This window comes from Phyllobacterium sp. MT110 (assembly GCF_058792715.1).
Genome location: NZ_JBXAFE010000005.1, coordinates 278,989 through 390,078 on the forward strand (window position 1 = coordinate 278,989; position 111,090 = coordinate 390,078).

General features: G+C 58.7%; 113 protein-coding genes, 1 other RNA gene and 1 riboswitch (1 of these 115 only partly in view). Of the genes, 57 read left to right on the forward strand and 57 right to left on the reverse strand.

Features of this window, described 5'->3' with window-relative positions:
* The 4 genes from trmB to AC1Q5O_RS21125 form a co-directional block, all read left to right on the forward strand.
* Positions 1–142 carry the end of a tRNA (guanine(46)-N(7))-methyltransferase TrmB gene (gene trmB, locus AC1Q5O_RS21110; protein ID WP_492565677.1) on the forward strand. It extends 566 nt beyond the left edge of the window, so 142 of the gene's 708 nt are visible here — the last part of the coding sequence; its start codon lies off the left edge, out of view; its stop codon occupies positions 140–142.
* Positions 143–378: 236 nt separating this feature from the next.
* A complete protein-coding gene (locus AC1Q5O_RS21115; RefSeq protein ID WP_492565679.1) occupies positions 379–1,329 on the forward strand; it encodes a Bug family tripartite tricarboxylate transporter substrate binding protein in 951 nt (316 codons plus the stop codon).
* Positions 1,326–1,808, forward strand: coding sequence for a tripartite tricarboxylate transporter TctB family protein (locus AC1Q5O_RS21120; protein ID WP_288191781.1), 483 nt, complete (start codon positions 1,326–1,328; stop codon positions 1,806–1,808). The genes AC1Q5O_RS21115 and AC1Q5O_RS21120 overlap by 4 nt, the downstream gene beginning before the upstream one ends.
* A gap of 14 nt (positions 1,809–1,822) precedes the next feature.
* On the forward strand, positions 1,823–3,340 hold the full coding sequence (locus AC1Q5O_RS21125) for a tripartite tricarboxylate transporter permease (protein WP_463011878.1): 1,518 nt from the start codon (positions 1,823–1,825) through the stop codon (positions 3,338–3,340).
* 28 nt (positions 3,341–3,368) lie between these two features.
* Here the strand turns inward: AC1Q5O_RS21125 and AC1Q5O_RS21130 are convergent, their stop codons facing one another.
* Complete coding sequence (locus tag AC1Q5O_RS21130; RefSeq protein ID WP_165403430.1) at positions 3,369–3,533, reverse strand: hypothetical protein; 165 nt, start codon at positions 3,531–3,533, stop codon at positions 3,369–3,371.
* A 412-nt stretch (positions 3,534–3,945) separates the two neighbouring features.
* Here AC1Q5O_RS21130 and rimP point away from each other — a divergent pair, with 412 nt between their 5' ends.
* From rimP to truB, 6 genes are all read left to right on the forward strand, one after another.
* The gene (gene rimP / locus AC1Q5O_RS21135) at positions 3,946–4,608 is read left to right on the forward strand and encodes a ribosome maturation factor RimP (RefSeq protein ID WP_492565682.1); all 663 of its coding nucleotides are present in this window, start codon (positions 3,946–3,948) and stop codon (positions 4,606–4,608) included.
* A 63-nt stretch (positions 4,609–4,671) separates the two neighbouring features.
* Positions 4,672–6,273, forward strand: coding sequence for a transcription termination factor NusA (nusA, locus tag AC1Q5O_RS21140; protein ID WP_492565684.1), 1,602 nt, complete (start codon positions 4,672–4,674; stop codon positions 6,271–6,273).
* A 31-nt stretch (positions 6,274–6,304) separates the two neighbouring features.
* Complete coding sequence (locus AC1Q5O_RS21145; protein WP_374042649.1) at positions 6,305–6,946, forward strand: RNA-binding protein; 642 nt, start codon at positions 6,305–6,307, stop codon at positions 6,944–6,946.
* On the forward strand, positions 6,943–9,714 hold the full coding sequence (gene infB / locus AC1Q5O_RS21150; RefSeq protein WP_464662510.1) for a translation initiation factor IF-2: 2,772 nt from the start codon (positions 6,943–6,945) through the stop codon (positions 9,712–9,714). Before AC1Q5O_RS21145 ends, infB begins: the two co-directional genes overlap by 4 nt.
* Positions 9,715–9,808: 94 nt before the next feature.
* Positions 9,809–10,282 (forward strand): 30S ribosome-binding factor RbfA, encoded by a 474-nt coding sequence (gene rbfA / locus AC1Q5O_RS21155; protein WP_492565687.1) that lies wholly within the window; start codon positions 9,809–9,811, stop codon positions 10,280–10,282.
* Entirely contained in the window at positions 10,283–11,257 is a 975-nt protein-coding gene (gene truB / locus AC1Q5O_RS21160) for a tRNA pseudouridine(55) synthase TruB (RefSeq protein WP_492565689.1), read from the forward strand.
* On the opposite strand, the gene AC1Q5O_RS21165 is transcribed toward truB, so the two are convergent.
* Both AC1Q5O_RS21165 and AC1Q5O_RS21170 read right to left on the reverse strand, forming a co-directional pair.
* Positions 11,254–11,601: a gamma-glutamylcyclotransferase family protein gene (locus tag AC1Q5O_RS21165; protein WP_492565691.1), complete on the reverse strand. Its 348-nt coding sequence runs from the start codon at positions 11,599–11,601 to the stop codon at positions 11,254–11,256. The genes truB and AC1Q5O_RS21165 overlap by 4 nt on opposite strands.
* A gap of 38 nt (positions 11,602–11,639) precedes the next feature.
* Positions 11,640–12,407 (reverse strand): class I SAM-dependent methyltransferase, encoded by a 768-nt coding sequence (locus tag AC1Q5O_RS21170; RefSeq protein ID WP_492565693.1) that lies wholly within the window; start codon positions 12,405–12,407, stop codon positions 11,640–11,642.
* 307 nt (positions 12,408–12,714) lie between these two features.
* Between AC1Q5O_RS21170 and rpsO the strand changes: the two genes are divergently transcribed.
* The 3 genes from rpsO (at position 12,715) to AC1Q5O_RS21185 (ending at position 16,495) form a co-directional block, all read left to right on the forward strand.
* Positions 12,715–12,984, forward strand: coding sequence for a 30S ribosomal protein S15 (gene rpsO, locus AC1Q5O_RS21175; RefSeq protein ID WP_105736700.1), 270 nt, complete (start codon positions 12,715–12,717; stop codon positions 12,982–12,984).
* 214 nt (positions 12,985–13,198) lie between these two features.
* On the forward strand, positions 13,199–15,343 hold the full coding sequence (gene pnp / locus AC1Q5O_RS21180) for a polyribonucleotide nucleotidyltransferase (RefSeq protein WP_464662519.1): 2,145 nt from the start codon (positions 13,199–13,201) through the stop codon (positions 15,341–15,343).
* 132 nt (positions 15,344–15,475) lie between these two features.
* Complete coding sequence (locus AC1Q5O_RS21185; RefSeq protein WP_492565696.1) at positions 15,476–16,495, forward strand: class I SAM-dependent methyltransferase; 1,020 nt, start codon at positions 15,476–15,478, stop codon at positions 16,493–16,495.
* Here AC1Q5O_RS21185 and AC1Q5O_RS21190 read toward each other — a convergent pair whose 3' ends face one another.
* From AC1Q5O_RS21190 to fabA, 4 genes are all read right to left on the reverse strand, one after another.
* Positions 16,496–16,849 carry a hypothetical protein gene (locus AC1Q5O_RS21190; RefSeq protein ID WP_223612048.1) on the reverse strand — a complete coding sequence of 118 codons (354 nt, stop codon included), beginning with the start codon at positions 16,847–16,849 and terminating at the stop codon, positions 16,496–16,498.
* 109 nt (positions 16,850–16,958) lie between these two features.
* Positions 16,959–17,774: an enoyl-ACP reductase FabI gene (gene fabI, locus AC1Q5O_RS21195; RefSeq protein ID WP_492565699.1), complete on the reverse strand. Its 816-nt coding sequence runs from the start codon at positions 17,772–17,774 to the stop codon at positions 16,959–16,961.
* Positions 17,775–17,785: 11 nt separating this feature from the next.
* Positions 17,786–19,015 (reverse strand): beta-ketoacyl-ACP synthase I, encoded by a 1,230-nt coding sequence (gene fabB / locus AC1Q5O_RS21200; RefSeq protein ID WP_105736691.1) that lies wholly within the window; start codon positions 19,013–19,015, stop codon positions 17,786–17,788.
* Positions 19,016–19,052: 37 nt separating this feature from the next.
* Entirely contained in the window at positions 19,053–19,568 is a 516-nt protein-coding gene (fabA, locus tag AC1Q5O_RS21205) for a 3-hydroxyacyl-[acyl-carrier-protein] dehydratase FabA (RefSeq protein ID WP_105736690.1), read from the reverse strand.
* A gap of 223 nt (positions 19,569–19,791) precedes the next feature.
* Here fabA and irrA point away from each other — a divergent pair, with 223 nt between their 5' ends.
* Positions 19,792–20,223, forward strand: coding sequence for an iron response transcriptional regulator IrrA (gene irrA / locus AC1Q5O_RS21210; protein ID WP_105736688.1), 432 nt, complete (start codon positions 19,792–19,794; stop codon positions 20,221–20,223).
* Positions 20,224–20,298: 75 nt separating this feature from the next.
* Here the strand turns inward: irrA and AC1Q5O_RS21215 are convergent, their stop codons facing one another.
* Positions 20,299–20,856, reverse strand: coding sequence for an SH3 domain-containing protein (locus tag AC1Q5O_RS21215; protein WP_374042648.1), 558 nt, complete (start codon positions 20,854–20,856; stop codon positions 20,299–20,301).
* Between the two features lie 185 nt (positions 20,857–21,041).
* On the opposite strand from AC1Q5O_RS21215, the gene AC1Q5O_RS21220 reads away from it, so the two are divergent.
* Entirely contained in the window at positions 21,042–22,043 is a 1,002-nt protein-coding gene (locus tag AC1Q5O_RS21220) for a 2-hydroxyacid dehydrogenase (RefSeq protein WP_223612408.1), read from the forward strand.
* A gap of 26 nt (positions 22,044–22,069) precedes the next feature.
* Here AC1Q5O_RS21220 and AC1Q5O_RS21225 read toward each other — a convergent pair whose 3' ends face one another.
* The 15 genes from AC1Q5O_RS21225 to AC1Q5O_RS21295 all read right to left on the reverse strand — a co-directional run bounded on the left by AC1Q5O_RS21225 (position 22,070) and on the right by AC1Q5O_RS21295 (position 36,174).
* On the reverse strand, positions 22,070–22,483 hold the full coding sequence (locus tag AC1Q5O_RS21225) for an aconitase X swivel domain-containing protein (RefSeq protein WP_492565701.1): 414 nt from the start codon (positions 22,481–22,483) through the stop codon (positions 22,070–22,072).
* Complete coding sequence (locus AC1Q5O_RS21230; RefSeq protein WP_492565703.1) at positions 22,480–23,736, reverse strand: aconitase X; 1,257 nt, start codon at positions 23,734–23,736, stop codon at positions 22,480–22,482. Before AC1Q5O_RS21230 ends, AC1Q5O_RS21225 begins: the two co-directional genes overlap by 4 nt.
* 21 nt (positions 23,737–23,757) lie before the next feature.
* Positions 23,758–24,540 carry a molybdopterin-synthase adenylyltransferase MoeB gene (locus tag AC1Q5O_RS21235; RefSeq protein WP_472461879.1) on the reverse strand — a complete coding sequence of 261 codons (783 nt, stop codon included), beginning with the start codon at positions 24,538–24,540 and terminating at the stop codon, positions 23,758–23,760.
* A 49-nt stretch (positions 24,541–24,589) separates the two neighbouring features.
* Positions 24,590–24,904 carry a quaternary ammonium compound efflux SMR transporter SugE gene (gene sugE, locus AC1Q5O_RS21240; RefSeq protein WP_105736796.1) on the reverse strand — a complete coding sequence of 105 codons (315 nt, stop codon included), beginning with the start codon at positions 24,902–24,904 and terminating at the stop codon, positions 24,590–24,592.
* A gap of 281 nt (positions 24,905–25,185) precedes the next feature.
* On the reverse strand, positions 25,186–25,890 hold the full coding sequence (locus AC1Q5O_RS21245) for a glutathione S-transferase N-terminal domain-containing protein (RefSeq protein ID WP_492565706.1): 705 nt from the start codon (positions 25,888–25,890) through the stop codon (positions 25,186–25,188).
* Between the two features lie 140 nt (positions 25,891–26,030).
* Positions 26,031–27,194, reverse strand: coding sequence for a DNA replication/repair protein RecF (gene recF, locus AC1Q5O_RS21250; protein ID WP_492565708.1), 1,164 nt, complete (start codon positions 27,192–27,194; stop codon positions 26,031–26,033).
* A 20-nt stretch (positions 27,195–27,214) separates the two neighbouring features.
* Positions 27,215–28,333, reverse strand: a complete 1,119-nt coding sequence (gene dnaN, locus AC1Q5O_RS21255; RefSeq protein ID WP_223612033.1) for a DNA polymerase III subunit beta — start codon at positions 28,331–28,333, stop codon at positions 27,215–27,217.
* Between the two features lie 186 nt (positions 28,334–28,519).
* Positions 28,520–30,070 carry a chromosomal replication initiator protein DnaA gene (gene dnaA, locus AC1Q5O_RS21260; RefSeq protein ID WP_374042655.1) on the reverse strand — a complete coding sequence of 517 codons (1,551 nt, stop codon included), beginning with the start codon at positions 30,068–30,070 and terminating at the stop codon, positions 28,520–28,522.
* A gap of 865 nt (positions 30,071–30,935) precedes the next feature.
* Positions 30,936–31,202, reverse strand: coding sequence for a 30S ribosomal protein S20 (rpsT, locus tag AC1Q5O_RS21265; RefSeq protein ID WP_105736677.1), 267 nt, complete (start codon positions 31,200–31,202; stop codon positions 30,936–30,938).
* 156 nt (positions 31,203–31,358) lie between these two features.
* Positions 31,359–32,132, reverse strand: a complete 774-nt coding sequence (locus AC1Q5O_RS21270; protein ID WP_492565711.1) for an enoyl-CoA hydratase — start codon at positions 32,130–32,132, stop codon at positions 31,359–31,361.
* A gap of 13 nt (positions 32,133–32,145) precedes the next feature.
* The gene (mutM, locus tag AC1Q5O_RS21275) at positions 32,146–33,039 is read right to left on the reverse strand and encodes a bifunctional DNA-formamidopyrimidine glycosylase/DNA-(apurinic or apyrimidinic site) lyase (protein WP_492565712.1); all 894 of its coding nucleotides are present in this window, start codon (positions 33,037–33,039) and stop codon (positions 32,146–32,148) included.
* Positions 33,032–34,267, reverse strand: coding sequence for a phosphopentomutase (locus AC1Q5O_RS21280; protein WP_492565714.1), 1,236 nt, complete (start codon positions 34,265–34,267; stop codon positions 33,032–33,034). The genes mutM and AC1Q5O_RS21280 overlap by 8 nt, the downstream gene beginning before the upstream one ends.
* A gap of 98 nt (positions 34,268–34,365) precedes the next feature.
* Positions 34,366–34,986, reverse strand: a complete 621-nt coding sequence (locus AC1Q5O_RS21285) for a TadE/TadG family type IV pilus assembly protein (RefSeq protein ID WP_492565715.1) — start codon at positions 34,984–34,986, stop codon at positions 34,366–34,368.
* A 50-nt stretch (positions 34,987–35,036) separates the two neighbouring features.
* Positions 35,037–35,636: a TadE/TadG family type IV pilus assembly protein gene (locus tag AC1Q5O_RS21290; RefSeq protein ID WP_492565717.1), complete on the reverse strand. Its 600-nt coding sequence runs from the start codon at positions 35,634–35,636 to the stop codon at positions 35,037–35,039.
* Between the two features lie 139 nt (positions 35,637–35,775).
* Positions 35,776–36,174 (reverse strand): pilus assembly protein N-terminal domain-containing protein, encoded by a 399-nt coding sequence (locus AC1Q5O_RS21295; RefSeq protein WP_492565719.1) that lies wholly within the window; start codon positions 36,172–36,174, stop codon positions 35,776–35,778.
* A gap of 320 nt (positions 36,175–36,494) precedes the next feature.
* Here AC1Q5O_RS21295 and AC1Q5O_RS21300 point away from each other — a divergent pair, with 320 nt between their 5' ends.
* From AC1Q5O_RS21300 to AC1Q5O_RS21340, 9 genes are all read left to right on the forward strand, one after another.
* On the forward strand, positions 36,495–36,704 hold the full coding sequence (locus tag AC1Q5O_RS21300; protein ID WP_223612022.1) for a Flp family type IVb pilin: 210 nt from the start codon (positions 36,495–36,497) through the stop codon (positions 36,702–36,704).
* Positions 36,705–36,770: 66 nt separating this feature from the next.
* Entirely contained in the window at positions 36,771–37,295 is a 525-nt protein-coding gene (locus tag AC1Q5O_RS21305; RefSeq protein WP_223612020.1) for an A24 family peptidase, read from the forward strand.
* 186 nt (positions 37,296–37,481) lie between these two features.
* A complete protein-coding gene (cpaB, locus tag AC1Q5O_RS21310) occupies positions 37,482–38,282 on the forward strand; it encodes a Flp pilus assembly protein CpaB (RefSeq protein ID WP_223612019.1) in 801 nt (266 codons plus the stop codon).
* Positions 38,283–38,307: 25 nt separating this feature from the next.
* On the forward strand, positions 38,308–39,843 hold the full coding sequence (locus tag AC1Q5O_RS21315) for a type II and III secretion system protein family protein (RefSeq protein WP_492565721.1): 1,536 nt from the start codon (positions 38,308–38,310) through the stop codon (positions 39,841–39,843).
* 41 nt (positions 39,844–39,884) lie between these two features.
* Entirely contained in the window at positions 39,885–40,538 is a 654-nt protein-coding gene (locus AC1Q5O_RS21320; protein WP_492565723.1) for a CpaD family pilus assembly protein, read from the forward strand.
* A gap of 40 nt (positions 40,539–40,578) precedes the next feature.
* Positions 40,579–41,862 (forward strand): CpaE/TadZ family protein, encoded by a 1,284-nt coding sequence (locus tag AC1Q5O_RS21325; RefSeq protein WP_492565725.1) that lies wholly within the window; start codon positions 40,579–40,581, stop codon positions 41,860–41,862.
* 18 nt (positions 41,863–41,880) lie between these two features.
* Positions 41,881–43,359 carry a TadA family conjugal transfer-associated ATPase gene (locus AC1Q5O_RS21330; protein WP_403169660.1) on the forward strand — a complete coding sequence of 493 codons (1,479 nt, stop codon included), beginning with the start codon at positions 41,881–41,883 and terminating at the stop codon, positions 43,357–43,359.
* Positions 43,360–43,386: 27 nt separating this feature from the next.
* Positions 43,387–44,400: a type II secretion system F family protein gene (locus AC1Q5O_RS21335; RefSeq protein ID WP_223612011.1), complete on the forward strand. Its 1,014-nt coding sequence runs from the start codon at positions 43,387–43,389 to the stop codon at positions 44,398–44,400.
* A gap of 14 nt (positions 44,401–44,414) precedes the next feature.
* On the forward strand, positions 44,415–45,443 hold the full coding sequence (locus AC1Q5O_RS21340; RefSeq protein ID WP_346306259.1) for a type II secretion system F family protein: 1,029 nt from the start codon (positions 44,415–44,417) through the stop codon (positions 45,441–45,443).
* A 76-nt stretch (positions 45,444–45,519) separates the two neighbouring features.
* Here the strand turns inward: AC1Q5O_RS21340 and AC1Q5O_RS21345 are convergent, their stop codons facing one another.
* Entirely contained in the window at positions 45,520–46,278 is a 759-nt protein-coding gene (locus tag AC1Q5O_RS21345) for a tetratricopeptide repeat protein (RefSeq protein ID WP_472461867.1), read from the reverse strand.
* Positions 46,279–46,494: 216 nt separating this feature from the next.
* Here AC1Q5O_RS21345 and AC1Q5O_RS21350 point away from each other — a divergent pair, with 216 nt between their 5' ends.
* From AC1Q5O_RS21350 to AC1Q5O_RS21360, 3 genes are all read left to right on the forward strand, one after another.
* On the forward strand, positions 46,495–47,871 hold the full coding sequence (locus tag AC1Q5O_RS21350) for a leucyl aminopeptidase family protein (RefSeq protein WP_492565729.1): 1,377 nt from the start codon (positions 46,495–46,497) through the stop codon (positions 47,869–47,871).
* Between the two features lie 156 nt (positions 47,872–48,027).
* Positions 48,028–48,378, forward strand: coding sequence for a MarR family transcriptional regulator (locus AC1Q5O_RS21355; RefSeq protein ID WP_105736645.1), 351 nt, complete (start codon positions 48,028–48,030; stop codon positions 48,376–48,378).
* Positions 48,366–49,232: a C40 family peptidase gene (locus AC1Q5O_RS21360; RefSeq protein WP_492565837.1), complete on the forward strand. Its 867-nt coding sequence runs from the start codon at positions 48,366–48,368 to the stop codon at positions 49,230–49,232. Before AC1Q5O_RS21355 ends, AC1Q5O_RS21360 begins: the two co-directional genes overlap by 13 nt.
* Before the next feature lie 60 nt (positions 49,233–49,292).
* Here AC1Q5O_RS21360 and AC1Q5O_RS21365 read toward each other — a convergent pair whose 3' ends face one another.
* The 8 genes from AC1Q5O_RS21365 to AC1Q5O_RS21400 all read right to left on the reverse strand — a co-directional run bounded on the left by AC1Q5O_RS21365 (position 49,293) and on the right by AC1Q5O_RS21400 (position 59,488).
* On the reverse strand, positions 49,293–49,784 hold the full coding sequence (locus tag AC1Q5O_RS21365; protein ID WP_492565731.1) for a 6,7-dimethyl-8-ribityllumazine synthase: 492 nt from the start codon (positions 49,782–49,784) through the stop codon (positions 49,293–49,295).
* An 81-nt stretch (positions 49,785–49,865) separates the two neighbouring features.
* Positions 49,866–50,028: riboswitch (FMN riboswitch) on the reverse strand.
* A gap of 48 nt (positions 50,029–50,076) precedes the next feature.
* Positions 50,077–51,033, reverse strand: a complete 957-nt coding sequence (locus AC1Q5O_RS21370; RefSeq protein ID WP_492565732.1) for a 2-hydroxyacid dehydrogenase — start codon at positions 51,031–51,033, stop codon at positions 50,077–50,079.
* A complete protein-coding gene (locus AC1Q5O_RS21375; RefSeq protein WP_492565734.1) occupies positions 51,030–52,661 on the reverse strand; it encodes an ABC transporter ATP-binding protein in 1,632 nt (543 codons plus the stop codon). Before AC1Q5O_RS21375 ends, AC1Q5O_RS21370 begins: the two co-directional genes overlap by 4 nt.
* A complete protein-coding gene (locus AC1Q5O_RS21380; RefSeq protein ID WP_403169669.1) occupies positions 52,658–53,803 on the reverse strand; it encodes an ABC transporter permease in 1,146 nt (381 codons plus the stop codon). The genes AC1Q5O_RS21375 and AC1Q5O_RS21380 overlap by 4 nt, the downstream gene beginning before the upstream one ends.
* The gene (locus tag AC1Q5O_RS21385) at positions 53,803–54,906 is read right to left on the reverse strand and encodes a microcin C ABC transporter permease YejB (protein WP_223612000.1); all 1,104 of its coding nucleotides are present in this window, start codon (positions 54,904–54,906) and stop codon (positions 53,803–53,805) included. The genes AC1Q5O_RS21380 and AC1Q5O_RS21385 overlap by 1 nt, the downstream gene beginning before the upstream one ends.
* A 27-nt stretch (positions 54,907–54,933) precedes the next feature.
* Positions 54,934–56,808 (reverse strand): extracellular solute-binding protein, encoded by a 1,875-nt coding sequence (locus tag AC1Q5O_RS21390; protein ID WP_492565839.1) that lies wholly within the window; start codon positions 56,806–56,808, stop codon positions 54,934–54,936.
* Positions 56,808–58,649 (reverse strand): extracellular solute-binding protein, encoded by a 1,842-nt coding sequence (locus AC1Q5O_RS21395; RefSeq protein WP_492565841.1) that lies wholly within the window; start codon positions 58,647–58,649, stop codon positions 56,808–56,810. Before AC1Q5O_RS21395 ends, AC1Q5O_RS21390 begins: the two co-directional genes overlap by 1 nt.
* Before the next feature lie 200 nt (positions 58,650–58,849).
* A complete protein-coding gene (locus tag AC1Q5O_RS21400) occupies positions 58,850–59,488 on the reverse strand; it encodes a c-type cytochrome (RefSeq protein ID WP_492565735.1) in 639 nt (212 codons plus the stop codon).
* A gap of 165 nt (positions 59,489–59,653) precedes the next feature.
* Here AC1Q5O_RS21400 and AC1Q5O_RS21405 point away from each other — a divergent pair, with 165 nt between their 5' ends.
* Positions 59,654–60,406 (forward strand): 3-deoxy-manno-octulosonate cytidylyltransferase, encoded by a 753-nt coding sequence (locus AC1Q5O_RS21405; protein ID WP_288191753.1) that lies wholly within the window; start codon positions 59,654–59,656, stop codon positions 60,404–60,406.
* A 2-nt stretch (positions 60,407–60,408) separates the two neighbouring features.
* Positions 60,409–61,272, forward strand: coding sequence for a prephenate dehydratase (locus tag AC1Q5O_RS21410; protein ID WP_288191752.1), 864 nt, complete (start codon positions 60,409–60,411; stop codon positions 61,270–61,272).
* A gap of 9 nt (positions 61,273–61,281) precedes the next feature.
* On the opposite strand, the gene AC1Q5O_RS21415 is transcribed toward AC1Q5O_RS21410, so the two are convergent.
* The 4 genes from AC1Q5O_RS21415 to AC1Q5O_RS21430 form a co-directional block, all read right to left on the reverse strand.
* Positions 61,282–61,674, reverse strand: a complete 393-nt coding sequence (locus AC1Q5O_RS21415; RefSeq protein ID WP_492565738.1) for a type II toxin-antitoxin system VapC family toxin — start codon at positions 61,672–61,674, stop codon at positions 61,282–61,284.
* Positions 61,671–61,913, reverse strand: a complete 243-nt coding sequence (locus AC1Q5O_RS21420) for an antitoxin (RefSeq protein ID WP_492565740.1) — start codon at positions 61,911–61,913, stop codon at positions 61,671–61,673. The genes AC1Q5O_RS21415 and AC1Q5O_RS21420 overlap by 4 nt, the downstream gene beginning before the upstream one ends.
* Before the next feature lie 73 nt (positions 61,914–61,986).
* Positions 61,987–62,931, reverse strand: a complete 945-nt coding sequence (gene nudC / locus AC1Q5O_RS21425) for an NAD(+) diphosphatase (RefSeq protein ID WP_492565742.1) — start codon at positions 62,929–62,931, stop codon at positions 61,987–61,989.
* A 51-nt stretch (positions 62,932–62,982) separates the two neighbouring features.
* Positions 62,983–63,387, reverse strand: a complete 405-nt coding sequence (locus AC1Q5O_RS21430; protein WP_105736783.1) for an HIT domain-containing protein — start codon at positions 63,385–63,387, stop codon at positions 62,983–62,985.
* A gap of 69 nt (positions 63,388–63,456) precedes the next feature.
* Here AC1Q5O_RS21430 and ffs point away from each other — a divergent pair.
* The 5 genes from ffs to AC1Q5O_RS21455 all read left to right on the forward strand — a co-directional run bounded on the left by ffs (position 63,457) and on the right by AC1Q5O_RS21455 (position 68,189).
* An RNA gene (gene ffs / locus AC1Q5O_RS21435) (signal recognition particle sRNA small type) lies at positions 63,457–63,553 on the forward strand.
* Positions 63,554–63,678: 125 nt separating this feature from the next.
* Positions 63,679–65,541, forward strand: coding sequence for a DNA polymerase III subunit gamma/tau (locus AC1Q5O_RS21440; protein ID WP_492565744.1), 1,863 nt, complete (start codon positions 63,679–63,681; stop codon positions 65,539–65,541).
* An 18-nt stretch (positions 65,542–65,559) separates the two neighbouring features.
* Positions 65,560–65,883 (forward strand): YbaB/EbfC family nucleoid-associated protein, encoded by a 324-nt coding sequence (locus AC1Q5O_RS21445; RefSeq protein WP_091878585.1) that lies wholly within the window; start codon positions 65,560–65,562, stop codon positions 65,881–65,883.
* A gap of 438 nt (positions 65,884–66,321) precedes the next feature.
* Positions 66,322–66,927 carry a recombination mediator RecR gene (gene recR, locus AC1Q5O_RS21450; RefSeq protein WP_223611985.1) on the forward strand — a complete coding sequence of 202 codons (606 nt, stop codon included), beginning with the start codon at positions 66,322–66,324 and terminating at the stop codon, positions 66,925–66,927.
* Positions 66,928–66,953: 26 nt separating this feature from the next.
* On the forward strand, positions 66,954–68,189 hold the full coding sequence (locus tag AC1Q5O_RS21455) for a lytic murein transglycosylase (RefSeq protein ID WP_492565843.1): 1,236 nt from the start codon (positions 66,954–66,956) through the stop codon (positions 68,187–68,189).
* On the opposite strand, the gene AC1Q5O_RS21460 is transcribed toward AC1Q5O_RS21455, so the two are convergent.
* Complete coding sequence (locus tag AC1Q5O_RS21460; RefSeq protein WP_492565748.1) at positions 68,173–69,084, reverse strand: LysR family transcriptional regulator; 912 nt, start codon at positions 69,082–69,084, stop codon at positions 68,173–68,175. The two genes, AC1Q5O_RS21455 and AC1Q5O_RS21460, sit on opposite strands and share 17 nt — an antisense overlap.
* A 125-nt stretch (positions 69,085–69,209) precedes the next feature.
* Here AC1Q5O_RS21460 and ilvD point away from each other — a divergent pair, with 125 nt between their 5' ends.
* The 5 genes from ilvD (at position 69,210) to AC1Q5O_RS21485 (ending at position 75,088) form a co-directional block, all read left to right on the forward strand.
* A complete protein-coding gene (ilvD, locus tag AC1Q5O_RS21465) occupies positions 69,210–70,883 on the forward strand; it encodes a dihydroxy-acid dehydratase (protein WP_492565750.1) in 1,674 nt (557 codons plus the stop codon).
* 118 nt (positions 70,884–71,001) lie between these two features.
* Positions 71,002–72,000: a glutathione S-transferase family protein gene (locus tag AC1Q5O_RS21470; protein ID WP_492565752.1), complete on the forward strand. Its 999-nt coding sequence runs from the start codon at positions 71,002–71,004 to the stop codon at positions 71,998–72,000.
* A gap of 240 nt (positions 72,001–72,240) precedes the next feature.
* Positions 72,241–72,792, forward strand: coding sequence for a MaoC family dehydratase (locus AC1Q5O_RS21475; RefSeq protein WP_492565753.1), 552 nt, complete (start codon positions 72,241–72,243; stop codon positions 72,790–72,792).
* Positions 72,792–73,955 (forward strand): CaiB/BaiF CoA transferase family protein, encoded by a 1,164-nt coding sequence (locus tag AC1Q5O_RS21480; RefSeq protein WP_492565755.1) that lies wholly within the window; start codon positions 72,792–72,794, stop codon positions 73,953–73,955. Before AC1Q5O_RS21475 ends, AC1Q5O_RS21480 begins: the two co-directional genes overlap by 1 nt.
* Positions 73,956–73,975: 20 nt before the next feature.
* On the forward strand, positions 73,976–75,088 hold the full coding sequence (locus tag AC1Q5O_RS21485) for an extracellular solute-binding protein (protein WP_492565845.1): 1,113 nt from the start codon (positions 73,976–73,978) through the stop codon (positions 75,086–75,088).
* Positions 75,089–75,090: 2 nt separating this feature from the next.
* Here AC1Q5O_RS21485 and AC1Q5O_RS21490 read toward each other — a convergent pair whose 3' ends face one another.
* The 3 genes from AC1Q5O_RS21490 to AC1Q5O_RS21500 form a co-directional block, all read right to left on the reverse strand.
* Positions 75,091–75,282, reverse strand: a complete 192-nt coding sequence (locus AC1Q5O_RS21490) for a hypothetical protein (RefSeq protein ID WP_346306109.1) — start codon at positions 75,280–75,282, stop codon at positions 75,091–75,093.
* A 91-nt stretch (positions 75,283–75,373) separates the two neighbouring features.
* The gene (locus AC1Q5O_RS21495; protein WP_223611975.1) at positions 75,374–75,640 is read right to left on the reverse strand and encodes a hypothetical protein; all 267 of its coding nucleotides are present in this window, start codon (positions 75,638–75,640) and stop codon (positions 75,374–75,376) included.
* 209 nt (positions 75,641–75,849) lie between these two features.
* Positions 75,850–76,776 (reverse strand): transglutaminase-like domain-containing protein, encoded by a 927-nt coding sequence (locus tag AC1Q5O_RS21500; protein WP_492565757.1) that lies wholly within the window; start codon positions 76,774–76,776, stop codon positions 75,850–75,852.
* 278 nt (positions 76,777–77,054) lie between these two features.
* Here AC1Q5O_RS21500 and AC1Q5O_RS21505 point away from each other — a divergent pair, with 278 nt between their 5' ends.
* Positions 77,055–77,237 (forward strand): hypothetical protein, encoded by a 183-nt coding sequence (locus AC1Q5O_RS21505; RefSeq protein WP_492565759.1) that lies wholly within the window; start codon positions 77,055–77,057, stop codon positions 77,235–77,237.
* Positions 77,238–77,258: 21 nt separating this feature from the next.
* Here AC1Q5O_RS21505 and AC1Q5O_RS21510 read toward each other — a convergent pair whose 3' ends face one another.
* From AC1Q5O_RS21510 to AC1Q5O_RS21525, 4 genes are all read right to left on the reverse strand, one after another.
* Complete coding sequence (locus AC1Q5O_RS21510; protein WP_492565760.1) at positions 77,259–77,408, reverse strand: hypothetical protein; 150 nt, start codon at positions 77,406–77,408, stop codon at positions 77,259–77,261.
* Positions 77,409–77,505: 97 nt separating this feature from the next.
* Positions 77,506–80,649 (reverse strand): efflux RND transporter permease subunit, encoded by a 3,144-nt coding sequence (locus AC1Q5O_RS21515; RefSeq protein ID WP_492565762.1) that lies wholly within the window; start codon positions 80,647–80,649, stop codon positions 77,506–77,508.
* Entirely contained in the window at positions 80,646–83,756 is a 3,111-nt protein-coding gene (locus tag AC1Q5O_RS21520) for an efflux RND transporter permease subunit (protein ID WP_492565764.1), read from the reverse strand. Before AC1Q5O_RS21520 ends, AC1Q5O_RS21515 begins: the two co-directional genes overlap by 4 nt.
* Positions 83,753–85,108 carry an efflux RND transporter periplasmic adaptor subunit gene (locus AC1Q5O_RS21525; RefSeq protein ID WP_492565765.1) on the reverse strand — a complete coding sequence of 452 codons (1,356 nt, stop codon included), beginning with the start codon at positions 85,106–85,108 and terminating at the stop codon, positions 83,753–83,755. The genes AC1Q5O_RS21520 and AC1Q5O_RS21525 overlap by 4 nt, the downstream gene beginning before the upstream one ends.
* A gap of 187 nt (positions 85,109–85,295) precedes the next feature.
* On the opposite strand from AC1Q5O_RS21525, the gene AC1Q5O_RS21530 reads away from it, so the two are divergent.
* Positions 85,296–86,303 carry an AI-2E family transporter gene (locus AC1Q5O_RS21530; RefSeq protein ID WP_492565767.1) on the forward strand — a complete coding sequence of 336 codons (1,008 nt, stop codon included), beginning with the start codon at positions 85,296–85,298 and terminating at the stop codon, positions 86,301–86,303.
* Here the strand turns inward: AC1Q5O_RS21530 and AC1Q5O_RS21535 are convergent.
* Positions 86,300–86,827, reverse strand: a complete 528-nt coding sequence (locus AC1Q5O_RS21535) for a MarR family winged helix-turn-helix transcriptional regulator (RefSeq protein WP_492565769.1) — start codon at positions 86,825–86,827, stop codon at positions 86,300–86,302. The two genes, AC1Q5O_RS21530 and AC1Q5O_RS21535, sit on opposite strands and share 4 nt — an antisense overlap.
* A gap of 119 nt (positions 86,828–86,946) precedes the next feature.
* Here AC1Q5O_RS21535 and AC1Q5O_RS21540 point away from each other — a divergent pair, with 119 nt between their 5' ends.
* The 3 genes from AC1Q5O_RS21540 to AC1Q5O_RS21550 all read left to right on the forward strand — a co-directional run bounded on the left by AC1Q5O_RS21540 (position 86,947) and on the right by AC1Q5O_RS21550 (position 90,164).
* Positions 86,947–88,485 carry an MDR family MFS transporter gene (locus AC1Q5O_RS21540; RefSeq protein ID WP_492565771.1) on the forward strand — a complete coding sequence of 513 codons (1,539 nt, stop codon included), beginning with the start codon at positions 86,947–86,949 and terminating at the stop codon, positions 88,483–88,485.
* A gap of 229 nt (positions 88,486–88,714) precedes the next feature.
* Entirely contained in the window at positions 88,715–88,930 is a 216-nt protein-coding gene (locus AC1Q5O_RS21545) for a hypothetical protein (RefSeq protein WP_492565773.1), read from the forward strand.
* A gap of 193 nt (positions 88,931–89,123) precedes the next feature.
* A complete protein-coding gene (locus AC1Q5O_RS21550) occupies positions 89,124–90,164 on the forward strand; it encodes an NAD(P)-dependent alcohol dehydrogenase (protein ID WP_223611958.1) in 1,041 nt (346 codons plus the stop codon).
* Between the two features lie 62 nt (positions 90,165–90,226).
* Here the strand turns inward: AC1Q5O_RS21550 and AC1Q5O_RS21555 are convergent, their stop codons facing one another.
* The gene (locus tag AC1Q5O_RS21555; RefSeq protein ID WP_492565847.1) at positions 90,227–91,288 is read right to left on the reverse strand and encodes an adenylate/guanylate cyclase domain-containing protein; all 1,062 of its coding nucleotides are present in this window, start codon (positions 91,286–91,288) and stop codon (positions 90,227–90,229) included.
* A 123-nt stretch (positions 91,289–91,411) separates the two neighbouring features.
* On the opposite strand from AC1Q5O_RS21555, the gene AC1Q5O_RS21560 reads away from it, so the two are divergent.
* The 3 genes from AC1Q5O_RS21560 to AC1Q5O_RS21570 all read left to right on the forward strand — a co-directional run bounded on the left by AC1Q5O_RS21560 (position 91,412) and on the right by AC1Q5O_RS21570 (position 93,098).
* Positions 91,412–91,849, forward strand: a complete 438-nt coding sequence (locus tag AC1Q5O_RS21560) for an SRPBCC family protein (RefSeq protein WP_403169728.1) — start codon at positions 91,412–91,414, stop codon at positions 91,847–91,849.
* Positions 91,850–92,036: 187 nt separating this feature from the next.
* Positions 92,037–92,834, forward strand: coding sequence for a DUF899 domain-containing protein (locus tag AC1Q5O_RS21565; protein WP_492565776.1), 798 nt, complete (start codon positions 92,037–92,039; stop codon positions 92,832–92,834).
* A 6-nt stretch (positions 92,835–92,840) separates the two neighbouring features.
* A complete protein-coding gene (locus tag AC1Q5O_RS21570; protein WP_492565778.1) occupies positions 92,841–93,098 on the forward strand; it encodes a hypothetical protein in 258 nt (85 codons plus the stop codon).
* A 70-nt stretch (positions 93,099–93,168) separates the two neighbouring features.
* Here the strand turns inward: AC1Q5O_RS21570 and AC1Q5O_RS21575 are convergent, their stop codons facing one another.
* Positions 93,169–93,657: an Lrp/AsnC family transcriptional regulator gene (locus tag AC1Q5O_RS21575; protein ID WP_472461843.1), complete on the reverse strand. Its 489-nt coding sequence runs from the start codon at positions 93,655–93,657 to the stop codon at positions 93,169–93,171.
* Positions 93,658–93,763: 106 nt separating this feature from the next.
* Here AC1Q5O_RS21575 and AC1Q5O_RS21580 point away from each other — a divergent pair, with 106 nt between their 5' ends.
* Positions 93,764–94,960, forward strand: coding sequence for a diaminopropionate ammonia-lyase (locus AC1Q5O_RS21580; RefSeq protein WP_492565781.1), 1,197 nt, complete (start codon positions 93,764–93,766; stop codon positions 94,958–94,960).
* A 170-nt stretch (positions 94,961–95,130) separates the two neighbouring features.
* Here AC1Q5O_RS21580 and AC1Q5O_RS21585 read toward each other — a convergent pair whose 3' ends face one another.
* Positions 95,131–95,382, reverse strand: a complete 252-nt coding sequence (locus AC1Q5O_RS21585) for a helix-turn-helix domain-containing protein (protein ID WP_492565783.1) — start codon at positions 95,380–95,382, stop codon at positions 95,131–95,133.
* Positions 95,383–95,485: 103 nt separating this feature from the next.
* Here AC1Q5O_RS21585 and AC1Q5O_RS21590 point away from each other — a divergent pair, with 103 nt between their 5' ends.
* Positions 95,486–95,815, forward strand: coding sequence for a hypothetical protein (locus AC1Q5O_RS21590; RefSeq protein WP_492565785.1), 330 nt, complete (start codon positions 95,486–95,488; stop codon positions 95,813–95,815).
* 75 nt (positions 95,816–95,890) lie between these two features.
* Positions 95,891–96,079 carry a hypothetical protein gene (locus AC1Q5O_RS21595; RefSeq protein WP_130268630.1) on the forward strand — a complete coding sequence of 63 codons (189 nt, stop codon included), beginning with the start codon at positions 95,891–95,893 and terminating at the stop codon, positions 96,077–96,079.
* Between the two features lie 11 nt (positions 96,080–96,090).
* Here AC1Q5O_RS21595 and AC1Q5O_RS21600 read toward each other — a convergent pair whose 3' ends face one another.
* Positions 96,091–96,993, reverse strand: a complete 903-nt coding sequence (locus tag AC1Q5O_RS21600; RefSeq protein ID WP_492565787.1) for a LysR family transcriptional regulator — start codon at positions 96,991–96,993, stop codon at positions 96,091–96,093.
* Positions 96,994–97,108: 115 nt separating this feature from the next.
* On the opposite strand from AC1Q5O_RS21600, the gene AC1Q5O_RS21605 reads away from it, so the two are divergent.
* Positions 97,109–98,110: an aldo/keto reductase gene (locus AC1Q5O_RS21605; protein ID WP_492565789.1), complete on the forward strand. Its 1,002-nt coding sequence runs from the start codon at positions 97,109–97,111 to the stop codon at positions 98,108–98,110.
* A gap of 30 nt (positions 98,111–98,140) precedes the next feature.
* On the opposite strand, the gene AC1Q5O_RS21610 is transcribed toward AC1Q5O_RS21605, so the two are convergent.
* A complete protein-coding gene (locus AC1Q5O_RS21610; protein WP_472461837.1) occupies positions 98,141–99,928 on the reverse strand; it encodes a M23 family metallopeptidase in 1,788 nt (595 codons plus the stop codon).
* A 259-nt stretch (positions 99,929–100,187) separates the two neighbouring features.
* Between AC1Q5O_RS21610 and AC1Q5O_RS21615 the strand changes: the two genes are divergently transcribed.
* The 4 genes from AC1Q5O_RS21615 to AC1Q5O_RS21630 all read left to right on the forward strand — a co-directional run bounded on the left by AC1Q5O_RS21615 (position 100,188) and on the right by AC1Q5O_RS21630 (position 102,306).
* Positions 100,188–101,024 (forward strand): helix-turn-helix transcriptional regulator, encoded by an 837-nt coding sequence (locus AC1Q5O_RS21615; protein WP_492565792.1) that lies wholly within the window; start codon positions 100,188–100,190, stop codon positions 101,022–101,024.
* 75 nt (positions 101,025–101,099) lie between these two features.
* The gene (locus tag AC1Q5O_RS21620) at positions 101,100–101,243 is read left to right on the forward strand and encodes a hypothetical protein (protein WP_464662613.1); all 144 of its coding nucleotides are present in this window, start codon (positions 101,100–101,102) and stop codon (positions 101,241–101,243) included.
* 130 nt (positions 101,244–101,373) lie between these two features.
* A complete protein-coding gene (locus AC1Q5O_RS21625) occupies positions 101,374–101,613 on the forward strand; it encodes a DUF1127 domain-containing protein (RefSeq protein ID WP_492565794.1) in 240 nt (79 codons plus the stop codon).
* 39 nt (positions 101,614–101,652) lie between these two features.
* Positions 101,653–102,306, forward strand: a complete 654-nt coding sequence (locus AC1Q5O_RS21630) for a glutathione S-transferase family protein (RefSeq protein WP_492565795.1) — start codon at positions 101,653–101,655, stop codon at positions 102,304–102,306.
* 13 nt (positions 102,307–102,319) lie between these two features.
* Here the strand turns inward: AC1Q5O_RS21630 and AC1Q5O_RS21635 are convergent, their stop codons facing one another.
* Positions 102,320–102,877 carry a DUF308 domain-containing protein gene (locus AC1Q5O_RS21635; RefSeq protein WP_492565797.1) on the reverse strand — a complete coding sequence of 186 codons (558 nt, stop codon included), beginning with the start codon at positions 102,875–102,877 and terminating at the stop codon, positions 102,320–102,322.
* A 139-nt stretch (positions 102,878–103,016) separates the two neighbouring features.
* On the opposite strand from AC1Q5O_RS21635, the gene AC1Q5O_RS21640 reads away from it, so the two are divergent.
* Positions 103,017–103,595, forward strand: a complete 579-nt coding sequence (locus AC1Q5O_RS21640; protein WP_492565799.1) for a TetR/AcrR family transcriptional regulator — start codon at positions 103,017–103,019, stop codon at positions 103,593–103,595.
* Positions 103,596–103,702: 107 nt separating this feature from the next.
* Here AC1Q5O_RS21640 and AC1Q5O_RS21645 read toward each other — a convergent pair whose 3' ends face one another.
* A complete protein-coding gene (locus AC1Q5O_RS21645; protein ID WP_492565801.1) occupies positions 103,703–103,933 on the reverse strand; it encodes a helix-turn-helix domain-containing protein in 231 nt (76 codons plus the stop codon).
* Positions 103,934–104,049: 116 nt separating this feature from the next.
* On the opposite strand from AC1Q5O_RS21645, the gene AC1Q5O_RS21650 reads away from it, so the two are divergent.
* The gene (locus AC1Q5O_RS21650; protein WP_492565803.1) at positions 104,050–104,340 is read left to right on the forward strand and encodes a hypothetical protein; all 291 of its coding nucleotides are present in this window, start codon (positions 104,050–104,052) and stop codon (positions 104,338–104,340) included.
* A 216-nt stretch (positions 104,341–104,556) separates the two neighbouring features.
* Here the strand turns inward: AC1Q5O_RS21650 and AC1Q5O_RS21655 are convergent, their stop codons facing one another.
* From AC1Q5O_RS21655 to AC1Q5O_RS21675, 5 genes are all read right to left on the reverse strand, one after another.
* The gene (locus tag AC1Q5O_RS21655) at positions 104,557–105,726 is read right to left on the reverse strand and encodes an epoxide hydrolase family protein (RefSeq protein WP_492565805.1); all 1,170 of its coding nucleotides are present in this window, start codon (positions 105,724–105,726) and stop codon (positions 104,557–104,559) included.
* A 216-nt stretch (positions 105,727–105,942) separates the two neighbouring features.
* Positions 105,943–106,578 carry a glutathione S-transferase family protein gene (locus AC1Q5O_RS21660; protein ID WP_492565807.1) on the reverse strand — a complete coding sequence of 212 codons (636 nt, stop codon included), beginning with the start codon at positions 106,576–106,578 and terminating at the stop codon, positions 105,943–105,945.
* Positions 106,579–106,626: 48 nt separating this feature from the next.
* Positions 106,627–107,409, reverse strand: coding sequence for an alpha/beta fold hydrolase (locus AC1Q5O_RS21665; RefSeq protein WP_492565809.1), 783 nt, complete (start codon positions 107,407–107,409; stop codon positions 106,627–106,629).
* A 183-nt stretch (positions 107,410–107,592) separates the two neighbouring features.
* Positions 107,593–108,501, reverse strand: a complete 909-nt coding sequence (locus AC1Q5O_RS21670; protein ID WP_492565811.1) for a LysR family transcriptional regulator — start codon at positions 108,499–108,501, stop codon at positions 107,593–107,595.
* A gap of 474 nt (positions 108,502–108,975) precedes the next feature.
* A complete protein-coding gene (locus AC1Q5O_RS21675) occupies positions 108,976–110,430 on the reverse strand; it encodes an FtsB/FtsL family cell division protein (RefSeq protein ID WP_492565813.1) in 1,455 nt (484 codons plus the stop codon).
* Between the last annotated feature and the right edge of the window lie 660 nt (positions 110,431–111,090).

The following is a 111,090-nucleotide window of genomic DNA, read 5'->3' on the forward strand; positions in this document are numbered from 1 at the left end:
CGCTCATGGCGCGTTCGCGTGGCAGGCCGAGACATCCGCCGACTGGCACACGCCCTATGAGGCCTGGCCCGGCACCCGCTATGAGCAGAAAGCGCATCGCGAAGGGCGTGTCGGTGCCTACCTGACTTTTTCACGCCGCTGATTTGCCGATCCGGCCGATATTGGCCGGTCTTCCCCAATACGTGACAGCTTCCAGACAGTTTTCTCCTGTCAATCTGAGCATGAGGAGACCGCTGGGAGGCTGTCCTATAGTGTATTGGTGTACGTTGAATTGCGCGCTTGGCGTCAGTTCACGACTTTGACTGTTGCCGCCTCCCGGCTTCTTCAAAGAACCAGCAAAAACAGACGGCGGAATGCTGTCACGGGAGGATTTCTACAATGCGTAAAATGTTGCTTGCTTTCGCTGCTGCCGGCGCGATGATTGTGTCGGGTTCGGCCTTTGCTGCCGATTACAAGATCATGGCACCGGCTGCCCCCGGTGGTGGCTGGGATCAGACCGCCCGCACCATCCAGTCCGTGCTGCAGGATGAGAAGATTTCCGGAAGCGTTCAGGTGGTCAATGTTCCCGGCGCCGGCGGCACCATTGGTCTTGCCCAGTTTGCCAATTCGGCAAAAGGCGATCCGGCGCAGCTGATCGTCGGCGGTTACGTCATGGTCGGCGCCATCCTGACCAATGCGTCGCCGGTCAATCTCAGCCAGGTTACTCCCATCGCCCGGCTGACCGGCGAATTCGAAGCGCTGGTTGTCCCCGCATCGTCGCCCATCAAGAACATGGCCGATCTCGTGGAAAAGCTGAAGTCCGATCCAGGTTCGGTGTCGTGGGGCGGCGGCTCGGCTGGCGGTACGGACCACATCACGGCGGGCCTGATCGCCAAGGCAGCGGGTGTTGACCCGACCAAGGTCAATTATATCGCTTTCTCCGGCGGCGGCGAAGCGCTGGCTGCCATTCTCGGCAATCAGGTGACGGTGGGCATTTCCGGTTATGGTGAATTCGAATCGCAGATCAAGGCTGGTACGCTGCGTATTATCGGCATTTCCAGCGATGCGAAGGTAGCGGGCGTCGATGCACCGACGTTCAAGGAGGGCGGCATTGATGTGGCCATCCAGAACTGGCGCATGGTTGCCGCGGCCCCCGGCATTTCCAAAGAACAGGAAGCTGTGATCAGCGCCGATGTCGAGAAGATGGTGAAGTCGAAGGCGTGGCAGGATCAGCTTGCCACCAAGGGTTGGGCAGACACCTATCTTGCCGGTGATGCGTTCAAGACGCAGCTGGCGAAGGATACCGAAGCAACATCGGCAATCCTGAAAGATATCGGCCTTGTAAAATGACAAACAACGTGTCTGCATCCGCAACGCGCCGCCCTGACCGGGCGGCGCTTGTTATAGCCGTCGTTCTCGCCCTGGTTGCGGCTGTCATTGTCTACAGCACCGCGACCGCCCACGGCGGAAGCACCACGCGTATTGGCCCCGGCGCATTTCCCTACACCATATCCGGCTGCCTTTTCGTGCTGTCCGTCTGGACCGGCATTGAAGCCTGGCGCGGGGATTTTCCCGAGCGCGAGGCGCAGGAGTTTGGCCCTGTCATCTGGATTGTCGGCGGGCTTGCCGCGCAGATGCTGCTCCTGAACACGGTCGGCTTTTCCATTGCAACCGGCATATTGTTTGCAGCGACAGCCCGCGGTTTTGGCAAAAGGCCGCTGTGGATGACCATTCCGATCGGGATCGCCCTTTCTTTCGTCGTCTGGATCATTTTCGCCAAGGGGCTGCAATTGTCGCTTCCTGCCGGGCCGCTTGAGCACCTCATTTAAAAGGCATCACAGCCATGGATACATTTACACTCCTCGCCCACGGCTTTCTGGTCGCGCTGGAGCCGATGAACCTGTTTTACGCGCTCGTCGGTGTCACGCTCGGTACCGCTGTCGGCGTTCTGCCCGGCATCGGGCCGGCGCTGACGGTGGCGCTGCTTTTGCCGGTCACCTACAAGCTTGACCCGGCGGGTTCGCTCATCATGTTTGCCGGCATTTACTATGGCGGCATGTATGGGGGCTCGACCACGTCGATCCTTTTGAACACGCCGGGGGAAAGCGCTTCCATCGTCACGGCGCTGGAGGGCAACAAGATGGCCCGCGCCGGCCGCGGAGGGCCTGCGCTGGCAACGGCCGCCATCGGTTCCTTCGTTGCCGGCCTGATCGCAACGCTTGGGCTTGCGCTGATTGCGCCGACAATCGTCAAATTTGCCCTGTCGTTCGGTCCGGCCGAGTATTTTGCCCTGATGATCCTGGCGTTCATGACCGTATCCGCCGCCTTTGGCGATTCAACCCTGCGCGGGCTCACGGCGCTCTTTCTCGGCCTTGCCCTCGGATTGGTTGGTATTGACCTCCAGACCGGGCAGGCGCGGCTGGCTTTCGGTATTCCCGACCTTCTGGATGGTGTGGAAGTCACCACTCTTGCTGTTGCCCTGTTTGCAATCGGCGAAACCCTCAGTGTCGCGGCTGCCCGCTACGGCGGGGATGAAAAGATCGAGCCGGTCAAGGGATCGGTGTGGATGAACAGGGAAGACTGGTCGCGGTCATGGAAACCATGGCTGCGTGGCACGGTCATCGGTTTTCCGATCGGCGCCATGCCGGCAGGCGGCGCCGAGATCGGTACATTCCTGTCCTATTCGGTGGAGAAGCAGCTGGCGAAGAAGCCGGAGGAATTTGGCCATGGCGCCATTGAAGGTGTCGCAGGTCCGGAAGCCGCCAACAATGCATCGGCTGCCGGAACACTGGTCCCGCTCTTGACGCTTGGGCTGCCGACGACGGCAACCGCAGCGATCATGCTGGCCGGTTTCCAGCAGTTCGGTCTGCAGCCCGGACCGTTGCTGTTCGCCACCAATCCGCAGATTGTCTGGGGATTGATCGCCAGCCTTCTCGTGGCCAATTTCATGCTGCTGGTGCTGAACCTGCCGATGATCGGGCTTTGGGTGCGCTTGCTGTCCATCCCGAGGCACTGGCTTTATGCCGGCATTCTCGTGTTTGCCACGCTTGGCACCATCGGTGCCAATCCGTCGACATTCGAGCTTGGCATGCTGCTGGCATTCGGTGTCATGGGGTATATTCTGCGCCGGTTCGGTTATCCGATCGCGCCGGTTGTGGTCGGCCTGATCCTCGGGCCGATGGCCGAGCAGCAATTGCGCCGTGCGCTGGCGATCAGCCAGGGCGACGTTACCGTGCTGGTCGGGTCGCCCATTGCGATTATTCTGCTGGTGTTGGCGGTCTGTGCCGTGGTCGTGCCACTGATCTTGCGGGCGCGGGGCAAAGGCAAGGTACTGTCGCAGCTTGCTGCGAACGAGGACTGATCAGCGATCAGCCCAGTCCACCGGGATATTAATTCCGGTGGATCGTGCTGAACTGAACAGGGTCAATGCCAAGATTGCGCAGATCCGACGGGATCGGCTGATGACCGAGGCGTGTTGCAGAAGCAACAGCAACGGCACTGCCGAATACGTTGAGAAAACGGCTGATCTTGTAAGGCATATGTCTCTTGGTCATGGCTCATTCCTTTCGCAGTTATATTGCGATGCAGCATAGATAGGGGAGTTGGTTCGAAAGGGTTAGGCCCCGCAGCGCACGGCAGCCATGCGAAAATGCATTGCGGTGGCATGAATTCGGCATTTTCGGCCCTTACAAAAGCCTGAATCCATTTGTTTGAATGATTTTTGACCAATCCGGCATATCGCTGTTTGAACGGCCGACCCTTGCGGCGCGGGAAGCGGTATGTGCGGCTGCATGCGGCGTTGAAATCGCCGAACTGTGGCGGACGCGCAGAAATTCGTCACAGAGCTTGAAACTCTCCCCTCATTTCGATATATAGAAGTCATATTCTTGGTCGATAGAACAGGGGTGGGTCCACACAGGTCCCGCTCTTTTTTGTTTCTTGGGGCCGAAACAGGGAAAATTCTGCGTGACAGACGGCACCAAAACAGAACACCAAGCGGTTGAAACAACCGCGCATGAAGAGCGCATTATCACCGAGACGGGCGTCGATGCCCGTATTGCCGGTATTATCGAGCCAGTGCTGGAATCCATTGGTTTCCGCCTTGTGCGTGTTCGGCTTTCCGGGCTGAACGGCCTGACCTTGCAGATCATGACCGAACGCTTCGATGGCACCATGACAGTCGAGGATTGCGAGCTGGTCAGCCGGACGATGTCGCCGGTTCTCGATGTGGAAGACCCAATCGACCGTCATTACCACTTGGAAGTATCGTCGCCGGGTATCGATCGCCCGCTGGTGCGCAAGTCGGATTTCAACACGTGGTCCGGTCATGTCGTCAAGGTTGATACTTCTGCGGTTCTGAGCGGGCGCAAGAAATTTCGCGGCCGCATCGCTGCCGTTACCGATGACAGTGTCACGATAGAAAGCGATCAGGCGAGTTATGGTGATGAGCCGGTGATCGAGGTGCCATTCGAGTTGATCTCGGACGCACGGCTCATTTTGACGGACGATCTCATTCGCGATGCCTTGCGTCGCGACAAGGACTTGCGCGAAGGCCGGATTCCCGAGGAGGGCGCCGTAGCGCCTGACGACGCCGAATCCGCTGAGCGGGAACAGACAAAACAGGATTGATCTTCATACGCCGCGGGAGAAGCGGTGCGATGAACCCCCAAGGGGAACTTCAAGGAGAAAGACATGGCAGTCAGTGCAAACAGGCTAGAACTTCTGCAGATCGCCGATGCGGTGGCCCGCGAGAAGTCGATTGACCGCGAGATCGTCATTGCGGCAATGGCCGATGCCATTCAGAAAGCCGCGCGTTCGCGTTACGGTCAGGAAACCAATATCCGCGCCGATATCAATGCCAAGACCGGCGAGATCAAGCTGCAGCGCCTGCTGGAAGTTGTCGAGGATGTTGAAGATCCGGTGACGCAGATCAGCATGGATGCCGCGCGCGACCGCAATCCCGATGCGCAGCCCGGCGATTTCCTTGCCGATCAGCTGCCACCGATGGATTTCGGCCGTATTGCCGCCCAGTCCGCCAAGCAGGTTATCGTGCAGAAGGTGCGTGAAGCCGAGCGTGACCGCCAGTATGACGAATACAAGGATCGTGTCGGCGAAATCATCAACGGCAGCGTCAAGCGCGTCGAATACGGCAATGTGATCGTCGATCTCGGCCGTGGTGAAGCGATTGTCCGCCGCGACGAACTGATCCCGCGCGAGACATTCCGCTACGGTGACCGTGTTCGCGCCTATGTGTATGACGTGCGCCGCGAACAGCGCGGCCCGCAGATTTTCCTGAGCCGCACTCATCCGCAGTTCATGGCGAAGCTGTTCACCATGGAAGTGCCTGAGATTTATGACGGCATCATCGAAATCAAGTCGGTTGCCCGTGATCCCGGCTCGCGCGCCAAGATCGCCGTGATTTCGCGTGATTCCTCGATCGATCCTGTTGGCGCCTGCGTTGGTATGCGCGGCTCGCGCGTTCAGGCGGTTGTCGGTGAACTCCAGGGCGAAAAGATCGACATTATTCCGTGGTCGCCTGAACCGGCGTCCTTCATCGTCAACGCGCTGCAGCCGGCGGAAGTCGCCAAGGTTGTGCTTGATGAAGATGCGGAACGTATTGAAGTTGTGGTTCCGGATGACCAGCTATCCCTGGCAATCGGTCGTCGCGGCCAGAATGTGCGCCTTGCATCGCAGCTGACCGGCTGGGATATCGATATCCTCACCGAGCAGGAAGAGTCGGAACGCCGTCAGAAGGAATTCGTCGAACGCTCCAACCTGTTCATGGAAGCGCTTGATGTCGACGAAATGGTCGGTCAGGTTCTTGCATCGGAAGGTTTTGCCAGTGTCGAGGAAATCGCCTATGTGGATGGCGATGAAATTTCCTCCATCGATGGTTTCGATGAGGAGACGGCAAGCGAAATCCAGCAGCGCGCCCAGGAGTATCTTGGCCGCATCGAAGCTGAACGCGATGCCCGCCGCAAGGAGCTGGGTGTTTCGGACGAACTGCGCGATCTGCCTGGCATGACGAATGCCATTCTGGTTGCCGTCGGCGAAGACGGCGTCAAGACGATTGAAGATTTCGCCGGTTATGCGGTGGATGAACTGACCGGCTGGCGTGAGCGCAAGGATGGTGAGACAATCAACCATTCCGGCATTCTCTCGGCTTTCGAAGTCAGCCGTACCGATGCGGAGCAGATGGTTCTGACAGCGCGCCTCAAGGCCGGCTGGATCACAGAAGACGATCTGGTTGCTGTTGAGACGGATGAAGTGCCGGACGAAGAGGTCGCTGGCTGAGAGCGAGAGGCCTTTGTACGTGGAACCGGAAATGAATGACAGGACATGCATTGTCACGCGCGAAGGCGGTTCTGTCGATGACATGATCCGGTTCGTCGCAAGCCCGGATGGGGCGGTTGTCGCTGATTTGAAGCGCAATCTTCCCGGGCGGGGGTGTTGGGTGAAGGCCCAGCGGCGTTATATTGATGAAGCGGTCAAGCGAAAGCTCTTCCCGCGCGCATTGAAAACCAATGTGACTGTCCCGGACGATTTCGGGTTGGTTGTTGAGCAGATGCTGGTAAAATTCGCGCTTGGCAGTTTTGGGTTGGCGCGCAAGGCCGGTGTTGTGGTAACAGGGGCCGCAAAAGTGGACTCAGCTATCCGCAACGGCACCGCAGCGATGGTTCTTCATGCCCGTGAAGCAGCGGAAGATGGCATCCGCAAGCTTGACCAGGCCCGCCGTTCGGTAGTTTATGCCGGCGGACCGGAAATTCCCGCCCTTTCATTGTTTGAAAGCAGTGAAATGGATTTGGCACTAGGCGGGGTAAATGTGATACATGCTGCCGTACTCAAGGGGAAGGCAGCTGCCGGGTTCGTCGAGCGAGCTTGGCTGCTACAGCATTTTCGCGATGGCCGTACGGATCTGGCCGACGCTAAAGCGGCATCTGCCGCGAAGGAAACGGAAACGGAATGAGCGATACAAAATCGACAGACGACAAGACGCTTGGCGTCAATAAAAAGACCCTGACCCTGAAGCGGCCTGGCGTTGAACAGAGTACTGTGCGTCAGAATTTCAGTCATGGCCGCACGAAGTCTGTTGTCGTTGAAACCAAGAAGCGCAAGTTTAGCCTTCCGGATCAGAAGCCGGAGGTAACGCCGCCTGCTGCGCCTGCACCGGCAACACCGGCGCCCGCATCTGCGGCACCTGCTCCTTCTGCACCGGTTGTGCGCCCGGCGGCTCCCCAGCCGGCCCCTGCACCCGTGCAGGCGACGACATCAAGTGCTGCTCCTGCGCCAGCGCCGCGTCCGGCGGCTCCTGCGCCAAGCACGTCAGCCGCTTCTGCATCCGCGAGCGCGCGTCCCGCTGCTCCGGCGCATTCGCAGCGGCCTGCCCAGCAGCCCTACCGTTCATCGCGTCCGAACGACCGTTCGGGCATGGTGCTGAACACATTGTCGTCCGCCGAGCTTGAAGCCCGCCGCAAGGCACTCGAGGGTTCAAAAGTTCGTGATGCGGAAGATCGTGCGCGTGCGGCTGTCGAAGCTGCCCGCCGTGCGGAGGAAGATGCTTTGCGCGCCAAGGAGCGCGAAGAGTCCGCCCGCCGCCAGGCCGAAGAAGAAGAGCGCCTGCGCAAGGAAGCCGAAGCCAAGCAGCGTTCGGAAGAGGAAGCCCGCAAGCGCCAGCCTGAAACCGCGAAAGCGGCTGAAGATACCGCTGCGCCGAAGGGTGCCGTGCGCAAGCCCGTCGCTGACGAGGAAGAAGAACGTCGTGGTCCTGCGGGTGCCCGCCGTGGCAGCAGTGCCGCTCCGGCCAAGCCGGAAGTGCGCACACCCAAGGTCGTCAAGGGCGAAGACGAGCGTCGTCGCGGCAAGCTCACTCTGGGCACGGCGCTGAACGATGAAGGCCGCAGCCGTTCGCTGTCCGCGATGCGCCGCCGTCAGGAAAAGTTCAAGCGTGGCATGCAGCAGGACACCCGCGAGAAAATTGCGCGCGAAGTCATTCTGCCGGAGACCATCACCATTCAGGAACTTGCACAGCGTATGGCCGAGCGTTCGGTTGACGTCATCAAGTTCCTGATGAAGGAAGGCCAGATGATGAAGCCGGGCGATCTGATCGACGCCGATACGGCTCAGCTGATTGCCGAAGAATTCGGTCATACGGTTCGCCGCGTTGCGGAATCCGACGTTGAAGAAGGTATCTTCAACGTGCAGGACGACGAAGGTGCGTTCGAATCCCGTCCGCCTGTTGTCACGATCATGGGTCACGTCGACCACGGCAAGACATCGCTGCTCGACGCCATCCGCAAGGCCAACGTGGTGTCCGGTGAAGCCGGTGGCATCACCCAGCACATCGGCGCCTATCAGGTCGAGCAGAACGGTCACAAGATCACGTTCATCGATACGCCCGGCCACGCCGCCTTTACAGCGATGCGCGCACGCGGTGCACAGGCCACGGATATTGCTATCCTTGTGGTTGCCGCCGACGACAGCGTGATGCCGCAGACGATTGAATCGATCAACCATGCCAAGGCAGCGGGTGTTCCGATCATCGTGGCGATCAACAAGATCGACAAGCCGTCCGCCGATCCGCAGAAGGTCCGCAATGGCCTGTTGCAGCACGAAGTCTTCGTGGAATCGATGGGCGGTGAAACGCTCGACGTGGAAGTGTCGGCGAAAACCGGTGCCGGTCTCGACAAGCTGCTTGAAACGATCCTGCTCCAGGCTGAAATTCTCGACCTGAAAGCCGATCCTTCACGGACGGCCGAAGGTGTGGTCATTGAAGCGAAGCTCGACCGCGGTCGTGGTTCGGTTGCGACCGTTCTCGTCCAGAAGGGCACATTGCGTCCGGGTGACATCATCGTTGCCGGCAGCGAATGGGGCCGTGTCCGCGCCCTCGTCAATGATCGCGGTGAAACGGTCAAGGAAGTCGGTCCGGCAACGCCGGTCGAGGTTCTGGGTCTTCAGGGTCCGCCACAGGCTGGCGATCGCTTTGCCGTGGTGGAAAACGAAGCCAAGGCCCGCGAGATTTCCGAATACCGCACGCGTCTTGCCCGTGAAAAGGCAGTGGCACGTCAGGCTGGCTCGCGCGGTTCGCTCGAACAGATGATGAGCCAGTTGCAGGTCACCGGCCTGAAGGAATTCCCGCTGCTCATCAAGGGCGACGTGCAGGGTTCCATCGAAGCCATTGCCGGTGCGTTGGACAAGCTCGGAACCGACGAAGTCCGGGCACGCATCATCCATTCGGGTGCTGGCGGCATCACCGAGAGCGATATTGCTCTTGCCGAAGCCTCCAATGCTGCGATCATCGGCTTCAACGTACGTGCCAACAAGCAGGCACGTGACCTGGCCGAGCGCGAAGGCATCGAGATCCGCTACTACAACATCATCTACGATCTGGTGGATGACGTGAAGGCAGCCATGTCGGGCCTGCTGTCGCCGGAACGCCGCGAAACCTTCCTCGGCAATGCGGAGATCCTCGAGGTCTTCAACATTACCAAGGTCGGCAAGGTTGCGGGTTGCCGTGTCACGGAAGGCAAGGTCGAACGTGGTGCAGGCGTACGCCTTATCCGCGACAACGTTGTCATTCACGAAGGCAAGCTCAAGACGCTCAAGCGCTTCAAGGACGAAGTGTCCGAAGTGCCTGCGGGTCAGGAATGCGGTATGGCGTTCGAGAACTATGACGATATTCGCGCAGGCGATACGATCGAAGCGTTCCGCGTCGAACACATTACCCGCACACTTTGACGCCAAGCCCCTGCAAGGGCAGCGTTTAAATCATCGATAACAGGATCGCCGGACCAAAAACCGGCGATCTCCTGTATCTTGGGATACGATAAATATGTCTCGTTTTGCCTCATCGTCCGGCCCCTCGCAACGCCAGCTGCGCGTCAGTGAGCAGGTGCGTCACGCCGTTTCTCAGGTGCTTCAGCGCGGTGACGTGCGTGATGACACGCTGGAAAATGCCGTTGTCGCCATTTCTGAAGTGCGCATGTCGCCGGATCTCAAGATCGCCACCTGCTTTGTCTCGCCCATTGGCGCGAAAGACAGCGATGCGGTGATTGCCGCCCTGAACCAGCACGCAAAATTCATCCGCGGCCGGGCAGCGGCCTATCTGAAGCAGATGAAATACATGCCGGAATTCCGGTTCCGCATCGACTCGAGCTTTGACAACTACGCCAAGATCGATGCGCTGCTGCGCAAGCCCGAGGTGACCCGCGATCTCGATGATCATCACGACCACGATGATGATCATGACGATCCCAATCCCGGCGATGTGCCGGGACATGGCCTTGACGGCAACGGAAACAATTGAATGTCGAGACAGCGCAAGAAAAAAGGCCGGCCCGTATCCGGCTGGCTGATCTTTGACAAGCCGAAGGGCATGGGCTCGACCGAAGCCGTCTCCAAGATCAAGTGGCTGTTCAAGGCTGAAAAAGCCGGACATGCCGGCACGCTCGACCCCCTCGCATCCGGCATGCTGCCGATCGCGCTGGGCGAAGCCACGAAGACCGTGCCCTATGTCATGGACGGAACCAAGATTTACCGCTTCACGGTCACGTGGGGTGCTGAACGCACCACCGACGACATGGAAGGCGAGATCACCGTCACATCGGAGCATCGTCCGGACGAGGCATCGATCAAGGCCATTCTTGCCAGATATACCGGTGTGATTCAGCAGATTCCGCCAAAATTCTCCGCCATCAAGATTGCCGGCGAGCGCGCCTATGATTTGGCACGCGGCGGTGAAGACGTGGAAATCCCTTCACGCGAAGTCGAAATCGACCGGCTCGAACTGATTGAACAGCCCGACGCGTCCACCGCGATTTTCGAAGTCGAATGCGGCAAGGGCACCTATGTCCGCTCACTCGCCCGGGACATGGGGCGGGATCTCGGTTGTTATGGTCATATCTCCGATCTGCGCCGCATTGAAGTTGCTCCCTTTGACGAACAGGATTTCGTCACGCTCGAGGAACTGGAAGCGGCCCATCCGCCGGCGCCTGCCGAGGGTGAGGAAGGCGAGGACCGTTCCTACGAAGCCATCGAGGCGCGTTTCTCGGTGATGGATGCATTCCTGATCGATACCGTTGCGGCGCTGGAGAGCCTGCCGCAGGTCGCCCTCTCCGACGATCAGGCGCACCGTATCCGCATGGGCAACCCGGTCATCCTGCGTGGCCGCGACGCGCCGGTTGAGGCTGACGAAGCCTGCGTAACGAGCAAGGGTAAGCTTCTTGCCATCGGCTTCATCGAACAGGGTCAGTTCAAGCCCAAGCGCGTTTTCACCGCTTAAGCTTTCACGTAAACCCACGCATCGGTTCCTGATTTCAACCGCACTTCGATGCGCTTGTAATCGGACACTTCGTAGGCGTCCGCCGCGGCGAGTTCGCTCGCCGTGATCTTGAAAACTGTCCCCGCGACCTCGTCGCCGGAATCGCCGCTTGGCACGACGATGGGATGGAAATTGCTGCCGCTGGCACGGATGACATCGGGATCGGTGATTTCGATCATCGATTTCCTGAAGCCTGGCATCGCATCCGGCGCGCCTTGCAGAAGGCGGCCGAAGGAAGACAGCTGGACACCCTCCTGCTGCAGGGTTCCATAGGAAAACAGATGGATCGCCGGTGTGTCATTCATGCTGTGCTCCTCTGGCGCTTCGTCCTTATTGGCGAATATCATTCCTTGATGCAACTGTAGGCTGCGGTGTCGTAGGGTAGGGTGACTTCCGCTTTTCCGGCGAGCGTCGGTTCGTTTGCGATAAGGGTGCGAACGTCGGCGGCAACCCGTTCCTGTTTCTCCGGCGGCAGGGCGGCGATGAAGCTGGTCGACAGCACCCGGTTGACGATGACGTCTTCTGGCGCACCGGTATGGTTGTTGGAAAAGTGATGTTCCCTCAACGCGCTGAAGCCATTGAACGGAAAAGGATTTTTCCACTCACCGGTATGGTGCCGCGGCGTGTCGCCTTCGTACGGCGCAAAGATATCGGCAAGTTTTGCCACCCAGGGAATGCGCGCGTCCCGCGTGTTCCATACCAGCCCCAGGCTGCCGCCGGGTTTGAGCACCCTGTGAATTTCCGTGAGTGCGGCTTCGGTGGCAAACCAGTGGAATGCCTGCGCACAGACGACCGCGTCCACGGATGCATCGGCAAGAGGGATCGATTCGGCAGTGCCTGACTTGGCCGAAATCTCGGGATGTTCATCGGTGAGTTTTTGCAGCATTTCGGCAACGGGTTCAACGGCGATGACCGCAGCGCCCGTCGTCATGAGCCGGCGCGTAAACTTGCCGGTTCCGGCGCCGAGATCGACAACGGTCTTACCGGGTTCCAGATCCAGTTCATCGCGCAGCCACGCATCGAGCGCCGGCGGATAGTCCGGACGGCCCAGGACATAGCTATCGGCCTTAGCGGCAAAACCCGTGGCGGCGGCGTGATGAATGGTGTTCATGATTTTACTCCGGATCATTGGCCCGCCAACCAGTATGGAAAGGCGGATGGGCGGAATCGGGGCGGGCAGGGACACGCCATGCTCATGCCGCAGTTCCCGTCTAGTATAAGATGGCAAAATGTATATGACCGTTTTGCCCCCGGTTCGACAGCTGAAAAGCGGTCGAATCATTTGCGGCTGGTAATTTGTCACATTTTCGACTATACGGCCCGCAGCGACAGGCTTTGCCTGCCGCTTTAACCGGCCCCCGCTGGACGACATCCCGGCCGTGGGCATCCCGTTTTCCCTTCAAAAGAAAGGACATACGATGTCGATTACCGCTGAACGCAAGCAGGCACTGATCTCTGAATACGCAACGAAGCCAGGCGACACCGGTTCCCCGGAAGTCCAGGTTGCAGTTCTGACAGAGCGCATTGTCAACCTGACCGAGCACTTCAAGGACCACAAGAAGGATAACCATTCCCGCCGTGGTCTTCTCAAGCTCGTCTCGACGCGCCGCAGTCTCCTTGACTACCTCAAGGGTGTAGACGAAGGCCGCTACCAGACGCTGATCGAAAAGCTCGGCCTGCGCCGCTAACGGATTGGACCGGCGGGTGCGTTCAGTCGCTCCGCCGGTCTCTGTTTATCCCCGACAGGGATGAACGCTACCATGAGGCAGGTCATGGGGCAGGATTGCAGGCAACTCGGCCATACGAGTTGCACGTTGTCTTGCCCGTGATTGGTCTGAAACGAAACGGGCGAAACATGCTGCATCAAAGGGATGCGCGTATTTCCCCACTGAAGGACAAGATATGTTTAATCAACACAAAGTTGAAATCGAATGGGGCGGTCGTCCGCTCATTCTGGAAACGGGCAAGATTGCCCGCCAGGCTGACGGCGCAGTTCTCGCCACCTACGGCGAAACCGTCGTTCTCGCCACCGTTGTTTCCGCCAAGGAACCAAAGCCAGGTCAGGATTTCTTTCCGCTGACCGTAAACTATCAGGAAAAGACCTACGCGGCCGGCAAGATTCCAGGCGGCTACTTCAAGCGTGAAGGCCGTCCGAGCGAAAACGAAACACTGGTTTCGCGCCTGATCGACCGTCCGATCCGCCCGCTCTTTGCCGATGGCTACAAGAACGACACACAGGTTGTTCTGACGGTTATCCAGCACGATCTCGAAAACAATCCTGACATCATTTCGCTCATCGGTGCTTCCGCAGCGCTGACGCTGTCCGGTGTTCCGTTCATGGGTCCGATCGGCGGCGCACGCGTCGGCTACATCGGCGGCGAATACAAGCTGAACCCGACCATCGACGAAATGGTTGAATCGAGCCTCGATCTCGTTGTTGCCGGTACAGGCGAAGCCGTTCTGATGGTTGAATCGGAAGCCAAGGAATTGGCTGAAGACGTCATGCTCGGCGCCGTGATGTTCGGTCACAAGAGCTTCCAGCCGGTTATCGACGCGATCATCAAGCTTGCTGAAGTTGCTGCAAAAGAGCCACGCGATTTCCAGGCAGAAGATCTTTCTGCTGTTGAAGCTGCGGTTCTCAAGGTTTGCGAAGCCGATCTGCGCGCTGCCTACAAGATCACCGACAAGCAGCAGCGTTATGCCGCTGTTGATGCGGCCAAGGCAAAGGTCAAGGCACACTTCTTCCCTGAAGGTGTTGAAGAGCCGGAATTCTCCGCCGAACAGATCGCAACCGTGTTCAAGTCGGTTCAGGCGAAGATCGTTCGCTGGAACATCCTTGATACAGGCGGCCGTATCGATGGCCGCGACCTGTCGACCGTTCGTCCGATCGTATCGGAAGTCGGCCTTCTGCCGCGCACCCACGGTTCGGCCCTGTTCACCCGCGGTGAAACACAGGCCATCGTTGTTGCAACGCTGGGCACCGGCGAAGACGAACAGTATGTCGACTCGCTGACCGGCATGTACAAAGAAACCTTCATGCTTCACTACAATTTCCCGCCCTATTCGGTCGGTGAAACAGGTCGCATGGGTTCGCCCGGCCGTCGTGAAATCGGTCATGGCAAGCTCGCCTGGCGCGCTATCCATCCGGTTCTGCCTGCCAAGGAACAGTTCCCCTACACGCTGCGCACGGTTTCGGAAATCACCGAATCCAACGGCTCGTCCTCAATGGCGACTGTCTGCGGCACATCGCTTGCCCTGATGGATGCCGGCGTTCCGCTGCTCCGTCCGGTTGCTGGTATCGCCATGGGCCTGATTCTCGAAGGCGAGAAGTTCGCTGTTCTGTCCGACATCCTCGGCGACGAAGATCACCTCGGCGACATGGATTTCAAGGTTGCCGGTACTGAAAGCGGTATCACTGCCCTGCAGATGGACATCAAGATCGACGGTATCACCGAAGAGATCATGAAGGTTGCTCTGGGTCAGGCCAAGGACGGCCGTCTGCACATCCTCGGCGAAATGGCCAAGGCCATCACCGAAGGCCGTTCGGAACTCGGCGAATTTGCACCGCGCATCGAAGTCATGAACATCCCGACCGACAAGATCCGTGACGTTATCGGTTCTGGCGGCAAGGTCATTCGTGAAATCGTCGAAAAGACTGGTGCGAAGATCAACATCGAAGACGATGGCACGGTCAAGATCGCGTCCTCCTCTGCCAAGGAAATCGAAGCCGCCCGCAAGTGGATTCATTCGATTGTTGCTGAGCCTGAAGTCGGCGAAATCTACGAAGGTACGGTCGTCAAGACCGCAGACTTCGGCGCATTCGTCAATTTCTTCGGTCCGCGCGATGGTCTGGTCCATATTTCCCAGCTCGCTTCCGAGCGCGTTGCCAAGACCTCCGATGTGGTCAAGGAAGGCCAGAAGGTCTGGGTCAAGCTCATGGGCTTTGACGAACGTGGCAAGGTTCGCCTGTCGATGAAGGTTGTAGACCAGGAAACCGGCAAGGAAATCGTTCAGGAAAAGAAGCAGGCTGAAGAAGACGCTGAATAAGCCTCTTGCTTTGACGTGATGAAAGCGCGCCCCCGTGGCGCGCTTTTTTCTTGGCGGGGTTCGATTGGCATGGAAAGTTGCCATTCCAGTCAATTCCGCTTCAGACAGACCTATTGATGGATGGACATTGCCATGGCCAACGGCGCACTCAAGACGCTCTTTCTGCCCTTTGAAGACGGGATATTGCCGGTTCCCGGCGCGGGCAGCGCCTGGCTGTTTCTTGGCGCCGAGGTGGAGCGCGATATCGATCCTGCGTGGAAAGATGTGCTGACAGCGCTCCAGCCATTCAGGCCGGATTACAACGCCTTGCAAAAAGCGGGCTTCCAGGCGGTTTCCCGTCTTGAGGGCAGGGAAAGCTTCAAGGGTGCGCTGATCCTTCTTGGCAAGCATCGTGGGCGCAATGAGGCATGGCTGGTGCAGGCTTTGCGCCACGTCGAAGCAGGCGGCCTGATCGTGGTGGGCGGCGACAAGAAACTTGGTATCGACAGTTTCCGCAAGACAGTCGAGAAATTTGCGCCGGTCACCGACCGCTTGTCCAAGCACCATGCGGTGGCTTTCTGGTTTACCCGGCCCGAGGCTCTCGATGAGGTGCAGGTGGAGGCGCTTGTGGCTGAACCGACGCTGGTCGACGCGCGTTTTACCACCGCACCCGGCATGTTTTCCCACACGGCCATCGACAAGGGATCCGCGCTGCTGGTGAAGCATTTTGCCGGACGCATCAGCGGCCATGTCGCCGATTTCGGCGCCGGTTGGGGCTACCTTGCCAGCGAAGTCCTGAAGCATCCGGAAAAGCTGAAATCGCTGGCAGTCTATGAGGCGGATTTTGAAGCACTCGAAGCGGCAAAGCTGAACCTTGCCGGAACAACCGAGCTGCCTTTGTCATTCCACTGGCACGACGTCAATGGCGAAGCCATCGCCGAGATTTACGACACCATCGTCATGAACCCGCCATTCCATGCGGGACGCAGTGCCGACCCGACCATGGGACAGGGTTTCATTGCGGCTGCCGCCAAGCGGCTGAAGCCGGGCGGCAGACTGCTGCTCGTCGCCAACCGCCAGATGCCCTACGAGGCGGGCCTGAAGGCACTGTTCCGCTCTGTCCTGCCGATCGAGGACACTGCCGGCTACAAGATCATCGAAGCGAAAAAATAGTCAGTTCAATCGCCGCCGCCGGATACCGCACAGCCTCGTTTCTTCGATGGCCGCCTCGCTCATCCACGCCATGGATTTGAGGCTGACGACGATCCGTTGCAGAATGGCGGGACGTGGTCCCCTGCGCCAGGTGTCGCTGGAATAGAGCGCTTCCTGCGAAGCGTTGAGGTGGTCGAGATTGTCATAGGCGCGCACGAGGAAATAGGCATCGGGGTGATGTTCCGATTGGCCGAAATCGACCACGTCCATATCGATGGACTGGTGTATGGGCAGGCTTTCCTCGCACACCAGTTTGTGGAATTCGGCTCCTGTTCCCGGGCGCAGGCTGTAGATAAGCGTTTCAACGAGGCGCATGGCGGAGTCTCCTGACATTCCTGACGAAAAAGGGAGACCCACTTTCAACAAAAATCCCGCAAAACCAAGTCTGGCTTCGCGGGACTGCTGTCAATTCTGGCAGGAGGGTTTATTCCTTGTCGTCGTCGGATTTCTTCAGTTCTTCGAGCGTTGGCATCGATACGATGTTGTAGCCTGAATCCACATAGTGGATTTCGCCGGTCACGCCGCTCGACATATCCGAGAGAAGATAGAGTGCCGAGCGGCCGACATCGTCGATATCGACGGTGCGGCGCAGCGGCGCGTTGCGCTTCTGGTAGGAGAACATGGCGCGTGCATCGCCGATGCCGGCGCCAGCCAGCGTGCGGACCGGACCAGCGGAGATCGCGTTGACGCGGATGCTTTCCGGGCCGTAATCGGCGGCGAGATACCGCACCATGGCTTCGAGGGCAGCCTTGGCCACGCCCATGACGTTGTAGTTCGGCATGACGCGGGTCGAGCCGCCATAGGTCAGCGTCAGGATGGAGCCGCCATTCGTCATCAGTTTCGAAGCACGCTGCGCCACTTCCGTGAAGGAATAGGCTGATATCACCATGGTGCGGCTGAAATTGTCGCGCGTGGTGACATCGGCATAGCGGCCCTTGAGCTGCGACTTGTCGGAAAAGCCGATGGCATGCACGACGAAATCAAGCGTGCCCCACTCCTTTTCCAGGGTCTCGAACACGGCGTCGACGGTTGCGATATCCTCGACATCACAGGGAAGCAGCAGCTTGGAGCCGAGTTGTTCCGCCAGCGGCGCAACGCGCTTGCCGAAGGCATCGCCCTGATAGGTGAAGGCGAGTTCAGCGCCGTTGTCGGCCAGTTCCTTGGCAATGCCCCAGGCAATGGAATGGCTATTCGCGACCCCCATAATGAGACCGCGTTTGCCTTTCATCAGTTCACCCATATTCTTCCCTCTCAACCCTGGAAACGCTGGAACACCAGCGTTGCATTGGTGCCACCAAATCCGAAGGAATTGGTCAGCACCGTATCCAGTTTGGCATTGTCGATCCGCTTGCGCACAATAGGCATGTCCTCGAATGCCGGATCGAGTTCTTCAATATTGGCGCTCTCGGCGATGAAATTGTGGTTCATCATCAAAAGCGAATAGATTGATTCGTGCACGCCGGTGGCACCCTGCGAGTGCCCGGTCAGTGATTTTGTCGCCGAGATCGGCGGGCAACCGGCCTCAGCCGTGCCGAACACCTCGCGAATGGCTTCGATCTCCTTGAGATCGCCAACCGGTGTCGATGTGGCGTGCGGATTGATGTAGTCCACCTTGCCCTTCACATTCTCGATGGCCATCCGCATGCAACGGGCGGCGCCTTCACCGCTTGGCGCAACCATGTCGGCACCGTCGGATGTCACGCCGTAACCGACGATTTCGCCGTAAATCTTGGCGCCGCGCGCCTTGGCGTGTTCCAGCTCTTCCAGAACCAGCACACCTGCGCCGCCGGAGATGACGAAACCGTCGCGGTTCTTGTCATAGGCGCGCGATGCAACCGAAGGCCGGTCGTTGAACTTGGAGGACATGGCGCCCATGCCGTCGAAAAGCACGGAAAGCGTCCAGTCAAGATCTTCGCAGCCGCCGGCAAACATCATGTCCTGCTTGCCATACTGGATCATCTCGAAGGCATTGCCGACGCAGTGATTGGACGTCGCGCAGGCCGATGAAATGGAATAGTTGACACCCTTGATCTTGAACCAGGTGGCAAGCGTTGCCGATGCGGTCGAAGACATGGCTTTCGGCACGGCAAACGGGCCGACCTTCTTGGATGAACCCGATTCGCGGGTTTTGTCGGCAGCTTCGACGATGGTGCGGGTGGATGAACCGCCGGAACCCATGATGATGCCAGTGCGCTCGTTGGAAATCTGGCTCTCGTCGAGACCGGCATCGGCGATGGCCTGGTCCATGGCCACGTGATTCCATGCGGTTCCCCCGCCATGGAAGCGCATGGCGCGCCGGTCGACCAGCGTTGCCGGATCAAGCGTGGGAGCGCCGTGCACCTGACTGCGGAAACCGTATTTTGCATAGTCTTCCGCGAAGACAATACCCGATTTCGCTGCACGCAGGGATTCCAGCACCTCCTGCACGTTATTTCCGATAGAGGACACGATACCCATCCCCGTCACAACCACTCGCCGCATTGCGATCTCCTTGAAGGTGCTGCGCTGACCGATAGGGTCAGGCAGCGCTTTCCTTGAATAGGCCAACCCGCAGGTCGGTTGCCTTATAGATAGTTTCGCCGTCGGCTTTTAGCCAGCCGTCCGCAATGCCCAGCACCAGACGACCGCGCATGACGCGCTTGAAGTCGATGCCATACTCGACAATCTTGGTCTTCGGGGTGACCATGCCGGTGAACTTGACCTCGCCGGTCGACAGCGCGCGGCCCTTGCCGGGCTCGCCGAGCCAGCCCAGATAGAAGCCGGTCAGCTGCCACATGGCGTCGAGACCAAGGCAGCCCGGCATGACGGGATCGCCAATGAAGTGACACGGAAAGAACCACAGGTCCGGCTTGATGTCGAATTCAGCACGGATATAGCCCTTGCCGTTTTCGCCGCCGGTCTCGGAAATCTCGGTAATGCGATCAAACATCAGCATGGGTGGCGCTGGCAACTGGGCATTGCCCTGACCGAACATCTCTCCGCGGGCGCAAGCAAGGAGCTCTTCATACCCGTAGCTTGATTTCTGTTCTGGCATTCTGTCTCCCATCAATTGCTTCAATGCTGGCGCTTTTGCGCGGGCGGACCCTATCACAGAGTGTTTCTCGCTGAAAACGGTCTGTTGGCTTATCCCTAACGGAATGGCTGAATTGCGGCCTATTGATCGATTTCGCAAGACGGCATATATCAATGATGTAACACGATAGACAACAGTCTATGGTGAGACTTTTGATATCATTTAACGGAGTGGCAGACGGGCCATGCATATTTCTTATGAGATTGATGCCGACGTACCCTTGCAAGAGCGCCTGCGCTTTGCGGGTTTGCGTCCCACCCGTCAGCGTGTAGCGCTTGCCAGTCTGATCTTTGCCAAGGGCGATCGTCATCTTTCGGCGGAAGAACTGCATGAAGAGGCGCTCGGCGCCAATGTGCCTGTTTCCCTTGCGACGGTCTACAATACCCTGCACCAGTTTACCCAGGCAGGCATGCTGCGCATCCTCGCCGTCGAAGGCGCAAAAACCTATTTCGATACCAACGTTTCCGATCACCATCACTTTTTCGTCGAAGGCGAGAACCAGGTGATCGATATTCCGGACGGCTCGGCCATGGTCGGCCATCTTCCGCCGGTGCCGGAAGGCATGGAAATCGTCAACGTGGACATCATCATCCGCCTGCGCAAAAAACGCGGCTGATCCAATCGCATATCAATGATGACGGATTGTGCAGTCTGACGGGCATGTGAGGCTAGCCCGCCCGGATTCTATGGATCAATCAAACTTCTCTCCGGGATAGGCACCCCAGATATCCGATTGGCGCATCCAGCCGCTGGCGCCGCTGAATATCAGCCGGCACCAATCCCCATTGCACATCTTGAGGGTTGCCAGAACGCCGGGCTGCACCTGCGCCACGATGCCCGCCTTGTCATCGGCACTGCGATAGACATTAAGCATGACATTGTCCTTGTCACGCTGCCACGGGGCTGTCATCGCGGTGCGCTTGCCGGAGAGGAGGGATTGATAGACCCAGCCTTCGGTTCCCTCGGAATCGCGAATGCGCCGCCAATTGTCATATTCCTGGACGATTTCCACCGGCAGGCCCGATTTCAGAAACAGCCACGTCACGGCGTAATCGCGCCCCGGTCCGACGCGCAAATTGACGCGGCCGGGTTTCAGGCTGACAAAACGCGGCAATGGCAGGCCGCTGGGGCCAACCTGTTGGGCAGCATAAGCCGTGGCAATGCCGGGAATCGCCGCGGGAACGGCGAGGGAAAGGGCCGACGCAATACCGGCGGTCAGTGTGAAAGAACGAATAAATGAGATGCCCAACAAAATCAGTCCTTCATCGTTCTGAGCTCTTTTCCGGCAATTATGCGGTTGAACAAGGAACGATCCCTATTTTTCTTTGTCTTTGACGCGCCGCCTTGATAGACAAGTATCGGAGCTCAAGAGCAATTGCAGTTTGCAATGACTTGGTTAAAGAGGTCTCAATATCATCGGAAAAAGGGAGGGGAATATTGGTTAACAAAAAGCCTCTGGTCGTCATCACCCGAAAACTGCCCGATTCCGTTGAGACGCGCATGCGTGAACTCTTCGAAGCGCGGTTGAATGTCGATGACCGGCGGTTGTCAAAGGCGGAACTGATCGAGGCCGTCCAGCAAGCCAATGTTCTCGTGCCCACGGTTACCGATCGTATCGATGAAGAGATCATCAATGCGGCCGGTCCGAATCTCAAGCTTATCGCCAATTTCGGCAATGGCGTTGACAATATCGACGTTCCTGCCGCCGCCAAGCGCGGCATCACTGTCACCAATACCCCCAATGTCCTGAGTGAAGACACCGCCGACATGACCATGGCCCTGATGCTGGCTGTGCCGCGGCGATTGGTGGAAGGCGCATCCATTCTGCTCGATGACGGCAAATGGGAGGGCTGGGGCCCGACCTGGATGCTTGGGCGGCGTATCTGGGGCAAGCGCCTCGGCATTGTCGGCATGGGCCGTATCGGCACTGCCGTTGCCCGCCGCGCCAAGGCTTTTGGCCTGTCGATCCATTATCACAACCGCAAGCCGGTCAGTCCGAGGACTGAAGTCGAGCTGGAAGCAACCTATTGGGACAGTCTCGATCAGATGCTGGCCCGCATGGACATCATCTCGGTTAACTGTCCGTCCACTCCAGCGACGTTCCATTTGCTCTCGGCGCGGCGGCTGGCGCTGATGCAGCCTTCCGCTTTCATCGTCAACACCGCGCGCGGCCAGATCATCGATGAGCAGGCGCTGATCGCCCAGCTGGAAACAGGGAAACTCTCTGGTGCGGCGCTTGATGTCTTCGAACACGAGCCGGCAGTCAATTCAAAGCTCCGCAAGCTGGCCAAGGCGGGCAAGGTCGTCATCCTGCCGCATATGGGTTCGGCAACGCTGGAAGGCCGTATCGACATGGGCGAGAAGGTGATCATCAATATCCGCACCTTCATTGACGGGCATCGCCCGCCCGACCGGGTTTTGCCCAACCTCGTTTAAGCCGGTGTCGCTGGCAACAACGCGAATTATTGAACGCTGACCATCCCGGCAACATCAATCGCGAGCGTTTGATCGATCAGCTGGGTAAACTCCTTGCGGTCGAGTTTGACAGCCATGGGCGTTGCGTGGCCCATCTCCTGCGCGACAATCAGGCCCAGGAGGAGAATGGCGTCGGGTTCATGCAGGATGATGGCAGCGGGTGCGAGGCCAGCAGAAACGAGTTCCAGAAGCACGGCTGCCGCTGATGACGACCCGATGGTTCCCGGCAGGCACAGAACCTTGCCGGTGATGGCGATGCCGTGCTGCGGATGGCGTACGTCGGCAATCCGTCCGGTCTTGGGATTGACGCCGCCCCAGAAACTGATGGGGGCTGTCAAAACCAGCGCCTCTGCCAGAGCTGGCTGGCCTTGCACGAGAATTTCTGTTTGAAACCGGCTCATTCGGCTGCTCCAAACACCGGACGCCCGGTAACGGCACTTTCCACACATTCGGCCATGGAACCGTAAATAACGCCATAACCCGTATTCCCCGGCGCATAATGGGCAAACTTTCCCGAATTGGTCATCAGAACGGCATTGTCGATATCGGGCAGGATGGGCGTGACGACGACGCAGGTATCGGCGACGATAATGACGCCGCTCTGTTCCAGTATCAGGCGCTTGCCGCTGCTTTCGAGCGCGGCGAGGGCATGGCGGCCGGTGCAGGCATAGAGCGGTACAGCCAGCTGACGTCCGGCGATCAGCCGCTCCAGGCGATCAAATTCGGTGCCGGAAAGGTGCGGGCTGCCGATAGCCACGGCATGGATGGATTCGGCACCGGCCGCTGTGGACAGCCTGCGCCGGGAATCCCCGATCATGTCGGAGGTGACCTTGATCACCGTTTCCGGCGCCTGGTGCTGCAGGGCGGTCGCAAGGTCCGGCGCTTCGGGCGTAACGCCGGCCACGTGGAAAAGCCCGACGGCACCGGCAGAGGCCGCCGCTGCGCCAAAGGCTTTCAGTGCATCTTCTCCGGGATGATGCTCGATACCGGCGACAACACCCACGGCATCGCCCATTTCCCGCCCGTAAAGACTGCCAAGGATCGGCCACGCGGCCTCGGATGCCAGGAACTCCGCGTCCAGCCCCGATACGTCGAAGACGATTCTGGCCCGGCGGTTTTCCGGGAGATGAAATCCGTAGTACGGGGCGTAGCCTGCAATCGCGCAGGCGATATCGAGAAAGTCGCCATAGCGGTTGGTCCGCGCGCCGAAGACGGAATTGCAGAAGACCACTGCATTGGATTCGCCCCAGGCGACGTCGCTGCCGTAGGCGGGGCGGTGCCCGGCCTGATAGGGCGCGCATGTCCATGTCGGTTCGCAGCCGAGCGTCCGGTAGGCATCCATCATCCGCCGGGCCATGCCGCGCTCATGCGGCTCCAGCCGGTTCTTCGAACAGCCGGTCAGGTCAAGTGAGCCGACATTGAGCGTGGCTCTCACGGCAACCCTTGCCCCGCCTTCCACGAGCTTCTCCGCAAACAGCGTGCCGGAATCCCCGTGATAGAGTGCGCCGTCGATATGGGCTGAGGCAATGGGAATGAGCGATGGGGCACCCATCAAGCGGGCTGTCGCCGCGACAATGCGCAGAGCCATCGCCGCACCCTCGCCGCGTGCACCATTGGCGATTGCCCTTTGCTCCGCGGTCAGCTCAAGCGGCATGGCGAAGGGCCTTCTGTCCGCTCACGCCGCAGCTCCGGCGGTGTTTGCCTTGTATCTGATCGTCTCGAAGCGCGAGCTCAATGCATCGTAAAGCAGCAGCCTGCCGATCAGCGGCTCGCCGATACCGGTGATCAGCTTGATGACTTCGGTGGCCTGCAGGCTGCCGATAACACCGGGGAGCACGCCGAGAACACCGGCTTCCGCGCAGGCAGGCACGAGACCTGGCGGCGGCGGGGACGGGAAGAGATCGCGATAGGACGGGTTCTGTTCGCCCTTGCCGTTCTGTTCATAGGGTTTGAGCGTCGTCAGGGAGCCGTCGAACCGTCCGAGCGCTGCGGAAACCAGCGGGCGTTTTCCCGCTGCACAGGCATCGGCAAGCAGATAGCGTGTGTCGAAATTGTCCGAGCCGTCGACGACGATGTGATAACGGCTGATGAGGTCGGCGGCATTATCGGGTGCAATGCGCGTTTCATGGGCTTCGACAGTGACGTGCGGATTGATCGCGGCAATGGCGCGGACGGCGCTTTCGACCTTGGGCGAGCCGACGAGGTCGGTGTCGTGTATGACCTGCCGCTGCAGATTGGACAGCGAAACCCGGTCATCATCGACAATGCCAAGCGTACCGACGCCTGCGGCCGCCAGATACTGCAGCACCGGCGCGCCCAGTCCGCCAGCGCCCACGACAAGCACGCGGGCGCGCTTGAGCTTCTGCTGGCCGGGACCGCCGATCTCCGCCAGGATGATGTGACGGGCATAGCGTTCAAGTTCGGTGGAGGTGAAGGCAGGGTTTTCAGGGTCGCTCATGGCGCTACATTAGAACAAGATGGACCCCGAATGCAGCATCCGATTTGTCTCAGGCAAGAAATTTCAACCCGGCAATGCCGGAGACGATCAGGCCGATACAGACGAGACGGATGACCGTTGCCGGTTCTCCGAAAAGATACATGCCGAGCAGCGCGGTACCGACTGTGCCGATACCGGTCCAGACCGCATAGGCGCTGCCCACGGGCAGCTCACGCAGGGCAAGGCCCAGCACGAGAACGCTGATCACCATGCTGGCGCCGGTCAGTACCGACGGCGTCAACCGGGTAAACCCGTCGGTGTACTTGAGCCCGATGGCCCAGCCGATTTCAAAGAGTCCTGCGACGACGAGATAAATCCAGGCCATGACGACCATCCTTTTCCATGTGCGGGCCGTCCCGGCTTGTGTTCAGACGCAGCCTTTTGCGGCCGCGTGGAGGTCGTCCTCCAGAGCTCTATCTAGGCTGGCGGAATTGCCGGGGCAAGTTTCCGGCCGCTGAGTAATTTTGGTGTTTAACATCAAGCGGAATGAACGAAGATCATCCCCAACGATACCCCGGATACCACAATCCGGCCTGGGCGCAGGCAAACGCCGCCAAAGCGGCGGCGTTCAGAGGTTCACAACAGGCAATCGCAGCAGCCGGGCGCCTATGGGCGCTTGGGTATATCGAGACCGCGCTGCACCGCCGGGCGTGCAAGCCCGCGCTCGAGCCAAGCCGGGACATTCTTCAGGCTGGCATAATCCACCAGTTCGCCCGCACCATAGAAGCCAACCAGGTTGCGAACCCAGCCAAGCGTGGCGATATCGGCGATGGTGTAGTCGTCATCCATGATCCACTGACGGCCTTCAAGGTGCGTTTCGAGCATGCCGAGCAGGCGTTTCGATTCAGTCACATAACGCTCGAGCGGACGTTTGTCCTCATACTCCCGGCCGGCAAACTTATGGAAAAAGCCGACCTGACCGAACATCGGGCCAATGGCAGCCATCTGGAAGAACACCCACTGGAGGGTCTCGTAGCGCCGGGCCGGATCAGCAGGCAGGAATTTGCCCGTTTTCTCGGCGAGATAGAGCAGGATTGCGCCGGATTCAAACAGCGGCAGGGGCTTGCCGCCCGGACCATCCGGATCGATGATCGCGGGAATCTTGCCGTTGGGGTTCAGTGACAGGTATTCCGGCGTCCAGCTTTCATTCTTGCCGATATCAACGAGATGGGTCTCGTATGGCAGCCCAAGCTCTTCCAGCATGATGGATACCTTCACGCCATTGGGCGTCGGCAGCGAATAGAGCTGAAGGCGGTCGGGATGCTGTGCCGGCCAGCGCTTGGTAACAGGGAAGGCAGAAAGATCAGACATGGGAATTCCTTTGTTGGATCAAGGCACTGGGCGATAACAGCCCTGTGTCCATGGAGGCCTTGTTTCATGGGATTGTTGCAGAAAGAATTCGATTCTCCGGCATGCTAACACGGCCGCAGGCGGGCTTGCCATCACCCGCTCTATCCGGCGTGCACTTCCCCGTGCGACACGTCAAAAAACTGCGCGCGGCCGGTAAGGCTCGAAAACAGCGAGCGGTCTGTACCCGTCATGAAGGCCTGTCCGCCAAGGTCTTCGATGATGTCAAAAAGGGCGGCGCGGCGGCCTTCGTCAAGATGGGCGGCGATCTCGTCCAGAAGCAGGATGGGTGCCATGCCCGCCAGTTCTCCCGTGAGGCGCGCGTGCGACAGGATAAGGCCGATGAGCAGTGCCTTCTGCTCGCCGGTGGAACAGAGTTCGGCAGGCATGGCCTTGGGCCGGTGGCGTACCAGCAGGTCGGACCGGTGCGGGCCATCCAACGTGCGTCCCGCCGCCCGGTCACGGCTGCGTCCGTCGTGCAGCGCCCGGCGAAAGGCCTCCTCAACGTCTGTTGCCGATTCGATACCGATGCGTGCTTCCAACGCGCCGTCGAGAATGCAGTCGGCCTTGGGGAAGGGACTGTCGTCCGGTAGCCGCTCGATCATACCGTTGATCAGGCGCATGAGCTCGGCCCGGGCAGCGGCAATCGCGATGCCGAGCTCCGCCATGGGAGTTTCAATGGCATCGAGCCAGGCGCCGTTGCTGCGCTCTTCCGTCAGCAGGCGGTTGCGGCTGCGCATGGCCTTCTCATAGTCGAGAACACGGCGGCCATGTGCCGGATCGATGGCCAGCACCATCCGGTCGAGAAAACGCCGCCGGTCCCCGGCCGCGCCGGTAAAGAGGCCGTCCATCGAGGGCACCAGCCAGAGGATGCGGGAATATTCCAGGAGGTCGTCGGCACTGGATGCGGTGACGCCATTGATGCGCACCCGCCGCGCCGTATCGCCCGGTGCGTTGCCGGCAAGTCCGGTACCGACATCCACGGAGCCTTCCTCGGTCTCGATGGCCGCATGGATGGCAAAGCCGTCGGGCGCGTCATTGCGGGTGACATCGGTATAGGTGGCGCGGCGCAAACCGCGGCCGGGAGAAAGAAACGAGACGGCTTCCAGCAGATTGGTCTTGCCCGACCCGTTCTCGCCGGTCAGCACCACATGCGACGGGCCGAGCCGCAGTGACAGGTTTTCGTAATTGCGGAAATGCGCAAGCTTCAACCGGCTGATCGAAACGCGGGCCGGTTTGCCCGCGTCCGTTCTGGGATCATCGGTCACAGCGGGATTGTCCGTTTGCGTCAAACCCGCATCGGCATGAGCACGTAGAGCGCATTCGCATCGCCTGTATCCCGCACCAGTGTCGGCGAGCCGGCGTCGGCCAGCATGAAGATCGCTTCCGTGCCGGAAAGCTGGGCAGTGATGTCGAGGAGATATTTGGCATTGAAGCCGATCTCGATCGGATCGGAGTCATAATCAGCCGCAAGCTCGTCCGTGGCGCTGCCCGAATCCGGATTGTTGACCGTCAAGGTCAGCTGGCCATCGGCAATCGTCAGCTTGACGGCACGGCCGCGCTCGCTCGAAATCGTCGAGACGCGGTCAACGGCAGACGCGAAGCTCTGGCGGTCGATGGTCAGTTTCTTGTCGTTGCCGGATGGAATGACACGCTGATAGTCCGGGAAGGTGCCGTCAATCAGCTTGGAGGTCAGAACCACCGAGCCGATGGTGAAGCGGATCTTTGTGTCCGACAGTTCGATGGTCACGGCAATGTCGGGATCATCGACAAGCTTCTGCAGCTCGGCAACGGTCTTGCGCGGGATGATGATGCCGGGCATGCCTTCGGCGCCGGAAGGCGCTTCCAGCTCGGCGCGGGCCAGACGATGTCCGTCTGTGGCCACGGCGCGCAGCTTCAGCGAACCCTCGCTCTCGATGGCATGGAAATAGATGCCATTGAGGTAATAGCGGGTTTCTTCCGTGGAGATGGCGAACTGCGTCCGCTCGATCAGGCTCTTCAGTGCCGTGGATGTGATGCGGAATGTGTGCGTGAAGGATCCTGCGGTCAGTTCGGGGAAATCCGATTGCGGCAGGCACTGCAGGCGGAAATTCGACCGGCCCGAAGTCACGGTCATGGAATTGCCGTCGGCATTGGTTGCCAGCATTACTTCAGCCCCGTCGGGCAGCTTGCGGACGATGTCATAGAGCAGGTGGGCCGGCACGGTGGTGGCACCGGATTGTTCGATTTGCGCGGCAGTGGCTTCGGTGACTTCAAGATCAAGGTCCGTGGCCTTGAGGGCAAGGCTTGCACCCTCAGCATGCAGAAGAACGTTCGAAAGAATCGGAATGGTGTTGCGTCGTTCGACCACGCGATGAACATGGTTGAGCGACTTCAGAAGATTGGAACGTTCAAGAGTTACACGCATGATAAACCGGTCTCACTGTCTTATTCGACCCAAAGCCCTTAAGGGCCTGCGGCGCTTTTTCTGGCGAGAGGGCGAAGTTCCCCCAAGGTCAAGCAAATTGGCAGAAAGTCACCCTAAAAAGCAAGCCTGCGGCTGGCTGCAACGCACCATACCGCAGGCTTTCTGTTGATAAGTGGCGAAGTAGCCTTATTGGGCCTGATCGTTGATCAGACGCTTCAGGAGCTCGAGTTCCTGCGACAGTTTCTGGTCCTTGCCGACAATATCTTCGATCTTGCGCACCGCATGCAGAACGGTTGTGTGGTCACGGCCGCCGAAACGCCGGCCGATTTCCGGCAGCGAACGAGGTGTGAGCATCTTGGCAAGATACATGGCGATCTGGCGCGGCTTGACGATGGTGCGCGTGCGCCGGTTGGACAGAAGGTCCTGCTTGGAGACGTTGTAATGGCGGGCGACGATGCGCTGGATTTCTTCGATGCGGATGCGCTTGGCTTCACCGCCGCGCATTAGATGGCTGAGCAGTTCATCGACCCGGTCGACCGACAGGTTCGGCTCGAAGGTCTGGCGGAACAGCAGCTGGTTGAAAGCGCCTTCCAGCTCACGGCCGCTTCCGGTGACGGACTGGGCGACGTGATCGAGAATCTCCGGCGAAATATCCAGGGACTGGTCTTCCTGCTGGGCAGCAACCAGGCGGCGCTTGAGAATCTCCAGGCGCATCGCATAGTCCGGCGAAATCATTTCAAGGGCAACACCGCCCTGCAGACGCGAACGCACGCGCGCATCGAGCGATTCCAGCTCTGACGGCGGGCGGTCGGCGGCAACCACCACCTGCTTGGCACTGTCGAGCAGCGTATTGATCAGATGGCAGAATTCATGCTGGATCGATTTGCCCTGCAGGAACTGCATGTCATCGATGATCAGGAGATCGATATCGCGCAGCTGTTCCTTGAACGACAGCGCGTTATTGTCGCGAATAGCCGTTGCGAAACGCCACATGAAATATTCGGCGGTCAGGTAGACCACGCGGGCCCGCTCCGAGCGCTTCAGGGCGTCGGCGGCGATGGCTTGCAGCAGATGCGTCTTGCCGAGGCCGACGGAGGCGTGAATGAACAGCGGATTGAACCGGACGGCACTGGCGCCGGCATCCGCAATGGTGCGCGCAGCAGCCAGGGCAACCCGGTTTGGCGTGCCATCAACAAATGTCTCGAAAGTGTAGCGCGGATCCAGCGGCGAGCCGAACACGGAATTCTGTCCCGGGCGATCCGTTGCACGGTCGGCAAAATGTGCCGGTGCCTTCTTGTCCTGCGATGTGCTGCCAACGGGAAAAACCGGCTTGTCGCGGGCAATCGCACGCTGGTCGGCCCGCAAGGCAGGCTCTGCCTCAAGCGAGGGGCGGCTGGCGCGGCTGGCGCTGCGGAAAACGATCTCCACCTTCAGGACCTGCTCATCCTCTTCATGCCACAGCGTGTTGATCATGTCGGAGTAGTGGTTGTTGATCCAGGAACGAAGAAATGCGGTCGGCACGGAAAGGCGAACAATGCTCTTGGATGTCTCATCCAGCTTCAGGCGGCCGAACCAGCTGGAGTAAACTTCATTTCCGAGTTTGGCTTTGAGCTTGGTCTTGACCCTCTCGAAAATCGTCTCGCCCTGGCTGCCGGCCGATACCATACTTTTCCCTTCGTCCATATGGAGCGGGACCATGGCTGCATTCGTGCCGTTTTCCATTATTCCGCTGGTCATTGTCATTGCCTCATCCTGATATTTTTCTGTTCGGGCTTGATAGTGCCCGTGTTCGCATGTGGACCGGTCCATGACCGGTTGCAGTCCTCAAGAGCCGGTCACCCCTATGACCGGCTTTCAATCTCCTGGAGCTAATTGTTGGATAAGGTCAGGGACGCGTAGTACAGGTCTGAACAATCTCGCACCGAAATTCTAAAAACCGCCACGTCCACATTCCTTTCAACTTTGGCGCAAAAAGACTCACGCCCGGCTGATGCCAGCGCCGCCAACTTGCTTCTTTTCTGAAACGATCCAGGGTCGTACAACCCGGATACCCGACAAAAACGTACTCGTTACGCAAACGAAAAATCTGCGTCCGAACCCATTAATTTGATAAGCCTGTTAAATGGGTTTTTGCCCACCCCTTCGATGTCTGGACCTTACAAAAACCTTTGCAGGGAGGGCAAGGGCAGGCGCGCCGCTTTTTTAGTGAATTAAAGGTTAACGCTTTTGCGTTTTTTTTAACTACCTCCGGTTGGACAGGGAAAAAGCCTTCGGATTCAAAGCCTTTTTTGGAATGCCGATTTTGCTGCACTGCGGACTCACGCGATCAAAAAAAAATATTAAATTATCGCTTGACACAGGCTGGGGTGACAGATTCTTCCGGCTGGGGTCTGGCGATAATGACTACCTGCCGTAAGTAATTGAAATTAAAAGAGAAATGATGGTTGTCGCTTTTTGTATGAAACTATTTATGACCCGCATATGTCAGGGTTTTGATATGCCACAATCTTTTTCATCGGAAACGAATTTATGCCCAAAAAAATGGCAAATAAAAAACCCGGCTAAGGACCAGCCGGGTTTAAAACAGATCATTTGTGTCTGATTAGGCAGACATGCCCTTAAGGCGCTGTGCGAGACGGGAAACCTTCCGGGATGCCGTATTCTTGTGCACGACACCCTTCGTGGCAGCGCGCATCATTTCCGGTTCAACAGCCTTGAAGGCTACGGAAGCGGCTGCCTGATCACCGCTTGCCACCGCATCTTCGAACTTGCGAAGGAAGGTGCGCACGCGCGAGCGGCGGGATTTGTTTACTTCGGTGCGGGCTTCGATCTTACGCGCCGCTTTCTTGGCCGAAGGAGTGTTGGCCATGATGCCTCTCTTTTCTGTCAGCTACTCGGCAGCATCAACGCGGCCGTCACAAAATAATAGGGTGGCCGAGGGGCCACCAAACGTTGTCGGGCTTATAGATCACGTTTCCGGTTGCGTCAACTTGGAATCGTCGCCTTGCCGGTGGATATTTCGGCCTCAGCGATTCTTGAAATTCGGCGCGCGTTTTTCCGCGAAGGCAGCCATCCCCTCCTTCTGGTCTTCCAGCGCGAACATGGAATGGAATACACGCCGTTCAAACCTCAATCCTTCCGAAAGGGTCGTTTCATAGGCCCTGTTGACCGTTTCCTTGGTCATCATGGCGACAGGCAGCGAGAAGGAGGCGATCTTCCGGGCAGCCTTCAACGCTTCCTCCACCAGATCGGCGGCCGGGACAACACGCGAGACAAGGCCGCAACGCTCCGCTTCCGCCGCATCCATCATTCGCCCGGTCAGGCACAGATCCATCGCCTTGGACTTGCCGACAAAGCGCGTCAGCCGCTGTGAGCCGCCCATGCCGGGCATGACGCCGAGGGTGATCTCCGGCTGGCCGAATTTGGCGGTATCGGCCGCGATGATGAAATCGCACATCATGGCGAGCTCGCAGCCGCCGCCCAGCGCATAACCGGCCACAGCGGCGATCAGCGGCTTGCGCAGGCGCGTGACCCGCTCCCACTCGCTGAAATAATCACCGAGATAGGCATCGGCGAAATCCAGTGTCTGCATTTCCTTGATGTCCGCACCGGCAGCAAAGGCCTTTTCCGAGCCCGTGATGACGATGGCGCCGATACCATTGTCCCGGTCGAAAGCTTCAAGCGCTGCGCTGAGTTCGCCGAGCAGGGCGGAGTTGAGTGCATTGAGCGCCTGTGGACGATTGAGCTGGATGAAACCAACTTTCTCACGCGTCTCCACAATGATGTTTTCGTAGGCCATCCGGATACTCCTCCTAATGCTGGCAGATCGGGCAGAAAAACGTCGAACGCCCGCTTTGGACGATGCGGGCTATCGTGCCATCACAGGCAGGACGCGGGCAAGGCTCGCCTTCACGGTCGTAGACAGAAAATGAATGCTGGAAATAACCGAGTTCTCCGTCCGCCTGCCGGTAGTCTTTCAGGCTGGAACCGCCTGCCGCGATGGCATCGGCGATGACGGAACGAATGGAGGTGGCAAGCCGATCCGCCATGGGGTCCGGATCGCCGCCTTTCCCAGCAATGGATCCGGCCAATCGCCGGGGCGATAATTCGGCCCGCCACAGGGCTTCGCAGACATAGATGTTGCCGAGGCCTGCAATCAGCTTCTGGTCGAGCAAGGCTGCCTTCAGCGGCGCATTCCTGTCGGCGAAGAGCCTGGCCAGCAATGCGCCGTCCAACCGGTTGCCTGTTGGCTCGATACCGAGGTCTTGTAGGAATTTATGGGTGTTGAGCGCTCCAGGCTCGGCAAACAGCATGAAGCCGAAACGGCGCGGATCGTTGTAGACGATCCGGCTTCTGATCCCGTCTCTTGATTCCACATGGATCACCACATGGTCATGGGTCGTGTTTCTTGACCGGTCATAATGGAAGACACCCGGTGCCGTGTCTGCCCCGTCCTGTTCGATGCGATAGGAACCGGACATGCCGAGATGACTGATCAGATCCAATCCGTCATCCATATGCATGATGAGGTATTTCGCACGGCGCTCCAGCGAGTCGATCGTGCGTCCGGTAAGCCGTTCGGCAAACCGGTCCGGAAAAGGAAAGCGCAGATCCGCCCTGCGCTGCTCGACACGCGCAATGGTTGCTCCCTCCATGAAAGGCTGCAAGCCGCGGCGGACGGTTTCGACTTCGGGAAGCTCAGGCATGGGATGCAGTGCCCCGCAGGAAGCTTTTTCCGTGTGGGCCGGGCGCAATGGCAAGATGGGCTGCGACTGTCTCGCCAATATCGGCAAATGTCGTGCGGATGCCGACAGATCCATGCGGCAGGTCGGGCCCGAAGCACAGAACCGGAACGCGTTCACGCGTGTGGTCCGTTCCCCTGAAGGTCGGGTCGCAGCCATGATCGGCGGTCAGGATCAGGAGATCGCCGGGTCGCAGTTTCGCCATGGCCTCCGGCAGCCGCCGGTCAAAGGCCTCAAGCGCGGCGGCATAGCCGGGCACGTCGCGGCGGTGTCCGTAGAGCATGTCGAAATCGACAAAATTGGTAAAGACGAGATCGCCGTCCTGTGCGTCGTCCATGGCAATCAGCGTTTCATCGAACAAGGCCATATTGCCGTTGGCTTTGCGCACCTGGGACACCCCCTTGTGCGCATAGATGTCACCGATCTTGCCGATCGCGATGACAGTCCGGCCCGCATCCGTCAGCCTGTCGAGCAAGGTGGGTTCCGGCGGCGGCACCGAATAGTCGCGCCGGTTGCCGGTGCGCTCGAAGGTTTGCGTGGTTTCCCCGACAAACGGACGGGCAATGACCCGGCCGATGTTCAGCGGGTCGACCAGTTCACGAACAAGCACGCACAGATCATAGAGACGGTCCAACCCGAAATGCTGTTCGTGCGCGGCGATCTGGATAACGGAGTCCGTGGATGTATAGAATATCGGCTTGCCGCTGCGAATATGTTCTTCGCCATATTCCTCGATGACCTCGGTGCCGGAGGCATGCTTGTTGCCCAGAATGCCCGGCAGGCCGGCGCGCCGCACAGCTTCGGCAATCAATGTGTCGGGAAATGTCGGAATTGTCCTTGGAAAGTAGCCCCAATTGAAAGTGACCGGTACACCGGCAATTTCCCAATGCCCGGAGGGTGTGTCCTTGCCATTCGACACTTCCTCGGCAGCACCCCACAGCCCGACAGGATCGGCGGCAGGTGCGGGGATATTGATACCGGAAGCGAGATTGGCGGCATGAACTAGGCCCAGCGAACTCAAATGCGGGAGAGTGAGCGGGCCTGCGCGCAGCCCGTCCTTGTCGCCGCGCCCGTCGGCGCAGGCTTCCATGATATGACCGAATGTCGTTGAACCTGCATCGCCGAAAGCTGCAGCATCCGGCGCACCGCCTATGCCAAAAGAATCGAGCACAAAAAGAAAAGCGCGAGACATGCCTCACTCCATCAGAACCAGAATCCACAGATAGGTGAAACTGACGCTGATGACAAACACCATGTGCGCGGGCGGTTGTTAAGGCAGGTTCCGGCGATTCAGCAGTTGGTGCAGGCTACCGCGTCCGCGCCCTGACGGATCCGGCCATAGATCATCTTGCCCATGACGATACCCGGACCGCTGGTGCCTTTGGACGTGTTGACGGTATCTTTCATTGTCCAGGCAACGAGCGGAATATAGGCAATGCTTGTTTCAACACGCACAAAGTTTGACGTGGGAATCTTCAGGTTGGGATCGATGGTGATGGTACTGCCCTTGGTATAGGGCGTTGAGATGGTTTGACCTTGTTTGCGTTGCGACCAGGCAACCGTGGCGATGCCGTTTCCGTCCACGTTGATGGATGTGATGGTGATTGTCGGCAGGTCGCGCCAATAGGGCAAGAGGATGGAAGTCCCGATTTCCATGATATCGGCGATCTTTTCCTTTGTGACGGATTGTTGCTGTGTCACCAGATCGCCCACCATCGCTCCGGCCCGCGCCAGCTTCTTGTTCACGTCGAATCCGTTGGTGATTTCAATGCTCCCGAGAAGAAGCATGATCATCACCGGCGCAATCAATGCAAATTCCAGTGCGGCAACACCTCGGCGGTCTTTGCCGAACGCAGCCAGGATGCGCTTGGAAGCGGCCACTTTTTCACGGATTCTTTTGAATGGCGGCATGGCGGGAGCCTTCGCGGAAGAAAACAGGTGATTGGTTGTTTGGCGACGCATCAGAGGTACGGCTCATTTTGCCAGGTGGCTGTTGAGAACAGCAGGGTTTTCCCCTGGCTCTCTATGCTTGCGATACGGGTTTTCATCAAATCCGTCAGAATAGGCCAGCGATAGAAAATCCGCAGCTGATTGATCGTGCCAGCACCGCCCGGATTGACTTTCAAGGTGCTGACATCGACGTCATTGTTCGATGTGAGCGGGACTGTCGTAGGGACGGTCTTGAATGTCGCATAGGTCTGCAGGTCGACCACCAGATCGGGGCAGGGCGTGGCGGCCATGAGCAAGCGGGGACAAATCAGTGCTTTCAATTTTGTGGCGTCACTGACATCCGTTGTCCTCAATTGCCCGGTGCGCAGCTGGCGCGCAATGTCATCGACCGTATTCGACATGACCTGCTCGGCGGTGAAGCTGAGGGTAACTTCGACAACGGCAAAGATCAGGAGAAAGAAGGGAAGGGCGATCAGGGCGAATTCAATGGCAACACTGCCGCGATTGTCTTTGCGAAAGCGTGTGAACAGTGGGCTTTTTCTTGCGAAGCGCGTGCGTTCCGGCAAATCGGAATTTCCGCGTTCTTCACCTCTGACAGCTTCCTGCATCATCACTGGACCTTCTCCGTCTCCCCGCCACGGACAAAGCTCTATCAGGCAGATATTAGAATCTCGTGTGAAGGAACGTGCAAATTGAGATGCGTGAATTCACGCTTTCTCAACTGTGATGCAAGCGGTCGCGGCAGGCCGGTCAGTTCCCGCCAATTTCCGCGTCTGACTTCTTTTCCGCAGCCGTCTTCTGGGATGTCTCGCAAAAGGGAGAACAGGAGAGTGTTTGCACAAAGGCGCGCCGGTAGACGCGCACAGTATTGGCGACACTGCGGCTGACGAGAACCTGGTCATCGACGATCGCTCCGCCTTCGGCATCCATGATGACGATATTGGTCATGCCGAAGCCTTTCCCCGTCAAGACGACGGTTCGGGAATCCTTGACAACGGCATCGGCTATTTCAGGATCGCCAACCACAACCGTATCTGCGGGGCGCGCAAGCTTCAGCACAGTTGCCTGGTTCATGACCACGTGGATACCCGTGTCAGCATGGGCTTGCACGCTTCCGGACAGGGCAGCAGCGAGCACAAGTGCGATCATTGTTGCATGCTGACTAAAACGTCGTCGGCCGTTATATCGAACCATGGGAGTGCCCTTCGCAAAATCGTTGAATGAACGATGCCGATGATTGGTGAAGGAAGACTTAAACCTGTGAACTTATCATTAAGTATAACTGTGACGCCCGCTCTGCCCGTGGTGGCATGGCGGTAAGGCTTTTCGAAACCGGGGATTTTACGGTTCTCCTTCACCCTTTCGTAACGGTCTTTCTTAAGCTGAAAGCAATGCGCCAGGGATATTGTTCAGGACATCACGTTACAGAGTTGGCGACCGTGCGCGGTTGCAGACATGCGGGGGAAATCATGATGTTCAATGCAAAGCGCCTCGCTCAGTCGGACGATAATATATTCACCGGTTTTCCCCGGAACAGGTCGGGTGCGACAGCCATAGAATATGCTTTGATTGCCGGTATCATCTCTATTGGCATCGTTGCTGGCGCCGGTACGCTCGGAACCGCTGTAAAGGCAACCTATGATGGCTTTGCCACGACGGTGAGCAATGTCACCAAATGAGGGTCTTGCACGTGGGGATTGTGACACGCGGGATGGCTCTGCCCCTTGCTTTGATGGAACGGTGCGATGATTGAAGCTGCAATACTGATCGTTTTCCCCTTCGCCATGGCCTTTGCAGGGACATCGGATCTTTTGTCGATGACGATCCAAAATCGTGTATCGCTTATTCTGCTTGTCGCCTTCGCCGTTCTGGCGCCCATGACCGGGATGCCTTGGGATATCTACGGACTGCATTTTGTCGCCGGGGCCGTCGTGCTTGCCTTCACATTCCTGCTGTTTGCAACGGGAACGATGGGTGGTGGTGATGCCAAGCTCATGACCGCGACAGCGGTCTGGATGGGGTGGAACATGGATCTGGCCGGCTATCTGCTCGTGATGTCGTTGCTCGGCGGCGCGCTCACCCTGGCCATCCTCAAGTATCGGAACTCGCATTTTGCCATTGTGTATTCAGGTCGCCTGGATTTCATGCAGCGATTGGCACAGAAGAACGAAGGCGTTCCCTACGGTGTTGCCCTTGGCGCTGCCGGTCTCATCATGTTTCCATCCTCACCCATGTGCGTCTGGGTCATAGACCGGTTGGCCCATGCCTGACGGTTTTCGGTCGCCCAAGGGGTGATCGGCCATTGAAACGGTGCCGCTTCATGGGAGACGGCACAAACAGACGCCGGTGAGCGTCGTTTTTTGTCCTTTTAAGTAAACTGTTAACCATAATTACACGATTGCCAAGTCAAGGTGCAACCCTGGGTAAATTAGACAAAAGTCTATTGGGGTTCATCGATGCAAAAGGCACGCGTTGTTATTCTCATCGTGGCGATTACAGCCGCCGGTGCGGCTGGCTATATCGCGACGAATATGAAGCCTGATGCACCGGTTGTCGTAGAAACAGTTCCCCTGCCACAGATTGAATTACAGGATGTACTGGTCGCCACGGATGGGCTCGGCGTCGGTGCCGAAATGCGAAACCAGATGCGTTGGCAGCCCTGGCCGGTGTCCGCCCTTGCCGATGGCTATATCAAGCGCTCGGAACGGCCCAACGCCGAGGAAGAATTGCGCGGCTCCACCGTCCGGCTGCAGATATTCCCGGGAGAACCCATTCGGGAAGCAAAACTGATCGGCAAGGGCCAGAGTTTCATGTCCGCGCAATTGCCTTCCGGAATGCGCGCCGTGGCAACGCAGATTGCTGCGGATACGTCGGCCGGCGGTTTCATCCTGCCCAATGATTATGTCGACGTGATCATGATCCGGCAGATCGATGGAGAGCAGAAGCAGTTCGCGACAGAGACCATCCTGAGCAACGTCCGGGTTCTCGCCATCGACCAGACAATCCAGGAAGACGAAACAGGCCAGAAAAACAAGGTCGGTTCCACGGCAACGCTCGAGCTAACCCCGCAGCAGGCAGAGATATTGGCTGTGGCCCAGCAAATGGCGAGCCGCATGACATTGGTCCTGCGGTCCTTGCAGGATGCACAGGAGCCCACGGGGCCGGGTGCCGAATATCTCGTCAATTCACCCGGCCGGGCCGGGAACGTCAAGCTGATCAAATCCGGGACTGTCACTGAAATATTGGGGCGCAAATAAAATGGGTTTCGGAGCAATTTTCAGAATGGGTAGATCTGGTAATCGCGCGCACCGGTTTTGGAAAGCCGGACTTGTCGCTGTCGGCTGCTGCATCGCTCCCTTGCCAATCCAGACGGCCGCCGTGGCGCAGAGCAATGTGGTCAAGTTGAATCAGGGGCAAGGCGCGCCAAAGCGGATCAGTCTTGCGCTCAACAAGTCACTGGTGGTCGATCTTCCGGCCGACGCCTACGACATCCTTGTCGCCAATCCGACGGTGGCTGATGCCGTGACCCGCACGGCCCGCCGTATCTATCTATTCGGAAAACAGGTCGGCCAGACCAATGTTTTCGTTTTTGGACCGAATGGCGAACAGCTGGCCAGTTTCGATCTGGTCATCGAGCGTGATGTTGCCGGGCTTGAGGGCAGTCTCAAGAAGTATATTCCGGATTCCGATATCAAGGTCGAGCTCTTGAATGACAACGTCATCCTGACAGGAACGGTGCAGACGCCGCTCGACGCCAAGCGAGCCACGGATCTGGCAACCCTGTTGGTCACCGGCGGTGAAGCCACCACCGGCCAGTATCAACAGACCGCCACTGCCGGCGGCAATGGCAGTAGCAGCGTTATCATTGGTGACCAGAACGAAGCGCGGCAGAAGAGCAAGATCGTCAACCTTATCCAGATTGCCGGTGAAGATCAGGTGACGCTCAAGGTCACGGTAGCGGAAGTCAGCCGTTCCGTGATGAAGCAGCTGGGCGTCAACATGGTCGGATCCACGAAGTCCGACGGCATTCTGTTCGGCTCGGAGAATTTGGCTTCCCTTGTCGGGAAGGGGCTGAGCAGTTCCGGCGCAAGCATTCCCATATCGATCGGCAGTGCGACGATCGACTCCTATATCAACGCCATGGAACTGGCCGGTGTGATGAAAACCCTGGCCGAACCGACGCTGACGGCGATTTCGGGTGAAAAAGCCACGTTCCGCGTGGGCGGCGAATATAACATGATCAATGGCTCCGATGTTGATGACAAGGGAAAAATCACCTACAATATTGGAAAGATCGATTACGGCATCGGCCTTGAATTTGTGCCCGTGGTTCTTTCTCCGGGGCGTATCAGTCTCAAAGTGCGTACGTCCGTATCAGAACCAACCATGGAAGGGTCGGTTTCTCTGAGTATCGGTCAGACAAGGCCTTCGACCAACGTTATATCCATCCGTAAACGCCTGGCTGACACGACCGTGGAGCTTCCCTCCGGCGGATCCATGATGATTGCCGGCTTGATGCGGGATGATGCGAGACAGGCTATTTCCGGTCTTCCCGGGCTCTCCAAAATACCTGTCCTTGGCACTCTGTTCCGCAGCCGCGAATTCGTGCGCAACGAGACCGAACTTGTCATCATCGTCACACCTTATCTGGTGCGGCCGGTTGCCCGTAGCGCCCTTGCCCGGCCCGACGATAATCTCAATCTTGCGAGCGATGCGGCCGGGATGTTCCTCGGAAAAGTCAACCGGGTCTATGGGACAAAAGCTGCCACCCCGCCCACCGGCCGGTATGAGGGTGTTGTCGGATACATCTACAAATGAGCAAGGACCCTGCCATGTCAGCCCTGAGGAAATTGAAACCGATGAAACCGGTGCTTGCGCTTCTCACTGTTGCTCTGCTTGCGGGATGTGCGGATCGCGGTACGACCGTCGGCAGCATCCCGGATGATTACCGGACCAATCATCCCATTGTCATCTCTGAAAAAGAGCAGGTTGCCGATATTCCGGTCGGCCATGCCGACAACAGGCTGTCGATCACCCAGCGCAGCATCGTTCAGAATGTTCTGACCAATTATCACGCCAACGGTTCGGGCGTTATTCACATACTTCTGCCGTCGGGTACGCCGAACGAGCACGCGGCGAGCCGCCTGCGCGATGACATCGTCGCCGTGTTGCGCAGGAGCGGGGTAAAGCCGTTCAATATTTCCAGCGAGCGGTACCGGGCTGACCCGGCTGATTCTGCGCCGATCCGCCTATCCTATTCGGCAATGACGGCCTCGACCGGGCCGTGCGGCCAGTGGCCCAAGGATCTGCTCGATACGGCGGAAAACAAGCACTATGCCAATTTTGGTTGCGCCAGCCAGAACAATCTGGCGGCGCAGATAGCCAACCCGGCGGATCTCCTCGGGCCAAGGGCGACAACGACAATCGATGCGGAGCGTCGCGGCAAAGTGATCGATGCCTACAGAAATGCCACGCCTCCCACCCCGATCGTCAGGCAGGAAGTCCAGTACTAATTGCTGAAAGAGACCTTTCGACAAAACGCGGAATTCTACGATGAGCCAGTTGGCCTTTGAAACAGACAATCAATTCGGGGATGCCGAGGGCCGGCCGGCGGGTCCGGGGCTGCACGCCTTCCGGCCAATTCCCCGGATCTCGATACAGGCATTTTGCGAAAGCGACGCTGTTGCACAGCAGATATCGCGTGCAAGCGAAGATCGCCGCATGGCGAAGACCCACGCACAACTTCACATGGGCGGAACAGCGACGGCTGTCGAACTCTTTCAGACCGTGCCGACGCCCAATCTGATTGTTCTGGAATCATCGGCCGCCCCGCGTGACATGCTGGAACAACTCGCCGCCCTGTCGGAGGTCTGCGATCCAAGCACCAAGGTGGTGGTCATCGGACATTACAACGATGTCTGGCTTTATCGCGAGCTGATCCGCAATGGCATTTCTGAATATATGGTCGCGCCGGTCAATCTGGCCGATATCATTGGTGTGATTGGCGGTCTCTTTGTTGATCCCGACGCAAAGCCGCTGGGAAGCTCCATCGCATTCATCGGCGCCAAGGGCGGTGTCGGTGCCTCGACAATGGCGCATAATATCGCATGGTGCATCTCCTCGCTTTTCAAGAACGAGGTGGTCATCGCCGATATGGATCTGCCCTACGGCACCGCCAACATCAATTTTGACCAGGACCCGCCGCAAGGCATAGCGGAAGCAGTATTCTCGCCCGAACGCATCGATGATGTTTACCTCGACCGGCTCCTGGCGCAATGCGCCGAAAACCTGTCACTGCTTGCCGCGCCGTCGACCCTCGACCGCGTCTTCGATTTCCGCGAGGATTCCTTTGCTCATCTGATTGATGTGGCCCAAAGGTCCGTTCCGCACGTGATTCTGGATATTCCGCACACGTGGAACGGCTGGACCCGCACAACCCTGGCGCGTGCGGACGAGATCGTGATTGTAGCATCGCCGGAACTGGCCAATTTGCGCAACACAAAGAACCTGCTGGACACGTTGAAACAGCTTCGCCCCAATGACGGGCCGCCGCGCCTCATTCTCAATCAGGTCGGCATTCCCAAACGGCCGGAGATCGCACCCGCAGATTTCTGCAGCCCGCTGGGGATTGCGCCGATCGGCGTGATCCCATTCGAACCCGCATTGTTCGGGAACGCGTCAAACAATGGGCGGATGCTTGCGGAGACCGATTCCTCCAATGCAATTGTCCAGAACATCAATGAGATTGCCCACATCCTGACGGGACGGCTGGAGCTGAAGGCCAAGAAGAAGCCGGTGCTTTCCACGGTCTTGTCCAAGCTGAAGCGCAAGAAATGAGACTGAAGGAATAGACCCATGTTCGGCAAACGCGGAAGTACGGGGGAAGGCCGCCCGGTCCAGGAGTTCCGGGCGCTTGCGCTTGAGACGGCGTTGCCCACGAATCATGCCTCGCTCGCCGCGGAACCGGCAAAGCTCCCTCGGGATATTGCTGAGGTCAAGCGTTTGGCGGTTGTCGAGCAGCCGCCAAAGCCGGTCGCACCGCAGCGCGAAAAGAACGAGAGCTACTACGATACAAAATCGCAGGTTTTTACGGCCCTGATCGATACGATCGATCTCTCCCAGCTGTCCAAACTCGATCCGGATGTGGCGCGTGAGGAAATTCGCGATATCGTCAACGATATCATCGCCATCAAGAATTTTGCCATGTCGATTGCCGAGCAGGAAGAATTGCTCGACGATATCTGCAATGATGTTCTCGGTTATGGTCCGCTGGAGCCCTTGCTTGCCCGTGACGATATCGCCGATATCATGGTCAACGGCGCGCGCAAAACCTACATTGAAGTCCTTGGCAAGGTCCAGGAATCGGGTGTTCGCTTTCGCGACAACCAGCAGCTGCTGAACATCTGCCAACGCATTGTCAGCCAGGTTGGCCGCCGCGTCGATGAATCCAGCCCCATATGCGATGCGCGTCTTCCGGATGGCTCGCGCGTGAATGTCATTGCGCCGCCCCTTGCGCTCGATGGGCCGGTTCTCACAATCCGCAAGTTCAAGAAAGACAAACTGACCCTTGACCAGTTGGTGCGCCTGGGAGCGATCTCACCACCCGGTGCCGAACTGCTTCAGATTATCGGACGCGTGCGCTGTAATATTGTTATTTCCGGTGGCACGGGCTCGGGCAAGACCACGCTTTTGAACTGCCTGACGAATTATATCGACCGGGATGAGCGCATTATTACCTGCGAGGATTCGGCCGAACTTCAGCTCCAGCAGCCGCATGTGGTGCGCCTTGAAACGCGCCCTGCCAATCTGGAGGGGGAAGGTGAGATCACCATGCGTGACCTGGTCAAGAATTGCCTGCGCATGCGTCCTGAACGGATCATCGTCGGTGAAGTCCGCGGACCGGAGGTGTTCGACCTTCTGTCGGCCATGAACACCGGTCATGACGGGTCGATGGGCACCATCCACGCCAACAGCCCGCGGGAATGCCTCAACCGCATGGAATCCATGATCGCCATGGGCGGATTTGCCCTGCCTCAGCGCACGGTGCGGGAGATCATTGTCGGTTCTGTCGATGTCATCATTCAGGCTGCCCGTCTGCGCGACGGTTCGCGCCGCATCACGCATGTGACCGAAGTTGTCGGCATGGAAGGGGATGTGATCATCACGCAGGATCTCATGCTTTACGATATCGAGGGCGAAGATGCGAATGGCCGGCTCATTGGAAAACATGTCTCGACCGGCATAAGCCGGCCGAAATTCTGGGATCGTGCGCGTTACTACAATGAGGAGCACAGGCTCGCCAAAGCCATCGATACAATGGAATTGCAGTCATGATGCACACCGCACGGCGGGAGATCCATCATGTTCGGGCTTGATCTTGAACAACTCACCTTCGTGTTGCTCGCAACGACTGCGGTTGCGGCGCTCGCCTATTTCTTCGTTTTTGACAACATTGAACAGCAGAAAAAGTCAGATGAACGGCTGAAATCGGTCAAGCTGGCCGCGATCGACGGTTTGAGCAAATCAACAGCCAGGGACAAGCAGGTTGAAGCAACAAGGCGCCGCAAGTCGGTACAGGACACGCTGAACGATATCGACCAGCGGCAGAAACTGCGTGACAAGAACATCAAGTCTCCGCCGCTGAAAATGCTGCTGCAACAAGCAGGCATGAAGGTGACCGTAAAGCGGTTCTACATCTATTCGGGCATCGTCGGGCTGCTACTGGTTGTGCTCCGCACGTTCTTCGGCGCCCCACTTTATCTGGCGCCAGGTTTTTTCCTGATCGGTGCCTTGGGGTTGCCGCGCGCATTCGTCTATTTCAGGCGGCGGCGGCGCGTGGCGGCTTTCCTGCATGAATTTCCCAATTCAATCGATGTCATTGTTCGCGCCATTCGATCCGGTCTGCCACTCAATGACGGTATTCGATTGATCGCGCAGGAAGCCCATGAACCGGTCCGCACCGAGTTTCGCCGGATTGTGGATATGCAACAGGTTGGGGTGAGCATTCCGGAGGCGGCCATGCGGATGTCGGAATACATGCCCTGTCCGGAAGCAAGCTTCTTCGGCATCGTCATTCAGATTCAATCACAGGCAGGCGGCAACTTGTCGGAAGCACTTGGCAATCTTTCCAGAGTGCTGCGGGATCGGAAGAAAATGAAGGCAAAGGTTCAGGCCCTGTCGATGGAAGCCAAAGCGTCCGCCTATATCATCGGCGCCTTGCCTTTCGTGGTTGCATGCCTCGTCTACTTGTCCAGTCCTCACTACATCATGGTTCTGTTCACAACCGATATGGGCAACATGATCATAATATGTGCCGGGATATGGATGTCCATTGGCATCGCCGTGATGCGCAAAATGATCAACTTCAAGTTCTGAGCGGAGTAAGTGCGGTGTTCTCTTCCCTTCTCAAGGCCGTGCAGGACAATCCGGATACGGTCCGGACCGTCCTTGTTGCAATCTCAGCCTTTGCAACGGTGGTAACGGTTTTCCTGCCAAAGCTTCGCACTTCCGTGTTGAAGACGCGGATGAAATCCGTCGCACTGGAGCGTGACCAGTTGCGCGCCAAGGATCGAACCCGCCTTGCGACGGAAAGTATCAGCCGCCACAAGGCCGCGTCGCAGGGTAGCCTGCGCATGGTGCAGAGGCAGGGTGTTCGCCAGTTCGTGGAAAAGCTGGACCTGCAACGGGCGCTTGCCGATGAAAAAACGCTGGCGTCACTGCGAACGGCCGGGTTTCGCGGACAGAATGCTTTGAATCTGTTCTTGGCCGCGCGTTTCGGTTTGCCATTCCTGACACTCAGCCTGACTGCCTTTTGGGTGTTCGGCATGAATGGCCTGATCCAATACCCGACGATGGTCCGGATACTCGTCTGTCTCATCGGCGGTTATGCCGGCTTTTACGCGCCCAATCTTTATGTGAGCAATGCAGGCAGCAAGCGCAAACACTCAATCCAGATGGCGTGGCCGGACTCGCTCGATCTCATGCTGATCTGCGTTGAATCCGGTATGTCCATCGAAGCTGCCTTCAAGAAAGTCTCCGAGGAGATCGGAGTCCAGTCGACCGCCCTGGCGGAAGAGTTCGTCCTGACGAACGCCGAATTGTCCTTCCTGCCCGAGCGGCGGCAGGCCTACGAAAACCTTGCCATGCGGACTGGGCTTGAGTCGGTCAAGGCAGTGGTTCAGGCACTGACGCAGTCGGAGCGCTATGGTACGTCCATTGGTGGCGCATTGCGTGTCTTGTCTGATGAAAGCCGCGAAGCCCGGCTGAACGCGGCGGAAAAGAAGGCAGCAGCCCTGCCGCCCAAACTGACGGTTCCGATGATCCTGTTTCTTCTGCCCGTGCTTTTTGCCGTTATTCTCGGGCCCGCTGTGATCCAGGTCTCGGCGCAGGGCGGGCTCTTCGGGACGGCCCTTAAATAAGATCAAATAAGATTGAGGCCTGCCCGCAATCCGAGAGAAAAGGCCGTCTGATCCGAGCGGCCTTTTTCCTGCTTTGTCAGCTGTTGGGCTTCTTCTTGTCTTTCAGCATCGTCCAGGAGTTCTGCTGGGCGAGCATGGATCGCAGATATTTGACGTTGGCTTCCGCCTGTTGCGGCGAAAGCTCCTGCTTCGCAATCGTTTCCGCTTCGGGAAACCGTCCCTGAAGTCCGACCACGAGCGCCAGATTCTGCCGGACGCGGCTGTCGGCACCCTGTGCGTTGACCGCTCTGCGCATGTAGGTTTCGGCTGTATTCAATTCGCCTGACAGCACATACGACATCCCGAGATTGGAAAGCAGCGATGCCTCGTTCGGATTGAGGTCCATGGCCCGCTTGTAGATGTCACGGGCTTCGCTGGTTTTGCCGAGCTGGTCGAGGATCGCAGCTTCAGCGGAAAGCAGTTTCCAATCCGGATATTCAGGCGTCTGGGCGCGGCGAACTGCGTCAAGCGCCGCTTCGAATTCACCGCTGCTTGCCAATGCCTTGCCGTAAGCGGCCAGAACCTCGCGGTCCTTCGGATAGGCGATAGCAAGGCTGCGCATGACCGCAAGCGCCTGATCGTTTCGCCCCATCATGCGCAGCACCGCAGCAAAATTCATGGCTGTGGCTTTGTCTTTCGGGTTGCTCTGATACCGCGCTCCCAGGCTGGTTGAGGCCTGCGCAAGCTGCTGCGCGTTCATATGATCAAAATTGCCCGTGGGACTTGCTGTCGATGCTGCTGGTGAGATGGAGCCGGTGGTTGTCTTGTCGGTGGTGGCGCAACCGGAAATGCTCATTGCAAGGGCAGCCACGGTCACGGAAAAAATGAGCCGACGGTTGCGTTGAATAATCCCTGCGCTTGTCATAGTTTGCCCCGTCAGATCCCAGCGCACATCCATTGGTGCGTTAACCAATCCCATGTGAAAGAAATATTCTGTTAACCCTAACGGACCGTTAATGACGCCGCCTTTGCCGGCGCAAAAGCAGAAAATTGAGCCCAGGAGCAAACGATCATGCCTGCCGAAATCACCAAACAAAAATCATCGGATAGCAAGCCTGTCTGGTTCGTGGCGAAGGGCGGGCTGGAAGCGCTTGGACTTGATCCGGCAGCACTTGCCTGGGCCAGGGCAAACGGGTTCGAAGGGCAGGCCGGCCGGCTGCTCATTGTTCCCGGCGAAAACGGCCAGATCGCCGGCGCATTGCTTGGGACCGGCAAGGATGACAATCCTCTGGCAGCAGGCAAACTCGCGCAGGCTTTGCCGAAAGGCGCCTGGCATCTGGCAGGCCCTGTCAGCGCGCCCGATCTGGCCGCTCTCGGCTTCCTGCTCGGTGGTTACAAGTTCACCCGGTACACGAAGAAGAAGGATGATGCGGACGTTGCGCTGACGCTGCCGGAAGGCGCTGACAAGGCCGATGTGAAGCGGCAGGCGAGGGCGGTGACGCTCGCGCGTGACCTCATCAATACGCCGACCAATGATATGGGCCCGGAGGCGCTGGAAGCCGCTGTGCGCAAGGTGGGCGATGAGCACAAGGCGTCTGTCACCGTGATCAAGGGCGATGCGCTGCTCAAGAAGAATTTTCCGATGATCCATGCCGTCGGCCGTGCCGGAGGCGAGGAGCCGAGGCTGATCGATCTGGAGTGGGGCAAGAAGGATGCTCCGAAGGTAACCCTGGTGGGCAAGGGCGTCTGCTTCGATACCGGCGGTCTTGATATCAAGCCCGCCAGCAGCATGCTTCTGATGAAGAAGGACATGGGCGGTGCCGCCAACGTTTTGGCCCTTGCGAGCATCATCATGGATGCGAAACTGCCGGTCCGCTTGCGCGTCCTCATTCCTGCGGTGGAGAACTCCATCTCTGCCAACGCATTCCGTCCGAGCGATATTCTGACGAGCCGCAAGGGCATCACCGTCGAGATCGGCAACACCGATGCGGAGGGGCGCCTTGTCCTCGCCGATGCGCTGGCATTGGCCGATGAGGAAGAGCCGGAAATCCTGATCGACATGGCGACACTGACGGGCGCAGCGCGTGTTGCACTTGGTCCGGATGTGCCGCCCTTTTATGCGACCGATGAGAGCTTTGCGGCTGATGTGGCCAAGGCGTCCGAAGCTGTAGCCGATCCGGTCTGGCGCATGCCGTTGTGGCAGCCCTACGAAGCAAGGCTTTCATCCCGCGTGGCCGACATCAACAATGTGACGACCGATGGCTTTGCCGGATCGGTGACAGCGGCACTGTTCCTGAAGCGCTTTGTCGAGAAGACCAGAATCTGGGGGCATTTCGATATCTATGGCTGGAACCCGGTGGAGAAGCCGCATTCTCCCGTTGGCGGGGAAGCGCAGGCCATCAGGGCACTCTATCATGTGTTGAAGGCGCGTTTTCCGGCTGGGAAATAACGGAGATTCGTCAGTCTGTGTCCGGCAGCAAATCCATCGAATGCTGTCGGATGCACCTGCGCCCGGCCGAGAAGCCGCCGACCGGCTATGACCGCTTGCACTTCGCACCGCGAGGAATAAAATGATACGGAACCGAAATGATCTCGGAAGCCGTTCATGCAGATTGAGTTGAAGCCGTTTCAGGCGCTGACATTGTGGAAGGAAATTGCCGTTTCCGAAGTGCGGGATGACGCGCATGACCTGACGATGCGGCAATTGGCGGTGCTGCTGACGGTTTATCTGGAGCCGCCACCGCACACGATTCGTGGTATGGCTGCCAAGCTGAAGGTGACGAAGCCGGTGATTACCCGCGCGCTGGATACAATGGGTGGTTATGGATTGGTGGACCGGCATCGTGATGAAAAAGACAAGCGCAACGTTCTCGTCAAGAGAACGGTAAAAGGTGCGCTCTATGTTGAAAAGCTCGGCGATCTCGTCATCGCCAAGGCAAGAGGATTACCCCTGTGACATTGGATAAACGGTTGAACGCGTTCCGTCCCGATCTGGCGGACGAAAGCCTGCGTGGACAGGTAGAGGCGGAACACTTCGTGGAAGGCAAGCCCATGCGCATTGCCGATCCGGTCGTTGATGTGCGCGGCGAAGCGCGCGGCGATGCCGGTGTAACCACACAGTTCCTGTTCGGCGATGACGTCCTGGTGTTCGAAGACAGCAATGGCTGGTGCTGGGTGCAGAACGAGCGGGACGGATATGTCGGCTATGTCGTCGATACGGCACTGGACAAGCGCTATGACGAGCCGACGCATATCGTCATCGCGCCGCGCACGTTTGTCTATCCGGGATCTGACCTGAAGTTCCCGCCAACCAATGCACTGTCCATGGGATCGCTTGTTACGATAAAGGGCGGCGAGGAACGCCGGGGAACGCTCTACGGCATCCTGCCAAGCGGCGAGGCCATCATTGCCAAGCATCTCGTTCCGATCGATGAAGTCACCGACGATCACGTGGCGGTTGCCGAGACCCTGATGCACACGCCTTATCTGTGGGGCGGCGTGTCCGGTTTCGGCATTGATTGCTCCGGTCTGGTCCAGTTGTCGCTGCTGATGACCGGTCAGTCCGTCTTGCGCGACTCCGACATGCAGGCTGATACAATCGGCGATGCGATCGAGCCGGATGCAAATTACAACAATCTGAAGCGCGGTGATTTTGTTTTCTGGAAGGGCCATGCCGCGATGATGGCCAGCCATTCCATGCTGCTGCACGCAAGCGGTCATACGATGAGCGTGACACTTGAGCCTCTGCACGATGCCATCGAGCGCATTGCCTATCTCTATGGCAAGCCGACAGCGGTACGGCGGCTCTAGTCAAATAAGCCCTCTATTCGATGGAACAGAGGGCTTATCATTTGCTTTGCTTGTTTAGATTCAAGCCGCCGATAGTTCAGCCACCTGCTGGAATGTGCGGATGATCTGCAGGCAGGCGCGCGCCGCCTCCTGTCCCTTGACCAGGAAATGCCTGGTGAAGAAGTCGATATGCTGGGCGGTTTCCTGGAAATGATGCGGTGTCAGCACGGCTGACAGCATGGGAACACCCGTCTCCATCTGGGCGGTGAGAAGCGCATTGACCACGGTTCCGGCGACGAAATCGTGCCGGTAAATGCCGCCATCGACGACGAGACCTGTTGCGACAATCGCGTCGTACTGGCCGGTTTCGGCGAGTTTCTTGGCCAGCAGGGGAATGTCGAACGATCCCGGCACGTCATAGACGTCAAACCGCCCGGCAGTGACACCCTGGCTTTTGAGTTCGCCTTCAAAGCCGATACGGCACTGGTCAACGATTTCCGAATGCCATCGCGCCTGGATGAAGGCGATGCGCGGGGCGAAATGTGGGGTATTGTTATTCTGGAACTGATCCATGTCGGTCTCCTCAAGAGTTGACGTGAATCAGGGCACAACCAAAAACGGTCAGGGGCTGCCGGAAAGGCAGCCCTTGCTTTCAGTTGTTCTCTTTCATCCGGACTATACCGTCGGCTTCGGAATTGCACCGAAATCTGCTGACCTTTCCGGCAAACCGGAAAGCGCTCGCGGGCTCGCACCTGACATCTTTCGACACCCAGTGATTACCGCCGGTGGGGAATTGCACCCCGCCCTGAGAACACTTGCGCGGGCAATCTATCCGAAGGTTCTGGGCTGTCAAAGCCAAATTTTTCTAATACTGGGCTTTCCGGTCGACAATATTTTTAAGCGGCTCGCCACGCTCGAAGGATTCGATCTGGGCGACAATCTCCGGAACCAGCGCCGACGGGCTGGAGCTTGCGGCCGCATGCGGGGTGATGATGACCTGCGGATGCGTCCATAGTGGGCTGTCTTTCGGCAGGGGTTCCCTGTTGAACACATCAAGCGTGACAGCCGACAACATGCCGCGTTCCAGCGCGGCCAGGATATCAGCCTCGTTCTGCAGCCCGCCGCGACCGGCATTGATGAGAATCGGCGCACCGAGCGGCCCGTCCGCCTTCATCTGGGCAAAAAGGCTCATCGACAGGATACCCTTGGTCTCCGGTGTCAGCGGCAGCAACGAAACGATGATATCCGCATCCTTCAGGAAATCCTTCAGGCCATCATTGCCAAAATGGCTGGTCACGCCTTCGACGCTCTGGGGACGGCGGCTCCAGCCGCTGACCTTGAATCCCAGCATTCGCAGCTTCAAGGCCGCATCCCGGCCGAGCACGCCCATGCCGAGTATGCCGACATTGACCTCATGCGCCGCCGGCTGGCGCCGGTCCTCATGCCAGACCTTGCCGGCCTGCTGCTGCCGGTAGCGCAGGCCAAGGCGATGGTGATCCAGCACCTGCCAGACCACATATTCCGTCATCCGCATCGTCAGATCAGGGGAAACGATGCGCACGATGGGCACATCGGGAATCCTGTCATCATGGAAGACGTGATCCACACCGGCGCCCAGTGAGAAAATGACTTCGAGGTTCGGCAGGTCCGCGAGGGAACCAGGACGCTGTTTCCATACCAGTGCGTAGCGAACCTTTTCCTTGTCCGTATCGGTGTTCAGGACAAGTTTGCGCTGCGGGGCGTTCTTGGCAAACTCCGATAGCCAGACCTCCGGGTCCCATCCCGTTACAGCCAGAAAAATCGTGTCGCTTGTCCCGGTCATTCGCTTACTGCTCCCTGTTCCGCCGTTTCTATCCTGAAGGCCGCTGCCATCAGTGCTTTTGTATAATCGCTCTTCGGATTGGCGAAGATTTCCTCCGACGGGCCATATTCAACCGCTTTGCCATTGCGCATGACAAGCACGTCATTGGCCAGCGCTTTCACCACCTTGAGATCATGGCTGATGAAAAGATAGGCCAGATTGTGCTTTTGCTGCAATCCGCGCAAGAGGTCGACCACCTGCGCCTGCACGCTCATGTCGAGCGCCGAGGTCGGCTCGTCCAGCATGACGAAGCGCGGGTTGAGCACCATGGCCCGGGCAATCGCAATGCGCTGGCGCTGGCCGCCGGAAAATTCATGCGGATAGCGGAAGCGGTTCTCCGGATCGAGATTGACCTCCTTGAGTGCGGCAACGACGCGTGCATCACGCTCATCCGCCGACAGTTTCGGCTCGTGCACGGCAAGGCCCTCAGCCACGATATCGGCAATTGACATGCGCGGCGACAGCGAACCGAACGGGTCCTGAAAGACGATCTGCAGCTCGCGGCGCAGCGGCCGCATCTGCTTGAAGGAGAACTGGTTGATGTCCTTCTCGCCGAAGCGGATGACCCCCTGGGAGGAAATCATGCGCGACAGCGCAAGCCCGAGCGTGGTTTTGCCCGAGCCGGATTCGCCGACAACGCCAAGCGTCTGTCCGGCGCGGATGGTCACATCGATGCCATCGACGGCCTTCACATGGTCGACGGTCCGCCGCAGGAAACCCTGCTTGATCGGGAACCAGACCTTCACCTGCTCGCCGCGCATGACGGGCGCGGCGAGCAGATCAGCGGAGGGGGGATTGCCTTTGGGTTCGGCGGCAAGCAGATGGCGCGTATATTCATGCTGCGGATTGTCGAAGATCTGCCTGGTGGGACCGGTCTCGACGATTTTGCCCTTGGTCATGACGCAGACGCGATCGGCAATCTTGCGGACGATGCCGAGGTCGTGCGTGATGAACAGCATGGACATGCCCTGTGCCTTTTTGAGGTCGGCAAGCAGTTGCAGGATCTGTGCCTGCACGGTCACATCGAGCGCGGTGGTCGGCTCATCGGCAATCAGCAGCTTCGGCTTGTTGGCGAGCGCCATGGCAATCATCACACGCTGACGCTGGCCGCCGGAGAGCTGGTGCGGGTAGGCATCGAGGCGCTTTTCCGGCTCGCGGATGCCCACTTCGTGCAGAAGCGCAAGCGTGCGTTGCCTCGCCGGTTTGTCAGCCATGCCCTGGTGCAGTTTAAGGACTTCGACAATCTGCTTCTCGATCGTATGCAGCGGATTGAGCGAGGTCATCGGCTCCTGGAAGATCATGGTGATGTCGTTGCCGCGTACGCGCCGCAGATCGTTCTCGTCGCTGTCCAGAAGGTCCTGTCCGTTGAACAGGATCTGGCCGGAGGGGTGCGAGGCCGGCGGGTAGGGCAGAAGCTTCAGGATCGACAGGGCCGAGACCGACTTCCCGGAACCGGATTCGCCGACGAGCGCAACCGTCTCGCCCTGAGCGATGTCGAACGAGACATGATCGACGGCAATCGACTGGCGGCCGTTCTGCGTAAAGGCAACCGAGAGATCACGGACGGAAAGGAGGGGGGACGCACTCATTTGAAAGCCTTGCGCGGATCGAATGCGTCACGGGTTGCCTCACCGACGAAGATCAGCAGCGACAGCATCAGCGAGATGACGACGAAACCGGTCAGGCCAAGCCATGGTGCCTGCAGGTTGTTCTTGCCCTGAGCCAGCAGTTCGCCGAGCGAGGCAGAGCCGGGCGGCAGGCCGAAACCGAGGAAATCGAGCGAGGTGAGCGTCGTGATCGATCCGTTGAGGATGAAGGGCAGGAAGGTAAGCGTGGTCACCATGGCGTTGGGCAGAAGGTGACGGAACATTATTGTCCGGTCACGCACGCCGAGCGCCCGTGCGGCATTCACATATTCGAAATTGCGGGCCCGCAGAAATTCAGCGCGGACGATGCCGACAAAATGCACCCACGAGAACAGCAGCATGATGCAGAGCAGGATCCAGAAGCCCGGCGGCAGGATCGAAGCCATGATCAGGAGAAGGTAGAGCGTCGGCACCGAAGACCAGATTTCAATGAAGCGCTGCGCCAGAAGATCGAGCCAGCCGCCGAAATAACCCTGCATGGCGCCGGCCGTCACCCCGATAACCGCAGACGCTGCCGTCAGGATCAGCCCGAACAGCACGGAAATGCGGAAACCATAGAGCGCCCGGGCAAACACGTCGCGCGCCTGATCATCCGTGCCCAGAATGTTCATGTTGCCGAACGTGCAGTTGGCGTCGTTCACACCCTGCGGATAGCGGGCACAACGCTGTTCCGCCGAGTAGAGCCAGAATGGTTTTGACGGCGCCGTATCGGGAAGCTCGTTGTTGACGGTGCGGTAGGAATAGCGGATCGGCGGCCAGATGGCCCAGCCATTGGCATTGATCTCGTCCTGGATCACGGGATCGCGATAGTCGGTCACCGCATAGAAGCCGTTGAACTTCTCCTCCGGATAATCGACGAGAACGGGAAAGAGGATCTCGCCCTTGTAGGAAACAAGGATCGGCCGGTCATTGGCAATGAACTCGCCGAACAGCGAACCAATGAACAGGAACAGGAACAGCCACAGGGCCCACCAGCCGCGGCGGTTGGCCTTGAAGTTCTGCCAGCGCCGGGCATTGAGCGGCGACAGCCGCGGGCGCCGAACGGCAACGGGTGAGGGCTGGGTGCCAATGCTTGTATCGGTCATCAGACGTCCCTCCGCTCGAAGTCGATGCGCGGGTCGATCCATGTATAGAGAAGATCGGACAGGAGACTGACGACGACGCCGACAAGGGCGAAAATATAGACCGTGGCGATCACCACCGGATAGTCGCGGTTGATGATCGATTCATAGCCAAGCAACCCCAGTCCATCCAGCGAGAAAATCGCCTCGATCAGCAGCTGACCGGTGAAGAAGATCGAAATGAAGGCGCTGGGGAAACCGGCAATAACGATGAGCATGGCATTGCGGAACACATGTCCATAGAGAATCTTGCGCTCGGTCAGGCCCTTGGCCCGCGCCGTGGTGACATATTGCTTGCGGATTTCATCGAGGAACGAATTCTTGGTCAGAAGGGTCGTCGTGGCGAAGGCCGACAGCAGCATGGCCGTCAGCGGCAGGGCTATGTGCCAGGCATAGTCGACGATCTTGCCGAAGAATGAGAGCTCGGCGAAATTGTTGGATGTCAAACCGCGCAGCGGGAACCAGTCGAAGAATGAACCGCCGGCAAAAAACACGATCAGCATGATGCCGAAGAGAAATCCCGGTATCGCATAGCCAACCACGACAACGGCACTGGTCCACACGTCGAAGGCAGAACCGTCCTTGATGGCCTTGCGAATGCCGAGCGGAATGGAAATGGCATAGGATATCAGTGTCATCCACAGGCCGAGCGATATCGAGACCGGCAGTTTCTCCTTGATGAGCTGCACCACGCTGATATCGCGGAAATAGCTGTTGCCGAAATCGAAGCGCAGGTAGTTCCATACCAGGATACGGAACCGCTCGAGCGGAGGCTTGTCGAGGCCGAACTGCTTTTCGAGGCTGGCTATGAAAGCGGGATCGAGGCCTTGAGCGCCGCGATATTTCGAGTTGGCCGTACCAAGGCCGAGCGATTCATGGCTCTGACCAAAATCAGCGCCGCCGCCGCCGATGCGGTCAAGCGCGTTGCCGCCCTGTCCGGTGAGCTGGCCGATAATGCGCTGGACCGGGCCGCCGGGGACGAACTGTACAATCACGAAGCAGACAAGCAGGACTCCGAACAGGGTCGGTATCATCAGAAGCAAACGCCGTAGAATATAGGCTCCCATTAAGACGGTGCTCCAGGAGATATCATTTTAAATCTTGCCAATTGCCTTTGCCTTTGCTTCGTCAAGCCACCAGAGCGTTTCAACAGGAAAGCCATAATCGGGTTTGGGCTCCTTGAAGCCGAACATATCCCAATAGGCGATGAGGTGATTCGCGCTGTACCAATTTGGAATCCAGTCACGCCTTATACGCAAGAGCCGATCCAGAACACGCATAATCGTGACCAGTTCTGCCCGTGACTTCACGTCACCGACTTTCTCGATCAGCGCATCGATCACCGGATCCGCAATGCCCGCAAAATTGGTCGATCCGGGCATGGCAGCCGATTTGGAGCCAAAGATGGACTGCAGGCTCTCCTGTGTCGGCGTGGAACCAAGGGAGTAGGCAGCGCCCATCATATCGAAATCAAAGTCCTGCAGCCTGACCTGATACTGCGCCGGATCGACCAGTCGCAGGGTGGCATTGATGCCGATGGCGTTCAGATTGTTGATGAAAGGTGCCGAGGAGCGTGTGAAGACTTCCGCCTGGATCAACATTTCCAGATTGAGCGGTCTGCCACCGGCATCGACGAATTTGCCGTTCTGCCGCGTATAACCCGCTGCGGTGATCAATTCGACCGCGCGGCGCAGATTGTTTCTGTCGCGCCCCGAACCATCCGATACGGGTTGCAGGACCGCATCGCCGAAAATCTCCGGCGGCAGCCTGTCGCGCAGCGGCTCGATAATGGCCAGTTCTTCGGCGGAGGGTTTACCTTCGGTGCGAAATTCCGATTTCTCAAACAGCGATTGCGAGCGTTTGTAGACATCGTAAAACAGATTCTTGCTGGTCCACTCGAAATCAAAACACAACGCGATGGCTTCGCGTATCCGAGGGTCGCGGAACTGTTCCCGGCGCTGGTTCAGAGCCCAGGCCTGCATCACCGGCCGTTTTTCGCTGGAGAACTCGCGTTTGACGACACGCTTCTGCTGAATGGCCGGGAAATTGTATTCGGTCGCCCATGTCTTCGCGACGGATTCGGAGCGCCAGTAAATATCGCCCTTCTTGAAGGATTCGAAATCCGGTTGCCGGTCGCGAAAGAACTCGATGCGGATGCGGTCAAAATGGTTGGAGCCGCGCTGCACCGGCAAATCCTTTGCCCAGTAATCGGCAACGCGCTCGTATTCAATCGTTTGACCGGCAAGGATCATGCCCGCGCGATAGGCTCCGGAGCCGAGAGGCGCTTCCAGTGTTGATGCGCCGAAATCCCGCGTGGCGTACCATGCCTTGGAAAAGATCGGTATCCCTGCTGCGATGTCGAGAATGGCGCGGCCGGAATGCTTGCCGGAAAAGGTCAGACGCAATGTGTGGTCATCCTCGGCGACAATTTCGGTGAGTTCCGCCATCATCACCACGAGATCGGGATGCCCCTTTGTCTTGAGCGTCTCATAGCTGAACACCGCATCGTGGGCCGTCAGGGGAGAGCCGTCGTGAAAACGCGCTTGCGGGCGCAGCTTGAAAATGAATGTCCGCTTGTCCGGGGAAACCGTAACGCTTTCAGCAACCAGGCCATAAATGGAATCGGGCTCGTCCAGCGCCGATGTCATCAAGGAATCGAAGCACAATTCCACACGTGGCGGTGCATCGCCGCGTGCGCTGAAACCGTTCAGTGTGTTGAACGTTTGCGTTGACTGGTTGAAATACCATGTCGGCGGCGAGAAGCAGAACGTACCACCCTTCGGCGCATCGGGATTGGTGTATTCGAAATGCGTGAAATCCTTCGGATATTTGAGTTCGCCAAAGGCGGAAAGACCATGCAGCGGAACATCCGTCTTCACATCCGCCAGTGCCAGACGCGGAGTGAGGGCGGACAAAGCCGCTGCACTGGAATATTTCAGCAGATCGCGGCGATTGAGACGCCCGGCCATCATTGCGCGTGGGCTTTCAGAACTTGCTCCTTGGCAGGGTCAATCCACCAGGAAAGCGGGTCGACACCGATATAATCCGGTTGTTTTTCAGGCATGCCGAACTTGTTCCAGTAGGCGATCTTGACCCTGTCGTCATACCACTGCGGAACAACATAGTAATTCCACAGCAGGACCCGGTCGAGCGCATGGGTTGCCGCAACAAGCTCTTCACGGTCCTTGGCAAAGATGACCTTGTCGATCAGCTTGTCGATGGCCGGATTTTTGATGCCCATGTAATTGCGCCCGCCAGGCGTGTCGGCCGTGCTGGATCCCCAGAAATCGCGTTGCTCGTTGCCTGGCGACAGCGTTTGCCCGATCCCGGCGATTGCCATCACGTCAAAATCATAATCATTGACCCTGGCCGCGTACTGGGCCGCATCGACAGCCCGTATTTGCGCGTCTATGCCAAGCTTGCGCAGATTCGTCATGAAAGGTCCGATGGTACGCTCATTGCCCGGATCGTCTGCCAGAAATTCGATGGTCAGAGGTTGACCGGTCGCTGTATTGACGAGCTTTCCATTTTTCTGATCATAACCAGCCTCCCGCAAAAGCGTGACGGCCTTGCGCAAATTATCGCGTTGCGCCTGTGGCGTATCAGAAACCGGGTTCTTGAATTCCTCGTTGAAAACCCCTTCCGGTACTTCACCTTTAACCGCTTGAAGTATCTCCAGTTCCTTGCCTGTCGGGAGGCTGCTCGATGCGAGTTCCGTGCCGGAGAAATAACTGTCTATTCGCTTGTATTGACCGAAAAATGCATTCTTGCTCATGGATTCAAAGTCGAAGGCAAAATTCAAGGCTTCGCGCACCTTGATATCCTTGAATTTGTCGCGGCGTGTGTTCAGGAGAAATCCTTGCATGCGACCAGACGACCGCTGTGGATACACGGCCTTGACGACATCACCCCGGGCGAACGCCGGGAAATCATAGCCACGCATCCAGCGGCCGATGCTCGGCTCGCCGCGGTAATCCTGAAATCCGCCCTTCTTGAAGGCTTCCCACATGGCGTTTGCGTCCCGGAAATATTCATAGCGAATACGATCGAAATTGTTGCGCCCGACATTGGTGGGGAGATCCTTGCCCCAGTAATCGGCTACCCGGCTCCATACGATGGTCTTGCCGAAGTCGACGCTTTCGATTTTGTAGGCAGCCGAGCCCAGAGGGATTTCCGTCGTGGGCTTGGTGATGTCGCGCTTCTTGCCGGATTGATCGGTGCCTTCCCACCAGTGCTTTGGCAAGACGGGAAACTCGCCGACAATGCTGGGCAACTCACGGTTCCCGCCGCTCGCAAACGTGAAGGTAACCTCTCGGTCCCCGGTCTTCTCGGCCTTTGTCACATCATGATAATACTTGTTGTAAATCGGGCTTTGCGCTTTCAGGGTATCGAACGACCAGATGACGTCATCGACGGTGATGGGTTGTCCATCATGCCATTTTGCAGCGGGGTTGAGGCGGAACTTTACCCAGGAAAAATCATCTGGGTAAGCAACTGCTTCTGCGAGAAGACCGTAATTTGTTGCCGGCTCATCAGGCGCCCGGCTGAGAAGCGTATCGTAGAGATATCCACCCAATATAGTCCCGCCCGGAAGCCCCGCCGCAGACGTTCCCTGGACGACGAAGGGGTTGAGGCTGTCGAATGAACCTTGAGCAATTTGATTCAAGGTTCCGCCTTTGGGCGCATCGGGATTCACAAAATCAAAATGCTTGAAGTCCGGCCCGTATTTCGGCTTGCCCAGAGCGCTGACCGCCGTCCGCCATTCAGCATCCGCAGCCCGTGCATTCGATAGGGGGATCACGGCTGTCATGGCAAGGAGCGCGAGGCTGGCAACGAGCGGACGGAATAGCAAATCAGATCTCCACGGTTCTCTTTTTGGGCCAGTCTAAGAGAAAATGCGGCGGAGAACAGACCTTCGGCAAAAAAACACGCAGTCTTGATAGGATCAGGCTGGCGGATACAAAAAAGCCGGGCACTGGACCCGGCTTTCCCTTGGAATTGACGGCTGACTTATTTTGTCGGTGCGGGTGCAGTGCCATCTGCAGGCTTTGCTGCATCGGCTGGCTTTTCACTGCCGGCTGGCGCGGCATCGGCAGCAGGAAGCGGTTTTGGACTGTCGGAGAGCGTGCGCAGGTAAGCGATCAGGTCCGCGCGTTCATTGTCCTTCTTGTCACCGGCAAAGCCCATGGCCGTGCCCTTGATATAGCCCTTGGGCGAGGTCAGGAAGTGATTGAGATGGTCGAACGTCCAGAGTTCCTTGCCGCCCTTGGAGAAATCCTTGATAGCGCCGGAATAGCTGAAGCCTTCATGAGTGGCCATGGGACGGTCGACGATGTCCCAGAGGTTCGGGCCAACCTTGTTCGCGCCGCCCTTTTCACCGGTATGGCAAGCCTGGCAGCGCTTGAAGATCGCTTCACCGCGCGTCGCGTCCGCCGATGCGAGCAGGGTTGCGATCGGCACGGCCGCAGCTGCTGCGGCTGGCGCGCCGGCTTCACCTTCACCGCCGGCTTCGGCAGCCTGGATGATAAAGCCGGGTTTTTCGGGCGCACGGGAATCAAATAAGAAATCCGAAAGGATGCCCGCTGTCATGACAACGAAAACTGTTGCCAGGAACGCCATGGCATATTTGTTGAATGCGCTCGAATCCATTGTCGATCATTGCTCCTCTTGCGGAGGTTCTCATTATCTGGTCAATGCAGACCGCTGCATAACTTGACGAGAGTCCCCTCGTGATCGCGCGGAAACTAGGTCTTTTGCTCAAGACTTGCAACACATATAAGGGCAGTTCTGCCTGAGACTTTTTGACACCGTAGGGTGCTTATGACGATGAAAATATTGACCCTGATTCCCGCCCGCATGGCCTCCACGCGCTTGCCCGGCAAGCCATTGGCCGATATTGCCGGCAAGCCGATGATCGTGCATGTGGCTGAACGTGCCCTGGCGGCCGGTCTTGGCCGTGCTGTTGTTGCCACGGATAGCGCCGAGGTGAAGGTGGCGGTCGAAGCCCACGGACTTGAAGTGGTCATGACACGCAGCGACCATGAATCAGGTTCGGACCGCATCTATGAAGCCTTGCTGGCACTCGATCCGGAGGGCACTGTCGATGCCATCGTCAATGTCCAGGGCGACCTGCCGACCATTGATCCGGAATTGGTCAAACGCGCGCTCCTGCCGCTGCGTGAAGGTCCCGCCGATATCGCCACATTGTGTGTTGAGATCACCAGGGAAGATGAAAAGACCAATCCGAATGTGGTGAAGATCGTCGGGTCAGATATCGGCACCGGGAAAATGCGCGCGCTCTACTTTACGCGTGCGACGGCTCCCTACGGCAACGGCCCGCTCTACCACCACATCGGACTGTATGCTTATCGCCGTGCAGCTCTGCAGCGATTCGTCAGCCTTGGCCCGTCGCCGCTCGAACAGCGCGAACGACTGGAACAGCTGCGCGCGCTGGAAGCCGGCATGCGCATCGATGTCGAGATCGTTGATTCGGTGCCGCTGGGTGTTGATACCCAGGAAGATCTTGAGCGGGCACGTGACATTCTTACTTCAATAAAGGGCAATTGATTATGGCCAAGACCAACCGCATCTCCTTTCAGGGCGAACCGGGTGCCAATTCCGACACCGCATGCCGGAACATGTTTCCGCACATGGAGCCGTTGCCATGTCCGACCTTTGAGGATGCGTTCAACGCGGTTGAAAGCGGTGCGGCTGATCTGGCGATGATCCCGATCGAGAACACGATTGCCGGGCGCGTGGCGGACATCCACCACCTCTTGCCGGAGTCGCGCCTGCACATTGTCGGCGAATATTTTCTGCCGATCCATTTTCAGCTGATGGTTCTTCCTGGCACCAAGCGCAGCGAAATCGTCACGGTTCACAGCCATATCCACGCGCTGGGCCAGTGCCGCAAATACATCCGCAAGAACGGCTGGAAGCCGGTCATTGCCGGGGATACGGCGGGCGCGGCGCGGCTCGTCTCCGACGTCAAGGACAAGACCATGGCGGCGCTTGCACCGCGGCTCGCCTCCAGCCTTTATGGTCTCGATATCCTGGAAGAGGATGTCGAGGACACGGAAAACAATGTCACGCGCTTTGTCGTCCTGAACAAGACGAAAAAGTGGGCACCGCGCACATCCGACGAACTCATGATGACGACCTTCGTCTTTCGCGTGCGCAACGTTCCGGCGGCGCTCTACAAGGCGATGGGCGGCTTTGCCACCAATGGCGTCAACATGACCAAGCTGGAAAGCTATCAGATTGACGGCAAGTTCACTGCCACGCAGTTTTACGCCGATATTGAAGGGCATCCGGACGACAAGAACGTTGCCCATGCCCTGGAAGAACTGGAATTCTTCTCCAAGGAGGTGCGGGTTCTCGGGGTCTATCCCGCCGATACGACATTCCGCAGCAGCCAGGGCGAGGAAGAGTAGATTGACGGTCTAATCTTCCCAGTTTTCAACGCTGAGTCCCTCGACCCTCTGAAATTCACGGACATTGCGTGTGATGAGGGTCAGAGACCGTGCAAGGGCCTGCCCTGCGACCAAAACATCGTAAGGGCCGATGGGACTACCCGCGCGCGAAAGCTTTGCGCGCAACTCGCCCGCATATCTGGCGTCGTCCAGATCAAACTCAAGTGCCGGGAATTGCAGACTTTCAACAAGGCCGACATTCTGAACGGCGCGCTGTGATTTGTAGGCTCCGTAAAATAGTTCATGGGCAACAATGGCGGAGATTACAAAATCCTGCGGCTGATGTCGACGCAGTCGGCTGTGCAGCCGTTCATTGCCTTTCAGTAACGCAATGATGGCGTTGGTATCAAGCAAGAATTTCATTTGAAATAGTCGAGATCAGGTCTTTCCTGCGGTACGGGCTTCTCGCCCGCAGCTTTCGCAAAGTCGTCGTCTAACGGGCCTGAAAGGGCATCCAGCCAAGCCCAATTTTCCGGCATCGGCTCAAGAATCACGGATTGCCCGTGACGCCGTATACGAACTTCTGTGGCGTCAAATCGGAACTCCTTGGGAAGACGCACGGCCTGCGAGCGTCCGGACCAGAAGATTTTGGCTTTTTCCATGTCGCACCTCTTTTGAGATATGACAATGATATATACCAATTGGGCGATATTTTCAATTCAACCTTGGTAGGGCTTAAGCCTCGCTCTCAACCCAGCTACGGATCAGATGGGCGGCGATGGCGCCGGGTGGCGGCGTCATCAATCCTTCCGGGTGCGTCCGGTCGAGCATCAGCGCGACTTCATCGCGCGTGAACCAGCGGCCTGCCTCCAGCTCCGCCCTGTCGAGCGTGTAATCGTCGGACAAAGCCTCCGCATGGCAGCCGATCATCAGCGAATAGGGGAAGGGCCAGGGTTGCGACGCGTGATAGACCACCCGGCCGATAGGCAGGTTGGTTTCCTCCAGTGTCTCGCGCCGCACTGCATTTTCGATGGTTTCCCCCGGTTCAATGAACCCGGCAAGGCAGGAATACATACCCGGTCCGAAATGGGGTCCACGCGCCAGAAGACATTTGTCGCCGCGCACCACCATCATGATGGCAACCGGATCGGTGCGCGGGAAATGCTGGGCATCGCAATTCGGGCAAGTGCGCCGGTACCCGCCATCGCGCATCACCGTTTCCGTGCCGCAGCGTCCGCAGAAGCGGTGATTCTCATGCCACGTCAGCAGCGAAACAGCCTGTGCCATGGCGCCCAGCTGGTCTTCGGGTATAAGGCCTTGCGTGTAGACTGGGCGGTATTCAACGGCCTTGATTGTCTCAGGAAGGGTTGCCAGATCGATGCCGCTCACAGCGGCGAGAACCGGCATGTCCTCCTGCATTCCCAGATAGATTGTCCTGTTCGGGTGGGGCAACAGCGCTGCGGCTTCTTCAAGGCCGAAAAAGGCATTGCCCATGCCGTTTCCCTGCGACACCAGTATCTGGCCTTGCCCGATCAGCAGCATACGCGCCCTTGCATCCGCAAGTGCGACCGTCACCACATCATCGCTGCGGTTTTCGGAGTGGCGGTTTATCCTGTTGCCGGCAAAGCCGACGAAGCGGCTCGCTTCCGCTTCCGGAACATCATAAAGGCGAAATGACATTAGTGGGGCTCCAGAAGACCGGTCCGGAATGGGACTATGTGATGATGCTGATTAGATAGCGTTGAGAATGGCGTTCGCAAAGTCCCGTGCGTCTTTTTCGCCGTAGGGTTCGCGCGTGCCATAACCCCAGACGGGACCGGGCCATGCCGGATCTCCGGTGTTACGGGCGATGATATGCAGGTGCAACTGCCGGACGATGTTGCCGAGAGCACCAGTGTTGATCTTTTCGCAATTGACGACAGCCTTGAGCGCCTGTGCGGCAATGCCCGATTCAAAGACAAGCATTGTCTGGTCCAGGGGGGTGAGGTCGTGAATCTCGCTGATATCAGCCCTTTGCGGCACGAGAATGAGCCAAGGCCAGCGCCGGTCATTCATCAGGCGCAGATCGCAAAGGCCCAGCCTTGCAATGGGAATCGTATCAGCTGCAAGTTTGCTATCGAGTATAAACGTCATGATTTGCAACAATTAGCAGTTTTTTTGTCGTCCCGCTTGCTTTTTGCGCAAAGATTGCCGATATGAGCCTCGGGAGGTTGGTGGTGGACGAGCCACTCGCCAACCGGGTCAGGTCCGGAAGGAAGCAGCCCCAACGAGCCAGGCACGGGTCGCCGTGCCAGCCTCCCACCTTTATCCTCTTTAAAGCCGTCATCCGGCATTGACGCTGCGGTGTGCAGCGGTACAAACTTGCCTGGTGGAACGAATTTGACATCACGCGAGACATGCGAATGTCAGAATCGGACAATTGGCGCCATGAAGAGCAATGCAGGAGCGGAATCAACCGGGATGGACACCAAAACGGCAGATAGCGCCTATCGCGTGCTCGCCCGCAAATATCGCCCGCAGAATTTCGACGATCTGGTCGGTCAGGAGCCGATGGTTCGGACCCTAACCAATGCGTTCGAGACTGGCCGCATTGCGCAGGCATGGATGCTGACCGGTGTGCGCGGTGTTGGCAAGACCACCACTGCCCGCATTCTGGCCCGCGCCCTCAACTACAAGACGGCGGAAATCGACAAACCAACGATCGACCTGTCTGTTCCCGGTGAACATTGTCAGGCGATCATGGAAGGCCGCCATGTCGATGTCATCGAGATGGATGCCGCCTCGCATACGGGTATCGATGACATCCGTGAAATCATCGAACAGGTTCGCTACCGCCCGGTTTCGGCCCGGTATAAAGTCTATATCATCGACGAAGTGCACATGCTGTCCAATCAGGCCTTCAACGGCCTGTTGAAAACATTGGAAGAGCCGCCGCCCCACGTCAAATTCATCTTCGCCACCACCGAAATCCGTAAAGTTCCGATCACGGTGCTGTCGCGCTGCCAGCGTTTCGACCTGCGCCGTATCGACGCGAACATGCTGACGACGCTGCTGAAGAAAATTGCCGACAAGGAGAGCATCACGGTTGATGCCGCATCCTTGGCGATGATCGCCCGTGCGGGCGAGGGTTCGGCGCGCGATTCCCTGTCGATCTTCGATCAGGCGATTGCTCATGGTGCGGGTAATGTCGACGCCGAGACCGTACGCTCCATGCTAGGGCTGGCGGATCGCGCGCGGATCATCGATCTTTTCGAGATGCTGATGCGTGGTGATGTGGCCTCTGCCCTGCGCGAGTTTCGTGCCCAGTATGATGTCGGCGCGGACCCCAGCGTTGTTCTTTCCGATCTTGCCGACTTCAACCATCTGGTGACGCGTATTCGCTTCACCCCGGATGTCGCGGACGATATCTCCCTGTCCGAGGATGAACGCCTGCGCGGCCGGGATTATGCCGAAAAGCTTTCCATCCGGGTTCTCTCCCGGACATGGCAGATGCTGCTTAAAGGCATCGCCGAGGTGGATGCGTCCAATCGCCCCGTCCAAGCTGCAGAAATGCTGTTGATCCGGCTGGCGCATGCAGCCGATTTGCCGACGCTGGATGAAGCCCTGAAATCGCTGGAAAATGGGGCGCCGTCCTCCCTGCAGCCGCCGCGAAGCGATGGCCCGCGTCCCGGCAATGGCGGCGGCGAGGCCATGAGCCGCGCTGCCCCGGCGGACGCTGTCGCACCGTTGCGCGGTTCCGTTGCCTCTGGTGGTGGTGCCACCATGCGGCTGGTCGAACAATCAGCACAGCCTGTGCCTGTTGTGCCGGCGCAACCGGTTGCCGAAGAACTGCCGCCGGCTGTTCCTGTTACCAGCATCGCCGATATCGTGGCGCTCGCCGACAAGCAGCGTAACATGCAGTTCAAGATACTGGTCAAGAACTGTGTGCGGCTCGTCAGCATCAAGCCGGGACGGCTCGAGATCAATCTGACCGACAACGCGCCAAAAACGCTTTTGACAGACCTGTCGCAGAAACTCAGCGAATGGACCGGTACGCGCTGGATGGTATCCCTGTCGCGGGAACAGGGCGGCCGGACCATCAACGAAACCGAAACGGCCCGGCGCGATTCCATGCTCAGCGATGCGCGCGCCGATCCGGATGTCGCGGCGATCCTGTCGCGGTTCCCGGGTGCCAAGATTATCAATGTACGGATCGCAACACCCGCCGGGCAGGCAGGTGGCGACCCGGATGGCATGGACGGGATCGGCTCCGGCGATGATACGCTGGCCCCCGTCGAAGAAGATGATTGATCAAAAGGAGTTTTCCCCATGCGTGACATTATGGGCATGATGAAACAGGCCAAGGAAATGCAGGGCAAGATGGCTGCCATGCAGGAAGAAATCGCGGCGCTGGAGGCCGAGGGCCATTCCGGTGGCGGTCTCGTCACGGTCAAGCTGTCCGGCAAGGGGGCGCTAACCTCGCTCAAGATTGATCCATCGCTCTTTAAGGAAGATGATGTCGAGATTCTTGAAGACCTGATCATCGCCGCCCACAACGAGGCAAAGGCCAAGGTCGAGGCGATCATGGCGGAAAAGACCCAGGCATTGACGGCAGGCCTGCCAATTCCTCCGGGTTTCAAATTGCCTTTTTGAGAATGGGCATACAACTGCAAGCTTCTTGGAAAAGATTCGAGCGTGGTTTATATTGCTCTCGGAGTGGGCGGAGAGCTTTCGCTCGCCGCCCTTCCTCATTTGTGAAAATTGACCCGGACGGTCCATGACCAGCTCGTCCGGGTTTTCTTCACTATGAGGGTGATGCTAAACGGAAAAATCCGCATAGTTCACCTCCAAGTTCAAAGGCAAGGCTGTTGCCGCAGTCGGGTAGCCCATTCTCCCGATGCACCGGCTGGTACGGTGCATCTGCTTCGCCTTCGAACCTTTGCGCTGTTCGCGCTTGAGGTGATGATTGCTTCGTTTGTCGCCGGCAACAACGAATGCAGGGTTGTAAAATATCGCCCACTTTTTTGCTTGGGTTGAGTTCGCGGTGCGTCTCCGATTCCCTATGGGCAAAATTTGCTTTAAACCGGCGATATGTCGAAACGAATCGCCGGTCCCGAAATTGAACGCCTGATCCAGCTTCTGGCCAAAGTGCCGGGGCTCGGGCCGCGTTCCGCCCGCCGCGCCGCGCTGCATCTCATCAAGAAGAAGGAAGCGCTGCTGATCCCGTTGGGTTCTGCCATGCAGGACGCAGCGGACAAGGTGCGCATCTGCTCCACATGCGGCAATGTCGATACATCTGATCCGTGCATGATCTGTACCGATCCGCGTCGCGAACGGGCGACGCTGATTGTGGTCGAGGATGTTGCCGACCTTTGGGCGCTGGAGCGGGCCGGTTCAATGAATGTCCGCTATCATGTGCTGGGCGGCCGGCTGTCACCGCTGGATGGTGTCGGTCCTGACGATCTCAACATCGGCAGCCTTGTCAGCCGTGTGGCGGAAGGCGAGATCAAGGAGGTCATTCTCGCCGTCAATGCGACGGTCGAGGGGCAGACGACGGCTCATTACATCACTGACCAGCTTGCCGATTTTGACGTGCGTATCACGCGGCTGGCGCATGGCGTTCCGGTCGGCGGGGAACTCGACTATCTGGACGAGGGCACGCTGGCTGCTGCCCTGCGCGCGCGGACCTCTTTATAGGGAGAAGGCTTTTGATCAGACGCCCGATGCGACTTGCCCTTGCGGCGTTGATTGCGACCTTTCTCTATGCAACAGCCGGGTTGGCCGCGTTAAAACCGGAAGTTGAAGCACAGTTCCGGGCGTGGCTTGTCAACGATCTTTGGCCCGAAGCCAAGGCGCAGGGCATTTCCAAAGCGGTTTTCGATCAGGCTTTTTCGGGCGTCACGCTCAATTTCGATTTGCCCGACCTGGTCATGCCGGGCGAAAAACCGCAGACACCCAAGGAGCAGCGGCAATCCGAATTCGGCTCTCCCGGCAAGTATTTCAACGACAAGACGGTCAACGCGGTGACATCGGGAGGCACAGCGCGGTCCGGCCAGTTTGCTAAAATCCTCATAGCTGTTGAAAGCAAATATGGCGTTCCGGGGCCGATCGTTCTTGCCATCTGGGGACGCGAAAGCGGTTATGGCAGCGTGAAAATCCCCTACAACGCCTTTGCCGTCCTCGGCACGAAAGCCTTTATGGCAACGCGCAAGGACATGTTTCGCAAGGAGCTTTTGGCTGCGCTCCAGATCGTGGAGAAAGGCTATATCGGCGTTGCAAGCATGAAAAGCTCGTGGGCAGGTGCACTGGGCCAGCCGCAATTCATGCCGACATCCTATCTCGAGCATGCAGTGGATTTTGATGGCGACGGCAAGCGGGACATCTGGAATTCCGTTCCCGATACGCTCGGTTCCATCGGTCATTATCTCGCGCAGTATGGATGGCAGCGCGGCCGTGATTGGGGTTACGAAGTCAATGTCCCGCAGACTGTCAGCTGCTCCCTGGAAGGCCCGGATCAGGGCAAGCCTTTCGCCGCATGGGCCAAGCTTGGCATCACCCGGGTCAACGGCAAGCCGTTTCCGGCCAGCGAAACCAATCGCGAGGGTTTCCTGCTGATGCCGGCCGGGCGTCACGGCCCGGCCTTTGTGGTCACCAAGAATTTCTACGTGATCAAGGAATACAATATGAGCGATCTCTACGCGCTCTTCATCGGGCATGTGGGTGACCGTATCGCCAATGGTGCGAAGGGTTTTTCCGCCGGCTGGGGTGATGTCGGCGGGCTCTATCGCTCGGACATTGCCGGTTTGCAGAGGGCGCTGGAAAAAAAGGGTTATGACGCCGGCGGAGCCGACGGTTTTCCTGGCTTCAAGACACGGCGCTCCATCGGCGATTGGCAAACGAAACAGGGTCTGCCTGCCACCTGCTTTCCCGACAAAGATCTGGTCAAGGCGATCCGTTGAACGCCGAGGCAATATCAATCAGATGTCTGAGCGCCGGCGACGGATCGTCTCGGCGCCAAACAAGCCCGGTCTCGATCCGAGGCGGCGTGCCTGACAGTTTCAGGTAGCGAACGCCGGCACGGCCAAGATTCCGCAGCGATTCCGGCACCAGCGCGATTCCCATCCCCGCAGAGACCAGGCTGATGATTGTCTGCATCTGGATGGCTTCCTGCCCGACGCATGGGACGGCACCGTTGCCGGCATAATAGCCGGTGATCAGATCGTGAAAGGCCGGTGCGCTGCGGCGGGGAAAGATAATCAGCGGCTCCGACAGAGCGCCTTTGATGTCGAGCGCTCCGTTGGAGAGAGCCAACCTGCCTGATGCTACCCATTCCTCCGGGACTGCAGCGACAAGTTCCTCCTGAAGCAATGACAGATAGGTGAGAGAAGCGTGAAGGCTGGTCTGCGACGGCGGGATGATCAAGCCTGCGTGAATGTCTCCGTTCAGAAGCGCTTCGATCTGCACGTCACTCGTTGCCTCCTGCAGGCCGATCTGCACGCCGGGATAATCCGTCTTGTAACGGCCGAGCAGTGCCGGCAGCAGGCTGTAATCGGCTGTGCTGACGAAAGCGAGTTTCAAACTGCCCATGGTGCCGTGCGCGAGCTGCCGGGCAATGCCGGGGAGCGCGCCTGCTGCGTCCAGAACCTTGCGCACATAGTCCAGCCATTGGGCGCCCTCAGGCGTCAGCGCGACACTGCGCTTGGTGCGCGTGAACAGTTCGACGCCGATCTCCTCTTCGAGCGCGAGTATGGTTTGGCTGAGTGGCGGTTGGGTCATGTTGAGCCGCGCCGCAGCTCTCCCGAAATGCAGTTCCTCGGCAACAGTGATAAAGTAGCGCAACTGACGCAGATCCATATCGTATCTCTAATATGAAGTACGACCTAATCAAGCATGAATTATATATTTCACACGTGTTTGGAAGCGCTCTAAATAAGAGGTAATCCGGTCTTGAACCAAAATATCCTAGTGGAGGGACAGTCATGGCAGTCAATGAACGCTCGAAACACATCACGCAGGGAATAGCGCGCTCGCCCAACCGGGCCATGTATTATGCGCTCGGGTATGAGAAGGCGGATTTTGACAAGCCGATGATCGGCATTGCCAATGGCCATTCCACAATCACGCCTTGCAATGCCGGTTTGCAGCCGCTCGCCGATGCGGCGGTTGCGGCGGTCAAGGCAGCGGGCGGCAATCCGCAAATCTTCGGCACGCCGACCATCTCCGATGGAATGGCGATGGGCACGGAGGGCATGAAATACTCGCTGATCTCGCGCGAGGTGATCGCCGATTGCATCGAAACCTGCGTGAATGGTCAATGGATGGACGGCGTTCTGGTGCTGGGTGGCTGCGACAAGAACATGCCCGGTGGCATGATGGCGATTGCTCGGACCAATGTTCCGGCGATCTATGTCTATGGCGGCACGATCAAACCGGGTAAATGGAAGGGCAAGGATCTTTCCATCGTTTCTTCCTTCGAAGCCGTGGGTTCCTTCATGGCGGGCAAGATGAGTCAGGAAGATTTTGAAGGCATCGAGCGGCATGCCTGCCCCTCCACCGGTTCCTGCGGCGGCATGTATACAGCAAACACCATGAGCTCTTCGTTCGAGGCACTGGGCATGTCATTGATGTCCTCGTCGACCATGGCCAATCCGGATGCCGAAAAGGCGGACAGCACCGCCGAATCAGCACGCGTTCTGGTCGAAGCTGTGCGCCGGGGTATCCGGCCGCGGGACATCATCACCCGCAACTCCATCGAGAATGCCGTATCGCTGATCATGGCCACCGGTGGATCGACCAATGGCGTGCTGCATTTTCTGGCCATCGCTCACGCGGCGGAAGTCGACTGGACGCTGGATGATTTCGAGCGCGTGCGCCGCAAGGTTCCGGTGATCTGCAACCTTCGGCCATCAGGCCAATACATGGCTGTCGACCTGCACCAGGTTGGCGGCATCCCGCAGGTCCTGAAAATCCTGCTCAATGCCGGGTTGCTGCATGGTGACTGCCTGACGATCACCGGTCGCACCATTGCCGAGGAATTGGCCCACGTTCCAGATGCTCCGCCCGCCGATCAGAACATCATCAGACCCATCGACAAGGCCCTCTACAAGGAGGGACATTTGGCTATCCTCAGGGGAAATCTGGCGACGGGTGGCGCTGTTGCAAAAATCACCGGCCTCAAAAACCCGGTTATCGAGGGTCCCGCACGGGTGTTCGATGACGAGCAGTCGGCGATGGACGCCATCCTCTCGGACAAGATCAGGCCGGGCGATGTGCTGGTCCTGCGTTACCTCGGCCCCAAGGGCGGGCCCGGCATGCCGGAAATGCTGGCGCCGACATCGGCAATCATCGGACGCGGTCTGGGTGAAAGCGTCGGGCTCATCACCGACGGGCGGTTCTCCGGGGGAACCTGGGGCATGGTGGTCGGCCATGTCACGCCGGAAGCGTTCGAGGGCGGCGCAATTGCCCTCGTCAGGGAGGGCGATACGATTACCATCGATGCCCACAAGCAGCTGCTGCAACTTGAAGTCAGCGATGCCGAGCTGGAAGCGCGCCGCAAGGCGTGGCAGCAGCCCGCACCCCGCTATACACGGGGTGTCCTCGCGAAATTTGCCACGCTGACCAAATCCGCCAGTGAAGGAGCAGTCACGGGCTAGGGAGGCGGATTCTCCCATTGTCGCGATGGCAAAAACAGTCTGTCAAGGCATGGGTGGTATGAATGCCACCCATGAAATGCGATCCTGACGCGCAGTCGAATAGTCAGGAAATCAGCACATGCCAGCCTTGGTGAATGGACAATGGATCAAGGGCGACGTCGCCGCCAGCGAAATGAAAGATGGAGCCTTCCACCGCGAGCCGACCCGGTTTCGCAACTGGATCACGGCAGATGGCGTGCTCGACAAGGAGGGAACACCAACCTTCAAGGCTGAGGCCGGGCGCTATCAGCTCTTCGTTTCATATCTGTGTCCCTGGGCTTCGCGGACGCTGATCTTCCGTCATCTCAAGGGGCTGGAAAACATCATCAGCGTTGCGGTTGCCGAGCCCGCGCTCGGTGAAAACGGCTGGACATTCACCAATCTCGTCGATGCCGGGCAAAAAGCGCCGCCGATCCATTATCTGCACCAGCTCTACACCGCCAGCCTTGCGACCTATACCGGCAAGGTTTCGGTGCCGGTGCTGTGGGACCGCCGCGAGGGGCAGATCGTCAACAACGAGTCTGCCGATATTATCCGCATTCTGAACAGCGCTTTTGACGGACTGACCGACGATAAAAGGGATTTCTATCCTGAAAGCCTGCGGCCGGAGATCGAGCGGTGGAACGGTCTCGTCTATGACAACATCAACAACGGCGTCTACCGCGCCGGCTTTGCAAAATCACAGGCAAGCTATGACGAAGCCGTGCGTGATGTCTTTGCGGCGCTTGATCGCGTGGAAGCGCATCTGGCCGATCATCGCTATCTGGCGGGGCAGTACCTGACCGAGGCCGACTGGCGGCTGTTTGTTACGCTCGTCCGGTTTGATGCTGCCTATAATGGCGTCTTCAAATGCAACATACGGCGGCTCGAGGATTATCATCATCTCTCGCATTATCTGCGAGAGCTCTATCAGTTTGAAAACGTGCGCGAGACGGTGAAAATCGATCATATCAAGGCCGGGTACTATTCCATCGCCTCTGTGAATCCGACGGGCATTGTGCCTGCCGGTCCATTGATTGATTTCGACCGGCCGCATGATCGCGAGCGCCTGATGGGCAAGGGTATTGTCATGCGCTAGCGCGTCGAAGGACAGGATTCAGAACAAAGAAGCCCGATGGCCGGATGAAAATGTCCGGCCATCGGGCTTTTTGCATTGCAGCACAATTTTCCCTGTTTTTTGGCTTGTCAGAAATACCCATATGTGAAAATAATATTTACAAAAGAAGATGGAGGAGGCGAGGACAATGAAACATCCGTTCGATTTCGGGTGTCTGAAACAGCGCGGAACTGTGCGCGCCGACCGCGGCGGGGTGCGGGTGTGACCGGGTTTTCACCGACTGCCGGCGTCTCCTCGACGCATCCGAAGAACATGCCTGCCGATCATGCGGCTTTGCCGGTCTGGAATGCTGAAAACTGGTTTTACGAGGATTGGCCTGTCGGGCAGAAAATCCGTTCGCTGCGGCGGACGATTTCGGAAAGTGACAGCCACCTCTTCAACACGCTGGTCACCGATATCCATCCCTATGTGCAGGACCAGATGTTTGCGGAAAGCGAAGGCATTTTCGGCAGGCGGCTCGTCGCCGGTGCCTTTGTCTTTTCCGCCGGGCTTGGCCTTGTTGCGACCAACTGCGTCAACGCCTTTTCCTATGGTTATGACAAGTTGCGTTTCATCAAACCGGTGTTCCTGAACGATACGATTTATACGATCAGGACCAATCTCGATAAGCGTCCGCGCTACAAGGATTTGGGGCTGATCCGCGCCAGCTATGAAGTGTTCAAGAACGAAGGCGAACTCGTCCTCTACTGCGAGCATCTGCAAACGGTGAAATACCAGAATCCCGCCGATTTTATTGGAAAGACTGAGAAGTGATGACCACGGACAATGCTGATCTGCCGCTTGCCGGCCTGCTCGTCGTTGATATGAGCCAATTCCTGTCGGGTCCCTATGCCTCGCTGCGCCTGATGGATCTCGGCGCGCGGGTCATCAAGATCGAGCGCCCCGACGGCGGCGATCTCTCACGCCGGCTTTATCTGAGCGATACCGAAATCGGTGGCGACTCGACGATTTTTCACGCGATCAACCGTGCCAAGGAAAGTCTTGCGATCGACCTGAAAAGTGAGAGCGACCTTGCTTGCCTGCGAAAATTGCTCGGCAAGGCCGATGTCCTCATCCAGAATTTCCGCCCCGGCGTCATCAAGCGACTGGGACTGGATTACGACGCGGTGAAAGCCATCAATCCGCGGCTGGTCTATGCCAGCATCAGCGGCTACGGCGAGGAGGGCCCTTGGGTCGGCCGTCCCGGGCAGGACCTGCTGGCGCAATCGCGCTCCGGCCTGATGTGGCTGAATGGCGATGAAAGCCAGGGACCCGTGCCGTTCGGGCTTGCGGTCGCCGACATGCTGGCGGGTGCCGCTACGGTTCAGGGGGTTCTGGCCGCCTTGGTGCGGCGCGGGATCAGCGGAACCGGCAGCCATATCGAAACAAGCCTGCTGGAATCGCTGATCGACTTCCAGTTCGAAGTGCTGACCACCCATTTGAATGACGGCCGCCGGCTGCCCAAGCGCTCCGATTTTCGCAGTGCGCACGCCTACCTCTCCGCCCCATACGGCGTTTACCCGACCAAGGACAATTATCTGGCCCTTGCCATGACGCCGTTGCCCAAGCTCGCTGATCTTCTTGGCCTGGATGAACTGGCACCCTATCGCGATACGCCCGCCAGCTGGTTTACCGCCCGGGATGAGATCAAACGCATCATCGCCCAAAAACTCGCCACGCAGGAGACCGAGCATTGGCTTTCGATCCTCGAACCCGCTGATATCTGGTGCGCGAAAGTGCTGAACTGGGAAGAACTGATGGCAAGCGAAGGCTTCAAGGTTCTCGATATGCTGCAAAGGGTGGAACGGGCGGACAATGTTTCCATTCTCACGACGCGGTCGCCTATCCGGGTCAACGGCAAGCGGGCAAAATCCGACCGCGCCGCGCCGCGCATCGGCGAACACAGCGAGGCGATCCGCAAGGAGTTCGGTCTGTGAGCGATATCACGTTGAAAGGCATGACGTGGAGCCATCCGCGCGGCTACGACCCCATGGTTGCCTGCTCCAGGCTTTGGCAGGAGAAGACAGGCGTCACAGTGGAATGGGCCAAGCGCTCGCTGCAGGACTTTGAGTCCTTTCCAGTCGAGGAACTGGCCCGAACCTATGATCTGATCGTCATCGATCATCCGCATGTCGGGCAGATTACGGCAGAGAACTGCCTCGCCCCGCTGGATGTTGCCGGTCGGGAGGCGGAGCGCCGCGCGCTGCTCAAGGGCAGCGTCGGGCAATCCTATCCGAGCTACCACTGGCAGGGACATCAATGGGCATTTCCGATCGATACGGCAGCGCAGGTCTGTGCCTGGCGCCCAGATCTTCTGGAGCAGTCACCCGGCAGCTGGGACGAAATGCTGGTTCTCGCCCGCGCAGGCAGGGTTCTTCTTCCGCTCCGGCCGCCCCATTCACTCATGACCTTTTACACCCTGAGCGGAAACATGGGGACGCCCTGCGCCACGACAACCGGAGAGCTGATCGAACGGCAGCATGGGGTTCGTGTGCTGGAAATGATGCGCGAGATCAGTGCCCTCGTTGATCCCGCATGTTTCGAGATGGATCCGATTGCCGTGCTTGAACGGATGGCCGAGGCCGGATCGGCGGTCACCTGTGCACCGCTGATCTATGGTTACGTCAACTACGCCATTCCGGGATTTCGGCCGCATCTTGTGGCCTTTGCCGACATTCCAACCGCGGGCAACAGCGGGCCAATGGGTTCTGCCCTTGGCGGAACCGGGATTGCCGTTTCTGCCTTTTCCGAACACCGGCAAGCGGCTGTCGATTTTGCCTACTGGATTGCCAGCGGCGATGTCCAGCGTGGTCCTTATGCGCGTACGGGCGGCCAGCCGGGGCATGCTGACGCGTGGGAAGACGAGGCGGTGAATACGGCGACGTCGGATCTCTACACCGCGACGCGCAGGACATTGGAAGCAGCGTGGGTGCGCCCGCGCCACAATGGTTACATGGCCTTTCAGCAATCCGCGTCGGATCGCCTTAACGCGGGTTTGCGCGGGCACAGTGGGGCGGAGACCATTGTTGATGATCTCAACGATCAATTCCGCCGGAGCTTCGATAGGTAATGTCAGCCCGTCTTGCCGGCGCGCATTTGTCCGGAGCGGCCATACTCGCTCGGGCAAATACCGATGCCGCGCTGGCATTCGGGCGGGTTTTTCCCCGTAATCTCGGTTTGCCGCGGCGTCCATGTCGCATAGGTTGAGCCACAGGCAGACAAAGCCAGGCCACAGAGGAGTGTCGCGACAGTGATGAATTTCATTCTAAGACCTCAACCCAAACAATGAAGGTCACATCTGCCGCAAATGGAGCTGAATGTCAAAGCAGCAAGCGTGTGTGCCGGGTGGATTGCGTCAGGCGTATCGCTTTTCGGGCCGGGTGTCCGTTCCGCTGACGTCCGGATGGGCATTGACGGCCGTGATCACCGCAAGAGCGGCGAGTGAGTTTACGCTGCGATTGCCGCGGTTAAAGGCGGTCATCACGGTCTCTGCGATAATCCTCGCTTCGTCATCGGTGCTTGACTGCACGAGAAGGGTGGCAGCGGCCCTGTTGTAGGCCGCCAGCATAAGATCCCAATCATCCTGCGAATAGGCTGGCTCTGGAGGATTTGTGAAAGGCATGGGGAATAGTCCTTTCCTGAATCGAATGAAATCCCGCTTGGGAAAAAGCTAGCCCTTCAAATGCGGCATGACAATTCGAAACGATTTGTTGCGGCTGCGGAAGAGCTTACCGCAGTGCAAACAGACGAGCGGCATATCGGAATATGGCAGATGGCATCACGGGTATTGAGCCGGCTTCGACGGCCTGCGGGACGCCGGCCCGGAGCCCGCTACATCGTGTTTTCAGCGTCTGTTCTGGCTTGGATATGCCGTGAAAGCCGGGCCCATCTCTGGCTGAACCAGGGCGTGACAAGTGAAACCTTTTCAAAGTGTTGGCTGGAGAAGGACGGCTTGGTCTCCTCGAACGTCCAGACCTTGAAGTTCGTCAGCTGGTGCGGCCCGAATGTATAGATAAGAGGGATATCAGCGGCGTCCCGTCCACGGGCAACAACAATGCGGCCAATGCGGCGCTTGTTATGGCGCGCGTCGAATGTGTGCCACTTGCCGCCGAGATAAACTTCGAACCAGGCGTTGAAATCCATGGGGGCGGGATCGGCGGGAACGCCGATATCGCCCATGTATCCGTTGACGTAACGGGCCGGAATGTTCATGCAGCGGCAGAAGGCCACGGCCAGATGCGCAAAGTCGCGGCATACGCCGACCCGCTCTTCATGCGCTTGCGCGGCGGTCCGCGTGGCCCGGGCAAAACCATAGCTGAACGTCAGGCGCTGATTGACGTAATCACAGATCGCCTGAACACGTGTCCAGCCCGGCTCCACCTGACCGAAGAGGTTCCATGCCAGACTGCTGAGCTCGTCCGTTTCGCAGTAGCGGCTTGCCGACAGAAAGGCCAGACACTCGGTCGGCAATTTGTCGACAGTCAGCTCCCGGGCATCGCCGTCAACTGGGTCGGGTAAGCCATCATCCCGCAGCACCGCGTCGTATTTCAACGATAGATTTCCGGCAGGTGCCAGAAGGCGCAGGCAATTATTCCCGAAGAGATCGCGAAAATTCTCCAGCTTCACACCGGGTGTTGCGACGGGGCCGCGTTCACAAACAATGTCGGAAAGCCGGTCCGACTCCAGATTCAAATAGGTCGTCATAGGTGTTGGTTCGTTGCATTGAATAGCAATTTCATATCCGACACGGATCAACATGGCGCATCCTTTTGGGGTTTTGAGGAAAACGCGACAATGACGGTTTGGGTTCCTGTCCGGCGAAATAAAATATCGCGCGAAGACATCCCTGCAGGGTCCTTCAGCTTTTGTTGACCATAGGCCGGTAAAATCTGAAACGAATGCGCGTGAAGCCCGTTATGCCCAGAGAGCGCCATCGCGGAAAACCGGTGGATACCCGCAGGGCAGGCCGCTTCGAGGATTGGGTGCGCATTGGAAGGTGAATGCCGATCTTGCTCCAGAAATGGTTGGGAAGGGCTATGGCAGTAAAACAGGGAACATCGCATCGACGGGTCGCCGCTGTCGTCCGCGCGCAGATTACGCGGCAGGAGTTCCGCAATGCGGTACAATCCTCCCAGCCGTCTCAGGCCGACCGGGAACTCCCTTCCCAGCTCGTCAAGCTGCTCAAACGCCTGGAGAAGGCCGAGAAACCCAAACGATAGCATTCCCGTGAAAGGCCCGGGTCAGTTTCGGCTGGCATCCTGCATGACCCTGCCCTGAGAGGCGAGGTGCGGGTAACGGCCATATTTTGCCGTGTGGTGGACAAAGCTGCCAAACGACAAGGCAAACGCCAGGAAGATGAAAAAGACGATGCCAAGACGCTGTGCAAGCATGACGGATACCCCCTGTGTAACTGGCGCAACAATATGCGGGGCAACCTGAACAGACGTGGAATCCGTCGTTCATCCAGCGTTTCGATTTGTTAAAAGTCTATGAAATTTTCGGTTGTGCCGGGGGTATTCCGGCCTTGCCTGCGGTGTCGGGCGCGGCTGCGCCAGCGGGTTTTCTGACCGACCAGCGGTGATGCAGCCGTGCCAGCATCAGGTAGATGACGGGCGTCGTGTAGAGGGTCAGAACCTGCGAGACGATAAGGCCGCCGACGATGGTGATGCCGAGCGGGCGGCGCAGCTCCGTGCCCGGACCAGTGGCGATGATCAGCGGTATGGCGCCCATGATGGCGGCGAGTGTTGTCATGAGGATCGGCCGGAAGCGCTTGAGGCACGCCTGATAAATGGCCTCTTCGGCCGAAAGGCCGGAAACCCGTTCGCCGTGCAGGGCGAAATCCACCATCATGATGCCGTTCTTCTTGACGATGCCGATCAGAAGGATGATGCCGATGAAGGCGATCAGTGTCAGGTCCGTGCCTGTCACCACCAGCGCCAGCAGGGCGCCAAGCCCGGCAGACGGCAAGGTGGATATGATGGTCAGCGGATGGGCGAGACTTTCATAGAGAATGCCTAGCACGATGTAGACCGTCAGCAGGGCTGCGAGGATAAGCAGGGGCTGGCTGCCCGTGGATTGGGTGAGGGATGCCGCATCGCCGGCAAATTCCGCATGCAGCGAATCTGGAAGATGCATTTCCAGCACAGCCGCCTGCACCGCATTGTTTGCCTCCTCCAGCGATGTTCCCAGAGCCAGATTGTAGGAAATGGTGACGGACGGAAACTGGCCCTGATGGTTGACGACGAGAGGTGCCAGCGTGCGCTCGATCCTGGCCACGCTGCTGAGTGGCACCTGAATTCCACCGGTTCCGGTGACATGCAGATTGGCGATCTGCGCGGGGTCGCGTGCATAGTCATTGTTCGCTTCGATCACCACGCGGTACTGGTTGCGTGCGGAATAGATGGTGGAAATCTGCCGTTGCGAAAAGGCATTGTTGAGCGCGCTGTCTATATCGCCGATTGCTACCCCCATCCGGGCTGCGGCAACGCGGTCAATGGTGACATTGGCCTGCAAGCCGTTCGGCTGGCGGTCCGTCGCAACGTCAGTCAACCCCGGTTCCTGCTTCAGGCGGTCGAGTATCTTTGGCGCCCAGGTGACCAGTTCGTTGTAGTTGGCATCCCACAGGGTGAACTGATATTGCGACTGGGTGGAGCGGCCGCCGGCACGGATGTCGCCCGGTGAAAAAAGGAAGGTCGAAAGGCCTGCCACGGATGCAAGCGATTTGCGCATGCGGTCGATGACGACAGCGGTCGGGTCGCGTTCTTTCTCCGGTTTCAGCGAAATCAGCAACTGTCCGCGATTGACGCCGGAGGAAAAACCGCCGCCGCCCACCGAGGAGCCAACGCCCGCAACCGCCGGGTCCTGGCCCGCGATCTCTGCCGCCTGCCGTTGCAACAGCACCATGGCCGGATAGGAGATGTCGGTGGAAGCCTGCGTGCCACCCATGATGAAGCCCGTATCGTCCTGCGGGAAAAAGCCCTTGGGGACCTTGACGTAGAGAAAGACCGTGATGGCCACGCAGGCAAAAATCACAAGAACAGCCAGGACCCGGTGATAGAGAACGCTCTTCAGGGTGCGGCCATAGAAACCGATAACCGCATCCAGCGTGCCTTCGACGAGACGGCCGAAAATACCCGGGCGTGCGTCGGTGTCATGGGCCTTCAGTCTGTGCCCGCAGATCATGGGCGTGACGGTCAGCGATACCACGGTGGAAACCGCAATGGTGAATGCAAGCGTCAGCGAGAACGTCTGGAAGAAACGGCCGACAATGCCACCCATGAAGAAGAGGGGAATGAAGGCGGCCAGCAACGACAAGCTGATCGAGACAACGGTGAAACCGATCTGCCGCGCGCCTTCGAGCGCCGCGCGCATCGGCTTCATGCCCGCTTCCAGATTGGCATAGATGTTTTCGATCATCACAATGGCATCGTCGACAACGAACCCGACGGACACGGCCAGCGCCATCAGGGAAAGATTGTCGATGGACAGGCCCCAGGCCCACATGGCGGCAAAAGTGCCGGCCAGCGACAAGGGCACCGTGACACCTGCCGCAATGGTCGGTGTCGCGCGCCGCAGGAAAACCATGACGACCGCCATCACCAGGCAAATGGTTGCCAGAAGGGTCCACTGCATATCGTTGACGCTGGCATGGATGGTCGTGGTGCGGTCCGAGAGGACGGCAATGTCGATGCCCGGAGGGATCAGCCGTTTCAGATCGGGCAGCAATGTCTTTACCGCATCAACGGTGGTGATGACATTGGCATTGGCCTGCTTCGTGATGTTGAGAAGCACGGAGGGCTTGCCGTTATACCAGGCATCCGAACGGCTGTTTCTCACGCCCTGGTCGACAGTGGCGATATCGGAAAGGCGCACGGCAGTTCCGTCGCCGCTGCGGATAATGACGCGGCCGTAATCCTCCGGCGTTTTCAGCTGGGCATTGGTGCCGATTGAGAAGGCAAAATCGGCGCCGTCGATGGAGCCGACCGGCTCGGCCACGTTGGCGTTGGTGATCGCCGTGCGCACATTGTCGAGTGACATGCCCATGGCGGCTAGCCGGTCGGGATCGAGGCGGATGCGCACAGCGGGCTGATCAGCGCCGCTGGCCGTCACTTCGCCGACGCCGTCGACTTGCGAAATGCGCTGAACGATAACTGTGTCTGCCGCATCATAGATGGCGCTGGCGGAGATCGTATCCGACGTCAGCGCCAGGATGAGGACAGGCGCGGCTGCCGGGTTGACCTTGCGGAAACTGGGTAGTGTCGGCAGATCGGACGGCAAGTCGGTTGCCGCCGCATTGAGCGCGGCCTGCACATCCTGTGCCGCACCATCGACATCGCGCGACAAATCGAACTGCACTGTGATGTTGGTTGATCCGAGCGAACTGACCGAGGTCAGTTCGGTAACGCCGGCAATGGAGCCCAGGCGGCGTTCCAGCGGAGCGGCGACGCTGGCGGCCATTGTGGCCGGATCGGCACCGGGACGGCTGGCCGACACGCGGATTGTGGGCAGATCGACAGAGGGCAGGCTGGCGACCGGCAGAAAGCCATAGGCGACAATCCCGAGGATCAGCAGCCCCAGTGCCAGAAGCGTGGTTCCAACAGGTCTGCGGATGAACGGGTCCGATATGTTCATAGGGCGCCGTCCGTTTCAGGGGCGGGCGTGCCGGTCGGCCGTCCGACGATACGGCTGCGCAGCCGTTCGAAACCGAGATAGATGACGGGCGTCGTGTACAAGGTCAGAAGCTGGCTGAGGACGAGACCGCCAATGATGCTGATGCCGAGCGGGATACGCAGTTCCGATCCTGTCCCTTGGGCAAGCGCCAGCGGCAGCGCGCCGAAGAGCGCCGCGAGCGTGGTCATCATGATCGGGCGGAAGCGCAGGATCGACGCTTTGACAATCGCTGCGCGCGGATCCAGCCCTTCGGTTCGTTCCGCCTCGAGGGCAAAATCGATCATCATGATCGCGTTCTTCTTGACGATACCCATCAGCAGCACGATGCCGATGAGCGCGATGATGGACAGGTCCTGGCCGAACAGCATCAGTGCAACCAATGCGCCGACACCCGCCGAGGGCAGTGTCGACAGGATGGTGATCGGATGGATCGCGCTTTCGTAAAGCACGCCAAGCACGATGTAGATCGTGACGATGGCCGCGAGGATCAGCCATGGCTCACCCGCCAGAGAGCTGGCAAACTCTGCGGCATCGCCGGAATATTGCCCGCGGATGGAGTCGGGCAGGGCGATTGCTTTTTGCGCCGCTTGGATCGCGGTGACGGCATGGCTGAGCGATGCCCCTGGAGCAAGGTCGAAACTGACCGTAACGGCAGGAAACTGCTCGTCATGGCCGATGACGAGGGGAGCCGTCGTGAACGAGGCAGTGGCAAACGCGCTCAGTTGCACCTGCGTACCGTTGGCGCCGCTGACATAAAGTTTGTCCAGCGATTTCGGGTCTGCCTGATATTGCGGCGAGGCCTCGAGGATGATGCGGTATTGGTTGGCCTGTCCGTAAATGGTGCCGATCTGGCGTTGCCCGAAGGCATCATTGAGGGTGTCGCTGACCGCCTGCATCGACACGCCAAGCCGGGATGCGGTTTCCCGGTCGACATTGACGAAGATGCGCCCGCCGCCCATTTCGACTTCCGAAGCGACATTGATAAGAGATGGATCGCGCTGCAGTTCCGTTGCAAGCCGCTGCGCCCAGTTGACGACGGTCGCCGTATCCGTGCCGGTCAACGTATATTGATAGGGCGCACGGCTGGTCCGGGTGCTGATGCGGATATCCTGCACGCTTTGGAACGTGACCTGCACACCGGGAATACCGGTGGTCTCGCCGCGCAGGCGATCGATGATCTGTGAGGCGGAATCCGACCGCTGGTCCTGCGGTTTCAGCACAAGGCTGAGCGTGCCCGTGTTGGGCGTGAGATTGGTCGTGCTGGTTCCGACGACGGAAACAATACCGGCGACGTCGGGATCGTGCTGCAGCCTGTCGGTGACGATAGCCTGGGTCCGCTTGATCGCCTCGAACGAGGTTGTCGGCTCGGTTTCGATGATCGCCGTTATCAGCCCCGTATCCTGCGAGGGCAGGAAGCCTTTGGGAATAATGACATAAAGCGCAATGGTTGCCGCCAGTGTGATGGCTGTCAGCAGCAGCATGAGCTTGCTGCGGTCCAGCGCCCAGAGCAGACTGCTGCGGTAACCCGCTATGATCCGGTCCATCCCGCGATCGATGCCATGCAGAATGCCGCGGCGTTCGCCTTCGCCCTTGCCGTGCAGGATGCGGGCGCACATCATCGGTGTCAGCGTCAATGAAACCACGGCCGACACGACAACCGCTATCGTCAGCGTCAAAGCAAATTCGCGGAACATGCGCCCGACAATGCCCGTCATGAAGAGGAGGGGTATAAACACGGCGATCAGCGAAACGGTCAGCGATATGATGGTGAAGCCGATCTCGCCCGCGCCCTTGAGCGCTGCATCCAGCGGTCCTTCGCCATCTTCTATGTGGCGCACGATATTCTCGATCATCACGATGGCATCGTCGACCACGAAACCGGTGCCGATGGTGAGAGCCATCAAGGAGAGATTATCAAGGCTGAACCCGGCAAACCACATCACGCCGAATGTCGCCACAAGCGACAGCGGCAGGGCAACGCCCGCAATGATGGTGGCCCGGACAGTCCGCAGGAAGATGAAGACAACGAGAATAACGAGCGCGACACTGATGGCGAGGGTCAGCTGCACGTCATGGATCGATGCGCGGATGGTATTGGTCCGGTCGTTCACCACATCCAGCGTGACACCCGCCGGCAAGGCCTGTTTGAGCCGCGGAATCTGTTGCAGCACGCGAGAGACCGTATCGATGACATTGGCACCCGGCTGCCGCATGACGTCGATGACGACCGCCGGCTGCCCCTGGTACCAGGCGCCGACGCGGGCATTCTCCAGCCCTTCAACAACCGTCGCCACGTCCTTGAGCAGGACGGGGGAACCATTCTTGTACGTCACGATGATCGCGTTGTAGTTCTGCGGATCGACAATCTGGTCATTGGCCGAAATGGTATAGGACTGATGGGTGCCATCAAGCGCGCCCTTGGCACCGGCGACGCTGGCATTGGTGATCGCCGTGCGGATGTCTTCGAGCGATATGCCATAGGAGGCAAGCCGCGGCAGGTCCGCCTGTATCCGCACCGCCGGCCGCACGCCGCCCTGGATATTGACATTGCCGACGCCCGTGACTTCGCTCAGGCGCTGCGCCATCATCGTGTCGGCAAAATCGCTGAGATTACGGATCGAATAACTCGTCGAGCGCAAGGCAAGGGTGATGATCGGCGTATCGGCGGGATTCACCTTCGCATAGGTCGGCGGGTAGGGCAGGGTTCGCGGCAGCATGGAACCGGCGGCGTTGATCGCAGCCTGCACATCCTGCGCTGCCCCGTCGATATCCCGGTCGAGATCGAACTGGAGAGTCACCTGGCTGATGCCGAAAGCGCTCGATGAAACCATCGACGAAAGGGAAGGAATTTGCCCCAGCTGCCGTTCGAGCGGTGCGGTAACGAGCGAAGCCATGGTGTCGGGATTGGCGCCCGGCAGCTGCGTCGTCACCTGGATCGTCGGAAAGTCCACCTGCGGCAAGGGGGCAACCGGCAGCGCGAGATAGCCAAGGATGCCGCCGAGCAGGACGGCAATCCCCAGCAGCGAGGTTGCGATCGGACGGTGGATGAAGGGGGTGGAAACACTCATTTCGCGGTTCCGTTGTCAGCCTCTTCGCCGTTTGCGCCAGCATTCTTCTGGTTGCGCCGTTTGTGTTGCCGTTCGCCGCTCTTGGGTGCGCCCGCCGGTTGTTTGTCATCCGCCGCCGGGGTGCTGTCCGGTGCAGGCGCAGCCCCCTGATCCCCGGCGCTGGTCACCTGCACCTTGGCGCCATCCTGCAGGCGGGCAAAGCCGGTGGTGACAATGCGGTCGCCGACTGCGACGCCATCGGTAATGACTGCCTGCACATCGTCTTGCTGTCCCACGGTGACCGGGCGCATGGCAACCGTATCGCCCTGCTGGAGCAGATAGACAAAGGTTCCCGATGGCCCGCGCTGCACCGCTGCGGTGGGGACGACAATCGCGCCGCTCAACGTCTGGACAAGCAGGCGCGCATTGACGAATGCGCCGGGCCAGAGAACGAGTTTGTCATTGGGGAAATTGGCCTTCAGCTTCACCGTTCCCGTTGTCGGATCGACCTGATTGTCAATGACGGCAAGCGTGCCGTTGTCGATGACGGTTTTGCCGTCTCCGGAAATGGCTTGCACAGCCAGTGTGCTGGCCAAACTTGCCCGGTTGATCTTGCTCAATTGCTGTTGGGGGATGGCGAATTGCACCGATATCGGCTTGATCTGCGAGAGTGTCACGATGCCCGTCGCATCGGAGGTGCTGACGATATTGCCGATATCGACATTGCGGATGCCGGTGCGCCCGTCAATGGGCGCGCGGATGACCGTGTAGTTGAGCGTTGCCTGGGCGCTTTCGATGGCGGCCTCGTCGGATTTGATCTGCGCTTCGTATTGCGCCACCAGCGCGCGCTGCGTGTCTGCCTGCTGCTGGGTGCCGGCATTGGTCTGGGCAAGCTTGGTATACCGTTCGAGGTCAAGCTTGGAATTGGCAAGCAGTGCCTGATCCTGTGCCTTCTTTGCCGTCGCCTGGTCGAGCTGTGCCTTGTAGATCGCATCGTCGATGCGGGCGAGCACGTCACCCGCCTTCACATCCTGCCCCTCCTGGAATTCGATGGCCGCCAGCTTGCCGCTGACCTGCGAGCGCACCACCACGGAATTGAGAGGCCGCACCGATCCGACGCCATCGATATAGACCGGGACGTCGGCGGATTTGGCATCAGTCACCAGGACAGGCGTGGGGCCGAGGCTCTGTCCGCCACCGCGCCGTGACCCGCCCCGGCGTCCGGTGTCACTCTGGCCGCCGGACGGGGCGGCGGCATTCTGCGCCGCAACGCCCAGACCATTTGTCCACCAGCGATCCCGCGTCACATAAGCGCCTGCACCCAGCGCCGCAATGACCAGGATCGATACCAGGACACGCGATTTCGATACCATTCATTCACCTGTTCTTGTCATCCCTCGAAAGGGCATAAGTTAAACAGGACATTAGCGGGTATTGGGGTTGCTTGGAAATTGCCGCAGCCATTAAATTTTGTCCATATTTGAGCCGCTTTTGCTTGCGTCCATACGCCGTTCAAGGCTAGGAACAATCCGAAACAGATCGCCCTTCTCAAGGTGCCACTTGCTGACTGCCACACGGCTCTATATTGCGTCTTTCGCCCTGACGCTTGTCGCTCTCTTTGCCGTCCTGCAGCTAGGACTGCTTTCGGCTCTGCTATCCGGACTTCTTGTCTACAATCTTGTTCATCTGGCTGCGCCCCAGCTGGGTAAACTGGGTGTTTCCAACAGCTTGACGAAGACCCTGGCGCTGGCTCTGCTGGCGATCATTTTCATTCTTCTGATCGTTGCCGCCGTGGTCAGCGGACTCGGACAATTGACCAATGGCACCGAAGGGGTTGTCTCGCTGTTCAAGAAGATGGCCGAGATCATCGATACGGCGCAGGTTCACCTGCCGGACTGGGCGAAGGCGTATTTCCCGGCCAGCCTCGACGAACTGGAATCCATGGCGGCCAAGTGGCTGCGCGAACATGCCGGCCAGCTGCAGCTTGTCGGTCGCGATTTCGGTGTCCTGATCGTTCGCGTCATCGTCGGCATGGTGATTGGCGGCATGATCGCGCTGAGCACGGTGAATGTGTCGCGCGAGCCGGGCCCTCTGGCTGTCGCGCTGGTCGAGCGGGCCAGCCTGCTCAGCGGCGCGTTCCGCAACATCGTTTTCTCGCAGATCCGCATTTCGGCACTGAACACGTTCCTGACGGCGATCTACCTCGTCGTCATCCTGCCGATCCTTGGCGTGCACCTGCCACTGGTCAAGACAATGATCGTCGTGACCTTTGTCGCCGGTCTTCTGCCGGTCATCGGCAACCTGATTTCCAACACCATCATCGTCGTTGTGGGTTTGAGCGTGTCGTTCATCGCTGCCGTCGGCTCGCTCGCCTTCCTCGTCGTCATTCACAAGCTCGAATACTTTCTGAATGCCCGGATCATCGGCGCCCGGATCAAGTCCCGCTCCTGGGAATTGCTGCTCGCAATGGTAGTGCTGGAAGCGTGGTTCGGCGTGGCCGGTCTCGTCGCCGCCCCGATCTATTACGCCTATCTGAAGGACGAGCTGACGCTGCGCAAGCTCATCTAATCCGCCGGGTCGGTTGGGCTGCGCGCAAACAGCTGTTCGAACCCGTCGACATATTTTTCAAAAAGCTTGGAGAAGATTTCGATGTCTTCAGGCGACCAGTCGGCGACCACGCTTTCGACAATGGACTGCTTCAGCGCGTGAAGTTCGGCGACCAGCCGTTGTCCGAGCGCCGTCATGACCACGACGATCCGCCGTGCATCGTTCTGCGAGGCCTTGCGGCGCAACACGTTCTTGGCAACCATCTCGGCCACGATGCGGCTGGCGCGCGAGGGGTCGATCCGCAGGGTTTCGGCAATGACGCCGACCGTCACCTCGCCGGCGAGTTCGCCGCGGCGGACCGCATCGAGAACGTCGAGATGGGTCAGTTCAAGGCCGGGCGCCAGCTTCTGTATGGCAAGACGGGCAATCACCCGCCGGCCGGTCATCAGCCGCATGCGGGTCATCACCCGCCCGATGCGCAGGAGATCATCATTCGGCCCGGTTTGCGGGGTTTCAATTTTTTGTGTCGTCGTGATTTCTGTCATGATTCCAGCATAACAGATGCCTGACGGCATTAAAATATGCAAAAGGCATTAAAGTGCGATTGACATATGTATGCTAATAGCACATAAATTGCGCCAATCAAAACCGGATACCCCGCTCCATGAACATGACCAACACGTTCGAGCCGCTCGTTGCGGACCCGCGCAAGCGGCTGATGCTTTTCTTCTTTCTGATGGCAGCCATGTTCATGGCCGTGCTCGACAACCAGATCGTCTCGACGGCGCTGCCGACCATTGTCGGCGAGTTCGGCGAGCTCGAGCGCTTCGCCTGGATCGGCTCGGCCTATCTGCTTGCCGTCAGTGCGGTGATGCCGGTCTATGGCAAGCTGGGCGACCTGTTCGGGCGCAAATATGTGATGATCGCCGCCATATCCATCTTCACGCTGGGTTCGGCGGTCTGCGGTCTTGCCATTTCCATGAACACGCTGATTGCGGCGCGCGTGCTGCAGGGCCTCGGCGGCGGCGGCGTCATGGTCTCGATTTTTTCTGTTACTGCCGATCTGTTCGAGCCGCGCGAGCGCGCCCGCTACCAGAGCTATATCAGCCTTGTGTTCATGGCGTCCGGCGCCATCGGGCCGGTGCTCGGCGGCACGATGAGCGACCTGTTCGGCTGGCGTTCGATCTTCCTGATCAACTTGCCGATCGGCATTGCCGTCATTGCCGGGCTGGCCTTTATGCTGCCCTACCGCAAACCGGCACGCCGGCCCAAGATCGACTATGCCGGTGCCATCCTGCTCGCCCTGACCACGACCAGCCTTGTTCTGGCCGCCGATGGCGCCCAGCTGTTTGGTTCGCTGCTGGCACCCCAGACTGTTTCGCTTGTGGCATTTGCCGTCCTTTGCGCCACGGCATGGATCCTGGTCGAGCGCCGAGCGCCCGAACCGATCATTCCACTGTCGCTGTTCGGCAATTCGACCTTTACCCTGTTCCTGATCATTTCGATCGCCAGCGGTTCGATCGCCATCGGCATGGTCAATTACTTCGCCTTCTTCCTGCAGACCACGACGGGCCTGTCCCCGTCGCTCGCCGGACTGCTGTTCATTCTTCTGACGGGTGGCATTGTCGGCGGCTCGCTTCTGACAGGCCGGCTGATCTCGACCACCGGCCGCTACAAATACCTGTCGGTGGCCAGTCTCACGCTCAGTGCCATTGCCTTTGGCCTGCTTACTCAGGTGCATGCGGGAACGCCCGTGGTCATCATCGGCCTGTTGATGCTCATGCACGGCGCCGGCATTGGCATCGGACAGCAGCTTCCGATCATCGGTGTCCAGAATGCAGCGGGCAGCCGCGATGTCGGCGCGGCGACCGGTTCGGTGTCGCTGGCCCGCATGGCCGGTGCCTCGATCGCCATATCAGCCTATGGCGCGATCATCGCGGCCAACCTGCCGCACGGTGCCGGTGCCATTCCCGGCGTCAGCAACATCGGCGAGCTGACGCCCAAGATGATGGCGGCGCTTCCCGAGGGAACGCGCCGGATGCTTGCCGACAGTTATGCCGCCGCCTTCACCCCGTTGTTCCTGACGGCAGCCTGCATCGCCCTGTTCGGACTGCTGATGGCATTGCTCCTGAAGCCGGTACAATTGCCCGTGGCCTCTGCGGCCAAGAAGCTGGACACGGCCGTGGCCGAGGCGGCGGAATAGGAGAGGTTTCGTCGTCGGTTCAACGTCCCGCCAGCTTTGTGCGTGGTGCGTGGTTCGACAAGCTCACCATGAGGGAGGTGATTTGGTTGAAATGCCAATCGCAAAGGTTGCAGAATGGTGCTGCCTGCAATCCTTACTCTCCCTCATGGTGAGCTTGTCGAACCACGCACCGGAGGTTTTGCAGTCTTCAATATGCAAACCGATACCCTAACCCCTTCCACCCGCCTTCATGCTGGCGCTCGTTGCCTTGACGCTGCGCTTTCGCATCGAGAGCAGGAAGGTGGAAAGGCGTTTTGATGGTGAGCTTGTCTATTCCATCCACCGCGACGCGGGCAACCAGCTGCATGTCGTCAGCCATATCCCGCTTGCCGGAGGCAACACACCGCTGCTGCTGCTCGATCCCGCAGAAACCACAGAAGCGGCGCGTGATTTGATCGGCAAATAGGACAGGCATTTCTCCGATAGAAAATCAGGCCGGGTTTGCGCAGTCCATCATCGGAACTGCGGGGCCGGGAGAATGGCGGCCGCTGATTTGGAGGATTGTGCAACAAGCCTGCAGGATTGCGCTACTGCTCCGGGCCGGTCCTGCGGCATAGCTGGTTGCCCGACTCATCTCGTCATCTCAAAAGGAATCATTCATGGCTCTTGCTAAAGGCTATGCGGCAACCGACGCCTCCAAACCGCTCACCCCGTTTGTCTTCGAACGGCGGGAGCCCAATGACGATGACGTCGTCATCTCGGTAAAATATTGCGGGGTCTGCCACTCCGATATCCATCAGGCACGCGACGAATGGGGTGGCTCCAAATTCCCCATGGTACCGGGTCATGAGGTCGCCGGGATCGTGGCGGCCGTTGGCGCAAAGGTCACGAAGTTCAAGAAGGGCGACCGCGTTGGCGTTGGCTGTTTCGTCAATTCGTGCACGAAATGCGCGGCGCGCGATGCCGATCTCGAGCAGTACATGCCGGGCATCGTCCTGACCTACAATGACGTTGAAGCCGATGGCGTCACGCCCACCCAGGGCGGCTACTCGGATTCCATCGTGGTCAAGGAGGGTTACGTCCTTTCCATTCCGGACAACCTGCCGCTCGATGCCGCCGCGCCGCTGCTGTGCGCCGGCATCACGCTCTATTCGCCGCTGCGGCACTGGAAGGCGGGTCCGGGCAAGAAAATCGCCATTGTCGGCATGGGCGGGCTTGGCCATATGGGCGTCAAGCTGGGTCACGCGATGGGGGCGGAGATCACGGTCCTCAGCCAGACCCTGTCGAAACAGGATGACGGGTTGAAGCTCGGCGCAAGCCATTATTATGCAACCAGCAATCCCGAAACGTTCAAGACCCTTGCTGGAACCTTTGACGTCATCATCTGCACCGCCGGTGTGGCGATTGACTGGAATGCCTATCTCGGCCTGCTCAAAATCGACGGCACCATGGTTCTCGTCGGGGCACCGGAGCATCCGGTTCCCGTCAATGCCTTCTCGGTGATCGCCGGACGCAAGAGCCTCGCCGGATCGGGCATCGGTTCGATCAAGGAAACCCAGGAAATGCTGGATTTCTGCGGCGAGCACAACATCGTTGCCGAAATCGAGACCATCGATATCAAGGATATCAACGAAGCCTATGAGCGCGTGCTCAAGAGCGACGTGCGCTACCGCTTCGTCATCGATATGGCCACCCTGTAACCATTGGTGGCTTGCCGGAGGGCGGTTGAAGACAGCCGCCCGTCCGGGAAAAATGCGGTGTATCACTGTGCCGGTGTAAACACCGCACAGGGCACCGCAATGCCGCGCAGCCGGTGCTCGCCGAGCGGGATCAGAGGCTGCGCGGTTTCCGCCGCGAAGGCGCCCGAAAGCAAGACGGTGTGGCCAAGCGGGCGGCACAGGCCCTCCAACCGGCTGACCAGATTGACGGCGGGGCCGATGGCCGTGAAATCCAGCCGGTCGGCTGTACCGATATTGCCCCACAGCATGTCGCCGAGATGCAGTGCCGTGCCGAACGACAGCGGCTGCACCCCCCGCGCGGCGCGATCACGGTTGAGGTGGTCCATCCCGGCACGGGCAGCGGCGACCGCACGCAGCGCCGCGCCGCAGGCGCCGGCAGCATCACGCTCGCCAATCGGAAAGATCGCCAGAACGCCATCGCCGATGAATTTCAGCACCTCGCCGCCAAAGGCATGGACGGCACCGGCGATCCGGTCGAACCACGCGTCGAGTGCGGCAATCACGTCCTTCGCTCCTGTTGTCTCCGACAATTCGGTGAAGCCGCGAAGATCAGCGAACAGCAGGGCCGCCCGGATGGTCTCGCCCGGCTCGCGCCGCAAACGCCCGGCCAGGACCTGCGTCGCGCTGCGCCGGCCGAGATAGGTGGTCAGGAGTGCGGTCAGCGTCGAACGCGCGGCCAGCAACGCCAGCGGCGCAGCGGCAAAGCGGGCGGCCTGGCGCAGCAGGTCCGACTCCTCCTCGGTCAGCGGGCGGCGCGCGGCCCAGCCAAGCACGGCACCGTTGGCGAAATCCTCCTGCACGGTATTCGTGCCGAGGCTGGCCAGCCAGTTGCCGGCAAGGTTGGCGTCCTGGGGCTCGGCAGGACCGGCCAGGCCCAGCGCCTCGATCACCTGTCCCGTGTCGGCGCGCCACAGCCAGGTGCGCCGTCCAATGACCGGATGGGGTGCCGCCTGGGTGAGCGTGCCGCCGGCCAGCGGCAGGCCGTCGGCGATGAGCCGGGCGGCGAGCGCCGTCAGAAAGGCATCGCCATCCGGCATACCGGTCGCTTCGTCGACGAGAAAGGAAAGAGCGGACGGCAACTGCATGCCCACCATCATGCAGCGATGCCGGGTTCCTGTCATCCGCTTTTGTTTCTTGCGCGAAATCCCGATTGGCTTACATTGCGCGATGCCGAAGTGAGTGTGCGTCCTGTTGGGAGGAGATCGCCGATGACCGAGACGCTTCGCAATGAAATCGAGATTGCCGCCCCGCAGGCGACGGTCTTCGCCTTCCTCACCGATCCGGACAAGATCCTGCGCTGGATGGGGACGAAAGCGACAATCGAGCCGCATCCCGGCGGCATTTATCTCCTGAGCATCAACGACGCGCACACCGTTCGCGGTCAGTTCACCGAGGTGATTCCTGTCCACCGCCTCGCCTACAGTTTCGGCTGGGAAGGGCATGAAAACGTGCCGCCGGGATCGAGCCTGGTCGAGATCGACCTCATCGAGAAGGAGGGAGGCACGCTGGTGCGCTTCACCCATAGCGGGCTGCCGGACGAGACGGAACGCGTCAACCACGAAAAGGGCTGGAACCACTACCTGCGCAGGCTGGTGGTGGCGGCAGCGGGCGGCGACCCGGGACCGGACAAACCGCTCAGTTCCTGAGGTTCGCGGACAATTGCGATGGCACACCATGCGGTGCGTGACCATGCAAGGGACATGCCCAAGGAAATCCCGTCACAATTGTAACTCCCATGCTTTCGGTATCCGGCCCTAAACTCAGGACCGGTAAGCAACATGTCGCACCGGCAATGACGGACGACAGGCAACCGACAATCGAAGGAGAAGAATGATGACATCTCATATAACTGGAACGCGCGAAGAATGGCTGGCTGCGCGGATCGACCTGCTCAAGGATGAGAAGGATCTGACGCGGCGCAGCGACGCGCTGACACAGCGGCGCCAGGAACTGCCCTGGGTTCGCATCGACAAGGAATACCGGTTCGATACCGACGCAGGAAGCGCCTCGCTGGCGGATCTGTTCAAGGGCCGTTCGCAGCTTCTCGTCTACCACTTCATGTTCGGACCCGACTATACCGCCGGCTGCCCGTCCTGCTCGGCGATCGCCGACGGATTCAACGGCATCACCGTCCATCTGGAAAATCATGACGTCGCCTTCTCGGCGATATCGCGTGCACCGCTGGCGAAACTGCAGGGTTTCAAACAACGCATGGGCTGGAATTTCCCGTGGGCTTCGTCGTTCAACACTGATTTCAACCAGGATTTCAGCGTCTTGTTCACGGAGGAGCAACAGCACAACGGCGGCATAGAATACAATTTCCGCCGGGAACCGGCGGCGCCCCAGTCGCCGGCGGGCAAGACCGTTCAGCAATGGAAGCTGCGCGGTGAAGAAGGGCCGGTCGATCTGATGGCGGCCATGACCGGCACCGATGCTGCCACCTTCACCCGTGACCGGCCGGGGCTGAGCGCCTTCGTGCTCGATAAAGGCGTCGTCTACCACACCTATTCCAGCTATGCGCGCGGCCTCGACGGCATCTGGGGCATGTATCAATGGCTGGATCGTGCGCCGTTCGGCCGGAATGAGAACGGTGTCTGGTGGCGCCATCACGATAAATACGGTCAGGGTTGAACGTCGATGTTCCGCCCGGACTCCGGCAGCGCTTCCGATCCCGGCCTTGCCGGCTGGCTGCGTCTCGCCGCGGCACCGACATTCGCCGTCATGGCGCTCGTCACAGCCCTCTCCGGCGACGCCGGCATGATCTGCTCGGCGATGCAGAATGCATCACCCTTGAGCGGCATGACCCTCATGTATGTGCTGATGAGCATTTTCCATGGGATGCCTTGGCTCAACCTGCTGGCACGGCTGAGACATGGTGCTGCCCGTCAAGTTTGATCCAGAGCGGGCAAACAACATCAATCCGGCGCGCGGTCTCGCGCGCCGGTCTCGAAAACCGGGGTGAATATCAGATCAGCGGGATGGCGAGACTCGCCTTGACGCGGTCCATCACCACAACCGTGCGGAAGCGTTTGACATTGTGGTTGGCAAAGAACAGCCGCCGGGTCAGGCCTTCATAGGCGGCCATGCTGGCCACGACGATCACAAGCATGAAATCGGCCTCACCGGTGACATAGTAGCATTGCTGCACCTCCGGTGCCGCGGCAAAGCTCTTTTTCGCCGCATCGATCAGATCGATGCGCTCGCTTTCCACCTCCACTTCGACAAGGATCGTGATCGGCTGCCCGAGCCTGGCGGGGTCGAGGACGGCAACATTGGCCTGAATGACGCCGCTTTCCTCCATGCGTTTGATCCGGCGCTGCACCGCCGGAGCGGAAAGGTTGACCGCTTCACCGATGACCCGTTGCGGCGTTGCATTGTCCTTCTGCAGGATGTCGAGGATCGCAAGATCGAAATGATCGAGCTCGGCTGGCGCGGTCAGCAGTGGTTTGGCCATGGAACACCTCCTTCATGCAACAAACTTGCGCAAGCCAAGCCAAATAAGAGCGCTTTTCTTGCTTCAAGCGCACTATAAATGCGCAAACGGCAGGAGTGAAAGAGCAATGTTGATCCTTAACCGGCATCCCACCCACAATGAGCCGCTCGACCCGCGGGACGCGGAGACCCTTGGTGTCGACGCCGCGGCGGAAGTGGAACGGTATCTGTCCCACCGGGACAATCACGCGCCGACGCCGCTGCATGCACTGCCCGCGCTGGCCGCCGGTCTCGGTATTGCCGCGCTCCACGTCAAGGACGAGGGCGCGCGCCTCGGCCTCGGCAGCTTCAAGGCGCTGGGCGGCTCCTATGCCGTGATCCGGCTCGTGCTCGAGGAAGCGGAACGGCAATTGGGCCGCGCGGTGGATATTGCGGAACTCCACACACCGCCCGTTCGCGCCATCGCCAGCGGCATGACCTTCGGTTGCGCGACCGATGGCAATCACGGCAAGTCCGTCGCGGCGGGGGCCCGGCTTGTGGGTGCGCAGTCGGCAATCTTCGTGCATGCGGGGGTGAGCGATGAACGGGTGGCGGCCATTGCCCGCTACGGCGCCGAGATGATCCGTGTCGACGGCACCTATGACGATTCCATCCGGGAGTCGGCGCGGGTATGCGCGGCCAATGGCTGGACCGTCGTGTCCGACACCTCCTGGCCGGGTTATGAACGCATTCCCGGGCTGGTGATGCAGGGCTACACGGCCATCATCCGCGAAGCCTTGCGTGCACTGCCGCAAACGCCAACCCACGTCTTCGTGCAGGCCGGTGTGGGCGGCGTAGCCGCGGCACTCGCAGCATATTTGTCGCTTGTTCTTGGAAAAGAACGTCCGGCCTTCATCGTGGTCGAACCGGCCCGCGCCGCCTGCATTTATGCCAGCGCGCAGGCGGGCGAGGTCGTCAAGATCGCCCACGGCGAAGCCACCGTCATGGCGATGCTCGAATGCTACGAACCGTCACCTGTGGCCTGGCGTATCCTCTCGCGTACCGCCGATGCGTTCATGACGGTTGAAGAGGATGGCGCTGTCGCGGCGATGAACCGCCTGGCCCGGCCGCTGGGAAAGGACATGGCCGTCGTTGCGGGGGAAAGCGGCGGCGCCGGTTTGGCCGGCCTGCTCGCTGTTGCCGAAGATCATGATCTGCGCAAAGCCATCCATCTTGATGCCGGTTCGCGCGTGTTCATTGTCAATACCGAGGGTGCGACGGACCCGGCGCGCTATACGCAGCTCGTGGGTCTGGCGCCGGAGATGGTTTTGCGCGCTGCAAGCTGATCGTGCGTGGTTCGACAGGCTCACCATGAGGGAAGTGGATGGCTGCAAAGCTAATTGCAAACATTGCAGAATATGGCTCCTTGCAATCAACCCAGCCCCCTCATGGTGAGCTTGTCGAACCACGCAGAGCCGGGATGCCAAGCATCACTCAACTTCGATTTAAACTCGTATTAAATGGTGCTATCGATTGCACGCAGCGTGTCGGCGAACATTGCCGATGGGTCGATTTCCAATGCACGCGCAAGTGCGATGAATTCAATGATGTCGAGACGGCGCTCGCCACCTTCAATCTTCGCCACATAGGATTGCGGCTTTTGCAATCGGTCTGCAACGGCCTGCTGGGTAAATCCCTTCGCCCGTCGAGCGGCAACAAGAACAGCCAAGAAATCGGCATAAGGCTCTGAATGAAGGGACTTTGTCATGTGCTCCAACCAAAAACTGGAGCATCGTGATTAATCCCACTTTCGGATTATCCCAGTATAGGATATTATCATCTTTTCTAGTAACAATGATTTCGAGCGCTCCGTGGATACGTACAATTTCTGGCAGGATTTTTTTGACACGTACCAATCGCTCTCCGATTGGCTGAAGGTGCTGTGGCTGATCGTTCCGCCCGCCTTCGTGCTGGGGCTGGTGGCACTGACGCTGCGGTTCCGGCTCGCAAGCAGGCAGATGAACAGCGGTCTTGATGGCGAACTGCTCTATTCCATCCGTCGCGATGCGCAAAACCGGATCCATATCCTCAGTCACAAGCCGCTTGGTGACGGCAATCCACCACTGCTCCTGTTTGACCCTGCGGGTCGTGACAAGGCGGAGCGCGACCGGGATGACGGCCAGGAGCAGCATATTGCCTGAACTTCTTAAGGGTGGACTGGCTCTGGGCGTGATATGATCCTTCCATTGTCGCGCCCGAAAAGGTATGAGCCGCGTATGTCCAGTTCCATGTCATCACTCGAAAACGCTGCAAAATACCTCTCGCCCGAAGACAAGGCGCAGTTCGTCAAGATCAAGCGCGAGATGGAAAAAGCCGGCGCTTCCAGAAAAAGCATCGAAGAGCGTTTGAACGCCTTCATCTGGGATGTGATCGAGTCCGATGATGACGAGGAAGAGGACGAATAGGCATCCCTCGTTCAAGGCCTCGCGCCGCCGGACTTGATGAAATCCACGAATGCGCGCAGCGGAGCCGGCATGAGCCTGCGGCTCGGATAGTAGAGGAAGGGGCCTGAAAAACTCTGCCACCATTCGGCCAGGACGGGCCGGAAAGCGCCGCTTTCGAGGCCTTCCGTCAAAAATTCCTCGAATGTACTGATGATCCCCAGTCCCGCCAGCGCGGCACCGAGTTCCAGATCCATGGTGGAGGCGATCAACGGTCCCGTCGGGTTGACCTTCACAAGTTCCCCATTCCGCTCGAACTCCCACGGCGCAATGGCGCCGCTGGCAAAGCGGTGGCGTATGCAGGCATGCTGCAGCAGGTCCTTCGGGTGCTGCGGTTCGCCATGCTTTTCCAGATAGGCCGGTGTTGCAACGCAGATGAAACGCTGGGTGCGCGGGCCGATGGGCACGGCGATCATGTCCTGCTCGATGCTTTCATCATAGCGGATACCCGCGTCGAAACCGGCTGCCAGCACGTCGATGAAGGTGTCGTTGGTGGTCACTTCCAGCCTGATGCCCGGATGTGCCGCGAGGAACCGGTTGACAATAGGCGGCAGGATGCAGTGGGCGACGATAGTGGGAACATTCAGCTTCAGCGTTCCCGTCGGGCTATCGCGAAAACTGTTGAGCGCGTCGAGCGCCCCGGTGATCTCGCCGAGTGCCGGCGTCAGCCGTTCGAGCAGGCGCGTCCCTGCCTCCGTGGGCGTAACACTGCGGGTGGTGCGGTTGAGCAGGCGCACGCCGACACGCTCTTCCAGCCGGCGGATGGCATCGCTGAGCGACGAGGCCGAAACACCGCGCAGCTTGGCGGCGCCGCGAAAACTGCGGGCTCGCGCCACGGACACAAGCGCATCGAGATCGGTGAGATTGGGATCGTTCATTGTTCGGTTTTCCGTACAGCCCGTACATAGTATGATAGATTATCGCACAAATGTCCTTGGTTTATAAAGAGCCAACCTGCCGCAGGAAGTGCGGCGGCAAAAGGAGTTCGACAAGATGCAAATTCGTCCATTGGGTGCAACCGGTCCGCGGGTCTCGGCATTGGGTCTGGGCTGCATGGGCATGTCCGGCATATACGGTCCCGCCGATCGTGCCGAGAGTATTGCGACCATTCACGCGGCGCTGGAAGCAGGCATCAACCTGCTCGATACCGGCGATTTCTACGGCATGGGCCATAATGAGCTGCTGATCAGCGAAGCGCTCAAGGGCACAAAGCGCGATCAGGCGATCCTCAGCGTCAAGTTCGGGGCGCAGCGCGACCCCGCGGGCGGCTGGATCGGCTTTGACGGGCGGCCCGCGGCGGTGAAAACCTCGCTCGCCTATTCCCTGCAAAGGCTGGGTGTCGACTACATCGACGTCTATCGCCCGGCGCGTCTTGATCCGAATGTGCCGATCGAGGAGACGGTCGGTGCCATCGCGGACATGGTGAAGGCCGGGTTTGTCCGCCATGTCGGCCTGTCGGAGGTTGGACCCGAAACCATCCGCCGCGCTGCCGCCGTCCATCCGATTGCCGATCTGCAGATCGAATATTCGCTGATTTCGCGTGGTATCGAGGACCGTATTCTCGCCACCTGCCGGGAACTGGGCATCGGCATCACCGCCTATGGCGTGCTGTCACGTGGCCTGATCAGCGGCCATTGGCGCAAGGACGCGGCTGGTCCTGCCGATTTCCGTACCCACAGCCCGCGCTTTCAAGGTGAGAATGTCGACAAGAACCTGCGTCTGGTCGATGCGCTGCAGGGCATTGCCGAAGCCAGGGGTGTCACCGTTGCGCAGATCGCCATCGCCTGGGTTGCTGCACAGGGTGATGACATCATTCCCGTTGTTGGCGCCCGCCGCCGGGATCGCCTGAGCGAAGCACTGGGCGCGCTGGATCTGACCTTGTCCGGGGATGATCTCGAGCGCATCGAGCAGGCTGTGCCGAAAGGCGCTGCGGCCGGAGAACGCTATGCCGCCGCGCAGATGGCGCACCTCGACAGCGAGGCGGGCAGCCACTGATCGGCCTTCGCCGATTGGTCCTGCAAAAATCTAATGGATGGCCGTGTGCACCCGGCCATCGTCCGGCGGGGCAAATGCGGTGGCGATGCGTGCGCCGATATAGTTCTCGATGTTTTCCACGTGGCTGATCTGTTTGCGGAAATCCGTCAATCGCGCGCCTTCAAGATCGGTTCCGGCAGGCAGCGGTGTTGCGGTCGGGTCGTAATATTTATCGCCGATGCGCAGTTCGTAGTAGAGATGCGGGCCCGTGGAGAGGCCGGTCGAGCCGATATAGGCAATCACCTGCCCCTGGCTGACACGCTGGCCGACTTTCAGCGATGGCGGGGTTCGCGAAATATGCGAATAGGTGGTGAAGAACCCGCCATCATGCTTGATGCGGACATATTTGCCGTAGCCGGATTCCGATGAGATCAGCACCACCTCGCCATCGCCCGCCGCAAGAATGGGCGAGCCGAACGGCGCAGCATAGTCGACGCCGTTGTGGTGCTTGCGCACTTTCAGGATCGGGTGCGTGCGCCAGGCAAAACCATCGCCGAGCCGCCCGTTCGGAACCGGGTTTTTCATCAGGGTCTTGGAGGCTGACTGGCCGTCCTCGTCGAAGAATTCCGCCTTGTTGCCGGGCGCTGCGCGGTAATGGTAAAACCGCTTGGTCTTGTCCTTCGTGTTGAAGGTCACGGCAACAGGTTCGGATTCGCCCTGTTCATTGGTGCGGAACACCAGTTCGACGGATTGGTCGAGCAGGGCCGCATCGGTCAGCTTGATGCCGTTTTCCTTGGCAAGCTGCAGAATTTGTCCCGCCATGTGGGCCGGAACATTCAGCTTTTCCAGCTGCTGCATGGCGGCGGGAAATTCCTTTTCGGCCGCCTGCGCCCGGTCGTCCCTGCGCGTATCGGGGCTGGTCGCATCGGCGCTTGCCATGTGGGCGTCATGCGCGAGGCGTTCGAACTGCCGCGGGTTGCTGACACGCCGCAGGACACCGCCATCGTCGCGCGCCAGATCGGATGGCGGGCTGTCATGCCGGAAAAGCCGCGCCATCAGCAGCCGCTCCGGCGCATCCTTGCGCGGCGCCTTTTCCAGGAGAAGCTCGATCCGCTCCGGCGACGCGCTGCTGCTTGCCGTCAGCGCCGTCTGCAGCGCCGCCCGATCCTCGTTGGTCATGTTGGCTGCGGCCAGAAGACCACCGATGTCTCCGCCCTGGGTGGGCAGGGCAACCACCTGCTCGACAGCGGGGGCGGGCTGCACCTTGGCCGTGCTGACATTGATCGGCGTTCCGCGCACGAGAATGCGTTCTTCGCCCAAGCTCGCCAATGCCACGGGCATGGCCGTGGTTTTGGTCTTCGTGGATTTCTCCGTCAAAATGGACTGGAACGGATCGGTGCTGGCGGGCGGAAACCGCTGGGCGAGTGCGGCGGCATGGCCCGCGCCGGTCCGCGTCTGCGCTTGCTTGTTCGCGCCGATCTTGACCTGATGATAGGCGAATTTTTCCGTCGAACCGTCCGCCTGGCTTTCCAGCACCTTGGCCACCGGTACCGCCTGCACGATGGCGGGCGGGGGGAGGCGGTCGCCCTTTGGCGCGGCTTCGGGCCGCGTGCGCAGCGGTGCGGCAATGGCGGCGATGGCCACGGGCGGGCGCCGGTTCATGACGGTGAGGACGCCCGCAAACATGGCGGCAGAGGCAATCCCGGCGACCAGAATGGCCGAGAGGAAGCGCGCATGGGTGAAAAGCGAAAAGCGGACAATGCGCGATATCTGGCGGATGGCGCCAAAATTATCGTCGATTGCCTGTTCGATTCTGCTTTTTGCGTTTGATCGCGTCATCAGGTCCCGTACGTCACGCTTCCATTGCGCGCGAGGCTATTGTCTAACATGGCAATATCGAGGCACGCGGAACTTTATCCCCAACAAACCGCACTGCGCCCCCTTATAAGGGCTCATTCGGCGATTGGCGAGCAATCATTTGCCGATGAATTGTCTGTTCAAAGCTCCTGACATCAGGATGTCAGGAGTCCTGTTGTAGGCTGAAACAGCACTGCGGGAAATTGGACTTTCGATGAACGAGCCTTGCAATACGGCCGGAATGCCTGAATTTGAAGTCAGCGATCTTCTCGATACGGATGTTGTATCGCTGAAGAATGTCCGCTGCCACGGCCATTGCCGGCATCGCAGCGCCGAGGAATGCACATCCGCCACCCACCTCGTTTTCCCCTATCGCGGTGTCTATGTCAGGCATGTCGGCAGCGGGCAGGCGGTGGCCGATGCCAACCACGTGCTGTTCTTCAATGCGGGCGAGGGCTATCAGGTCAGCCACCCCGTCGGCGGCGGTGACTCGAGCCTGTCCATGGCGCTGCCCGAAACCGTTTTGCAGGAGCTGGCGCCGCCGTCCCTTCTGAAAAAAGGCGGTGTGTCAGGGTTTCGCGGCCAGCACCAGCGCATCGACCCGCGCGCGCAGGCGCTGGTGGCGCTCCTCCGGCACCATCTGGAAAACGCCAGCATCGAACCGCTGGAAGCGGAAAGCCTGTTGCTGACGCTGGTGTGCCGCAGCCTTGGTCCGCGCACCTCACACGCGCCGCGCGCCAGTTTTGCCCGCAGCCGTCTGGCCGACAGGGTCAAGCTGCTGCTGGCGGGCGATCTCTCCCGCCGCTGGACCCTGGCGGACATTGCCCGGGAGATCGGCGGCTCGCCTGTCTATCTTACCCAGGTGTTCCAGCAGGTCGAAGGCATGCCGCTCTACCGCTATCACCTGCGCCTGCGCCTTGCCCGCGCGCTCGATCTGCTGCCGCGCTGCGATGATCTGACGGCGCTGGCGCTCGATCTCGGCTTTTCCAGCCACAGCCATTTCACCGCGGCGTTCAAACAGGCCTATGGCCGTTCGCCCAGCGCCTTTGTCCAGTCGGCGCACCCCGGAAACAGCTAAAGATCTCGATAGCAGCGAAACGCCCGCAATGGTCTCCTCTACCTACCCGATAGGCGGGTAAAAGGAGTTGAGATCATGAGCCAGAAAACCTGTGCCGTCTGCGATGACGCGCTGGATGCGACCGTCATCGAAGTGAAGATCGGCGACCAGACCGTGGAGGTCTGCTGCGAGGAATGCGCCGGCAAGCTGCGGGAAGCCGCAGCGGGGAAGCCGTCATGAACAGGCAGCCGTTTCAGGTTGCCCGCAAGCATGTGGATACGCCGTCCGGGCGTATCCACATGCCGAGGCGGGCACGGCCCCGTTGCGCATTGGTCCTGACCGGCGCCCCCGCACCAACCGGGAAACCAGAATGATGGAGGCTGAAATGGCCGACTTGATTTCACATGTCATCACCGGGATGAAGCGCCTGTCCGGCCCTCTTGCGCGGCGCTGGCGCAAGGCCCGCACGCACCGGCATATCAACGAGCTTCCCGAGCATATTCTTGACGATATCGGCTGGCCGGCGGCTTATATGGACCAGCGGGTCAAGGAAGACGCTCCCCCAAGGGCGAAGATTATCTCAAGCAAGCAGTGTCGGAATCCCGCATAGCCAATCGTCTTCAGGACGCAGAAGCGATGGAGAACCGCCATGACGATCACCATTACCGCCTTTGAACGCTCACCCGACAAGGGCCAGGGCCTGGCGCGCGACATGCGCGTGCGCTGGGCGCTGGAAGAAGTCGGCCAGCCCTACACCACCAGACTTGTTTCATTCAGGGCGATGAAGGAGCCCGCGCATCTGGAGCTGCAGCCGTTCGGACAGATTCCGACCTATGAGGAAGACGGGCTCGCCTTGTTCGAGTCCGGCGCCATCGTCTTGCATATCGCAGAGCGCCATCCCGGCCTCCTGCCGGATGATGGGAGTGCGCGGGCGCGCGCCATCGCCTGGATGTTTGCCGCTGTCGCCACGGTGGAACCGCCGATCCTCGAGCGTCAGGTCGCCCTGTTTGCGGAGGGGGACAGGAGCTGGCGCGCGGAGCGCATGCCTCTCGTCGACAACCGCATCCGCGACCGGCTCGACGAACTCTCCGCCCGGCTGGGTGAGGCCGAGTGGCTCGACGGTGCGTTCAGCGCCGGGGACCTGATGATGGTGCACGTGCTCATCCGGCTGCGGGCATCGGGCATAGTGGCGGAGTACCCCAGCCTTGCCGCCTATGTCGCGCGCGGCGAAGCGCGCCCCGCCTACCAGCGCGCCTTCGCCGCCCAACGGGCTGTGTTCACCGCCGCATCGGATCGCGATTAGGGAACGATAACGCCTAGGCAACTGCCTTGCGGTAGGCCGTGACGGCAAGCCAGATTGCGGAAAGCAGGAAGTAGAACGCGCCGAACGCCGCATAGGGAGCAATGTCCAGTATTGTCGGCGCAACAGTGCCGATGGATCGGCTGATCATAAAACCGCCGGCAAGGGCGGATTGCGCGCCGCTCAGGATCATCGGCCATTGCGCGCCGTAATGACGCCAGCGTTTTATCCCCGTGTTCAGCTGCAGCAGACCTGAAAAGATCGCCCAGACGCCAAACACCGCCAGAACGGCATACATGCTGCTGCTCAACGCTGCGATGACGGCAATCGTCGTTATGGTGCTGACCGCGACATTCAATGCTTGGGACGGGTTGGCTTTCAGTCCGCCATTGACACGGGCATCAACCAGATTGGCGAGGGCGTCCCATGCCGGGTAGATGACGAGCAGAACCACGGTGAGAGCGGGTTGCGCACTGAAGAGGATGGCGGCGGCAACCCATGCGACGGAGAAAATGGCGCGTGCGAAATAATAGGTTCGCAGCCAGCTGGACGGGGTTGAAGATTGACTTTGCATTGGCAGATTCCTTGTTGTTGTCTACCTACCAGTAGGAAGGCTGCGCTTGTGAGTCAACCCGTCGCCCGAACACCTCATTGTGAGAAGCGGGAGCGATGCGCAGTCTTGACATCCAGCCTACCAGAAGGTAGGCAGCGCTATGAAATCAATGACTTCGACTTCAGAAAAAATTCTTGATATCGCGCAGTCTCTCATCGTCGCGGGAGGCTATAACGGGTTCAGCTATGCCGATATCTCCGCTGCGATCGGCATCCGGAAGGCGAGCATCCACCATCACTTTCCGACGAAGGCGGAGCTGGTCGCGGTGCTGGTGGACCGTTACAGGCAGCAGGCCGAAACCGGTCTGCAAGCGCTGCGCGCGCAGGTCGCGAGCCCTGCCGAACAGTTGCAGTTCTACCTGAATTACTGGGACGCATGCATTCGCGATGCCTCGCAGCCCTTCTGCGTCTGCGCGATGCTGGCTGGCGAGATGCAGATGCTGCCCGAAGAGGTCGCATCCCGTGTCCGCGCGCATTTCCAAAGCCTCGCGGCATGGCTTACGTCGGTGCTGAGCGCCGGAGCGGAGCAGGACCTGTTCCATTTGAACGGGCGGCCCGAGGAGGAGGCCCAGATGCTGATGGCCTCGGTTCACGGGGCCATGCTCTCCGCGCGGGCTTTTGACGATCCCGGATTGTTCATTGCCATCATCAGCACGCAGGTCGCCAAGCTGACGAAATAACCAGCGCAGACGGCCTCCGAGGCGGCTTGCTCTGCCGCCAATACCCGCTGGGCTGCCTTGTATGCTGGCGGGTGGTTATGCGGGGGCGAGGGTTATGTCCAGTAACGCTAGAATTCTGTTGTTTTTGATTGACTGGTAAGCAGCGCCGCCGCCGTGGTTCCAAGAACCTCCGCGATCTTGGCGACGATCGTAATGGTTGGATTTCGCGTTTCCCGCTCTATGCCTGAGATATAGGTGCGGTCAATATTTGCTTGGGCTGCGAGCTCTTCCTGAGAAAGATGCAGCTGTTGTCTGCCAAGCCTGACATTGCGCGCCAGAATTCCGCGAACGTTTTCCATGCTGCGGATTGATCATGCTGTAGACAATAGTCCAACGGATTATAGTCCACAAAAATGCTTCCACTTGCAGTCTGTTGACTATATTCTACATACTGTCCTGTGTCCGAGGATGGCAAATGTTGGATATGATTTTCCAAGGTATAGCTTTGTTTCTACTGATTTTCTGCGGTGGTCAGGTTGTGATTTTCATTGGCCTCATCCTGTGGGTCGTTTGGATAGACGCTATTAAGCCGAGAATGATCCCGAAGACTGAGATCGACAGTATGGCAGGTGACATTATTGCCGGCTCCGCTGACCCGGAACGTGAGGCTTTCGCCCGTCATGAGCGCGCGGGGCAAGTTTGGTTGTGGCTTCTGACTAACGGTTTCAATTTGAAGCGCTTAACCAGAAACCGGGTGGGAGCATAAGCATTCGTGGGGCACCGGTGTTAAAATCGGTGCACATCTTCTGCTACAAATCCACACTCCGACGCTTGATAGCTGCCTTCGTTCGAACTTCCAGCGATGCTACACGAGCATGGCAAACGACAATCAAGAATAGATGAAGCAGCACTCGCCGCCTGACCGCCCCGCAAACGCTTATGCTCCCTTCGCAAAGCTTGGTTCGTCACGCTGCTAGCGTATTTAAATTGCCGCGGCGGTTATTGGTGCGCCAGACACGCGGAATGAATCCTGAATATCACGGACTAAGAGTTCGGGTTGTTCAAGCGCTGCGAAATGGCCGCCCTTCGCCATATTTGTCCATCGCCGCACATCGAATACGCGCTCGACCCATGAACGCGGTGGAGTTGGCAGTTCTTTCGGGAAATGTGCGAACGACATCGGCACGCTTACGTTTGAAACATCCGGAAACGAAAAAGGCTGCAACCGATTTTCCTTGTACATGCGAAGGGACGAGTCGATGGTGTTTCCAAACCAGTAAATCGATACATTCGTCAGTAACACATCTGCAGATATCACCTTCTCTAGGTCGCCGCCACAGTCGGACCAGCTCGCGAACTTTTCGGTTATCCAACCCAGCAGACCGACCGGGCTGTCTGACAAGGAGAACGAGAGCGTCTGCGGCTTGGTCGCCTGTAGCTGTGAATAGGCACCCTCCATGCTCGCGAACTTTGTGGCCCAGTCCAGAAACTGCTGCTCCTCACTTGTAATGGCCGGATAATCCGCCCCCAATGGCGGCCGAAAACTTCCGGGAATGTAATTCAGGTGAATTCCTTCGACGGAGTCCGGATAGAGAGCACCAAGCCAGGCCGACACTCCCGCTCCGATATCGCCACCTTGCGCAAAGTATCGCTTATAGCCAAGTTGAAGCATCAGCTTCTGCCAAAGTCCGGCAACCCGCCGGGCATTCGATCCAGATTGCCTTGGCGCTGCTGAGAAGCCGAAGCCGGGAAGCGAAGGCACCACAACGTCAAATGCGTCGCGCGGGTCACCTCCGTGTGAGCCCGGGTCCGTCAACAGTGGAATTACTCTTTCAAACTCTACGAAGGAGCCGGGCCAGCCGTGCGTCAATATAAGGGGCCGTGCATTCGGTCCCGCGCCCTTTTTATGGATGAAATGAATGTCTTGCCCATCGATATCGACGGTGAATTGGGGCAGCTCGTTCAATTGCGCCTCCCTCGCGCGCCAATCAAACTCGTCCGACCAATGTGTTGCAAGCTTTTGAACGAGCGCGAGGCTCACCCCATCCTCGTCCCCGTTCTGAAATATCGAGCCGGGCCAGCGCGTTTGGCGCAGCCGTGTTTTTAGGTCGTCGATCTGTTCGTCCGCGATACTGATCTGGAAGGGCTTCATGTAGCGGTTCCTTCAATAATGTGTTTTGTACTTCCACATTCCGCTACGTGTCGGCGGCTACCGTTTCATGCGTACCCGGGGCTAGCCTGTCAATGATCAAGCCGGAGCGGCATCATCAGCTTTTTTCGATTTGCCATAGATGTCATATTTTTTTGGTAATCACCTAAGAGATCTGCATAGTCGGTCGTGGTGATCAACTTGGCATCGGCCAACCGCTCACAAGGACAGTAGGACGCTCTTCTCCTTCTCAAGCACCCGACGAGCCGCCGGCCGCTCAATCAGACGGTCCTTCAGGGCCATGAGATTGGTTAGGTCGCTGATCGGCAGCCCAAGATCGCGTCCCCATGAGAAGAACACCAGCGCGTACGGATCAGCGACAGTGAAATGACTACCCATCATCCACGTACGGCCTTCCATGATGCGGTCCATTTCCTGGAGGTGGTCCCAATAGTTCTCCTTGCTTTTCGCCTTTACAGCTGTAAACAGGCCCCGGTCCGAAACCACCTGTTCGGGATGATAGAACTTCGTGAATGTGGGATGGACGGTACCGGAGAGCCAGGCACAGGTCGCAATTGTCTGCGCCCGCTCAAACGGATCTCTGCCGAGGAGCGCTGCATCGGGAAATGCACCCCCGATCCAGCCGAGAATGGCAGTGGATTCCAACAGAACCTGACCATCGTCGAAGCGAAGTGCCGGCACCTTTGCCCGCGGGTTAATCTCCCGGTACTCGGGTTTGAACTGTTCGCCTGTTAGGATGTTTACCTTCTTTAACTCAAAGGCGGCTCCCGCCTCTTCCAATGCGACGTGGGAAGCCATCGAGCAGGCATGGGGAAAGTAATAAAGCGTCAACATGTGAAGTAATCCCTATTTGTAACCGGATGCGGCAATCACTGCATCGCTCTATCTGTGCGGAGGGTAAGCCTCTAAGCTAGAACTCGCTGTGGCTCTTGCCGCCTGCACAATCGTCATGGCGATGGTTTCGGGTTGGGTCATGTAGATCGCATGGCTGCCGGCCACTTCAACGACGCGCGCGCCGGCCGACTCCGCCATCCTGCGTTGAAGACTGGGGTGGACAAGTCTGTCGTCTGTGGCGACCACATACCAGCTGGGTTTCACGCGCCACGCGGCGGCAGTGACCTTGCCCGCCATCGATGCGATGGCCCAAGGCTTAAGCGCCGCTGCCATGAAGCTGCTCGTTTCGGGAGAAAGATCCTGGCCGAAGACTTCAGGAAATTTGGAGGTGTCAAACAGGAGGTAGCCGTCCCCGGTCGGCAGGAAGGGTGGTTTCGATCCGCCCGGTGCATGATTGGCCGTCAACGTCTGGACCGACTCTCCCGCATCAGCGACGAATGCAGTGACATACACCAGGGCAACGACCTTGGGGTCATTGCCTGCTTCTGAGATGACGACGCCCCCGTAGGAGTGGCCAACAAGGATCACGCTACCAGGCGCTGCCGCGATCGCGCGCCGCGTATTGGCAACGTCATCCTCAAGCGATCGGATGGCGTTCTGCACGACTACGACGCGACAACCGTCGCGGGTCAGTCTATCGTGCACCGCTCGCCAACCCGAACCATCCACAAACGCCCCATGCACCAGCACGATAGTTGTGCCGGCCGCGGCCGCTCTAATATCTCCTTGCATAGAAGTCATGTGGTTATGTGAAAACTCAGCCGTAGCCACTATTCTACCTCCTTCGTAATACGGGCTGGGGTCTGCGAGGTTACAAAGAACTCACAACGCCGCCATCTGCCGAAAGCCTATCTATCCGCTACGCCATGCGTGGAGAACCACGCAAATCGACAAGATATTATTTCATTAAATGGAAGTATCGCGCCCACACGACGGTTCACGATGGGCTTGGAGCTATGACAGAGCTGCGAGGTCGCTGCGAAGCCGCGGCGCGGCAAAGTTGAGGAAACGGCGAAGTTTGAGCGGCAGCGGAGCCTTTGACGTATGGAGCAGATGGATCGGAGACGGGGCCGGTTCCATCTCCTCGAGAACGATCCGCAGCGTTCCGGCTCTTACAGCATCGGCCACTTGATAATGCAGGAGTTGAGTTAGCCCAGCCCCCTGGATCGCTGCCGCCGCAGCCGCCTCCGGCGTTGTTACCGTCAGGCGAGACAACAATGGCGGAATGCGTGCGTCCAGCGAGCCGGGAACACCAAAGCGCCACTGTGCAACTGGAATGGGCATGTTTACCGTAATTGAGGGAAAGTGGGCGATATCATCGAGTGTGCGCGGTTCACCCTTGTCTGCAAACAAACGGGGACTGCCGCACAGGACGGTCCGGATCGATCCCACGCGGCTACTGGTCATGGCGCTATCTGGAAGCTGGCCGATCCGGATCGCCACATCTACATTCTCCTCGACTAGTGCCAGATTGGTGTCGATCAGCACCAACCGCACATGAATTCCGGAGTAAAGTTCCAGAAACTCAGTAATGATCGGTAAGACATGAAGGCGTCCGAACATCGTGGGAGCCGTTACGACCAATTCGCCGATCGGCTCGATGAACTCGCCGGCTACTTCGCGCTCCGCCTGTTTCACCTTATTGAGAATCTCTCGTGTGGCAGCGACGTACGCAGCGCCGGCATCCGTGAGTGTGATTTTGCGGGTCGTGCGCGTGAGCAGGCGCGCGCCAAGCACGGCCTCCAGTTCGGAAATCCGACGGCTCAATGTTGGCAGCGATACTCGCATCGCCCGCCCGGCAGCCGAGAAGCTGCCATGATCGACAACTTCCAGCAGCATCGACATGGCCTCAAGGCGATCCATCAGATCCTCTCAATAAATGGAATAGTCATTTCTAACCGCAACTCATAATTCATACGTGGCCGGAATGCTAGTTACGGTCGGCGAAACAGGTGTCAGGAGAGATTATGTGCCTCACAGCTTCATGGAGATAGCCCGAACTCCCGGCGTAGAAAAGGTTCGGACTGGACTGGGCGTGGTCACCTATGACGGGATTGTGTAGGGAATGGGCGCATGCCACATGACGCTCAACCGGGGCAAGAAGCCCGTGGTGCTTGACCTGAAGAAGGAAGATGATCTGGAGTCCATGCGGGACCGGAGCCTGTCAGGCACTAGTATGTAAAGAGCGGCACGTAGCGTAAGTGTTTGCTATCGGTCGTGGTTCCTAGCATGGATAAACTTCGTGACCTATTGTTTGATCACAACTTAATCTCGATCAGATCCGGTCAACCACCGGAAAACGGCTCATCAGGCGGCAAAACTTTCATATTCCTGCTCTCATTGAGCAGGCTGCTCATCTTCACTTTCATGCGATGCTTCTGGGATTGCCGCCGGCTCGCGATCAGGCGGTTGCACGTGCGCATCATCATTGTCGGAAGGCTCGATGACCTGCTCTCTTTTCGTGGATGGGGATTGTTCATCCTGATCAACGATTATAGCTTCCTCTGAGGTGCGGACAGATGGTTCAGGCTGCGCGCTGCTCTTTTTTTCCTCCGGTTCGCTAGCCGGGACGATAGGCTCAGCTACTGGTTCTTCTGCGACCGATGGCATTCGTGCATTTGAATCACCCGTTGGAGTTTCATCGGCAGTATTGTCGTTGGGCTCGACCTGACTGCCTGTCTCAATCGGAGCAGGTATCGTTTTTGGAGAGTCCAATGAGGATCTGGTGATCTCTTTCTCCAATTCATAGGCCGGTGTGGACGGAGTGTAGTCCACCTGCTTCATGTCAACATCAGTTTCGGCAATTGGCAGGTTCTCGAAATAATTTTCAGTTTGATGACTCTCGTCAATCATGACGCTGATGTTCTGTTCAGCGTAGTTGTTGACCACCACTTGTGTCGATGCGTCGATATTGATGTTAATGTTGACGGTGGGCGTAAACGGATCATCGTAGTAGCTCCAGTCTGTATAGGTGTAATAGGGCTCGTAATAGTCGGTCCAGCAGGTCTCCCAATATTCATAGGTAACCCGTTCCACTACGAAGTAGTGGGTATAAGCCGGGTAGTAAGTCGTCGTGACGACCCGATAGCCGTCCATCCAGCCCATAAACGAACCGAGGAGAAAGACGGTTCGCTGATAGTTTGCCTCATCAATACGGTCCTGTTCGATTCGGTCCAATTGGGTCGACAGTCTTCTGATATTGGCTGCGAGCTGAGTATTTGACCTTGTTTCGGTTTGCAGCCTGTTCACCTGTGAGCGAAGCTTAGCTACCTGCGCCTTTAGTTCTTTTACCTGCTCGAAACTTGCCCTCACGGGTTTTGATTTGACTGGTTCAGTAAGCGCATAGCGCGTCCCATAGGCGGCCCAGTTCGTGGAAAGAGCCCTGACGCCTTCGCGCACCGTCGGATTGGCAATCCTGGCAGAATCCGAAATTGCTTCAATGCGGCCAACTGCAACAGAGAGACTGCTTGTAGCAGTCGTCATTTTCTTGGGGTCGCGGGCATTAATACCTTTTTCAAGGCTCCCAAGTGCCTGCAGTGCTTCGTTTGTCGCTTTCATAAGCATGGCATCCGCCCGCGAGCCTTTTTGGGGTTCGTTTTTGTAAGCAACAAGAATAGTTGAAAGAGAGCGGCGCATATTGAGTTGCAGTTGGGCTGCGTCAATCTTTGCAGATGACGCAGCCATAGCCTGGCTGCTCTCAAACAAAGGAACGGTGATTGATCCGGTCATGGCCAAAAGAAGGGCGCTGCTCAACATCATTGTTATGCGGCGTGTTTTTCTGATCGAGTTCATTCTTGTCCTCTTGCGTATTGGGCAGGCGCGGGCAAGTTGCACGCGCAGCGTTGTCAGGTTCAGACGCGGCTTCAGAGCTGCTTCGGTTTGTCCAGATCACCGTTGGGCTTGGTCTGCGCGTTTGCTCTTGTGCTGAAAAGTTCATCCGAACAGGCCCCTGCATGCTCTTCATCTGGAGCGGCAAAGCGTCTGGTCATGTCGGGTGTCAAGCATCGTTCAAACAATGATTCGAACAAAACTGTGGAGGTGACAGCCCCGTTACCCAGTAGGGGTGGATGCACCATAAAGAAGGGGCCTTCTACACCGTGCATTCAATCTCAACGCACCATTTTGCAATCGGAGTATTTTTCATACTGGCAATGTAAGTTGAACGGTCTGCTGACATGCGATGGCCGAACGATCAATATCGACGAAATGATTGCAAATAGAGCGACCATATAGATGGCAGCTGGCATAAAGCGATATAGCGTCTGCATTTTGCATTCCTTTTGGGGCTATCAAACGTCGAAGATATGTGACCTTGGAGACGTTAATCGGTGCGATTCTGAAGGTTGGGACGCTGCGATTTAGGATATTGGGAATTCGTGACGGTCGGGCATATCGAAGACTGGTGAAGACTCGTTACCAGTTTATTGTTTTGACATAAGGGCCGCCGGTTTG

What these genes read in the sequence shown, in the direction of transcription:
- AC1Q5O_RS21115 (WP_492565679.1), top strand. Translation starts at nt 379, where the DNA reads ATGCGTAAAATGTTGCTTGCTTTCGCTGCTGCCGGCGCGATGATTGTG.
- AC1Q5O_RS21120 (WP_288191781.1), top strand. Translation starts at nt 1,326, where the DNA reads ATGACAAACAACGTGTCTGCATCCGCAACGCGCCGCCCTGACCGGGCG.
- AC1Q5O_RS21125 (WP_463011878.1), top strand. Translation starts at nt 1,823, where the DNA reads ATGGATACATTTACACTCCTCGCCCACGGCTTTCTGGTCGCGCTGGAG.
- AC1Q5O_RS21130 (WP_165403430.1), bottom strand. Translation starts at nt 3,533, where the DNA reads ATGACCAAGAGACATATGCCTTACAAGATCAGCCGTTTTCTCAACGTA.
- nusA (WP_492565684.1), top strand. Translation starts at nt 4,672, where the DNA reads ATGGCAGTCAGTGCAAACAGGCTAGAACTTCTGCAGATCGCCGATGCG.
- AC1Q5O_RS21145 (WP_374042649.1), top strand. Translation starts at nt 6,305, where the DNA reads ATGAATGACAGGACATGCATTGTCACGCGCGAAGGCGGTTCTGTCGAT.
- infB (WP_464662510.1), top strand. Translation starts at nt 6,943, where the DNA reads ATGAGCGATACAAAATCGACAGACGACAAGACGCTTGGCGTCAATAAA.
- rbfA (WP_492565687.1), top strand. Translation starts at nt 9,809, where the DNA reads ATGTCTCGTTTTGCCTCATCGTCCGGCCCCTCGCAACGCCAGCTGCGC.
- truB (WP_492565689.1), top strand. Translation starts at nt 10,283, where the DNA reads ATGTCGAGACAGCGCAAGAAAAAAGGCCGGCCCGTATCCGGCTGGCTG.
- AC1Q5O_RS21165 (WP_492565691.1), bottom strand. Translation starts at nt 11,601, where the DNA reads ATGAATGACACACCGGCGATCCATCTGTTTTCCTATGGAACCCTGCAG.
- AC1Q5O_RS21170 (WP_492565693.1), bottom strand. Translation starts at nt 12,407, where the DNA reads ATGAACACCATTCATCACGCCGCCGCCACGGGTTTTGCCGCTAAGGCC.
- rpsO (WP_105736700.1), top strand. Translation starts at nt 12,715, where the DNA reads ATGTCGATTACCGCTGAACGCAAGCAGGCACTGATCTCTGAATACGCA.
- pnp (WP_464662519.1), top strand. Translation starts at nt 13,199, where the DNA reads ATGTTTAATCAACACAAAGTTGAAATCGAATGGGGCGGTCGTCCGCTC.
- AC1Q5O_RS21185 (WP_492565696.1), top strand. Translation starts at nt 15,476, where the DNA reads ATGGCCAACGGCGCACTCAAGACGCTCTTTCTGCCCTTTGAAGACGGG.
- AC1Q5O_RS21190 (WP_223612048.1), bottom strand. Translation starts at nt 16,849, where the DNA reads ATGCGCCTCGTTGAAACGCTTATCTACAGCCTGCGCCCGGGAACAGGA.
- fabI (WP_492565699.1), bottom strand. Translation starts at nt 17,774, where the DNA reads ATGGGTGAACTGATGAAAGGCAAACGCGGTCTCATTATGGGGGTCGCG.
- fabB (WP_105736691.1), bottom strand. Translation starts at nt 19,015, where the DNA reads ATGCGGCGAGTGGTTGTGACGGGGATGGGTATCGTGTCCTCTATCGGA.
- fabA (WP_105736690.1), bottom strand. Translation starts at nt 19,568, where the DNA reads ATGCCAGAACAGAAATCAAGCTACGGGTATGAAGAGCTCCTTGCTTGC.
- irrA (WP_105736688.1), top strand. Translation starts at nt 19,792, where the DNA reads ATGCATATTTCTTATGAGATTGATGCCGACGTACCCTTGCAAGAGCGC.
- AC1Q5O_RS21225 (WP_492565701.1), bottom strand. Translation starts at nt 22,483, where the DNA reads ATGAGCCGGTTTCAAACAGAAATTCTCGTGCAAGGCCAGCCAGCTCTG.
- AC1Q5O_RS21230 (WP_492565703.1), bottom strand. Translation starts at nt 23,736, where the DNA reads ATGCCGCTTGAGCTGACCGCGGAGCAAAGGGCAATCGCCAATGGTGCA.
- AC1Q5O_RS21235 (WP_472461879.1), bottom strand. Translation starts at nt 24,540, where the DNA reads ATGAGCGACCCTGAAAACCCTGCCTTCACCTCCACCGAACTTGAACGC.
- sugE (WP_105736796.1), bottom strand. Translation starts at nt 24,904, where the DNA reads ATGGCCTGGATTTATCTCGTCGTCGCAGGACTCTTTGAAATCGGCTGG.
- AC1Q5O_RS21245 (WP_492565706.1), bottom strand. Translation starts at nt 25,890, where the DNA reads ATGTCTGATCTTTCTGCCTTCCCTGTTACCAAGCGCTGGCCGGCACAG.
- dnaN (WP_223612033.1), bottom strand. Translation starts at nt 28,333, where the DNA reads ATGCGTGTAACTCTTGAACGTTCCAATCTTCTGAAGTCGCTCAACCAT.
- dnaA (WP_374042655.1), bottom strand. Translation starts at nt 30,070, where the DNA reads ATGACCAGCGGAATAATGGAAAACGGCACGAATGCAGCCATGGTCCCG.
- rpsT (WP_105736677.1), bottom strand. Translation starts at nt 31,202, where the DNA reads ATGGCCAACACTCCTTCGGCCAAGAAAGCGGCGCGTAAGATCGAAGCC.
- AC1Q5O_RS21270 (WP_492565711.1), bottom strand. Translation starts at nt 32,132, where the DNA reads ATGGCCTACGAAAACATCATTGTGGAGACGCGTGAGAAAGTTGGTTTC.
- mutM (WP_492565712.1), bottom strand. Translation starts at nt 33,039, where the DNA reads ATGCCTGAGCTTCCCGAAGTCGAAACCGTCCGCCGCGGCTTGCAGCCT.
- AC1Q5O_RS21280 (WP_492565714.1), bottom strand. Translation starts at nt 34,267, where the DNA reads ATGTCTCGCGCTTTTCTTTTTGTGCTCGATTCTTTTGGCATAGGCGGT.
- AC1Q5O_RS21285 (WP_492565715.1), bottom strand. Translation starts at nt 34,986, where the DNA reads ATGCCGCCATTCAAAAGAATCCGTGAAAAAGTGGCCGCTTCCAAGCGC.
- AC1Q5O_RS21290 (WP_492565717.1), bottom strand. Translation starts at nt 35,636, where the DNA reads ATGATGCAGGAAGCTGTCAGAGGTGAAGAACGCGGAAATTCCGATTTG.
- AC1Q5O_RS21295 (WP_492565719.1), bottom strand. Translation starts at nt 36,174, where the DNA reads ATGATCGCACTTGTGCTCGCTGCTGCCCTGTCCGGAAGCGTGCAAGCC.
- AC1Q5O_RS21300 (WP_223612022.1), top strand. Translation starts at nt 36,495, where the DNA reads ATGATGTTCAATGCAAAGCGCCTCGCTCAGTCGGACGATAATATATTC.
- AC1Q5O_RS21305 (WP_223612020.1), top strand. Translation starts at nt 36,771, where the DNA reads ATGATTGAAGCTGCAATACTGATCGTTTTCCCCTTCGCCATGGCCTTT.
- cpaB (WP_223612019.1), top strand. Translation starts at nt 37,482, where the DNA reads ATGCAAAAGGCACGCGTTGTTATTCTCATCGTGGCGATTACAGCCGCC.
- AC1Q5O_RS21315 (WP_492565721.1), top strand. Translation starts at nt 38,308, where the DNA reads ATGGGTAGATCTGGTAATCGCGCGCACCGGTTTTGGAAAGCCGGACTT.
- AC1Q5O_RS21320 (WP_492565723.1), top strand. Translation starts at nt 39,885, where the DNA reads ATGAAACCGGTGCTTGCGCTTCTCACTGTTGCTCTGCTTGCGGGATGT.
- AC1Q5O_RS21325 (WP_492565725.1), top strand. Translation starts at nt 40,579, where the DNA reads ATGAGCCAGTTGGCCTTTGAAACAGACAATCAATTCGGGGATGCCGAG.
- AC1Q5O_RS21330 (WP_403169660.1), top strand. Translation starts at nt 41,881, where the DNA reads ATGTTCGGCAAACGCGGAAGTACGGGGGAAGGCCGCCCGGTCCAGGAG.
- AC1Q5O_RS21335 (WP_223612011.1), top strand. Translation starts at nt 43,387, where the DNA reads ATGTTCGGGCTTGATCTTGAACAACTCACCTTCGTGTTGCTCGCAACG.
- AC1Q5O_RS21345 (WP_472461867.1), bottom strand. Translation starts at nt 46,278, where the DNA reads ATGAGCATTTCCGGTTGCGCCACCACCGACAAGACAACCACCGGCTCC.
- AC1Q5O_RS21350 (WP_492565729.1), top strand. Translation starts at nt 46,495, where the DNA reads ATGCCTGCCGAAATCACCAAACAAAAATCATCGGATAGCAAGCCTGTC.
- AC1Q5O_RS21355 (WP_105736645.1), top strand. Translation starts at nt 48,028, where the DNA reads ATGCAGATTGAGTTGAAGCCGTTTCAGGCGCTGACATTGTGGAAGGAA.
- AC1Q5O_RS21365 (WP_492565731.1), bottom strand. Translation starts at nt 49,784, where the DNA reads ATGGATCAGTTCCAGAATAACAATACCCCACATTTCGCCCCGCGCATC.
- AC1Q5O_RS21370 (WP_492565732.1), bottom strand. Translation starts at nt 51,033, where the DNA reads ATGACCGGGACAAGCGACACGATTTTTCTGGCTGTAACGGGATGGGAC.
- AC1Q5O_RS21375 (WP_492565734.1), bottom strand. Translation starts at nt 52,661, where the DNA reads ATGAGTGCGTCCCCCCTCCTTTCCGTCCGTGATCTCTCGGTTGCCTTT.
- AC1Q5O_RS21380 (WP_403169669.1), bottom strand. Translation starts at nt 53,803, where the DNA reads ATGACCGATACAAGCATTGGCACCCAGCCCTCACCCGTTGCCGTTCGG.
- AC1Q5O_RS21385 (WP_223612000.1), bottom strand. Translation starts at nt 54,906, where the DNA reads ATGGGAGCCTATATTCTACGGCGTTTGCTTCTGATGATACCGACCCTG.
- AC1Q5O_RS21390 (WP_492565839.1), bottom strand. Translation starts at nt 56,808, where the DNA reads ATGGCCGGGCGTCTCAATCGCCGCGATCTGCTGAAATATTCCAGTGCA.
- AC1Q5O_RS21395 (WP_492565841.1), bottom strand. Translation starts at nt 58,649, where the DNA reads ATGACAGCCGTGATCCCCCTATCGAATGCACGGGCTGCGGATGCTGAA.
- AC1Q5O_RS21400 (WP_492565735.1), bottom strand. Translation starts at nt 59,488, where the DNA reads ATGGATTCGAGCGCATTCAACAAATATGCCATGGCGTTCCTGGCAACA.
- AC1Q5O_RS21410 (WP_288191752.1), top strand. Translation starts at nt 60,409, where the DNA reads ATGGCCAAGACCAACCGCATCTCCTTTCAGGGCGAACCGGGTGCCAAT.
- AC1Q5O_RS21415 (WP_492565738.1), bottom strand. Translation starts at nt 61,674, where the DNA reads ATGAAATTCTTGCTTGATACCAACGCCATCATTGCGTTACTGAAAGGC.
- AC1Q5O_RS21420 (WP_492565740.1), bottom strand. Translation starts at nt 61,913, where the DNA reads ATGGAAAAAGCCAAAATCTTCTGGTCCGGACGCTCGCAGGCCGTGCGT.
- nudC (WP_492565742.1), bottom strand. Translation starts at nt 62,931, where the DNA reads ATGTCATTTCGCCTTTATGATGTTCCGGAAGCGGAAGCGAGCCGCTTC.
- AC1Q5O_RS21440 (WP_492565744.1), top strand. Translation starts at nt 63,679, where the DNA reads ATGAAGAGCAATGCAGGAGCGGAATCAACCGGGATGGACACCAAAACG.
- AC1Q5O_RS21445 (WP_091878585.1), top strand. Translation starts at nt 65,560, where the DNA reads ATGCGTGACATTATGGGCATGATGAAACAGGCCAAGGAAATGCAGGGC.
- recR (WP_223611985.1), top strand. Translation starts at nt 66,322, where the DNA reads ATGTCGAAACGAATCGCCGGTCCCGAAATTGAACGCCTGATCCAGCTT.
- AC1Q5O_RS21455 (WP_492565843.1), top strand. Translation starts at nt 66,954, where the DNA reads ATGCGACTTGCCCTTGCGGCGTTGATTGCGACCTTTCTCTATGCAACA.
- AC1Q5O_RS21460 (WP_492565748.1), bottom strand. Translation starts at nt 69,084, where the DNA reads ATGGATCTGCGTCAGTTGCGCTACTTTATCACTGTTGCCGAGGAACTG.
- ilvD (WP_492565750.1), top strand. Translation starts at nt 69,210, where the DNA reads ATGGCAGTCAATGAACGCTCGAAACACATCACGCAGGGAATAGCGCGC.
- AC1Q5O_RS21470 (WP_492565752.1), top strand. Translation starts at nt 71,002, where the DNA reads ATGCCAGCCTTGGTGAATGGACAATGGATCAAGGGCGACGTCGCCGCC.
- AC1Q5O_RS21480 (WP_492565755.1), top strand. Translation starts at nt 72,792, where the DNA reads ATGACCACGGACAATGCTGATCTGCCGCTTGCCGGCCTGCTCGTCGTT.
- AC1Q5O_RS21485 (WP_492565845.1), top strand. Translation starts at nt 73,976, where the DNA reads ATGACGTGGAGCCATCCGCGCGGCTACGACCCCATGGTTGCCTGCTCC.
- AC1Q5O_RS21490 (WP_346306109.1), bottom strand. Translation starts at nt 75,282, where the DNA reads ATGAAATTCATCACTGTCGCGACACTCCTCTGTGGCCTGGCTTTGTCT.
- AC1Q5O_RS21495 (WP_223611975.1), bottom strand. Translation starts at nt 75,640, where the DNA reads ATGCCTTTCACAAATCCTCCAGAGCCAGCCTATTCGCAGGATGATTGG.
- AC1Q5O_RS21500 (WP_492565757.1), bottom strand. Translation starts at nt 76,776, where the DNA reads ATGTTGATCCGTGTCGGATATGAAATTGCTATTCAATGCAACGAACCA.
- AC1Q5O_RS21505 (WP_492565759.1), top strand. Translation starts at nt 77,055, where the DNA reads ATGGCAGTAAAACAGGGAACATCGCATCGACGGGTCGCCGCTGTCGTC.
- AC1Q5O_RS21510 (WP_492565760.1), bottom strand. Translation starts at nt 77,408, where the DNA reads ATGCTTGCACAGCGTCTTGGCATCGTCTTTTTCATCTTCCTGGCGTTT.
- AC1Q5O_RS21515 (WP_492565762.1), bottom strand. Translation starts at nt 80,649, where the DNA reads ATGAACATATCGGACCCGTTCATCCGCAGACCTGTTGGAACCACGCTT.
- AC1Q5O_RS21520 (WP_492565764.1), bottom strand. Translation starts at nt 83,756, where the DNA reads ATGAGTGTTTCCACCCCCTTCATCCACCGTCCGATCGCAACCTCGCTG.
- AC1Q5O_RS21525 (WP_492565765.1), bottom strand. Translation starts at nt 85,108, where the DNA reads ATGGTATCGAAATCGCGTGTCCTGGTATCGATCCTGGTCATTGCGGCG.
- AC1Q5O_RS21535 (WP_492565769.1), bottom strand. Translation starts at nt 86,827, where the DNA reads ATGACAGAAATCACGACGACACAAAAAATTGAAACCCCGCAAACCGGG.
- AC1Q5O_RS21540 (WP_492565771.1), top strand. Translation starts at nt 86,947, where the DNA reads ATGAACATGACCAACACGTTCGAGCCGCTCGTTGCGGACCCGCGCAAG.
- AC1Q5O_RS21545 (WP_492565773.1), top strand. Translation starts at nt 88,715, where the DNA reads ATGCTGGCGCTCGTTGCCTTGACGCTGCGCTTTCGCATCGAGAGCAGG.
- AC1Q5O_RS21550 (WP_223611958.1), top strand. Translation starts at nt 89,124, where the DNA reads ATGGCTCTTGCTAAAGGCTATGCGGCAACCGACGCCTCCAAACCGCTC.
- AC1Q5O_RS21555 (WP_492565847.1), bottom strand. Translation starts at nt 91,288, where the DNA reads ATGCAGTTGCCGTCCGCTCTTTCCTTTCTCGTCGACGAAGCGACCGGT.
- AC1Q5O_RS21560 (WP_403169728.1), top strand. Translation starts at nt 91,412, where the DNA reads ATGACCGAGACGCTTCGCAATGAAATCGAGATTGCCGCCCCGCAGGCG.
- AC1Q5O_RS21565 (WP_492565776.1), top strand. Translation starts at nt 92,037, where the DNA reads ATGACATCTCATATAACTGGAACGCGCGAAGAATGGCTGGCTGCGCGG.
- AC1Q5O_RS21570 (WP_492565778.1), top strand. Translation starts at nt 92,841, where the DNA reads ATGTTCCGCCCGGACTCCGGCAGCGCTTCCGATCCCGGCCTTGCCGGC.
- AC1Q5O_RS21575 (WP_472461843.1), bottom strand. Translation starts at nt 93,657, where the DNA reads ATGGCCAAACCACTGCTGACCGCGCCAGCCGAGCTCGATCATTTCGAT.
- AC1Q5O_RS21580 (WP_492565781.1), top strand. Translation starts at nt 93,764, where the DNA reads ATGTTGATCCTTAACCGGCATCCCACCCACAATGAGCCGCTCGACCCG.
- AC1Q5O_RS21585 (WP_492565783.1), bottom strand. Translation starts at nt 95,382, where the DNA reads ATGACAAAGTCCCTTCATTCAGAGCCTTATGCCGATTTCTTGGCTGTT.
- AC1Q5O_RS21595 (WP_130268630.1), top strand. Translation starts at nt 95,891, where the DNA reads ATGTCCAGTTCCATGTCATCACTCGAAAACGCTGCAAAATACCTCTCG.
- AC1Q5O_RS21600 (WP_492565787.1), bottom strand. Translation starts at nt 96,993, where the DNA reads ATGAACGATCCCAATCTCACCGATCTCGATGCGCTTGTGTCCGTGGCG.
- AC1Q5O_RS21605 (WP_492565789.1), top strand. Translation starts at nt 97,109, where the DNA reads ATGCAAATTCGTCCATTGGGTGCAACCGGTCCGCGGGTCTCGGCATTG.
- AC1Q5O_RS21610 (WP_472461837.1), bottom strand. Translation starts at nt 99,928, where the DNA reads ATGACGCGATCAAACGCAAAAAGCAGAATCGAACAGGCAATCGACGAT.
- AC1Q5O_RS21615 (WP_492565792.1), top strand. Translation starts at nt 100,188, where the DNA reads ATGCCTGAATTTGAAGTCAGCGATCTTCTCGATACGGATGTTGTATCG.
- AC1Q5O_RS21620 (WP_464662613.1), top strand. Translation starts at nt 101,100, where the DNA reads ATGAGCCAGAAAACCTGTGCCGTCTGCGATGACGCGCTGGATGCGACC.
- AC1Q5O_RS21625 (WP_492565794.1), top strand. Translation starts at nt 101,374, where the DNA reads ATGATGGAGGCTGAAATGGCCGACTTGATTTCACATGTCATCACCGGG.
- AC1Q5O_RS21630 (WP_492565795.1), top strand. Translation starts at nt 101,653, where the DNA reads ATGACGATCACCATTACCGCCTTTGAACGCTCACCCGACAAGGGCCAG.
- AC1Q5O_RS21635 (WP_492565797.1), bottom strand. Translation starts at nt 102,877, where the DNA reads ATGCAAAGTCAATCTTCAACCCCGTCCAGCTGGCTGCGAACCTATTAT.
- AC1Q5O_RS21640 (WP_492565799.1), top strand. Translation starts at nt 103,017, where the DNA reads ATGAAATCAATGACTTCGACTTCAGAAAAAATTCTTGATATCGCGCAG.
- AC1Q5O_RS21645 (WP_492565801.1), bottom strand. Translation starts at nt 103,933, where the DNA reads ATGGAAAACGTTCGCGGAATTCTGGCGCGCAATGTCAGGCTTGGCAGA.
- AC1Q5O_RS21650 (WP_492565803.1), top strand. Translation starts at nt 104,050, where the DNA reads ATGTTGGATATGATTTTCCAAGGTATAGCTTTGTTTCTACTGATTTTC.
- AC1Q5O_RS21655 (WP_492565805.1), bottom strand. Translation starts at nt 105,726, where the DNA reads ATGAAGCCCTTCCAGATCAGTATCGCGGACGAACAGATCGACGACCTA.
- AC1Q5O_RS21660 (WP_492565807.1), bottom strand. Translation starts at nt 106,578, where the DNA reads ATGTTGACGCTTTATTACTTTCCCCATGCCTGCTCGATGGCTTCCCAC.
- AC1Q5O_RS21670 (WP_492565811.1), bottom strand. Translation starts at nt 108,501, where the DNA reads ATGGATCGCCTTGAGGCCATGTCGATGCTGCTGGAAGTTGTCGATCAT.
- AC1Q5O_RS21675 (WP_492565813.1), bottom strand. Translation starts at nt 110,430, where the DNA reads ATGAACTCGATCAGAAAAACACGCCGCATAACAATGATGTTGAGCAGC.